This is a genomic window from Pseudomonas sp. GW821-FHT03A09, assembly GCF_059421065.1.
Window position 1 is genome coordinate 57,672 of sequence record NZ_JBWKUX010000008.1, and the last position, 114,948, is coordinate 172,619.

A 114,948-nucleotide genomic window follows, 5' to 3' on the forward strand; every position below is an offset into this window, starting at 1 on the left:
GTGGGCAACAATACGCTAACCTTGCCAGCCGGCGGCACCGGCACCATCAACGGTAATATCCTCACCGGGCCTGGCGCCGACTTCGTCGACATGAACTCCGGGCGCATCGTCGGCAGTGTCACTCAGGGCGACGGCGCCGACCGTTTCCGTATCAGTGCAGGTACGGTCATGGGGGCGGTATCCCAGGGCAATGGCATTGATGACTTTGTCATGAGCGGCGGGCAAATTCAGTCCCTTGCCCAAGGCGATGGCCGCGATACCTTTCTGATGACTGGCGGCACCATCGTCGGCGCCTTTGAAGACGGCGACGTGGCGCAGCAAACGGGTGGCACCATCGGCCGGGTCGACATGAAGCTCGACAAAAACATCTACCTCATGTCTGGCGGCACGATCCTTGGCAATCTCGTCACCGGCTTTGACACTGACAGGATTGAAATCTCCGGGGGCACCATTGGCGGCAATATCAGCACCAGTGGCGGCGATGACAGCATCACCGTCAGCGGTGGCGTGATCAACGGCGAGATCCGCGCCAGCGTCGGCAACGACACGTTCAATTGGCTCAATGGCGGCCAGATCAAATCGGCAGTACTGATGGGCGACGGCAATGACACGGCATTGCTCAGTGGCCTGAGCGAAAGCCTGTTGAGCGCCACCCCGTCCATCGACGGCGGCCTGGGCAATGACCAACTGACCTTCGACAACACCACGTCCGGCACGGCCTCCCGATACATTGGTTGGGAGACGGTCAACCTCAACAACCATTCACGCTTCGACCTCGCGAGTGATTTTTTCCTCGGCGACAGTGCCAGCAACACCGGAACATTTTCCATCGACAACACCAGCGTACTGGCCGTGACCCAAGGCAGTATCCGGCCCTACACTGCCGGTCAGTCGGTCACGCTCAACAATGCCGGGACCATCGACATGACCTCCGGCAGCAACAGCGCTACTGACTCACTGACGGTGCATGGCAACTACGTCGGCAACAACGGCCAGTTGTGGCTGCAAACCGTGCTGGGTGACGACAGTTCGGCCAGCGATAAGCTGGTGGTTTCGAACGGCACCATCAGCGGCAACACTCAATTGGCGGTGAGCAATCTCGGCGGCCTGGGCGGTCTGACGCTCAACAACGGTATCGAAGTGGTGCAGGCGCTCAACGGTGCGGTGAGCACAAGCGACGCCTTTGCCCTGAAAGGTTCGGTGTCGGCCGGGGCCTATCAGTACTACCTGTTCAAGGGTGGCGTGACGGCCGGTTCGGAAAACAACTGGTACCTGCGCTCCTCCGTGATCGCGGTACAACCACCCGTGGTGCCACCGCCTCCACCGGTACCGCCAGTCGTGGTGCCCGTACCGCCGATTCCACCCGTGCCGCCAGTGGTCGCCCCGGATGAGCCGCCGGTCGAGCCGCCAACACCGCAACCCGTCGCCCCCGTCGAGCCCCCTGCTCCACCGCCGACCCAGGTCCCCGCCGAAGTATCGCCGGAGCCTGCCGTCACCACGCCGCCATTGCCGACAGCGGTTGCAGGTGCCGACCCGATTCCACTGTATCGCCTGGAAGTACCGGTGTATTCGGTGGTAGTGCCCGCTGCGCAGTTGATGACCCTGCAAGCGCTGGGCACCTTCCATGACCGCCAGGGCGAACAAAGCCTGCTGAGCGAAACCGGCGCAGTGCCGGCCGGCTGGGGCCGCGCGTATGGGAGTGATTTCAACAAGAGTTGGACCGGCACGGTGTCGCCAAGCTTCGACGGCACAGTCAAAGGCTATCAGGTGGGCCATGACCTCTACGCCTCTGAAACCAACGGTGGGCAGATCCAGCGCTTCGGCTTGTTTGTCGGTCAGAGCCAACTGCGGGGCGATGTCAAAGGCTTTGCCGAGGGCTTCCAGGATCGCCGCTCCGGCCGGGTCAAACTCGACGGTGACAACTTCGGTGCCTACTGGACCCTCACCGATCCCAAAATAGGCTGGTATGTGGACCTGGTAGCCATGGGCACGCGCCTGGAGGGTGATAACAAATCCGACCGTGGGGTGAAGATGGACAGCAAGGGGCACGCATTGGCGTTGTCTGCCGAAGCCGGCTATCCGATTGCGCTCTCCGAACATTGGGTGGTGGAGCCGCAGGTGCAGGTGATCAACCAGCAGATCGACATGGACAGCCAGAACGACGGAATTTCCAAGGTCTCATTTGACTCCCAGGACTACTGGACCGGTCGCCTGGGTGCGCGCTTGAAGGGGCGTTACCTGGTGCAGAACACGCCGATCGAACCGTACCTGCGGGCCAATGCCTGGCGCACCTTCGGCGGCAGTGACACGGTGACCTACGATGACGTTGACCGGATCAAGAGTAAACATAAGTCCTCCTCTGCTGACCTTGGAGTGGGCGTGGTCGCACGCTTGTCGCCTACAATCAGTGTGTATATGGCGGCGGACTACAACACCAACCTCGACGCCAATGAGCTAGAAGGTGTCAGCGGCAACCTCGGCCTGAGGGTCAGTTGGTAAGTGATGAAACCCGCTTGAACAACGCGCTGGCGCCATTGGCTGGCGCGTTGTCACGATCAAACGTCGTCAAAAACATCCTCCTGCGAAATGAGCCCGGTAAATGGCTATGTGCTACTTTTTCACAGTCTCTCCTCTGCCGTTCTTTACAGGAGCAGGTCTGTTTAAAACTACGCCTTAGTGCAAGGAAGCAAGCATGCGACTCATCAAACTATTGGTATTGGCCATCACGTTATGCGGCTCCACCATGGCATTTTCCGCGAAAAGTCTTGAGTCTCTGAGACAGGAAGGGGCACGTGACGGCAAGCAATTCGCCGAAGATTCACGGAAAAATGGAATCACCGTGGATCGCGTGGTGTGCGTAGTCGGGATGTCGGGGGAAGATGAAAGCCGCCCCGAATTGACCCAGCAGGAGATTGAAACCTATGCACGGGCTTTCGGTAATGCCTGCATGGGGCGCAATGTTTTTTAGGCGAACAATACATCTGCCCGATTTCGCTCGCTGGTGGAGTCCTGCACAGGTGCGTATTGTTTGCTGGACCAGTGCCATGCTCAACACTGCACACAAGGACCCACCACATGGATGTTGCAATGGCTCACGCCATCGAGACCGCAGAAAGCGAGTATTTGTGTTCACGGGTTGAAGGTCTGTTACGGGTAGCGAGAAATCCCTTTGGTGCTCGTGTACATTTCAATGGTGCTTTTCCATGCTTCCAAGTGAAGGCAAACCCTAGCCCGATGTTCAACCGCATCTACGGCGATACCGCTGATGAACACTCGTCCGTATTGAACCTACTCAAGGCATCGGTAGAGTATTCAACGGTGACGCCTCTTGTTGGAAAACCCTCGACCTTGGAGCAATACGCCTTCGCGGGAAAGGGGCGACTGGAGCGTCTGAAAGGCTGGACGCACTTGCAACTGGCGTGCGCAGTCGAGAGTGCCGTGCTCAATCAACACTCATTCGAAATTGAAGAAGTGAGCCCGCAGACTCTGACGGAGTTTGCGGCGGTGCATGCGAGTGGATTTCATACCAAGCCGGAACACCGCCCGTTGAGTCAGGCTTCGTTTGAAGGGCTGATGACGAATGAACGTTTGAAAATCTACGTCCTTAAAGCGGACGGCCAAGTTATGGCAGGCGCGTTGATGTATCTGGCCGAAAACGGTATTGCCTATCTTGGAACAGCCGCCACCCGTAAACACGTGCGAGGTCTTGGCTACCATGGAGCTCTGATCTCTCACCGGATAGAGCAAGCGAAAAAGCATGGTAGCCATGTGGTCGCCGCCACTGCGCTGGCCAACTCGCAGAGTCGCCGTAACTTGCAACGTGTAGGGCTCGCGATTTCCCACGCTCAAGCGCTGTACCGATTGGCACATAGTTGAATTAGCGAACCCCCACCACAAAACCGCTGAATAGCCCCACAAACCTCCCTCTGCGACGCATCATCCATGGCCTCCAGCAACCCTGGAGAAGTTCACGCCGTTTGCTTGCCTATCCAGCGTCGATATTGACGGGTACGGCACGCCGCGCCGAGCTGTTCCATAATCAGTGCACGTAACGGTGACACGCTCGGATCGGGCTGTTTATCCAGGCTGAGTTTACGCAGCTGGAACTTGACCACCGCCATGTTGGCCAAGGACGCGATGGTCTTGTTTTTCCAAGTGATCGGCGGCAATTGCGGCGCGTTGTCTTTGCCCTGGAGCCAGTCACGTGGCAGGTGCGGCTCGATGGCCAACGCCGTGCCCATGCCGACCATGTCTACACCGCTTTGCACCACGCTTTCAGCGACGGGTCGGCGACGTACGCCGCCAGTGACCATCACCGGCATCTTGGCGACGGTCTGGATGTCACGGGCAAACTCGACGAAATAGGCCTCGCGCGCCAGGGTGCGGCCATCACGGGCCTGGCCTTGCATGGCGGGGGCTTCATAACTGCCACCGGACAATTCCACCAAGTCCACGCCCAGGTCGTTGAGCAATACCACCACCCGTTTGGCGTCGTCGGCGGTAAAGCCGCCCCGTTGGAAGTCGGCGGAGTTCAGTTTGACCGCTACGGCAAAATCCTTCGACACCACGGCTCTGACGGCCTTGACGATGTCCAGCAACAGGCGTGCGCGGTTTTCCAGGGAGCCGCCCCACTCGTCCGTACGCTGGTTGGTCAGCGGCGACAGGAACTGGCTCAGCAGATAACCATGGGCAGCGTGGATTTCAACGCCGGTGAAACCCGCCTGCTCGCCCAGTCGGGCAGTGCGTGCAAAACGTTGAATCACGTCCTGGATCACACTGGGCGTCATGGCGTGAGGCGTGGCGAAGCGCTTGGACATGTTGCCCAGGTTCAGCGCAACGGCTGAAGGTGCCCAGGTCTTTTGTCCCAGGTTGGCCTGCATCTGCCGGCCAGGATGGTTGATTTGAAGCCAGAACTGCGCGCCACCGGAACGCCCCACTTGCGCCCAACGCTTGAACTTGGCCAGTTGCTGGTCATCCTGCAACACCACCCCGCCCGGGCCGGTCATGGCGCGACCGTCTACCATCACATTGCCAGTGATCAGCAGGCCGGCGCCGCCGTCAGCCCACGCCTGGTAGAGGCGCATCAGGTCTTCGGAGGGCGCTTGCTCGGCGTCCGCCATGTTTTCTTCCATGGCAGCTTTGGCGATGCGGTTCTTGATGGTTGAACCGTTGGGCAGTATCAGGGAGTCGAACACATTCATGGGGTGGTCCTCAGTTGACTTGGGACCACCTTAAGGTTGAAGTAAACTTTAAGGTCAAGCGTTTTTTAACTACGACTTATCTGCGTGACCTGAAACTGCCGCCAAACCCTCTTCACGCAGACGGTGCAAAAGCAACCGCGTGTTGTCTGTACAGTCTAAGCCTTCGGGTTTGCCCTCGACGCCCGCGATCACCAGCAGCAATTGTGCCTTGCTCTGGGCCAATCGTTGTTGCAGGACTTCGATTTCCTCAACCTTGCGCTTGAGCCCGGTAACCAGCTCGTCGTGCTGCCAACCACTGGCATTCGTCGGCAGCAGTTTCCGGATTTCTTCCAGGGAAAACCCGGCCCCCTGGGCGCAGGTGATGATCTGCAATACCCATTCGGTGTCAGGGGCATAGTCTCGATAGCCGTTGGCTTTGCGCCCGACCGACGTGATCAGGCCGCTCGCTTCGTAAAAACGGATGCGTGAGGGCGCCAAGCCGGTGATTTTCGCCAGTTCGCCTATTCTCATTTTCCACCCCACATGACCATTGACCTTAAAGCTTACTTTAAACCTAAAGTGAACGGGTGACAGACACGAATGCGGCAAGACCATCCGGGGCACGTTTTACGCGCAGCGCTCTGAGATTCAGGGCAAAATGCCACCTTTTGGTTGCAAGGAACGCATAAGTGCCCGTCACCCCATTGAAGTCGCAAGCGAATCGTCGACTCACGTCCACCCTCCTTTTACTGACCGGCCTGACAGGCCTCGCAGGATGCCACCGGCTAACGCCCGAGCAGCAAGTGACTGCCTGGATTGATAGCGGAGGCACATCCCGGCCGATGTTCCTTACTACAGAGGAAATCAGGCAGATGGAGGCGCGAAGATACCTCAGGGTCTTGCGCCGCGGTCTGGCGGACAATGCGGCCCGGGAAAACCGCGAGGGATTGCAAGGCAGCGTGCGGTTGCGCATGAAGCTCGACCGCCAAGGCGATGTCTTGCTCTGCGAAGCCGTCCCCCCTGATGAAAGCGCTCGCTCCGATGTTGCCAAGCTCATCGTGAACGCGTGCTGGAGCAGTGTCTGGGAGCCCGTTCCAGAAGCGCTGCAGCATCCAACCGATGGAGGTCTCGAAGTCATCGCGCCGTTTATTGTTACCGGCGACACATCGCCAAAATCTGGAGCGCTACTGAGAATGCACGAGTCATCTGAAGCGCGACGTTTTTTCTGGGACAACGTTGTAGCCAAATACCCGGTCAATGCGTTTGGCAAGGCCAGCTTCAGTTTCACCGCCAACGCACAGGGCCAAGTCCTACAGTGCGATGTAACACTGCAAAAGCACTATCAGCGCCCTGAGCGTTTCCAGGCAGACCCGGCGTTACAAAAGGCGCTTGAGCAACAGTGCTTGCAACTCGATCTGCGACAAATGCCAGGCTTTCAATCTCGTTTGGGTGAAGACGGCATCATCCACTGGGGCGTTTCAGTGGACTACTTGCCGTGGAAATATCAGGTTGGGGAAAACCGCCATTTGACGCCTGCTGCTCGATGATTTTTCACTTTGCCCTCTCGTGTTTAAACGCCATCGACCTCACTCCCCTTCACATGTCGACGATAGCGAGAAAGCGAAACCCCGGTTTGACGCTTGAAATAACGGCACAGGTAGGAAGCATCGGCGAAGTTGAGCGTGTCGGCAATTCGGCCAATCGCCAGGTCGCTGTATGAAAGCAGCGCCTTGATCTCCAGCGTCACCTGCCGATCAATCAACCCCTTGGGCGTGTCATTGAAGAAGGTTTTCGTCAGCTGTGACAGATAGAACGGCGTGATGCTGAGCGCGTCGGCGTAGAACTTCACCTCCCGGTGCCGAATGCAGTGTTTGCCGATCAACTCCCAGAATCGCCAACTGAGCATTTCCTTTCGGCTGAACGCCTTGTTGCCTTTTTGTACGGTTGGCAATTGCTCGGCAATCCGCAAAAAAAGGTTCTGTAGCTGGTTGCGCAACATGATGTGCCGGTAGGTGGGACTGCACCGCGCAATATCGCCCATCTGCATCACCCATCCCTCTAGCAGCAGCCGTTCCTGCTCGGTTGGAACACAGTGAGGATGGTCATGCAGGAACACGAACAAGGGGTTGGGCAATTGATACGCGACCTCCGCCGCAAAGGCTTTGGGCATCAGGCAGAAAAACACCTTGAAACCCAGCGAGCGGCGCTTGAGCACGGCAATCGTGTCCTCGGCCAGCACCAGCACACCACCGCGCCTGACCGCATGCTCCTTGAAGTTAAGGGTGAATCGCGCACTCCCGCAGAGGCAGATCAACAACGTCAAATAGGCATGGCCGAAGGAGAGCGGCAGGCCCAGCCCTTCGGCCAGTGTGGTTTCCCCCATTCGCATTCCATCGTCGGGCGCGAACAGTTTCGGAATGTGATGCATGGTGCCTCAGCGCTACAACCGACAAGGCCTCTAGCCTATCACCGGTTTTTATCGAGTGTTGCGAAAAGTACCGAAAATGCCGAGGTGCTGACGTGTACCAACCCTGTTTCGCCCACTACTCTGCGCCGACCCAAACAACGTGTACGAGTACAGACCATGAGACTTGAAACAGAACGCCTGCTGCTACGCCCCTGGCAAGGCACCGACGCCAGCGACCTATACGAATATGCCAAAGACGAACGCGTCGGCCCCATCGCGGGCTGGCCTGTGCACACCAGCATGGAGCACAGTGCCGAGATCATTCGCACAGTCTTCAATCACCCGGAGGTCTACGCGGTCGAGTTAAAAGACAACCATCGTGCGGTGGGTTGCGTCGGTATTCTCATCGGTGCCCACAGCCATTTTGAAATCAGCGAACAGGAAGGTGAAATCGCCTACTGGATCGGTGTGCCGTACTGGGGCCAGGGCCTGATTCCGGAGGCCGTGCGTGAGGTGATGCGCCACGCCTTTGAAACCCTGCAACTCAAGGCCTTGTGGTGTGGCTACTTTGCTGACAACGCCCAGTCCCATGCCGCCCAGTCAAAATGCGGCTTTCGTCATCATCACACCGAAGAAACCCAGTACAACCCGTACCTCCAAGACTATCGAAGGGAACACATCAGCCGCATCACTTACCACGAGTGGCGGGCGCTGAAGTCAACCGTGGACCTCATTTGATCCTATCCACGGATTGTCCAGGCGCCCCGCCCTCCCTTATTCTCGGCACTCGCCGTTCGACCGCACACGGAGCCGCCATGGACCTCGCCACCCTCACCCTCTTCCTCCCCGCCTGCTTTGCCCTGAACATGGCCCCAGGCCCCAACAACCTGTTGTCTGTCAGCAACGCCACACGTTACGGCTACCGCACTTCCTGCCTCGCCGGCATCGGCCGCCTGCTGGCCTTCGCCGGCATGATCGGCCTCGCGTCGGCCGGCCTGGCCGTGGTGCTGCAAACCTCGGAAGTGTTGTTCTACGGGATCAAGATTCTGGGGGCGGCGTATCTGTTTTACCTGGCGATCCAGTTGTGGCGAGCCAATCCGCAGGCAGAGGCGCAGGTGAGCACGGCCAAGGTGGGGTTGTGGGCGTTGGCAAGGCAAGAGTTTCTGGTGGCGGCGGGCAACCCGAAAGCCATCCTCATCTTCACCGCCTTCCTCCCACAGTTCGTGGTGCCGGGCCAGCCCATCACGCCGCAATTCGCCTTGCTGGGTGCAATGTTCCTGGTACTGGAGTGGATCGCCATCAGCCTCTATGCCTACATGGGCCTGCACATGCGTCGCTGGTTTGCCGAGCCACGGGGCAAGCGGATATTCAATCGCTGCTGCGCAGGGTTGTTGTCGGCAGCGGCAACGGTCTTGTTGACGGCGCGTCGGGCTTGACGAGGTAGCGAATCACAACCGAGGTGGGGTAAGGGGCAACCTGTACCTCACCTCGACCAATGCAACGCCCCCCCTCTGAAGATTGCGCTCGCTTCCCGCGTCCTCAACGCATCCCGCCCGACGATAAAATCGAATCGCTCTTTCATTACCGGCCAAGACCCACAGGGTCAGGCACTGAAATCCCTGTTCCATCAAGTCCCGCAGCCCTGCCTTCCACAAGGCCAACCCGACGCCCGTCTGCCAGCACCTGGCTAAAACGTAGATGGCCATGACCTCGCCTACATTTTCCGCTGCGACATCTTCGTCACGGCTGGCGCCGAGTGATATCCAGCCGACGACCTGCTTGTCCAACTCCGCAACCCATACATTCGACTCGCCCGACTCAATCGAACGAGCCCAAAATGCTTCACGCTGAGCCAGTGTGTTTTGCAGCGAACTCAAGTAATCGGCAGGCATCAAGTCACGATACGCCTCTTGCCAACTGCTGATATGCACTTGGGCAATGGCTTTTGCATCAGTGGGCAACGCCTTGCGAATCATTGAAGAACTCCTTGTTCGGACACTGTTTGATAGAGCAACTTATCTCAATATGCCCGCCGATGAGGTAAGCGTGATGACAGCCATTGGACCAAAGCACTCAACGATAGACGCCCCATCGCCATAACCCGAAACAGGTAAGATCAACTGCCCCTCTAAGGGATCACAATCGATGACCAGAACCGAACTCACCGACCTGTACCACGGCTATATCGACTGCCTGAACCGCCAGGATTGGGCGCATCTGGGCGATTTTGTCCACCCTGACGTCACCTACAACGCCACACTTGTGGGCCTCGCAGGCTATCGCGCCATGCTGGAGCGAGACTTCCGCGAAATTCCCGACGTGGTGTTTCGCCTCCAACTGCTGCTGGTCGACCCACCCACGATTGCCAGTCGGCTCAACTTCAACGTCAGCCCTCGGGGTGAGTTTTTTGGTCTGCCGATCAATGGCAAGCGAGTTGCCTTTGATGAGAACGTGTTCTACGAAGTCATCGACGGCAAAATTGCCCAGGTGTGGTCGGTCATCGATAAGGCGGCGATCGCACAACAATTGCAAGGGGATGCATCGTCTAAACTCCACACACCCATCAACCCCGTGGAGACCTGAGATGAACAATAAAAATACCCTGTGCCTCTGGTACAACGGCACAGCCCTGGACGCCGCGACCTTCTATGCCGCCACCTTTCCCGACAGCGCCGTCAACGCCGTGCACCTCGCACCGGGCGACTACCCTTCCGGCAAGCAAGGCGATGTATTGACTGTCGAGTTTACGGTCATGGGCATCCCCTGCCTGGGCCTGAACGGCGGCCCGGTGTTCCCGCACACGGAGGCGTTTTCCTTCCAGGTGGCGACGGACGACCAGGCCGAGACCGACCGCTATTGGCACGCCATCATCGATAACGGCGGCCAGGCCAGCGCCTGCGGCTGGTGCAAGGACAAATGGGGCTTGTCGTGGCAGATCACACCGCGCGTGTTGAGCGCGGCGATCAGCCATCCCGACCCCGCCACCGCCAAGCGCGCCTTCGACGCCATGATGACCATGACCAAGATCGACGTAGCTGCCATCGAGGCCGCCGTGGCCGGGCGTTGAATACGAGTGGCAACCATGGGCCGGGGTTGACACATTCCGTCACATCCCCTGAAGATGGCGGTCTTCTTCAGGGTGTGCCCGCTCATGTCTGCTACGGCTTTCGTTAACCTCACCGTCATTGGCTTGATTGCCAAGGCGCCAGGTTGCGTAGCGCACGCCCTCAAATCGAAGAAACAGTCGCTCATGTGACCGGGGCGCGCTGTCCCGTCAGATGAGCTGACAGGACATTGAGCGCGGACTCCCTCCCCCCTTTGCACAATTCCCTATGCCCTTCTGACGGTGACTCAAGCGGTCAATCATCAGGAGAAAGTGCATGTCAGCGTTTCAAGGTATCTGGGTTCCCGTGGTCACGCCGTTCCATGACGGCGCCATCGACTTTGTCGGCCTGCGTCGACTGGTCAGCCATCTGCTGGAAAAACACGTGGCCGGGATCATGGTGTGCACCACCACCGGCGAAGCGGCGTCGCTATCGCGCCATGAACAATTGGCGGTGCTGGATGCCGTGTTGCAACAGGTACCCGCGCACCGGGTGGTGATGGGCCTGGCAGGTAACAACCAGCTCGAGCTGCTGCAGTTCCAGAGCGAAGTGCTGAAGCGTCCGGTGGCCGGCCTGCTGGTTCCGGCGCCGAGTTACATCCGCCCCTCCCAGGCGGGCCTTGAAAGTTTTTTCCGTACGGTGGCCGATGCGTCCAGCGTACCGGTCATTCTCTACGACATTCCTTATCGCACCGGGGCGACCTTCGAACAGGCAACCTTGCTGAATATCGTCGCCCATGAACGCATCGTCGCGGTCAAAGACTGCGGCGGCAACCTGAACAACACCCTGGCGCTGCTGGCCAGTGGCAACGTCGACGTGTTATGCGGTGAGGACATCCAGATATTCAACGCGCTGTGCCTGGGTGCCAGCGGTGCGATTGCGGCGTCGGCTCATGTGCAGACCGAACAGTTTGTCGCGATGTACCAGCAGGTGCGGGATAACCAATTGGCCGAAGCACGGGCAACGTTTTTCCGCTTGCTGCCGTTGATAGAAACGATGTTCATGGAGCCCAACCCGGCGCCAGTGAAGGCGGCGCTGGCGTTGGATGGCCTGATAAGCACCGAGTTGCGAGCACCGATGCAGCCGGCCAGTCAAGCCGTGATGGCGCGCTGGCAGGCACTCTTGCAACGCTGATAGAACACGTCGAGTAGTTGCCCATGCGCCAAAAAAAGACAGGCATCCGACCGCCCGGTTGCGACCCACCCGATACCGGCCTATGTTCCATGCCATGCTCTGCATTTTGCTGTGCTCTTTCCTAGGCTCCTTCAGTACCCAGGTGACCACATGCCCACACAATCCCGCCCCGCCGTCCTCGAACTGATCGGCAACACGCCGCTGGTGCGGGTCAGCCGCTTCGATACCGGCCCCTGCACGCTGTTTCTCAAGCTGGAATCCCAGAACCCCGGCGGTTCCATCAAGGACCGCATCGGCCTGGCCATGATCGACGCCGCCGAGCGCGACGGCCGGCTACGACCCGGCGGTACTATTATCGAAGCCACCGCCGGCAACACTGGCCTGGGTCTGGCGCTGGTCGGTCGGGCCAAGGGCTACCGGGTGGTGCTGGTGGTGCCCGACAAGATGTCCACCGAAAAGGTATTGCACCTCAAGGCCATGGGCGCCGAGGTGCATATCACCCGCTCCGACGTGGGCAAGGGCCACCCCGAGTATTACCAGGACGTGGCCGCGCGCCTGGCCAAGGACATTCCCGATTCGTTTTTCGCCGACCAGTTCAACAACCCAGCCAACCCGCTGGCCCACGAAACCAGCACCGCACCGGAGATCTGGGCACAAACCCAGCATGATCTCGACGCCATTGTGGTGGGCGTCGGCTCGGCCGGCACGCTCACCGGCCTGACCCGCTTCTTCAAGCGCGTACAGCCTGAACTGGAAATGGTGCTGGCCGACCCAGTGGGTTCGGTGATGGCCGAGTACAGCCACAGTGGCAAAATGGAAACCCCCGGTTCCTGGGCCGTCGAAGGCATCGGCGAAGACTTCATTCCCTCGATTGCCGACCTTTCCAGCGTGCGCCATGCCTACTCCATCAGCGATGAAGAAAGCTTCGACCATGCCCGCCAGTTGCTCAAGGCCGAAGGCATTCTCGGTGGGTCCTCCACGGGCACCCTACTCGCCGCCGCCCTGCGCTATTGCCGCGAACAGACTGAGCCCAAACGTGTGGTCACCTTCGTGTGCGACACCGGCACGCGCTACCTGTCGAAGGTCTACAACGACCAGTGGATGAAAGACGCGGGCCTGTTGCAATACAAGCACTACGGCGACCTGCGCGACCTGATCGCCCGCCGTTTCGAAGACGGCCGCGTGATCAGCGTCAGCCCCGATGACACCCTGCTCACCGCCTTCCAGCGCATGCGTCTGGCCGATGTGTCGCAACTGCCGGTGCTCGTGGACGGCCAGCAACTGGTCGGCGTGATCGATGAGTCCGACATCCTGCTGGGGCTGCATCAGGACGCCACGCATTTTGCCCTGAATGTCACCCACGCCATGACCACCGCGGTGCACACCCTCGCCCCCAGCGCCAGCCTGGCTGAACTGCAGGCGGAGCTGGATCGCGGCCTGGTTGCCATCATCGCCGACGCCTCAGGTTTCCATGGCCTGATCACCCGCGTCGACCTGCTCAATCACCTACGGAGATCCCTTGCATGAGTCAGTCCGATAAAAGCGCCTTCGCTACCCGCGTAATCCATGCCGGGCAGTCCCCCGACCCGACCACGGGTGCGTTGATGCCGCCGATCTACGCCAACTCCACTTACCTGCAAAGCAGCCCCGGCGTGCACAAGGGTTTTGATTACGGACGCTCCCACAACCCCACGCGTTTCGCCCTGGAGCGTTGCGTGGCTGACCTTGAAGGCGGTAGCCAGGCGTTCGCCTTTGCCTCGGGGCTGGCGGCGATTTCCACGGTATTGGAGCTGTTGGATGCCGGAGCGCATATCGTCTCCGGCAACGACTTGTACGGCGGCACCTTCCGCCTGTTCGACAAAGTGCGCCAGCGCAGCGCCGGGCACACGTTCAGCTACGTCGACTTGAGTCATGTGCAGGCCTTTGAAGCGGCGTTGCAGGCCAACACGCGTATGGTCTGGGTCGAGACGCCGAGCAACCCGTTGCTGAGCCTCACCGACCTCAGTGCCATCGCGCGTATCTGCCGTGAGCGCGGGATTATCTGCGTGGCCGACAACACCTTCGCCAGCCCCTGGATCCAGCGCCCGCTGGAACTGGGTTTCGACATCGTGGTGCACTCCACCACCAAATACCTCAACGGCCACTCCGACGTCATCGGTGGCATTGCCGTGGTCGGCGATAATCCCGAACTGGCGGAGCGCCTGGGCTTCCTGCAAAACTCGGTGGGCGCCATCGCCGGTCCCTTCGACGCCTTCCTCACCCTGCGCGGTGTGAAAACCCTGGCGCTGCGCATGGAGCGCCATTGCAGCAATGCCTTGGAGCTGGCCACCTGGCTGGAGCAACAGCCGCAAGTGTCCAGGGTGTATTACCCCGGGTTGGCATCTCACCCACAGCACGAGTTGGCCCGTCGGCAAATGCGCGGGTTCGGCGGGATGATTTCAGTGGACTTGAACAGCGACCTGGCCGGTGCCACACGCTTCCTGGAAAACGTGAAGATCTTCGCCCTGGCCGAAAGCCTGGGAGGTGTGGAAAGCCTGATCGAACACCCGGCGATCATGACCCATGCAAGCATTCCGGCGGCGACACGCGCACAACTCGGGATTGGCGATGGGTTGGTCCGGTTGTCGGTGGGGGTTGAGGACGTGGAGGATCTGCGGGCGGATCTGGCCCAGGCTTTGCTGCGAATCTAACGATAGAACTCGGTCAAATGTGGGAGGGGGCTTGCTCCCGATAGCAGTGTGTCAGTCGCTGGGTTAGTTGACTGAACCACCGCCATCGGGAGCAAGCCCCCTCCCACATTTTGCCCCTCGTACATCAGGTCGCTATCAACCTGCTGACGTGATGTTGGCCCGCGCTGCATGCAGCTTCTTGTAGCTGTCGATCAAGCGCAGGTGCCGGTCCAGGCCTTCCAGCTTCATGCTGGTCGGCGTCAAGCCGTGGAAACGCACCGTGCCGTTGACCGAACCGATCACCGCATCCATGCTCTCATTGCCGAACATGCGGCGGAAGTTGGCTTCGTAGTCTGCCAACTCCAGGTCCTCATCCAGATGCATCTCCAGCACCGCATTGACCGCCTGGTAAAACAGGCCGCGGTCGACGGTGTTGTCGTTGTACTGCAAGAACATCTCTACGCACTCTTTCGCCTCTTCATACTGCTGCAAGGCGAGATAGATCAGCAGTTTCAGTTCCAGGATCGTCAGCTGGCCCCACGCCGTGTTGTCGTCGAACTCGATGCCGATCAAGGTGGTGATGTCGGTGTAGTCGTCCAGCTCGCTTTCCACCAGACGCTCGGCCAAGGCCTTCAGTTCGTCGTCGCTGAGGCGGTGCAGGTTGAGGATGTCGGCGCGGAAGAACAGGGCCTTGTTGGTGTTGTCCCAAATCAGGTCGTCCACCGGGTAGATTTCCGAGTAGTCCGGCACCAGGATGCGGCACGCGGTAGCGCCGAGGTGTTCGTACACCGCCATATAGGACTCTTTGCCCATGCCTTCGAGAATACCGAACAAGGTCGCGGCTTCCTGGACGTTGGAGTCTTCGCCCTGGCCCGAGAAGTCCCACTCGACAAATTCATAATCCGACTGGGCGCTGAAGAAGCGCCACGACACCACACCGCTGGAGTCAATGAAGTGCTCGACGAAGTTGTTCGGCTCGGTGACCGCGTGACCTTCGAAGGTCGGCTGTGGCAGATCATTCAAGCCTTCGAAACTGCGGCCCTGCAGCAGTTCGGTCAGGCTGCGTTCCAGCGCCACTTCGAGGCTAGGGTGCGCACCGAACGAGGCGAATACGCCACCAGTACGCGGGTTCATCAACGTCACGCACATCACCGGGAACTCACCGCCCAGGGACGCATCCTTGACCAGCACCGGGAAGCCCTGGGCTTCGAGGCCCTGGATGCCCGCCAGAATGCCCGGGTATTTGGCCAACACCTCGGCAGGCACGTCCGGCAGTGCAAATTCGCCTTCGATGATTTCGCGCTTCACGGCGCGTTCGAAGATCTCCGACAGGCACTGCACCTGGGCTTCAGCCAAGGTATTGCCCGCGCTCATGCCGTTGCTCAGGTAAAGGTTTTCGATCAGGTTGGACGGGAAGTACACCACCTCACCGTCGGACTGGCGCACGAACGGCAGCGAAACAATGCCGCGTTCTTCATTGCCCGAGTTGGTGTCGAACAAGTGCGAGCCGCGCAGTTCGCCATCGCGGTTGTAGATCTTCAGGCAGTAGGCGTCGAGGATTTCCGGCGGCAATTCATCCTTGCGACCCGGCTGGAACCAACGCTCATCCGGGTAATGCACGAACGGCGCGTTGGCCAGCTCCTCACCCCAGAACTGATCGTTGTAGAAGAAGTTGCAGTTGAGCCGCTCGATGAACTCGCCCAATGCCGACGCCAGGGCGCCCTCTTTGGTCGCGCCCTTACCGTTGGTGAAACACATCGGCGAATGCGCATCGCGGATATGCAACGACCACACGTTAGGCACGATATTGCGCCACGACGCGATTTCAATCTTCATGCCCAGGCCGGCCAGGATGCCGGACATGTTGGCGATGGTCTGTTCCAGCGGCAGGTCTTTGCCTGCGATGTAAGTACCGGTCTCGGACGTGGAGCTGGGCATCAGCAACGCCTGCGCATCGGCGTCGAGGTTTTCCACTTCTTCGATGACGAACTCAGGGCCGGCCTGTACCACTTTCTTCACGGTGCAGCGGTCGATGGAGCGCAGGATGCCCTGGCGGTCTTTATCGGAGATATCCGCTGGCAACTCGACCTGGATCTTGAAGATCTGGTTGTAGCGGTTTTCCGGGTCGACGATGTTGTTCTGCGACAGGCGAATATTCTCGGTGGGAATATTGCGCGTCTGGCAGTACAGCTTCACGAAGTACGCCGCGCACAACGCCGACGAAGCCAGGAAGTAATCGAACGGTCCCGGTGCCGAGCCGTCGCCTTTGTAGCGGATCGGCTGGTCGGCAATCACCGTGAAGTCATCGAACTTGGCTTCAAGCCGAAGGTTGTCGAGAAAGTTGACCTTAATTTCCATGCGGGCACACCAGAATAACGGGCTAAACAAAATGGCCGCTATTATGAGGATTTTCGCCGGGAAGTCTCAGGGTTTTCCCAATTGCCTGCCGATCGGTTAACGTCCCTGCACCCACTGTAGAAGGCATCCGCCCATGTCCATCGCCGATAACCTGCTCGCCTTCACCTTCGCCGCCACGGTGTTGACGCTCACGCCCGGGCTCGATACCGCACTGGTGCTGCGCACCGCCACGGTAGAAGGTAAACGCCAGGCGCTGCACGCCACCCTGGGCATCAATGCCGGCTGCCTGTTGTGGGGCGCGGCCGTGGCGTTCGGGCTGGGCGCGTTGATTGCAGTGTCGGAAGTGGCCTTTAACCTGCTCAAGTATTGCGGCGCCGCCTATCTGGCGTGGCTGGGCGTGAACATGCTGTTGCGCCCGCGCCGGTCATTGGCGCCAGCACAATCCGACGGCGCGACCAGCGGTAACTGGTTCCTCAAGGGCATGCTGGGTAATGTGCTGAACCCAAAGGTGGGAATTTTCTACGTGTCGTTCCTGCCGCAGTTCATCCCCCAAGGCCATTCGTTGATCGCCTGGACCTTTGGCCTGGTGAGCATCCATGTGGTACTCGGATTCGTGTGGTCGCTGGTGTTGATTGGCGCGACGCAGCCATTGTCCGGGTTCCTGCGCCGGGAAAAAGTCATCCAGTGGATGGACCGCACCACTGGGATGATCTTTGTGTTGTTTGCCGCGCGACTGGCATTCAGCAAGCGCTGAGCGTTATCACAGGCGGATCGACAACTCGATGTCATCGGCAAACGGCACCGACAAATAACCGTTAGCCGGCGAGCGCACATAGGCCAGGTATTCCGGGCAATAATTGGTATTGTCGGCCACCACCAAGGCTCCGGGCCGCAGGTGTTTCTCCACCAGGCCCAGCACATCGCCATACAGCGACTTGGCACCATCGAGCAGTAGCAAGTCGACCGCTTCCGGCAGGTCGGTGGCCAGAGTCACCAGTGCATCGCCTTCACGGATCTCGATCAAGTCACTCACACCGCCTTCGATGAAATGCTCCCGTGCCAGGGCGATCTTCGACGCTTCGAACTCGCTGCCGATCAGCACGCCACCACCGTTGTCACGCAGCGCAGCCGCCAGAAACAGCGTGGACAGACCAAACGACGTGCCGAACTCGACGATGGCCCGCGCCTGGCTGCTTCGGGCGAGCATGTAGAGCAGGTTGCCGGTGTCGCGGGAAACCGGCAACCACAGGTCCTTGAGCATCGTGTAGAGCGCCAGGTATTCGGTTTTGCTGTGCATCAGGCGCTCACGCTCTTCACGGGAGACGCTGTTGATGATCGGGCTGGTGGCGGCATTGGCTTGTGTGTAGAGGCGTTCGATCAGTGGCGCCAATGGCGCGGTGGTCAGGGTCGTCATGGTTACTTTCCGTCAGGTTGGGGCTAGGATGCGACTAATTCGTCGCATTAAAAGTATGCGAGTGATTCATCACCCTCGCTATTCGCATTGGCCCAGCCGCCGGAGCCCTTTCATGACATCCCGCCAAACCGCCCGGATTTCCTCGCGCAAGCAACCCCAGCAGGCCCGTTCCACCGAACTGGTGGCGGCGATCCTGCAAGCGGCTATTCAGGTTTTGGCCAAGGAAGGTGCCACCCGTTTCACCACCGCGCGCGTGGCCGAAAAGGCCGGTGTGAGTGTGGGTTCGGTGTATCAATACTTTCCCAACAAGGCGGCGATTCTGTTTCGGCTGCAAAGTGATGAGTGGCAACAAACCACGCAAATGCTCTGCGACATCCTCGACAAAACCGACACGCCACCGCTGACGCGCTTGCGCACCTTGGTGCATGCCTTCATCCACTCCGAATGCGAGGAAGCGCAGATGCGTGGAGCGCTGAGCGACGCCGCGCCGCTGTATCGGGATGCGCCTGAAGCCCTGGAAGTGCGCGCGGCAGGCCGTCGGGCTTTTCAGGGGTTCATGCTGGAGCTACTGCCCGAAGTACCCGAGGGCCACCGTGCCCTGGCGTGCGATCTGATCCTTGCCACCCTCAGTTCGGTGGGCAAGGACTTCTCCGGCAGCCCACGCACAGCAGCAGACATTACGGCTTACGCGGATGGCATGGCGGATATGTTTCACGCCTATGTGAACACGCTCAATCAACGCTGATTGTTTAACAAAGCCCTATCTGAAGGTTCACAAACACTGATTGAACGCCCCCGCACACGATGGGAGCATCGACGACCATGATTTCGCCCTTGCGCTCGATCCGTCGCCACCTGCTCCCCTCCTTCGCGAAGGTGCAGGCGCGTTCCTGCGAAAACCCGCTGTTCAATCGCATCCTGGCCTTCTGGGCGCTGTGGCATTGCCGCCATGCACGCCCGCCCGACGCCCTCTTCTGATCAGTCGAAGCAGCCTCCCCGGCATTCATCCATCAGAAGGATCACCACCATGACCGCAGACATGCGTCCTGTCATTGCTGCTGCCCAGCGCAGCGCTTCGTATTACACCGCCAGTATCAACGACACCACCCAGTACCCCACCTTGCAGGGCCAGGTCAGCGTGGACGTGGTGATCATCGGCGGCGGCTTCACCGGCGTCGCCAGCGCCGTGGAGCTGGCCGAACGTGGGCTCAAGGTGGTAATTGTCGAGACCAACCGTATCGGCTGGGGCGCCAGTGGGCGCAACGGCGGGCAAGTCACCGGCAGCCTGTCGGGCGATGAGGCCATGCGCCAACAAATGCGCCAGCGCCTCGGGGATGAGGTGGACGACTTCATCTGGCACCTGCGTTGGCGTGGGCATGAAATCATCGAGCAACGGGTGCATAAGTACGCGATTGCCTGCGATCTCAAGCACGGCCACTTGCATGCGGCGATGAAGCCCTCGCACCTGACTGAGCTGCGCGCCTTTCACGACGAAGCCCAACGGCGCGGCATGGGCGATCAAGTCAGCCTGCTGGATCAGGCCGCCATTGGGCAACATCTGGACAGCGAGCTGTACCTGGGTGCCCTGAAAAACACACGCAACCTGCATCTGCACCCGTTGAACCTGTGCCTGGGCGAAGCACGTGCTGCGCACAGCCTGGGCGCGTTGATTTTCGAGAACTCCGAGGTGCTGGAAATCGTGCATGGCGAGCGCCCCGCCGTGATCACCGCCCAAGGGCGCATCGATGCCCGCCAAGTGTTGCTGGCCGGCGACGTGTACCACAAGCTCGAACCCCGGCAGCTCAAAGGCAAGATCTTCCCGGCCATGGGTGGGATCGTCACCACGGCGCCTTTGGGCGAGCTGGCACGCCAGATCAACCCCCACGACCTGGCGGTATACGACTGCCGATTCGTGCTCGATTACTACCGCCTGACGGGTGACGGGCGATTGCTGTTCGGCGGCGGCGCCAATTATTCCGGGCGCGACTCACGGGACATCGCCGCCGAACTGCGCCCGTGCATCGAGCGCACGTTCCCGGCACTGAAGGGCGTGGACATCGAGTTCCAGTGGAGCTGCGCCATGGGCATCGTGATGAACCGCGTGCCGCAGCTGGGCAAGCTGTCGGATAACGTCTGGTACTGCCAGGGCTATTCCGGGCATGGCATCGCCACCAGCCACATCATGGGTGAGATCATGGCTGAGGCCCTCACCGGCACCCTGGAGAAGTTCGACACCTTCGCCGGCTGCAAACACATCAAAGTGCCGCTGGGTGATGTGTTCGGCAACCCGATGCTGGCGGTGGGCATGTGGTACTACCAGATGCTCGAGAAACTGCGCTAACGGGCGCTCCACGACAGGGCGCAGCGGCTGCCGGGTTCAAATCCGTGGGCGTATTCATCGGCCAGAATTCCGGCCAGGCGCAAGTCCACTTCGGGTTTGAACCCCAGCCGCGTGTAGAAAGGCGCGTTCCACGGCACATGCTTGAATGTCGTCAGCGTTACTGCACGCAGCACATTTGCATAAGCGTAGGCCATGGCGTTTTCCAACAACTGGCGCCCCCAGCCCTGCCCCTGGATGGATTGCGCCACTGACACTTCATGGATATGCAGAGCATCGCCTTGGCGCTCTGCGCTGAGAAAGCCTTGGGGCTGGTCGTCGGCGTCAACAACCACCCAACAGGTCGACAATGCGATCAACTGCTGGTGCCGCTCGACCGTCATGGTGGCGGTGTCCGCCAGCCAACCCAATCCATCAATTGATCGGAATACCTGGGCAGCAGACAGCTCGACACGGGGCAAAAAGGGCGCGTCATCTGAATGCGCGAGGCGAATATGGGCAGGCATAGGTTCTTATCTCTGATGGGCGACAGCAGTGTAAAGCCTTCGAAGAATTTCCTGTCTGAGTTCATGCAATCGCTGCTATGTTTCGCTCCTCTCCAGCGAAAGGACATGCCATGGAACCGTTAGCGACAAACGCTGCATTGGTGATCATCGACATGCAACAGGGTATGAATGACCCCAAGCTGGGTCGACGTAATAATCCTGACGCCGAGTTGCACATTCAACACCTGCTCGGCGAGTGGCGGCAGTCCCAACGCCCTATCGTGCATGTCCGGCATATATCCCGCACTCCAGGCTCGGTATTCTGGCCGGGCCAGCCGGGCTGTGAGTTCCAGGCAAAACTGGCACCGCTCAAGCACGAACATGTGGTGAAAAAAAATGTTCCGGATGCATTCACCGCCACCGGCCTGGAGCGTTGGTTGCACATGCGCTCGATCCAGCAATTGGTGATCGTTGGGGTGATTACCAACAATTCTGTCGAAGCCACGGCGCGATCCGGCGGCAACCTCGGTTTTGATGTGATCGTAGCGGCGGATGCCTGCTACACCTTTGATCAAACCGATTTATCCGGACGACTCTGGCCGGCCGAAGACGTGCATGCATTGTCGCTGAGTAACCTGGCAATGGATTACGCCAGGATCGCCAAGACGGCTCAGTTGCTGGCCAACTGTTAACAAGGACGGTAGGAATGGAACACAACGCAGGCAAGCGGATTGTGGTGGTGGGCGCAGGCATCGTCGGTGCATCGCTTGCCTATCACCTGGCGAGCGAAGGTGCCAATGTCTGCGTGGTTGAAGCGGGTGAAATCGCCTGCGGCGTTACCGCCACCTCCTTCGCCTGGATCAATACCTCCCACAGCGCTCCCGACCCAATCGCCGCCCTGCGGCGTGAAGCCATCCGCGAGTTTCATCGACTCGAAGCAGAGCTGCCTGACCTGAACATCCAATGGACCGGCGCCTTATGTTACGGCGCGGGTACTGATGAAGCATTGCTGGCTGCTGATCACACATCGTCGACGGTCTACCCCGCTCGCGCGCACATTCAAACGCTTGAGCCCGCGCTGAAGAACCCACCTGAACATGCCCTGTTCAAAGCCGAAGAAGGTGCCCTGGACGCAGTGCAGGCCACGCACGCGTTGATTGCAGGTGCCCAGGCGCAGGGGGCGACAGTTCGAACACAGACCCGCGTGCTGGGTTTCAGGACGGTGCTGGGCCAAGTCACCGGCGTCGAAACCTCGCAGGGCACCCTGGATGCCGATGTGGTCCTGCTCGCCGCCGGAACGGCGATCAAGGCACTGACCGGTTTGCTGGGAAGGCCCCTTCCTGTCGAGCCCTCTCCTTCTGTCTTCATCCGCTACGCGGCACGCCCTGGCCTCGTTTGCACCCTCATCTCCAACACCGAGATGGAGGTGCGCCAAAGTGCGGATGGCACGTTGCTGGCGGCGGAAGATTACTTGGGCGATGCGCTGGAGCATCATCCCTCAGCCATCGCACGGCGGACTGCCAACGCGATCCGGAGCGAACTGGCAGGAGCCGATTCACTTGACCTGCAAACGGTCTGCGTCGGGCTCAGGCCCATCACGGAAGACGGGCTGCCCGTCATCGGTTATTTGCCCACTGTCGGCGGCGTCTATGTGTGCAGCATGCACCCAGGCGTGGCGCTGGCGGCAATCGTTGGCCGCCTGGCCAGTGAGGAAATCATGGCCGGCGAGATCTCATCTCTGTTGCTGCCCTGTCGGCCAGATCGGTTCTTCTAAGTGAAGGCCGCTGTGTGGAAAGTTTCACCGGCCTCAACGTCGCCACCTGGCGTCGCCCAATAATTCTGGCCGGCAAGCGCGCCGTCCTTGTGGACGAACCTGAACAAAAGCACTTTCCTGGCAAGGCTGATGACTAGGAGTCGTGCTGCTTTACGTTCACGCATTGACCGTAGTTCCTTCCTCATAAACTTGCTGATTCATGATGCCCCCTCATGACCAAGACCCTATAGCGGTGTTTGATGCTTCCGCGATCTGGCGCTAAAAGCGATGTACCTCAATCAGTAACCCTTCTTCTGCGCCTGGGGCGCTGAAGTGGCGAGTAATCAAATCAAACTCGGCATCGGTCGCCGCAAAATCATGCTCGCCGCCTGCGTTGCGCGCATGCAAGCGTGCGCGGCAGGTGGCGTCGTCCAACTCGAGATAGTGCAGACAATGCGGTACCTGAGCCGCCTGGGCCAGGCCCAATAGCCATTCGCGGTTGGCCAGGGTGTTGGCGGGAAAATCCAGCACCACGTTGACGCCTGACTGCAACAGGTTGATCACCAACGGCCCCAACACACCGCGAACACGCTGGGCGCAGCCCAGATAATCGGCAATGGATTGGATCTCTCCCGGATACAGCTTGGCGAGCCAATGGTCTTCGCTGAGCAGGATGGCCGCGTGCTCGGCGGCAAGGGACTTGGAGAGAGTGGACTTACCGGAGGCGATCTTGCCGCAGAGCAGATGCAGAGTGGGCATGGGGCGGTTCCTTATGCAGAGTCTGGAGCATGCCCGCCTGCCCGGACCGGCGCAATGACCCAGGTGTTCTTCGTACCGTTCGTGACAGTGGGCCCGAAAGCCGCACCGGTCATCGCCGATGACCTCGCCAATACCGTTTGGCCGGTGACACGCAACCGCTAAGCAAAGTGTTTGACATGCTTGCCAGAGGCAACAATATAATTGCCTAAGGCAACCAATAGAGCATCGTCATGTCTACCACCCTCGTCGAACGCGCCGGCATCATCCGTGGCTTCAACCGGTTCTACACGCACCAGATCGGCGTACTGCAGGAACACCTGTTGCAAAGCGACTTCTCTCTCACCGAAATCCGCGTGATGTATGAGCTGTCTTCCCGGGGTGACCTGACCAGCGCCGACCTGTGCCAGATGCTTGGCCTGGACGCCGGTTACCTGAGCCGGTTGATCACTGGGTTCGAAAAGAAAGGCCTGATCCAGAAAGTCCGCTCGGCCACCGATGCACGCGCGGTACAGCTGCACCTCAGTGACCTCGGCCGCTCCGTGCTTGCGCCGCTGGAACAGAGAACCCAACAAGAAGTCATCGCCTTGCTGCAAGCCTTGCCTGAGCTGCAGCAACAACAACTGACCGCGTCCATGCAGCGCATTCAAACGCTGCTACAAGGCCGTGCGCCGAATTATTTGCTACGTGATCCGCAACCTGGCGACATGGGCCTGGTGGTACAGCAGCAAACGGCGCTGTATGCCCGCGAGTACAACTGGAACTGGGAGTTCGAAGCGCTGGTGGCGGAAATTGTCGCCCAGTACTTGCGCGAGTTTGACCCGACGTGTGAGCGCTGCTGGATCGCGGAGAAGGACGGCGAGGTGGTGGGCTCGGTGTTCGTGATACGCCATGACGAGACCACGGCCAAACTGCGCATGCTCTATGTGGACGCCAGTGCGCGGGGGATGGGCATTGGTCAGCGGTTGGTGGACGAGTGCCTGCGCTTTGCGCGCAACGCGGGCTACAAAAGCATGATGCTGTGGACCGTGGACATCTTGACGGATGCACGCAAGCTCTACCAGAAGGCCGGCTTCGAATTGGTTGAGGAAGAACCCACCGTCAGTTTCGGCAAGACGTTGGTCAGTCAAACCTGGAGCCGTGAACTCTGAACACCTCCCGCGTCACAGACGCGGGAGGCACGACCTTACAGATCGGTGATTTCCTTGTGGCGTGGCACCAGCGCCTTCATCACGCTCCACGCCACCAGGTACGCCAGCGCACAGATCGCAAACATGATCATGTAGCCCGTGTGAATATCATTGACGGACTTGTAGTAGTCGAACACCCAACCGCCGATCTTGGTCATCACCACGCCGCCCAAGCCACCCGCCATGCCGCCGATACCGACCACCGACGCCACGGTCTTCTGCGGGAACATGTCAGACACCGTAGTGAAGATATTGCACGACCACGCCTGATGCGCCGAGGCGCCCACGCCGATCAGCAGCACCGGCACCCAGAAGCTCAGGTAACCGAAAGGCTGTGCCAGCAACACCACCAACGGGAACAGTGCAATCACCAGCATGGCTTTCATACGGCCATCGTAGGGAGCATCGCCACGGGCCATGAAATAGCTGGGGAACCAGCCGCCGCCGATACTGCCGACCATGGTCATGCTGTACAGCACCGCCAGCGGCATCACGATGTCCGCGCCTTTCATGCCGTACTGCGCCGACAGGTAAGTGGGTAGCCAAAAAAGGAAGAACCACCAGACGCCATCGGTCATGAATTTGCCGAAGGCGAACGCCCAGGTCTGGCGATAGGTCAGCAACTTGAACCACGAGACTTTTTTCGGTGCCACATCGGCGGGCGCAGGGGTCAAGGGTTGTACGGTCTGGTCACTGCGGATGTAGGCCAGTTCTTCGGCCGAAAGGCGCTTTTGCTCCTCCGGCTTCTGGTAAAGCGCAACCCACACGGCGACCCACACGAACCCCAGCGCACCAATCACGATAAACGCAGCTTCCCAACCCCATAAGCCTGCGATCAACGGCACACAGATCGGCGCCAGGATCGCGCCAACGTTGGCGCCCGAATTGAAAATACCGGTGGCCAAGGAGCGTTCTTTCTTCGGGAAGTACTCGGCGGTGGCCTTGATCGCGATGGGGAAATTACCCGCCTCGCCAATCGCCAACACGGCGCGTGACAGCATGAAGCCAGCAATCGATACCGGGATCACAGCCAGACCGACAGCCCCACTGATTGCCGCGACACCCTCGCCCATCGGCACCGAAAACGCATGCATGATCGCGCCGGTGGACCAGATACCAATCGCCACCACATAGGCGGCCTTGGTGCCGATCTTGTCGACAAACCGCCCGGCAAACAGCATGGAAATCGCATAGACGAACTGGAACACCGCGGCGATGTTGGCGTAGTCAGTGTTACTCCAGCCAAATTGCGTCGACAGTTGTGGTGCCAGCAGGCTAAGCACCTGGCGGTCGAGGTAGTTGACGGTTGTCGCGAAGAACAGCATCGCGCAGATGGTCCAGCGATAGTTGCCTACCGCCTGGCCAACGCGCTGGGCGTTGATGGGCTCGTTCAAGTTCATGGCATCACTTTTTATTGTTTTTAGGTAGGACACACGTAACGTCATATGTCGTCATACAACTGTGACTTTTATATCGAGCTACCTAAGCACTGTCAATCCGAAAGATTGCGGTTTATTGGGCTCTACGAAAATCAGTTGTAGGATGACGATATCAATTGTAGTGAGCGGGCTTGCCCCGCGCTGGGTGGGGCAGCCGCCCTAAAACCTGCTGCCGCGCTCTACCTGACACCACGCGGTGGTCTTATTGGGGCGGCTTCGCCACCCAGCGCGGGGCAAGCCCGCTCGCTACAAGGTCCGTTTCTGACGCAATGACAGGGTGTCTGCAAAAAGCCAAATAACAAATAAGATGAATTTTTTCGTATGCGCTCGTATCTGAGCTGACAGAGCGGCGCCATCGCAACGATGGCACCTCCCCTGTTCAGTTTTAGAGTGGCCCGCATGAAATTACGCAAGAAAAGCGTCAGACCCATCAGATTGAAAGACATCACCATCGTCGACGATACCAAGGTACGCAAGGCGATCACCGCCGCCGCCCTGGGCAATGCCATGGAGTGGTTCGACTTTGGTGTCTACGGCTTCGTCGCCTACGTATTGGGCAAGGTGTTCTTCCCCGGCGCCTCTCCCAGCGTCCAAATGATCGCCGCACTGGCCACCTTCTCCGTACCTTTCCTGATTCGTCCCCTGGGCGGCCTGTTCTTCGGTGCACTGGGCGACAAGTACGGGCGGCAGAAAGTCCTCGCTGCCACCATCGTGATCATGTCCTTGAGCACCTTCGCCATTGGCCTGATCCCCGGCTACGCCTCCATCGGCATCTGGGCGCCGATCCTGTTGTTGCTGTGCAAAATGGCCCAAGGCTTCTCGGTCGGCGGTGAATACACCGGCGCCTCGATCTTCGTTGCCGAATATGCTCCTGACCGCAAACGCGGGTTCCTCGGCAGTTGGCTGGACTTTGGTTCCATCGCCGGCTTCGTGCTTGGCGCGGGTGTGGTGGTGCTGATTTCCAGCGTACTGGGTGAAGAGCAATTCGAATCCTGGGGCTGGCGCCTGCCGTTCTTCCTCGCCCTGCCCCTGGGCATCATCGGCCTGTACCTGCGCCACGCCCTGGAAGAAACCCCGGCGTTCCAGCAGCACATGGACAAAGTGGAACAAGGTGACCGCGAGGGGCTGACCCATGGTCCCCAAGTCTCATTCAGGGAAGTCGCCACCAAACATTGGCGCAGCCTGCTGACTTGCATCGGTATCGTCGCGGCCACCAACGTGACCTACTACATGTTGCTCACCTACATGCCGAGCTACCTGTCGCACAACCTGCACTACAAAGAAAACAGCGGTGTGCTGATCATCATCGCGATCATGGTCGGCATGTTGTTCGTGCAGCCATTCATTGGTTTTGTCAGCGATAAAATCGGCCGCAAGCCCTTCATCATCACCGGTAGCATTAGCCTGCTGTTGCTGGCGATCCCGGCGTTCATGCTGATCACCAGCGGCAAGATCGGGCTGATCTTCGGCGGCCTGCTAATCCTCGCCGTAATCCTGAACTTCTTCATCGGCGTGATGGCCTCGACCTTGCCCGCCATGTTTCCCACGCACATCCGCTACAGCGCCTTGGCAAGTGCCTTCAACGTCTCCGTACTGATCGCCGGCGTCACCCCCACGGCAGTGGCCTGGCTGGTGGAAAGCACCAACGACCTGTACATGCCCGCCTACTACCTGATGGTGTTCGCCGTGGTTGGCCTGATCACCGGCCTGACCATGAAGGAGACCGCCAACAAACCCCTGCATGGCGCGGCACCGGCCGCGTCGGACATAGAAGAAGCCAAGGAGTTGCTGCAGGAACACCACGACAATATCGAGCAGAAGATCGAAGGCATCGACGCCGAAATTGCCGAGCTGGAAGCCAAGCGCAAAAACCTGGTTGAACAGCATCCGCACATCAACTAAGACCTGACCAGCGAGCGCCAGCGCTACCGGAAAAACTGACTCGGCGTCTTACCGAACTGTTTCTTGAACATGTTGGTAAAGGCGCTGGGGCTTTCGTAGCCCAGCTCGATGGCCACGTCGATAATCTTCTCCCCCACCGCGATACGCTCCAGCGCCAGCAGCAACCGCGCCTGCTGGCGCCACTGGCCGAAGGTCAAACCGGTGTCCTTGCGAAACAGGCGCTGGATGGTCTTCTGGTCCAAGTCCAACCGAGCACTCCAATCCGCCACCGTCGAAGCATCTCCCGCATCCTGTTGCAGTGCCTGGCAAATCTGGTTGATACGCGAATCGGCAGGCTGGGGCAGCGACAGCGGCAACGCCGGCAGAATCGCCAGTTCGTCTAGGATCAGGTGCATGATCCGAGCGTCGCGGGAGTCCTCGGCATAAGGCGGCTTCAAACTCACCGACGCCTTGATCAACTCACTGAGCAGTGGCGAGATGCTCACGGCCTTGGCTCCGTTGGGCTGGTTCGGGAAGGCATCCGGGCGCACGAACACACTGCGCATCTTCAACGTGCCGACGCAACGCAGCGAGTGTACTTGCCCGCTGGGCATCCAGAAGCCACGGTTGGACGGCACCGTCCACTGGTTTTGCGCCGAGTACACCACCATCACGCCTTCGATGGCGTAGAGTAGTTGGTGCTTTTCGTGGCTATGGTCAGGGATCACCCAGTTTTCGGGATAATCGGTGGCGGAACTGATGACAGTCCAGTCGCCTTCATCGATCTCCTGCAGAAATTCATCCAGTGGTTTGATCATTTCGCCCTTTTTGCGACAGTTGCCTCCCGAATTTCGCGAGACAGGCATTTACGCCGAATCTAGCATATACACCGAAACAATTAGAAACGGGTGGCGAGCATAAGTACTCGCCGCCCCTGTTCGCTGCCCTGTATGGAATGCCTGCATGTCGACACTCACCGCGTCACCCGCCGCTGCAACCACTACGCCCCAGGTAAGCCCCCTGGTCATGCGCGTCCTCGGTGCCTGTGCCCTGGCGCACCTGATCAACGACCTGATCCAGGCCGTGCTGCCTTCGATCTACCCGATGCTCAAGGCCAACTACGGGCTGAGCTTCACCCAGGTGGGCCTGATCACCCTGACCTTCCAACTGACCGCATCCTTGCTGCAACCCTGGATCGGTTACCACACCGACCGCCATCCCAAGCCGTGGCTGTTGCCAGCGGGCATGGTGTGCACCTTGATCGGCATCCTGATGCTGGCGTTTGTCGGCACCTTCCCGGCGATCCTGCTGGCAGCGGCACTGGTCGGCGTCGGCTCCTCGACCTTCCACCCGGAAACCTCGCGAGTGGCCCGCCTGGCCTCGGGCGGACGCTACGGCCTGGCGCAATCGACCTTCCAGGTCGGCGGCAATACCGGCAGCGCCTTCGGCCCGTTGCTCGCGGCAGCGATCATCATTCCTTACGGCCAAACTCACATCGCCTGGTTCGGGTTGTTCGCAGTCTTCGCGATCCTGGTGCTGTACGGCTTGAGCCGCTGGTACCGCCACCACCTCAATCTGTTCAAGCTCAAGCAAGGCGCCAAGGCCACCCACGGCTTGTCCAAAGGCCGCGTGACTTTTGCCCTGATCGTGCTGGCCGTGCTGGTGTTCTCCAAGTACTGGTACATGACCAGCCTGACCAGCTACTTCACGTTCTACCTGATCGAAAAATTCCAGCTGTCAGTGGCCAGCTCCCAGATGTACCTGTTCCTGTTCCTTGGCGCAGTGGCTGTCGGCACCTTTGCGGGCGGCCCGATCGGCGACAAGATCGGACGCAAGAAAGTCATCTGGTTCTCCATCCTCGGCGCAGCGCCGTTCACCCTGGCCCTGCCCTACTTCGACCTGTTCTGGACGGCGGTATTGAGCGTGGTGATCGGGTTTATCATCGCCTCGGCCTTCTCGGCCATCGTGGTATATGCCCAGGAACTGGTGCCCGGCAATGTGGGCATGATCGCCGGGATCTTCTTCGGCCTGATGTTCGGCTTCAGCGGTATCGGTGCGGCACTGCTCGGCATGCTCGCCGACAACCACGGCATCGAGTACGTCTACAAACTGTGCTCGTTCCTGCCACTGGTGGGCATCCTGACGATATTGTTGCCGTCAACCAAAGGCGTCTGACCCGCCGATCATCGGCTGGCCGTATGCCGGTACGATGAGGACTCTGAGAAACCTGCGTGTGCGCTGACGATCCGGGCTTTCAGCGCACACCCAGGCAGACCCGGCACGAAACAATGCTGTCGCACCGCAGCTTGCCGCTAAAGGTCGTAGTGCACGGCCACCCGGTTGCCGGTCCTCACCGACTCCAACGCACAATCCGCCAGATGCAACGCATACACCCCATCGCGCACACCGGTCGGCAGTGCGCCACCGCTGTTCAGTGCATCAATGAACTGGGTCAGCTCATTGCGATAGGCGTCCGCGTAGCGCTCCAGGAAGAAATGCTGCAACGGCTCCAACGCCTCAGTGTGTGCTGCGCTCCAATGGCGCAAAGTGCTGGGCCGGTGGTTATCGGTGAGTAATACGCCATCGGCACCGGACACTTCCACCCGCTGGTCATAGCCATACACCGCCTGGCGGCAGCAGTTGATGTGGCATTGTTTGCCGGAGGCGGTGCGCAACAGCACCATGACGCTGTCATAATCGTCGATCTCTTCAAGGCTCGGGTCCACCAGACGGCTGGCGACGGCGCTGACCTCCACCGGCTCTTCACCGAGCAGGTGGCGGGCCGTGTCGAAGTCATGAATGGTCATGTCGCGCAGGATGCCGCCTGAGTGTGCCAGGTAATCGCGCGGGGCCAGGCCCGGGTCGCGGCTGGTGATGATGACCTGGCGTACAGCGCCGATCTGGCCGGCGTCGAGGGCTTGGCGCAGACGCAGCATGTCGGGGTCGAAGCGCCGGTTGAAGCCGAGCATCACCTGGCCGCCTTGACGCTCGACGACTTGAGCGGCGTGGCGAGCCTTGGCGATATCGAGGTCGATGGGCTTTTCGCAGAGCACCGCCTTGCCTTGCGCCACCGCCGCCAGCAGCAAATCGATGTGGGTGTCGGTGGGCGTGCCGATGACCACCGCGTCGATATCCTTGCGGCTGAGCACGGCGGCGCAGTCGTAGGCAGCCTCGCAACCCAGTTGTGCGCTCAGTGCATCAACCCCTTCGCGCCAGGGGTCGGCCACCAGCACCAGCGTGGCATTGGGATGGGCGGCGACGTTGGCAGCATGGATCTTGGCGATGCGCCCGGCACCTAGAACGGCAATACGTAGCATGGCGGAACTCCTGGTGTTGTTATTAAGGGGAGTACTCAATCCGGCAGGTTGAACGGTGTCACGATCTGCACCTGGGACGGCGCAATCGGCCCGGCTTTCCATAACCGGTGGTGTTGCAGGATGTGCAGGAATACGTGACGGGCATCGATCTGCAGGTTGTGATCGATGATCGCGGCGACTTTTTCTTCGCGCAGCAACTGGCGGTTTTCCTCGTCCAGGTCGTGACCGATAAACACCTCCAGCGGGCGCCCCTGGGCGGCGAACGCATCGACAATCGCGCGATTGCCACCGCCGACGCTGTACACCGCCTTGAGTTCGGGATGGTTTCGCAAGGCTTGGCTGACACGCTCGAAGGTGCGGTCATACACGCCATAGCCGCCACTGATATCCAGCACGCGCAAGTGCGCGGCACGCCCGCGCAGCCAAGCGCGAAAGCCCATCTCGCGTTCTTCTTCGCCACGGAACAGTTCGCTGCCGATCACTACCGCGACGTCCTGGGGCTCGGTCGGCAGCCAGCGTGACATCAGGTAGGCAGCAGTCTGGCCCGCGGTGCGGTTGTTCATCCCCACGTAACCGATGCGTTCGCTGTGTGGCAGGTCCGTCACCAGGGTCACGACCGGAATCCCCGCCGCACTCAGTTGCTTGACGGCCAGGTTCACCGCCGGCTCATCGGCGGCCTTGAGCACCACGCCCTGGCTGCCGGTGTCGAGGCAGCGCAGCAACTGATCGTGCATGGCTTGGGGTTCGATCTCTTCGAAGAGGTGGAAACGCGGCGCGATGCGAAACGGCGCCAGGCTGCCCAGTTGCGCAATGATCGCCGCCTGCACCGCCGTGCTGAAGCGTTGCGGGGTATGCATGATCACGTCGACATGAAAGGTACGCCCCACTGCCAGGCCATTTTTCTCCTGGGCTTCCAGCTCATCCAACGCCTGCTCGATCCGTCGCCGAGTCTGCGCATGCACGCTGCCGCGCTGGTGCAACACGCGATCGACCGTGGCGTTGCTCACACCGGCCTGGGTGGCTAGTTGCTTGATGGAGAAGTGTTTGGCACGTTCGAGCATGCGGTTCGCCTGAGGTGTTTTTGAGGTGTTATTTGGGTTTTTCTGAGGTTTTGCAATGCTAGTCTCAGTTTTGCCCGGCGTCGAGCCGAGCGCCGCACAACAACAAAAATCCAGGAGAAACCCATGCCCCACACCGATCTCGCCACCTCGTTCAACGGCCAGTACTTCGTCGTCACCGGCAGCACCCAAGGCCTGGGCGCAGCAGTAGCGCATACCCTTGCCCGACGCGGCGCCGCCGGCTTGATCATCTGCGGACGGCGCCGTGCCCAAGGCGAAGAACAGGTGCAGCAGTTGGCCCAGCTGGATTGCCAGGCGTTCTTTGTCGAGGCGGACTTGGAAAAAGTCGAGGATTGCCAAGCGATCATCGCAGCGGCGCGCACTCACTTCGGCACCTTGCATGGGCTGGTGAACTGCGCCGGCATGTCGGACCGCGGCACCATCCTCGACACCTCACCCGAACTGTTTGATCGGCTGATGGCCGTGAATGTAAGGGCACCGTTTTTCCTGATGCAGGAAGCATTGAAACTGATGATCAGCAACGGCGTGGAAGGCGCGGTGGTGAATATCCAGAGCGTCACCGGCCATGGAGGGCAATCGTTTCTCAGCGCCTATGCAGCGTCCAAGGGCGCGTTGGCCATCCTGACCAAGAACGTGGCGTTCAGTGCCCTGCGCAACCGCATCCGCGTGAACGGTTTGAACATCGGCTGGATGGACACCCCCCACGAGGACCAAATCCAGCGCCAGTACCACGGTGCCCAGGACGGTTGGCTGGCGACGGCTGAAGCCGCGCAGCCGTTCGGGCGCCTGCTCAAGCCTGAGGAAGTGGCGCAAAGCGTGGCGTTTTTACTGTCGCGCGAGTCAGGGATGATGACCGGCGCGGTGATCGACCTGGAGCAAGGCGTGGTCGGTTGCACCGACGGCGGCAGCCCGCAACCGCACCGGGCGCTGGGAGGTGTGTGATGTCGGCGTTCGTGACTGAACAGGTGGTATGCCTGGGGGATTTCAGCGACATTTGCGCGCAACAGGCGAGTGCAGCGGACTATCCGCTGTGCACCGAAGTGCTGAGTAATGTGCCGGTCTATCAGGCTCGCACGCTACGCAATAGTGACCGCTCGGCGGTGATGAATGAACTGCATCGCCTATTCCGCGAAGGACCTGGCGTGATGGTGGTACGCCGAGCCTATGAAGACCTGGACGTGGTGGACCGCCATAGCCAGGTGTTCGAGGCGATCTTTGCCAGTGAAGCGGCGCACGGCGTGGCCGCCGATCACTTCGCCAAGGCCGGCAGTAATGGGCGGATCTGGAACGCGTTGCAGAAGGCGGCATTGCAGTCGCCAGAGTCGTTTGTCGAGTACTACGCCAACCCGTTGCTGGGGTTGATCGCCGAGGCGTGGCTGGGCCCGAGCTATCAGGTCACCGCGCAGGTCAACGTCGTGCACCCCGGCGGCCCAGCCCAACAACCGCACCGTGACTATCACTTGGGTTTCCAGACCAATGAGGTGGTGGAACGTTTTCCCCTGCCCCTGCACGTGTTGTCTCAATACCTGACACTGCAAGGCGCGGTGGCCCACTCGGACATGCCGCTGGAAACCGGCCCGACCCAACTGCTGCCGTTTTCCCAGCAATACGCCCTGGGTTACTTGGCATGGCGGCGCCCGGAGTTCATCGACTACTTCCAGCAACACGCAGTGCAACTGCCGCTGAACAAAGGCGACCTGCTGTTCTTCAACCCGGCGCTGTTCCATGCCGCCGGCACCAACAGCACGCAGGATTGCCGGCGCATGGCCAACCTGCTGCAAATCTCCTCAGCGTTCGGCAAACCCATGGAAGCCCTCGACCGCGAGCGCATGATGCTGGCGGTGTACCCGGTTCTATTGGGCACCCCATCGCTGGATGCCGAAGCCGTGCAAGCCGTGGTGGCCTGCACGGCCGATGGGTACTCCTTCCCGACCAACCTCGACACCGACCCACCCTTGCAGGGCCTGGCCCCGCAAACCGGACAGCAGTTGATGCTGCAAGCCCTCAACGAACGCTGGCCATACTCGGACTTCGCCGCCGCCGTGGCGCAGCTGCGGGCCAAGCGCCAGGCGTGATGCTTTGACAACAACAAAAACAACGGAGCACAACCATGAAAAAGCACCTCCTTGTGGCACTCTTTACCCTCGCCTTCAGCCCCTGGGTCCTGGCCGATATCCGTATCGGCGTGAGCATTGCCCAGGTCGATGATGTATTCCTCGCGCAAATGCGTGACTACATGGCTGCCCACGCCAAACAACTGCCCGGCGTGACCCTGCAATTCGAAGACGCCCAGGGCGATGTCGTGCGCCAGCTCAACCAGGTGCAGAACTTCACCGCCCAGGGCATGGACGCAATCATCGTCAACCCGGTGGACACTGCCGCCACGCAAAAGATGACCGACAATGCCCAGCAGGCAAATACACCGCTGGTGTTCGTCAACCGTCGCCCCGACGCCCAGCAACTACCGCCGGGGGTCGGCTACGTGGGCTCGGATGAGGTCAAGGCCGGCGAGATCCAGATGCGTTACCTGGCCGAGAAAATGGGCGGCAAAGGCAACCTGGCGATCATGCTCGGGCTGCTGTCGAACAACGCCACCCACAACCGCACGCTGGGGGTGAAGACGGTGCTCAAGGATTACCCCGCGATCAAGATCGTCGAGGAACAAACGGCGGAATGGCAGCGCAGCAAGGCCATCGACCTGATGAACAACTGGATAGTGTCCGGCAAGAAAATCGACGCCGTGGTCGCCAATGCCGATGAGATGGCCATCGGCGCGGCCATGGCGATCAGTCAGGCCGGCATGCAACCCGGTAAAGACATACTGGTAGCCGGCAGCGACGGCGGCCCGGCCGGACTGGACGCGGTGAAAAAAGGCCAATTGCTGGTCACCGTGTATCAGGACAACAAAGGGCAGGCGGTGGGCTCAATCGACCTGGCGGTGAAGATGGTGAAGAAAGAACCCTACACCGCCGAGCTGACCATTCCTTATCAGCAGATCACCAAGGATAATTACCAGGCATTTCTTAACCCTTGAGGACCGCGACAATACCTGTGGCGAGCAAGCTCGCCCGCCACAGAGTCAACATCGGCACTAGCGTGGCGACCGGCGCGCAAAACCATTCACAACGATGTACAGCAACGGCCCCACCGAAACGAATACCGCCGTCAGCAAGAAGTAAGGCAGCACCGAAACCACCGACCGCCCTCTCCCCCGCGCATCTCGATACATCCACACGCACGCCAGCACCGCCATCAGATACAGGTCGATCACCACCTGCGCCGTATCCGGTCGCGAGATCAGTTCTTGTCCAAATGCCAGCAGCGACTGTTGCGCCGTGAGCATCGTGTAGAGCGTATACAACGAAAACCCGAGCAAACCGATCAGGGCGAGATAAGGCCTGTGCATGCAATCCTCCTTGAAGAGCAACCTTTAATAGCGAGTCGCTCACCTTAGCAGCAAGATTCTCGGAGCGCTGGCACTGTGAAATATCTGTCCGTAGACTGCCGCCATACCTCCCACTTGAAGGCGGCGAAAAAAACGTGATGCAAGTTACCGAAGTCTCCATTGCCCAATTGCGCGCGGCGCTTGAAACCGGCCAGACCACTGCCGTTGAACTGGTCAAGGCTTATCTGGCGCGGATCGATGCCTATGACGGCCCGCAGACCGCTACCGCCTTGAACGCCGTGGTGGTGCGCAACCCCGAGGCGCTCAAAGAAGCCGAAGCGTCGGATGCGCGTCGGGCGAAGGGTGAAACCTTGGGGCCATTGGACGGCATCCCTTACACCGCCAAAGACAGCTACCTGGTCAAGGGCCTGACCGCGGCCTCCGGCAGCCCGGCCTTCGCCCAGCTGACGGCCCATCGCGACGCGTTCACCATTGAGCGCCTGCGCGCCGGTGGCGCCATTTGCCTGGGCAAGACCAATATGCCGCCGATGGCCAATGGCGGGATGCAACGCGGTGTGTATGGCCGCGCAGAAAGCCCGTACAACGCCGCCTATCTCACCGCGCCCTTTGCTTCCGGTTCGTCCAACGGCGCCGGCACCGCGACGGCTGCAAGCTTTGCCGCATTCGGCCTGGCCGAAGAAACCTGGTCGAGCGGACGCGGCCCGGCGTCCAACAATGGATTGTGCGCCTACACCCCGTCCCGTGGGGTGATCTCGGTGCGCGGCAACTGGCCGTTGACGCCAACCATGGACGTGGTCGTGCCGTATGCACGCAGCATGGCCGACCTGCTGGAAGTACTCGATGTCGTGGTCGCCGAAGACCCCGATACCCGTGGCGACCTGTGGCGCCTGCAACCCTGGGTACCCATCCCGAGCGTGGCCTCGGTGCGCCCGGCGTCCTACGCCGAACTGGCGGTGACTTCGGAGTCTCTCGTGGGCAAGCGCTTCGGTGTACCTCGCATGTACATCAACGCCGACCCTGAAGCCGGCACCAGCGAAAAACCCGGGATCGGCGGGCCAACCGGGCAAAAGATCAACACCCGCGCCAGCGTGATCGATCTTTGGCAGGCCGCCCGCCAGGCGCTGGAAGCCGCTGGAGCCGAAGTGATCGAGGTGGATTTCCCGCTGGTCTCCAACTGCGAAGGCGACCGCCCCGGCGCTCCAACGGTGTTTACCCGTGGCCTGGTGTCCAAGACATTCCTGCACGACGAATTGTGGGAACTGTCGGCCTGGGCCTTTGATGACTTCCTGCGCGCCAACGGCGACCCGACCCTGAACCGCCTGGCCGATGTCGACGGGCCGAAGATCTTCCCCCACGACCCCGGTACCCTGCCCAACCGTGAGGACGACCTTGCCGCCGGCATGGACGAGTACGTGCGCATGGCACAGCGTGGCATCACGCCATGGAATGAAATCAGCACCGTACCCGACGGCCTGCGCGGCCTTGAACAAACCCGGCGCCTGGATCTGGAAGACTGGATGGACACCCTGGGCCTTGACGCCGTGCTGTTCCCGACCGTGGCCGATGTGGGCCCGGCTGACGCCGACATCAACGAAACCTCTGCCGACATCGCCTGGAGCAACGGCATCTGGGTGGCCAACGGCAACCTCGCCATTCGCCACCTGGGCGTACCCACCGTCACCGTGCCGATGGGCGTGATGGCCGACATCGGCATGCCGGTCGGGTTGACCTTCGCCGGGCGCGCCTATGACGATTCGGCATTGCTGCGCTTTGCTTCGGCGTATGAAGCCACCGGCAACAAACGCCTCATTCCCCCACGGACACCACCGTTGGCAACAGAATGAATACGGTCTGAATGTGGGAGCTGGCTTGCCTGCGATGACGTAGTGTCAGTCGATGCAGATGTCGACTGTTTCACCGCTATCGCAGGCAAGCCAGCTTCCACATTTGATTGTTTTTCAAATTAAAGGCACGGCAATCAGCAAAATTACCGTGCCATGAGTGAGCGTCGCCGGCAACACGCCATACCGCATACGCACCAGCGCACAGGCCAGCCCTTCGATCAGGGTGAACAGCAACACCGGCCAGCCCAGTTGGGTCACACTCAAAGCCAGAAAGGTGTGGCAGGCGGCAAAGGCCACGCCACTGATCAAGGCCGCGCGCAGAGGCGTGACCTGCTGTTCCAGATAGCCCTGCAGGAACCCGCGAAACAACACCTCTTCCAACGCATTGGCACCATAGGCCAACACCACCATACCTGGCAGCCAAACCCAGTAACCGTGGATCGAGGACGCGTCGATGCCTTGGTAAATCCGTAGCGGCACACCGATCAGGCACCCCACCCCTAGCCCCACGACCAGGCCAACGACTGGATTGCCGATGGACCAACGAATCAGCCGCCACAACTCAGGCGCTACGCGCACCAGCAACATGATCAGCAGCACCGACAAGCCACCCAGCGCCGCCAGTACGAACCCGTTATTGGTGAAAGCAATTTGCACTTCGCTGCCAAGCGCCCACATACGCAACGGCGTCATCACATCGCGCATCAGCACGAACGCCAACAGCAGGATCAAGATACGCAGCGCGGGCAGCGTCCTCGGCGTCAGCGCAAACCACAACCCGAACAGCAGCACGCCGGGTGTCAGGTGGGTTGCGTATTTGATCAACATCACCATTCCTTCGGCGATCATGGGGGTTGGTTCCTTGGGGGGGGATGAATGGCGCGCAAGCATAGCCATCTGCCATTTGCTCGAAAAGATCCAGCAACGTGATAAGACGTCACACCAGAACATAAAACCAGTATTTTATGGACCTATATAAATTTCACTTTATTTTTTCTGCAAAATTACGGCATGGTTGTACGACAACATCGATCATTGATGCCACCCAACAACAATAAGGAAACACCCATGCCCAACGCTAAAGTGCTGCTCGGTTTTCTGTGTCTGTTTTCCGGCGCCGTCGCAGCCGCGCCTGCCCCCGCCGAAAAGGAGGTGGCCCAAGCGGTCGACCAACTGACCCAAGCCATGCTGCACCTGGACCTCAAGCAGTTGCACGCGTTGACGTCCGACAACCTCACCTACGGTCACTCCAGCGGCAAGGTGCAGAACAAGGCGCAATTCATCGCCGACCTGGAAACCCACACCAGCGCATTCAAGACCCTGGAAATGCAGAACCAGAGCATTACCCTCGACGGCGACACTGCCCTGGTGCGCAACCACTTCCATGCCTTGGCGGTGAACAGCGGCGTCGAAGTGCCGACCGATATCGATAACTTCCAGGTCTGGCAGAAACAGCACGGCAAATGGCTGCTGATCGGGCGCCAGGCTTACAAGTACTAGTTCACCATTCCACGACCTTGCGCACCTTGAGCAACGCCTCACGCAACGCCGGTATTTCCACCGAGCCGAGCGCCAGGCGCAACGCGTGGGGCACGTAGGCAGAGACCGCGAACGGTTCGGCGGTGGACACCGAGACCTGCTCGCGCTGCAAGGTCATGGCAATCTGATCAGCGCGGGCATCCTCCCCCAGCGGCAGCCATAGAAAGTACGACGACGGGTGACTGATGTAGTCCACACCCCTCAACACCTGTGCCGCCAAGGCCTGCCGCGCCTGGGCATCCTGGCGTTTCTGCGCTTCCAACTGCGCCACGGTGCCGTCCTCGATCCAGGCGACGGCCATCGCACTCATCACCCCCGGCACGTTCCAGGTGGTGGCCATGATCCTGCGCTCCAGCCCCTTCACCCAGGCAGGCGGTGCGGCGATGAAACCCACCCGCAACCCAGTGGCGATACTCTTGGAAAACCCACCGATGTACACCGTACGCTCCGGCGCCAAGGTCGCCAGGGGCGGAGGTGCGTCCTCGACGAGAAAGGCGTAGGCCGCGTCCTCGATGATCATCAGATGATGCTGACGGGCAATCCCGATCAGTTGCTCGCGCTGTGCCAGGCTCATCACCCAACCCAGTGGGTTGTGCAAGGTCGGTATGCTGTACACAGCGCGCACCGGCCGCTTGTGACACAGGCGTTGTAGAAACGCCAGGTCCGGGCCATGAGTGTCGACCGGGATCGCGACAATCTCCAGGTGCAGGGTTTCAGCCAGCACCTTGAACCCCGAATACGTCAGCGCGTCCACGGCGATGACATCGCCAGGTTTGAGCAACGCCATCATGCTCACCGCCAAGCCGTGCTGGGCACCGCTGACCAGCAGCACCTGTTCAGCATCCACCGCCAACCCGCGACTCACCAAGTGCCGCGCTACCGCTGCCCGCTCGTGCAGGCGACCGGCATGGGGCTGATAGCGCAACAGGGCTTCGAGGTCACCCGACAGTGCCAGTTGGCGCAACGCCGTGCGCAACAAGTCGGCCTGGCCGGGTAACGAGGGGTAGTTGAAATTGAGGTCGAGCATGCCCGTGGCGACGATCATCTGGCCACTGCCCTGCCCTGGCGGCAATGCGATCTCCCGCACAAAGGTGCCACGCCCGGTTTCACCACTGACCAGTCCCATGGCTTCCAACTCAGCGTACACACGACTGGCCGTGACCAAGGCCAGGCCGTGCTCGGCAGCCAATTGCCGATGGGTCGGCAGCCGTGTACCGGGCGGCATTTTCCCGCTGCGGATATCGGCGGCGAACGTGTCAACCAGCGACTTATAACGGGCGCGCGGCATAGGTGATGTATCCATGACAATTTTTTGATTGTCTCAATCTTCAACTTTAGGATGCCGGACACGCAACTTTTCTTTTCGGGCATCTCCCATGGAACGTACTTCGCGGCTCAGCACCCTCGACACCAGCACCCAGGGTTGGATCAATGGTTTTATCGGCGTGGTGATTTTCAGCGGTTCATTGCCCGCCACGCGCCTGGCGGTCATGGAGTTCGATCCGGTGTTTCTCACCATGATCCGCGCGGCCATTGCAGGCTTGCTTGGGCTGCTTCTGCTGCGGTTGTTCAAGGAGAGTCGCCCCGCGCGCGCTCAATGGATGCCACTGGCGATCGTCGCGCTCGGTGTGGTCATCGGCTTTCCGTTGCTGACCGCCCTCGCCCTGCAATACGTCACCTCGGCGCACTCCATTGTGTTTATCGGTCTACTGCCGCTGGCTACCGCCGTGTTCGGCGTATTGCGCGGCGGTGAGCGCCCGCGTCCAGTGTTCTGGCTGTTTTCGATCCTGGGCAGCGTGCTGGTGATGGGCTACGCCTTCGCCCAGGGCTTGAGCGCCGCGCCTGTGGGTGACGTGCTGATGCTGCTGGCGGTGCTGGTGTGCGGCCTGGGATATGCCGAAGGCGCCAAGTTGTCGCGCAGCCTGGGCGGCTGGCAGGTGATCTGTTGGGCACTGGTGGTATCGCTGCCGGTCGTGCTGCCGTTGAGCATGATCCTGGCACCGCTCAGTTTCACCGGCATCAGCTTGCCCGCCTGGTTGAGCCTGGGTTACGTGTCGCTGTTCAGCATGTTGATTGGCTTTGTGTTCTGGTATCGCGGCCTGGCTCAGGGCGGTATCGCCGCCGTCGGCCAGTTGCAGTTGCTGCAACCGTTCTTCGGCCTGGCGCTGGCGGCGGGCCTGCTGCATGAGCAGGTCAGCCTGGGCATGGTGCTGGTGACGATCGCCGTGATCGGCTGTGTGGCAGGGGCGAAGCGGTTCGCACGCTAATGGACTTATTCCCTTTCGGTGCGTGCCCTGCTAAACAGAGTGGTCGCCAAAAGAAACAATAAGGACTTTGCATGCTCATCCCTTCTCTTCAGGACACCACCGCCCCCGAAGGCATTTGCTATGGCTGCGGTGGCAGCAACCCCCATGGCCTGCACATCAAGAGCCGTTGGGATGCCGACGGTGTCCACATCATCGCCGAACACCTGCCCGAAGCCCAATACACCGGCTGGCCGGACCTGGTCTACGGCGGCCTGATCGCCATGTTGGTGGACTGCCATTCGAACTGGACCGCCATGGCCTATCACTACCGTCTTGAGGCGCGTGAACCCGGCACCTTGCCGCGCATCGATTGCGTGACCGGCAACCTTGGCATCAAGTTCATCAAGCCGACGCCGATGGGCGTCACACTGACCCTTCGCGCACGCGTCGAGGGTGAGGTCGGGCGTAAAAGCCGCGTGGTCTGCGAGGTATACGCCGGTGATGTGCTCACGGCTATCGGCGACTCGGTATTCGTGCGTGTCGACACCGGCCAATTGGCCGCCGCCGCCCATGGTCGCGAAGGCTGATCCTGGTCTACATTGATTGCCATCCCCCTTCGAGGACTGCACCGATGACGCGTCTCACCGCGAAAGACTTCGCCCCCGAACTGCTGGAGCTCTACGACGGCTATGCCCACGGCAAGCTCAACCGCCGTGAGTTTCTCGACCGCGCTGCGCTGTTCACGTTTGGCGGCCTCACCGCCTCCGCACTGTTGGCGGCCCTGAGCCCCAACTATGCGTTGGCCGAGCAGGTGAAATTCACCGACCCGGACATCATCGCCGATTACATCACCTACCCTTCGCCCAAGGGCAACGGCACCGTGCGCGGCTACCTGGTGCGCCCGGCCAAGACCAGCGGCAAATTGCCGGCCGTGGTGGTGGTGCATGAAAACCGTGGCCTCAATCCCTATATCGAAGACGTTGCCCGGCGCCTGGCCAAAGCCGGCTTTATTGCGCTGGCACCGGATGGGCTGACGTCGGTGGGCGGCTACCCGGGCAACGATGAAAAAGGGGTGGAACTGCAACAGAAAGTCGACCCCGAAAAGCTGATGAACGACTTCTTCGCCGCCATCGAGTGGTTGATGCACCACGACACCAGCACCGGCAAGGTGGGGATCACCGGCTTCTGTTACGGCGGTGGCGTGACCAATGCAGCCGCGGTGGCCTATCCGGAGTTGGGAGCGGCGGTGTCGTTCTATGGCCGCCAACCGGACGCCAAGGATGTACCGCGCATCAAGGCACCGATCATGCTGCATTACGCCGAACTGGATACGCGGATCAATGAGGGTTGGCCGGCGTATGAGAAGGCGCTGAAGGCGGCGGGCACCACTTATGAGGCGTATATCTACAAGGGCGCCAACCATGGTTTCCATAATGATTCGACACCGCGGTATGACGAAGCGGCGGCAAATCTGGCGTGGAAAAGGACTCTTGACTGGTTCCGCAAATACCTAGCCTAGCCGCGATCTAAAATGTGGGAGGGGGCTTGCTCCCGAAAGCGGTGGATCAGTGACTGCATCTGTGTCTGAAACACCCCTTTCGGGAGCAAGCCCCCCCCACACCGGGTTCTCATTGCTGTCGGGTTCAGTGTTCCAAGGCATAGTGTCGGCAATGGTTTAGATACCTCTGCTCATATCAGGCCTGCCCGGCGGCCTCTTTCAGCCAGCCCTTGAACGCCAGCATCGCCGACGTTTCAGCCCGTGATTGCAGGCGCGTCAGCCAATAGCTACCGGTGGTAATGCCGATATCGAACGGCTGGCGAATCACATCGCTTTCCAGCTGCCGCGAAAACATCATCGCGGGAGCAAGCGCCACACCGGTGCCTTGCAGCGCAGCCTCCATCATGGCCAAGGATGAGTCGAACATGATACTGCGCGGCACCACGGTGTCGGCGGGTAACCCGGCGGCCTGGAACCATTGGGTCCATTCATCGGCCCGGTAGGAACGCAGCAAAGTGTGTTTGAGCAGGTCGCCAGGCACCTGCAATTGCTCGGCAATCTGCGGCACACACAGCACGTTCAGCGGTGCAGCCAGCAATTCGCAGGCGTCGGTGCCATGCCAGGCGCCCGCACCGAAGCGGATCGCGTAGTCCAACCCTTCTGCGGCGACATCGACGCGGTTGTTGTTGGTGGACAGGCGCAGGTCGATAAACGGATAACGACGCTGAAAATCCGGCAGGCGCGGTAGCAGCCAGCCTACGGCAAAGGTGCCCACGACACCGACGGTGAGCACCTCGCGGTAATGCCCGCCTTCGAACTGGCCTAAGGTGTGGGCGATGCGATCAAACGACTCGCGCAGCACCGGCAGCAGCGTTTCACCTTCGCGTGTGAGCATCAGGCCCCGGGGCAGGCGCTTGAATAAGGTGACATTGAGTTGCGCTTCCAGGCTTTTCACTTGATGACTGACCGCCGCCTGGGTCACGCACAGCTCGATGGCCGCACGGGTAAAGCTCAGGTGGCGGGCGGAAGCCTCGAAGGCGCGCAGGGCATTGAGGGGCAAATGGGAACGCAGCATGCTTAGCCCTAATTTTTCTAATGGCAGGTGCGAAATATCATCGTTTGCCCGGCCGGTAAAATCCACCTAGATTTGCGACGCCTGCGCAGGCCTCGATCATCTACAGGGAAGCCAATCACCATGAATCGTCATGTACAAAAAATCCTGATGTCAGCTTTATTGATGGGGGCCGGTACCTGCATGGCAGCGCCAGACCTGCGCAAGGTAGTGGATAGCAGCGTGGAACCGCTGATGCAGCAGCAAGGCATCGCAGGGCTATCCATCGCCGTCGTCAGCAAGGGCCAGGTGCAATACTTCAACTACGGCGTCGCCTCCAGGGAAACCCAAAAGCCTGTGACCGAAGGCACCTTGTTTGAAATCGGTTCGGTGAGCAAGACCTTCACCGCCACCCTGGGCGGGTATGCCCAGGCCACCGGCAAGCTGAAGCTGTCGGACAAGGCCAGTGAACACCTGTCCGCCTTGGCCGGCAGCGCCTTCGACCGCATCAGCCTGCTGCAACTGGCGACCTATACGCCTGGCGGCCTGCCCTTGCAATTTCCCGACGCCGCCGACAACGCCGGGGCCATGCTCAGTTATTACCAACAATGGAAACCGACTTACGCCCCCGGCACACAGCGACTCTATTCCAATCCGAGCATTGGCCTGTTCGGCTACCTTACGGCGCAAAGCCTGGGGCAGCCTTTCAACGTAGCCATGGAGAAAACCCTGCTGCCCAAGCTGGGCTTGAAGAACACCTACGTCAGCGTGCCCGCCGACCAGTCGGGCCAATACGCCCAAGGCTACGACAAGGATCAGAAACCCGTCCGGGTCGGCCCCGGCGCACTGGACAGTGAAGCCTACGGCATCAAGACCAGCACCCACGACCTGGCGCGCTATGTGATCGCCAACATGCACCCAGAAGATCTGGATAAGCCACTGCAACAGGCCATTGCCACCACTCACACTGGCTACTACAGGGCGAACGGCATGACCCAAGGCTTGGGCTGGGAGTACTACCCCTACCCCATCACGCTGCAGGCACTGATTGACGGCAACTCCACGCCGATGGCGATGGAACCTCACAAGGCTGAATGGTTGGACACACCGCAGGTACAACCGGCCAACGTGCTGTACAACAAAACTGGCGCCACCAGTGGTTTCGGCGCGTATGTGGCGTACGTACCGAGCAAGGACATGGGCGTGGTGATCCTGGCGAACAAGAACTACCCGAACGCCGAACGGGTGAAAGTGGCGCATGCGATCTTGAGTGCGCTTGACCAGTAAAGCCTGACAATAAACAAATGTGGGAGGGGGCTTACCCCCTCCCACATTTTTTACCGCGCTACATGCCTAGCCAATGCGGCAACGCCAGGGAGATAAACGGCAGGTAGGTAACCATGATCAGGAACACCAACAGAATCATCAGCCACGGCAACGCCGCTCGGATCGTCTGCCCCAGGCTCAACCCGGTCACCGCCGAGGTCACGAACAGGTTCAGCCCCACCGGTGGGTGCACCAGGCCGATTTCCATGTTGACCACCATCACGATCCCCAGGTGAATCGGGTCGATGCCCAGCTTCATCGCAATCGGAAAGAAGATCGGCGCCAGGATCAACACGATGGCCGAAGGCTCCATGAAGCTGCCGGCCACTAGCAGCACGATGTTGACCATGATCAGGAAACCAATCGGTGTCAGCCCTTCGGAAATCACCCAGGCCGTGATTTCCTGCGGGATCTGCTCGGTGGTCAACACGTGGGCGAAGAGCATGGCGTTGGCGATGATAAACATCAGCATGATCGCCAGGCGCCCGGACTCCAGCAGCACCTTGGGGCAGTCGCGCAGTTTCATGTCCTTGTAGACGAACAACGCCACGAACGCCGAGTACACCGCCGCCACGGCCGCCGCTTCGGTCGGGGTGAACATGCCGCTGTAGATGCCGCCGAGGATGATCACCAGCAACAGCAAGCCCCAGAAGGCTCGGCGTGCGCAGGTCAGCCACTCACGAAAGGTCGCACGGGGTTGCGCCGGCAGCTTCTTGATGCGCGCGACGATGTAGATCGTGACCATCAGCATCAACCCCAGCAGCAACCCTGGAATGACCCCGGCCATGAACAGTTTGCCCACTGAAGTCTCGGTGGCCGCCGAGTACACGACCATCACGATCGACGGCGGAATCAGGATGCCCAACGTGCCGGCGTTGCAGATAATCCCCGCGCCGAACTCCTTGGGGTATCCGGACCGCACCATACCCGCCACGGCAATCGAACCCACCGCAGCCACGGTTGCCGGTGACGAACCGGACAACGCCGCAAACAGCATGCACGCCAACACCGCCGCAATGGCCAGGCCACCGCGAATATGCCCGACACAGGCGTTGGCAAAATCGATCAAGCGTTGCGCCACACCGCCGGTGGTCATGAACGCGCCGGACAACAGGAAAAACGGGATCGCCAGGAAGGTGTAGGCGTCGGAGGTTTCAAACAGCTTGATCGCCAGGGAGCTCACCGAGTCCTGGCTGAACATCAAGATCGACATCGCGCCGGACAATCCCAATGAAATCGCAATGGGCACGCCGAGGAACATGAACACGAACAACAGCAAAAACAGACAGAGCACGGCCATCAGTGACGCTCCTCGTGGCTGCCGGCCAACTTGCTGGCCTCACCGGCCTCGTCAGCCAGCCCCAACCCGACCTGACGGTGGGTAAAGATGCGGTAGAAAATTTCCAGGTAGCGGATAAACACCAAGGCAAAGCCGATGGGTACGATCACCACGATGTCGCCGACGTCGACGCCGTACTGGTCGAGGTCTTCGGCACCGATATGGGCGGTCATTACCGCGCTGACCCACTTGTAGCTGGCGACCATGAACAGCCCGGCGTAGGCCAGGCAGCACAGGCACGCGAGCATGCCGAGAAGGCGTTGCACCGGGCGCTTGGTCAGCTTGACCAGGGCGTCCACGCCCAAGTGCCCGGCAGTCCGCACGCCATAGGAAATGCCAAAGAAAATCAGCCAGCCGAACATGGCCTTGGTCAGCGCCACGCTCCAGGTCATGTCCTGGGCCCACGTCATGGTGTGGTCGCCCAGGAAGTTGAAGAACGTGCTGCTCAAGGCCCATTTGTCAGCCAGGGCAAAGAACAGCGTGTAGATGTTGTTGAGCATGACGTAGACAAATGTCACCAGGGTCATGGCCGCCAGCAGGAAGGCGATAAAGCCTTCCTCCAGGTGCTCCCAGACGCGCCTTAGCGTTTGCATGGCAAAACCTCGCGGGGTAGAGATAGATAGGTGCAAGGCTGGGGTGGTAACCGGATCAAAATGTGGGAGGGGGCTTGCCCCCGATTGCGGTGTGCCAGCTTGCACACCTGCTTCTGACCCACTGTTATCGGGGGCAAGCCCCCTCCCACACTCGATCCCGGTTCGCCCCGTTATTACTGGTTGGACGCGTCGGCCGCCTTGATCAGGTCCGCCCCGATCTCGCCTTCGAACTTCTGCCACACCGGGCGCATGGCTTCGCGCCAGAGCGCACGTTGCTCGGGGGTCAGCTCGATGACTTCGCTGGTCTTGGCGTCGATGATCTTCTGCTTGGCCGACTGGTTCAGCGCTTCGGCCTGCTTGTTCACCTCGACGGTGACTTCGGCCATGGTCTGTTCCAGGGTGCTGCGGATGTCCGGCGGCAGGCCGTTCCAGAACTTGGCGTTGGTGATCACCATGTAGTCGATCAGGCCATGGTTGGACTCGGTGAAGTACTTCTGCACCTCGTTGACCTTCTGGCTTTCATAGTTCGACCACGTGTTCTCGGTGCCGTTGACGGTGCCGGTCTGCAAGCCCTGGTAGACCTCGGCAAAGCTCATCTTGCGCGGGTTGGCGCGGATCGCCTTGAACTGCTCTTCGAGCACGCTGGAGGCCTGCACGCGGAACTTCAGGCCACGGGCATCCTTGGGCTCATGCAGCGCTTTGTTGGCAGACAGCTGCTTGAGGCCGTTGTGCCAATAGGCCAGGCCAAGGATGTTCTTGCCCTGCATCGAGGTCAGCAGTTCCTTGCCTTGAGCTGCCTGGAAACGGTCGACAGCGGCCAGGTCATTGAACAGGAACGGCAAGTCGTAGATCTGCACCTGCTTGGTGTATTGCTCGAACTTGGCCAGGGACGGCGCGAGCATCTGCACGTCGCCCAGCAGCAGCGCTTCCATTTCCTTGCCATCGCCGAACAGCGACGAGTTCGGGTACACCTCGACCTTGACCTTGCCCGGCAGGCGCTCTTCGGCGAGCTTCTTGAACAGCAGCGCGCCTTGGCCTTTGGGGGTGTTCTCGGCGACAACATGGGCGAACTTGATCACAATCGGGTCTGCCGCCTGGGCCAGGCCCACAGCAAACAAGGTGGCGGCGCACAGCAGCGCCCGGGAAAGCTTGAGCATGGGAAATCACCTTCTTATTGTTGTGTTGTCAGGCAAGGTGCCTGATGTGATGCGTGTAGTGAATTTCGAATTTTAGATACCTGCGTTCGGCCAAGCTGAACGCCAACATCATGAACAATGGAGATTCCTGTAGGAGGGGGCTTGCTCCCGATGGTGGTGGTTCAGTCGGTATATCGTGTGACTGACACACCGTCATCGGGAGCAAGCCCCCTCCCACATTTTTGCTACCGGATTCTTCCGTTATATCTGCGCCAACAGTCTCTGTGCCCGCAGCAACACCGGCGCATCCACCATCTGCCCATCGATCTGATAGGCCCCTGCCCCATGGGCGCCGCCATCCACCACGCGCTGCGCCCAGGCCAGCTCTTCATCACTGGGCGCCAATGCAGCGTGGATCACCGCGACCTGCTTGGGATGGATGCACAGCGCCCCGGCAAAACCCATTTCATAAGCGTGGCGGATCGACCGGCCCAGGCCTTCGGGGTCATCAATCGCCGGATGCACGCCGTCCAGCGGTGCCACCAGGCCGGCCGCGCGGGAATGCACGATCAGTGCAAGGCGCGCCTGGTCCAGGGCAAATTGGGCCGCCGCCGAGTGGCTGCTCAAGTTCAGGTCCAAGGCCAGGTCCAGGCCACCAAATGACAAACGCTCCACCTGCGGCGCATGGGCAATCTCGTTGATAGCCAGCAAGCCCCGAGCGCTTTCGATAATCGGCCAGATAACTTTACCGGTGGCAGCCACCACAGCCACCTGTGTCGCACTCTCCACCTTCGGCAGCAGCACACCGTCCACATTTGCATGGGCTTTGCAGAACGCCACATCTTCAAAATGCTCGGCATGCTCCGGCGCATTGATGCGCACCCACACACGGGCTTCGGGATGGGCGCTTAAAAACGCCCCGAGGTTATCCCGCGCCTGGCGCTTGAGGGGTTCTTCCACCGCATCTTCGAAATCCACAATCACCACGTCGGCGCCACTGGCCAGGGCTTTGGAGAAGCGCTCCGGGCGGCTGCCGGGAACAAACAGGGCCGAACGCACTAAAGGCTTTGGCATCACTTACATTCCTTATCAGATAACGCCACGGGCGCGCAGGCTGTCGATGACGTCACCCGAGTAACCGAGCTGATCGAGGATGGCCTGGCTGTGTTGCCCCAGCGCCGGAACCCCATCCATTCGCGGTGAAAACGCGGCATTGCGCGCCGGTGGCAGCAGCGCCGGCAAGGGCCCGGCAGGGCTCGCGACTTCACGCCAGCTGTCCCGTGCCTTGAGTTGCGGGTGGTCCCATACGCCTTGCATATCGTTGACCCGCGCACTGGCGATCTGTGCTTGCTCCAGGCGTTGGATCACCGCCTCGGCGTCCAACTGCGCGAAGCGGTCGACGATGATCTGGCGCAGCACTTCGCGGTTGGCCGAACGCTTGAAATTGGCGGAGAAACGCTCATCCGTCGCCAGCTCCGGCGTGAGCAGAACCTTGTCACAGAACGCCGCCCATTCGCGCTCGTTCTGCAAACCGAGCATCACCGTGCCGCCGTCGCCGGTGGGGAACGGGCCATACGGATAGATCGTCGAATGCGCCGCCCCGGCGCGCGGCGGCTGCGGAGCACCGTCGAAGGCGTAATACATGGGGTAGCCCATCCATTCCACCAGGCTTTCGAGCATGCTCACGTCGATGCGGCTGCCCTGCCCCGTCTTGCCGCGCAGCAGCAACGCCGAAAGGATGCCGCTGTAGGCATACATACCCGCGGAGATGTCGGCAATCGAGCAACCGGCCTTGGCCATCTGGTCTTCACCCGCCCCCCCTGTCACCGACAGGAAGCCGCCCTCGCTCTGGATCAACAGGTCATAGGCCTTCTTCTTCTCGTAAGGCCCACCTTCACCGTAGCCGGAAATATCGCAGACGATCAGCCGCGGAAAACGCTCATGCAGCGCCTCGAACGACAAGCCCATGCGCGCCGCCGCGCCGGGCGCCAGGTTCTGCACGAGCACATCGGCGTCGGCCAGCAAGGTTTCGAGAATATCCCCCGCCTCGTCCTGCTTGAGGTCGAGGGTCAGGCTTTCCTTGGAGCGGTTGGTCCACACGAAGTGCGAGGCCAGACCGCGCACTCGCTCGTCATAGCCACGCGCAAAGTCACCGGCACCTGGGCGTTCGATCTTGATCACCCGGGCGCCGAGGTCGGCCAACTGGCGAGTGCAAAAGGGTGCGGCAATCGCGTGCTCCAGGCTGACGACGGTGATGCCGTCCAGCGGTCGTTGATTAGTCATGGAGGTTCCTCAAAGCCAGTGAGCCATGGACGCTGCATTACGCAGGTTCCAGACCTTGTCGATCAATAAGTCGGCCTGGGCCGGCGTGCGGGCGCCGCTGAACTGGCAGAGCCGCTGGAATTTGTCGGCCAGTTCGGCGCGGCTCAAGGTGTTGCCCGGGTCACCCTTGGGCTCGTCGATGGCACCGTGCAAGAGGCGACCATCAGGAGTGGTGACGGTGACGCGACCCAGCCAGCGTTGCGGGTAAGCGCCGTCGACTTCGGGGTCGAGGGTCATGCTGACCTTGTCGCGGAATGTGGCAACAGCCGGATCACTCAACGCCTTCTCATGAAATTCGGTCAGCCCCGCCTTGCCATGCACCGCAATCAGGCCCAATACCGTGCCCATGGAAAACTTGGCCTGGTGCACCGTGGCGGGCACTTTCACACGACCGAGCACGTCAATCGCGCCTTGGTGCACACGGGTTTCCACACGAGCGATATCGTCAGCACTCAGACCTTCGCGCTGCATCAGGCCCAACAGTGCATCAGCGGCAGGATGGGTGTGACGGCAGGATGCGTGGAACTTGAACGAGGTTTCCAGCAAGGCCCAGCGACTGCCAAGGCCGGCGGACAACCGACTCGGCTCGGCATCCCTGGACATGCCGGCCGCCAAGCCCTGGTCGCCTTCGAGGATATTACGGGCGCCCGTCAGGCCATCCGCCGTCAGGTAAGCGGCGAGCAAACCGTCCGCCGCGGCTTTGGCCGTGTGCAGTTGCTTGGAGTCCGCGGCATCGCGCAAGAACTCCCACAGCCCGGCGGCCTGGGTGCCGGCGCTGCCGAGCAAGTTGATGAACTGTTCTTCGTTGAAGTTCATCAACTTGCCCACGGCCACCGCTGCGGCAAGCGTGCCGACGGTGGCCGTGGTGTGGAAGATGCGGTAGTGGGAACGGCCCATGAATTCACCGATGCGAATCCCGGCTTCGTAACCGGCGACCGACGCCAGTAGCAGTTCGCGACCGGACTTGCCGAGGTCCTGGGCCGCAGCCAAGACGGCTGGAAATACCACGGTGGCCGGGTGCAGCACCGAGCTGTTGTGCAGGTCATCCTGCTCCACCAAGTGTGACGAAGCGGCGTTGACCAGGGCGGCGAAATACGCGCTGCTGCTGCCGCCATTGACGATCACCTGGGCCGGGCCGCTGCTCGGGCCCATCTTGTGCGCATAACGTTCGAACAGCAGAATCGGGTGTGCACCCTTACTCGCCAGCGCCGAGGCTAGCCAATCCAGATACAGGTCTTCGGTGCGCGCGAGTACGTTTTCCGGTAATTGCTCGTAATGCAGATCCGCCAGAAACCGACACAAGGCTTGGGTATGGCTCATGGTCAGGCCCTCAGAAGCTGCGTGGCAGTTCGAGCAGGTGCTCGGCCACGTAAGACAGGATCAGGTTGGTCGAGATCGGCGCCACTTGATACAGACGGGTCTCGCGGAATTTGCGCTCCACATCGTATTCACAGGCAAAACCAAAACCACCGTGGGTTTGCAGGCACGCGTTGGCGGCCTCCCAGGACGCCTTGGCCGCCAGGTACTTGGCCATGTTCGCGCTAGCCCCTGCATTGGCGCCGCGGTCGTATTCCTCGCAGGCACGCCAGCGCATCAAGTCAGCGGCTTCAATTTCGATATGGGCCTCGGCAATCGGGAACTGCACGCCTTGGTTCTGGCCGATGGGCCGACCAAACACCACACGGTCGCGGGCATAGGCGCTGGCTTTTTCGATGAACCAGCGACCATCGCCGATGCACTCGGCAGCAATCAAGGTACGCTCGGCGTTCAGCCCGTCGAGGATGTACTTGAACCCCTTGCCCTCCTCGCCGATCAGGCTGTCGAGTGGCAGCTCCAGGTTGTCGAAGAACAGCTCGTTGGTTTCGTGGTTGACCATGTTGGCGATGGGCTGCACGGTCAGGCCATTGCCGATGGCTTCGCGCAGGTCCACCAGGAAAATCGACATGCCTTCGGACTTTTTCTTCACCTCGGCAAGCGGCGTGGTGCGCGCCAGCAGGATCATCAGGTCGGAGTGCTGGATACGCGAGATCCACACCTTCTGGCCATTGATCACGTACTTGTCGCCCCGCTTGATCGCGGTGGTCTTGATCTTGGTGGTGTCGGTACCGGTGGTGGGCTCGGTCACGCCCATGGACTGCAAGCGCAATTCGCCGCTGGCGAGCTTGGGCAGGTAGAAACGTTTCTGTGCCTCACTGCCGTGTCGCAGCAAGGTGAACATGTTGTACATCTGGCCATGCACCGTGCCGGAGTTGCCACCGCAGCGATTCACTTCCTCCAGGATCACCGAGGCTTCAGCCAGGCCCAGGCCAGAGCCACCGTACTCTTCGGGGATCATCGCCGACAACCAGCCGGCGTCAGTCAGGGCCTTGACGAACGCCTCGGGAAAACCTTTTTCTTCGTCGATCTTGCGCCAGTAAGCCGCATCGAATTCAGCGCACAGGGCGCGCACGCCTTCACGGATGGCGTTGAGTTCTTCGTTGTCATTGGGGTTCATTTAACGGCTCTCCGCCTGTTGTTCTTGGATTATTCGAAATGCACTTGGGCCTGCTGTGCCAAGCCACTCACATCTCCGGCCCACAACTCAGCTACACCGGTGTCTGTCACCCGCCCGCCGACTTCAAACGGTTGCGGCGCAATCAACGGACGGACGCCGCGATAGGCAAAACGGCGCAATGTGGCTTCAGGATGGGCACGACAAAAGGCACGCAGGCTCAAGGTGGCGATCAACGGCCCGTGCACCACCAACCCCGCGTAGCCTTCGGTGCCAGTGACATAGGGATAGTCGTAGTGAATGCGATGGCCGTTGAAGGTCACGGCGCTGTAGCGGAACAACAAGGTGGGTGTGGGCTCGACGGCCTCGCGCCATTCGCCCAGAGGCAGTGCATCCCCAGTGCCCGGCTTGGGCGGCGTGGGCTCGCGGTAGACGATGTCCTGTTCTTCGCGTATCGCCAGGCGGCCGTTCTGGGAATAGTCGTGGCGCACGGTGACAAACAACAGCGAACCGGTGCGGCCGGTCTTTTCTTCGACCTGAGTAATGGTCGATACGCGGGTAGCCGACTCGCCAGCACGCAATGGATGAATAAATTCAATTCGCCCTCCGGCCCACATGCGATTGCGGTTATCCGCCGGCGGCAGGAACCCGCCACGAGCCGGGTGGCCGTCGGTGCCCAGGGCCGCTTCCGGCAACGGATCTTGAAAGAAACACCACTGCCACAACGGTGGAACCGCTTCGCCGTCAGCAGGAACCGCTTCACCGAACGTGGCGGCAATTCGCTTGAGCAGGTTGTGGCTCAGGTGGTCGTGGGCGGTTTCACTTCGACCGATCCAATCAGTGGCGCTCATCGGGTGCAGATCCTCGGGCAGTGGGTGTCTGCCCGGATCATGCAAGCGCCCGCCCGTTCTGAGAATTTGCATTTCAATAAACCAGCGTTCGGTTATGCTGAACGCCAAACTCAATGACAACACTATCCCCTGTGGGAGCTGGCTGGCCTGCGATAGCGGTGGATCAGTCGCCGAATGTTTTGACTGAGACTCCGCCATCGCAGGCAAGCCAGCTCCCACATTTGATCTTCACTGTTGCTGAAGAAGGTGTCTTGCATGCACTTCGATCTGGCCGACCTGCGCCTGTTTATCCATATCGCCGAATCCCCCAGCCTGACCCAGGGCGCCAAGCGTGCGTTCCTCTCGCCAGCGGCCGCCAGTGCGCGCATCAAGGCCCTGGAAGGCCAGCTCGACACACGCTTGCTATACCGCGACAGCCGTGGCGTGGAGATCACCCCGGCGGGCGAACGCCTGCTGCACCATGCGCGCCTGATCATGCGCCAGGTGGACTACCTGAAAAGCGAGTTCACCCAATACGGCGTGGATTCGGCCGGGCATATCCGTATCTTCGCCAACACCACGGCAGTCACCGAGTTCCTGCCGGAGGTGCTGGCGGGGTTCCTGTCCCAGCGCCCCGGCGTCACCGTTGACCTGCAGGAGCGCTTGTCCCGGGACATCGTGCGGGGCGTGCTGGACGGCGCCAGTGACATGGGCATCATCGCCGGCCCCGTGGAAGCGGCGGGCTTGCAGGTGCTGCATTTCAGCACAGATGAATTGGTGTTGATGGTGCCGGTCGGACACCCATTGGCGGATCAACCGTCAGTGACGTTGGAACAGACGCTGGCGTATCAGCATATCGGCTTGCATGAGGGCAGCACGCTGCTGAGCTTTTTGCGCGAACACGTCGAGCGGTTGGGCAAGCAACTGTCGCTGCGCATCCAGGTGTCGAGCTTCGAAGCGATCTGCCGAATGGTCGAGGCCGGCGTGGGCATCGGCATCATCCCCGAATCCGCCGCCGTCCGGCACAGCCGCACCATGCAACTGGTGGCGGTCAAGCTGGATGAACCGTGGGCGATTCGCGAGCGCAGCATCCTGGTGCGGGAGCTGGAAGCCTTGCCCGGCACCATTCGGGCGTTGATCGCTACCTTGATGCCGAAAACCGCCTAAGCTCAACAGTCACCTTGCCAAAGGAGACTTCCATGGAGTTAAAAGGGTCCTGCCACTGCGGCGCTGTCACCTTCAGCTTGAACAGCGCCCACCCCTACCCGTACCAGCGTTGCTACTGCTCGATCTGCCGCAAGACTCAAGGCGGCGGCGGTTATGCGATCAACCTGGGCGGCGACGCCAAAAGCCTGAAGGTGCGCGGGCGCAAACAGATTTCGATCTACCACGCCAAGCTCAAGCCGGAAGGCGCCAGCCGTGCCCACGCCAGCACCGCCGAGCGACATTTCTGCTCGCAATGCGGCAGCGCCTTATGGCTGTTCAGCCCGCAATGGCCGGAGTTGATCCACCCGTTCGCTTCAGCCATCGACACACCATTGCCAGTGCCGCCGGAACACACGCACTTGATGCTGGGGTCCAAGGCACCGTGGGTGGAAGTGACGGTGCGCAAGGGGGATTTGCAGTTTGATGAGTATCCTGAGGAGTCTATTGCGCAGTGGCATGAGCGGTTGGGTTTGTAGCATCTACAGAAGGATCGATACGTGTTGATTTATGAATTGCCTGATCGTTATCCAAAGGGAACTTCAGACCATCAATGTCAGCGTGCACACCACATACACCAAGGCCGCTCGCAGTAGGGTCAATGCCTTGCGAAGAAATTTCCAAAAACGATCCATTCCTTTGCAATAAAATATCTCCATACGGAGTTCTATATGCAAGCAACCCTGCTACTTCTTTCATAACAATCGAAAAATCACATACATGCTGCCCTGCCTGTGCACTATTCAATTCCACTGAGTAAGTCCCACCCACTGGACTTATGTTCAAATAATCATTGAACTCATCTGCACAGGAGTCATCACTATTCGGATAAGTACATAGTTCGCTTTTTCTAAAATAAAACCCAGACCATATAAACCTATCCGCACCGACATCGCTCTCAACAAAGCGAATAGGATCACCCGACTCAGCATGCACCGAGCAAGAACCCCATAGGGCCAATACAACAAAGCATGTAAACCACTTCATCAATTCGCCCTTAAATAACTGGCTCTCTTCCGACCAGCGTTATACAGCACCAACTCGAACGACTCTTCAAAATATCGTACCAACTCAAGCCCATCGCCCTTAAAATTAAAGAGTCATTTCTTCCGTCGCCGCACCTCAACGAGGCGGAAATACAAGACCTTCTTTTGTCCTGACGACTTCATCTGCAACATCGATTATCGCCTCACTTCTAAGCGCTGTCTCTCCAAAGGAGTTATCGGTGCATTCACGCGACATAATTCTTTTATCATCTCTATAAACACCTAGAAACGCCTTAGCTCTGTACGTCTGCTGTGGCACACCAAAAACATAGGCATGGGGAGGCAACCTAAATCCGAAATATGTAGTGTAAGTAAATTTATCCACCCTTCGAAACAATACTCGCCGTTTCGAAAAGCCACTTACCAACTCCATATTTTGTTCCTTGCCAATTCTATAAAAAACCATAGTTCCATCCGCACTTGCACACAGAGACACCACCCTTTTCTTCCCTTCATGCAAATGACATGACGCGATCATTATTTCACTAGCTTTACAAAGGCTGCTTTCGGAGCCAAAAGCATTTTGGTTAAAAAATGCGAGTAACGGCCCTATAAAAAACAGAGTCTTCCTCATCTCAGTGCACCTTCAGCTATTCTATGTGCTGCTTTCCTTTCTTTAAGCCCCATCATCCCTCCATTTACAGCATTAGTAACTACTTCGACATCTGAATAACCACCAGACTGCACCTCTTCAAAAACATTACGATCAACCCAGAACCATATTGCACTCCTTATGGCTGTAGGCATTTCATTAATCAGGTCTGGCTGTCCGACTGTATCTGGCACCGCCCCCTTCCAGTATCTTGAGTAACCAGCCTTGAAACCCTTGTATTTCTCATAGCCCGTAAGTTGTAACAACCCCCTCCCCCTGAAATTATAGCCATCCGCAGGATGAGACCTTCGATTTCCATTTAAGCGCAAAAAATGCTTCACCCCGATTTCGTGTTGATTCGCCCTACGAATAATCCGCCCAGTCGAGTCCTTCAAATACCCATCTTGTTCCGCCTCCAAAGGATGCGTTCGATAGTAAACACTAAACGACTTAAGTACCGCCGGGGAGTATTCCCAACTTTCGGTCACCCCTTTCATAGACGCCCCCACTTCACCCTTGATCTGGGCGAAAAAGTGTCGTTGTCTTAACCGGGTATCCAATTTAAATTCGGTTAATCGGCCGTTTATTTCATTGAGCACCACATCAATATCGGCCTCACTCGCCAAAGGAAATATTTGTTTTAGTTGCATTGGAGTAATTGCCAACGGGTTAACCGCGCGAAACTGCCCCACCAACCCCACCGGATGAAAGTGATACACCGCCCCACTCCCAGGCAGCCCAATCATCGGCGCCACCTCTTCCCACCAACACAACGCGTTGATCCGTTGTTTCTCCGCCAGCCAGTTCAAGTTCGGCGTCAATCGGGTGTGGCCAAGCACCTCATCCAGCCCATCCCACTTGCCGGGCTGGGACCATTCGCTTTCGGTATGAATGATCAATCGCGAAATCGACTGGGCGTGAGCCGGCTGGCGGATCGCCGCTTGCAGCTCGGCTGCCGTGATCTTTCCATCGCGGTTGCGGTCGATGATGTCGTAGAGACGGCTTTTGATCCGGCCCTTGTTCCCCTCGTCGGCCACGCGACCAAAACGTGCAAGCTGGACCTCGCTTAACCGCCCAAGGTCACGTAGCAGCGCAGCCAGCGCACTCAATGAAGTGTCGACGCTGTAGACAATCGCATAGCCCTCCCACGACCACGGACTGACCCAGGGTGTAACCCCCACGGTCTCGCATACCCAACCGTCGAGTGGATGGTTATCGGCATCCAGAAGCAACCCATCCAGGCGATACCACCTGCTGGCCTTGCCCTGAACGTGGGTCATTTTGCTTTCGGGCGGCAAGCTGTCGAGCAACGCTTTGGGCAGCAGTAAATCTGCGCCACTGACCGGGCTGGCACCATTAGGAACGGGACATTGCGTAACACCAAAGCCCTCTTGATGGGGCACGACCGCAGTGCCTGCGGCCAGTTTGAGCCAGGTCTTGTCGCTGGCTGGCAACTGCTGCGCCCATGCCCGGCAGGCGTCGATAAAACCTTCGACGTCATCAGCACTGAAGACTTCCAGGTGCAGTTTCCTTTCCGGCTTTTTTGCATCGCCACACTGATAAAGCCCGATATGCCCGATCAAATCGGCAGCCTTGATGGCGACAGGCGCTTGCAGCACGGCAACGCCATCCGTTGCCTTTTCAGGCCAAAAGGCGGGTCGAGCGACCGTTGGATCTTCACGATAGAACGCCCAGTCCTGCAGGTGCATATACACGCTGTAGAGGGTAAGACTGGGAGGTGTCTGTGCGCAGACTTCGATGCAGGGCGGCTGAAGGCGATGGCGAACCAACACAAAGTTGCGCGAAAACGGTTTCGCCACGCATTGGTCGTTGTCCACATAAGGGGTGGTGGGTAAATGCTCATCGATGCGGTAAGCCACCACTTCACCGTCAGCCACACAGTAGACAGCTGACTGATCAAGAAGGCCGGCCGTGCCGCTGTCAAAATGCACCCCGCCATGCCACAGGGCATTGCGCCCCAAGGGGTAATACCCCGCAGTGGCATTGGCCAGTTGAGTCAACTGCGACAACGGGTGGCTTTGATCCTTGAACGGATGGCTCCAGTTTGTAACATCCATGGACAGTGTCGCTCCTGATTTCACAAGAGCGCAGAGGGTAAAGTCTGGATGTCCGCTAAAAATGCCGGAATATTTCCCTTTTCCAGAAGGGTACGTCCTGATTCTGTTTTGAAGCGTCCTAGACTGGGCCGTTAACAGTCTTTGACAGTTTCCCGACAAAGCTCTCAAAGATTACTGGCCGTCACCGCCCTAGCATTCGAACATCCAAACGATCATCCGGGTGTTCTTCATGTTTCGCACATTGCGCGGTATTCCTCTGCTGGGTTGCCTGCTGAGCAGTATTGGTTGCCACGGGCAACCGCCTGCACCGCCGCCGATTCAAAAGGGTGATTACGGTGCAATCATCCGCTACCTGCAAACCCGCATTCCCCAAGACATGGCTCGGGAGAACGTGGCGGGATTGTCAATTGCCCTGCTCAACGGCCAGGAGCTGATCTGGGCCCGTGGTTTCGGCATGGCGGACAAGGCGCAGGGTGTGCCGGTGACGCCCAACACCGCGTTTCGCGCCGGGGGCATTTCCAAGCTGCTGACAGCTACAGCGGCGTTGCAATTGGTCGAGCAACAGCGCCTTGAACTGGATGCGCCGATCCAGCAAACCTTGCGCGAATTTTATGTTCGTTCGCGTTTTCACAGCGACCAAGCCGCGGCCGACCGCGATATCACCTTGCGCCGTCTACTGAGCCACCAATCCGGCCTGCCCAGCGAGCACCTGCGCGACCTGCGTAGTACCTACGCCATGAGTCAGATGCCGATGCGTGTATCGGGTGTCTGGCTGAGCAGTCCGCCCGGCTCCCAGGTGGCCTATTCCAATCTAGGCTATGCCCTGGTCGGCGCGGCCATTGAGCGCAGCAGCGGTAAAAGTTTCGAGGCCCAATTACAGAACAGCCTGCTCAAACCTTTGGCCATGGACCAGTCAAGCTTCATCGGCACCGGCGCACAACTGGGCTATCGCGCCATGGGCTATGAAGACGGTCGGGTCAGCACTGATGCACAGGTGCGTGACCTGGCTGCCGGCGGGCTCTGGGCCAGCCCGAGAGACCTCAGCCACTACGTGCAGATGCTGTTCGCCCACGGCACTTACAAAGACAAACAGGTGCTGGGCAGCGCTGCCATCGATGCGATGTTCACCCAGCAAAACACTGGCAACGCCCTGGACTTCGATTGCCAGATGGGCCTGGGCTGGTTCCTGGCGCCCTGCGGTGATGAACCGGTCGGCCCTGGCATTCGGACCTATCAGCACAGCGGAGGCGGCGACGATTTTGCGGCCCAGTTGACCGTACTGCCCGACCAGCAACTGGCGGTGATCATCATGGCCAACGACAGCAATGCCGAAGAGATGGTGGTGTCGTTGTCCACCGACGCCCTGCGTTTGATGCTCCAGGCGCAAACCGGCTCCCAGGTGTGCGCCGACAACTGCCAATCACCCAACCATGGGTTGAAGCTGCGTCAAGTGCCGGCCGCCGTGGACCGCAAGCGCTTGGCCGGGTTTTATGCAACGGCCTGGGGCGTGTTCCGCATCAAGGACGAGAATAATCGCTTGGCCGGCGAACTGGCCGGCTTTGACTTTGAATTGGTCCGCGACGACCACGGCTGGCTCCGCGCGCAGAAAAAAGTCCTCGGTTTCTGGCTCAAAGACCTTGGCGAACTGGGCCGCGTGCAGCTTGACGTGGTGACGGTGCAAGGCCGCCAGATGCTCACTGCCCGCAGCCACGGCCAGCGCATTGCCATCGGCGAGCGCATTGACCCGCCACCACTGCCCCTGGCCTGGGCCGACACCATTGGCACCTATCAAGTACTCAACACCCATGAACCCGACGCGCCGCTGAGCGGTATCAGCGTGCGCCTGGAAGAAGGTTTCCTGGTGATCCGCGGCCAACTACACGACGAGCCGCTGACCGACTACATCTTGCTGCCCGTCGACAACGCCCATGCGGTGCTGGCCGGCAATGGCTATGGCCTGGGCGACACCGTCAGCCGCCAGGTCAACGGCCTCAGCGCGTCGGGTTACTCCTTCAAACGTACCCAATCACCCCACAACCCTCTTAGTTTCTAACCACGGAAGAACGCCCCAATGCGCTCAAGAAACCTTTGCCTGTCCTTCACCTCGGTGTGCCTGCTCGCCGCCGCCGACAGCGCGATTGCCGAAGACTGGAAATACAGCCTCAAGGCCGGCGTGGGCAACACGCCCCGTTATAGCGGTAGTGACGAACGCACTACCGGACCGGTGCTGGGTGGCAAGATCGTCAGCCCCTGGGGGATCTTCCTCGATACAGACACCGGGCTGGGCTGGGGTTACAAAGATAACGCCCTGACTTTCAGCACTTATGTGGGCGTCAGTGGCTCACGCAAGGATAAAAATGAAAGCATGCACGCAGGCTCAAAACGCCTCAAGGGCATGGGCGAGATCAAAGCTCGCGGGCAGGTAGGTATCAAGGCCAGCTATAACCTCGGCGGTGTCATTGTCGGCGCAACCTTGGAGCATGCACTCAAGGACGATGATCACAAAGACAACGGCAAGGCGTTCACCCACTTGGAACTGAGCCTGGGCACCAATCTCTATAAGGGCAACTATGGCTCCATCGACGCAAGCGTCAGCAGTCACTTTGGTGACCGTAACTACCTGCAGACCTGGTACGGCGTAACCACCGGCCAGGCCGCGCAAAGCCGCTTCAAGGAATACAAGGCCGGTGCGGGCAATATCAGCAACGGTATGAACCTGTCGTGGAGCTTGCCAATCAGTGAGCACACCAAGTTCTCGACCTTGCTGGATGTGCAGTACCTGGCGGATGAAGCGGGCAAGAGCCCGATCGTGGAGAGACGTTTGCAGGCCTCGGTGATGGGGATGGTGGAATACACCTTCTGATCATCTGACCCAATCAAAATGTGGGAGGAGCCCTGCCCCTCCCACAATTGCTATTCGGCATACGCCCACGTCATCCGAAACGAGGCCCCGCCCCACTCCGAATCCAGCACTTCTACTTGCCCGCCATGCCATTGGCTGACCCGCTGCACCAACGCCAGGCCCAGGCCGAAGCCGCCGGTGCGGCGGTCGCGGCTGGCGTCCAGGCGCATGAAGGGTTCGAAGATCTTCGCCCGACCCTCCAACGGCACGCCGGGACCATCGTCGTTGACCCGCACTTCGTAACCCGTGCCGAACTTGACCAGCGAGACCTCCACGCGGCGGTCCGCATAACGAATGGCATTGCGCAGCAGGTTGATCACCGCCCGTGCCATGAAGCGCGGCTCGATCTGGATAAAGTCCACTTCACAGGTACGCAACGACAGTTGCACACCCGCCGCTTCAGCCTCCAGGGCCACGCTGCCAATCACGCTGTCGAGCCAGCTGTGGGCCTCGATGCTTTCCCGGGTGACCTGCGTGGCGCCACGCTCCAGGCTGGCGTAGGTGAGCAATTCGGAGACCATTTCCTCCAGCTCGCCCAGGTCGGCATACATGTCGTTGATCAACTCACGGCTCTGGCGTGGGTCGGCCTGTTGCTTGAGCTGGTCGAGCTCGAACGATAAGCGCGCAATGGGCGTGCGCAGTTCGTGGGACACCGCGTTGGTCAGTTCGCGCTGATTGGCGATCAGGCTTTCGATGCGTTCGGCCATCTGGTTAAAGTGCCCGGCCAGTTCACGCACGGTGGAGCGGCGCGGCAGCAAGATACGCGAGGCGAGGTCATTATCGCCGAAGCGTTGGGCGGCCAAGCGGATATGCTCCAGGTCACGCCAGTGCGGACGCACCCAGAAATACAGGACCAGGGCCAGACTGACGCCGAGAAAACCATAGGCCCACAGGTACAACCACTTGGGCTCTTCCGGCAGCTTGATTTGCAGCAGTTGCGGGCCGCCGTCGATGCTGGTGATGAACTCCATGAAGTCACCACGCACCACCAGTTGGCCAGCGGCGAGCAGTTGCTGTTCACGCTCGTTCAGCTCCAACGCATCGTGCTGGACCAGCTTCAGGCGCAACCCGTAATGCGGCTGCAATTCTTCCAGGCGTGCTTCGCGTGCCGGCCCTTGCAACGGCCGCAGTTGTTCCACCAGCCCATAAGCCGGGCCACGCAAGGCTTCGCGGTTATAGACCTCGTTAGCCTCAGGCAATAACTCGTCGAAGGTGTAGTTGACCAGCCAGATCGCCCCCGCCAAACCAAGCGCAAGGATCACATACAGGCGCAGAAACAGCCGCAGCATCTAAACCTCCCACGCGAACGGATTGAACAGGTAGCCCTTGCCCCAGATGGTCTTGATGCACACCGGCTCCCTGGGGTTGTCGTTGAGCTTGCTGCGCAGTTTGCTGATGTAGACGTCGACGCTGCGGTTAAGACCATCGAAGGCTATGCCACGCATGCGGTTGAGGATGTCGTCGCGGGAAAGTATCTTTCCCGAACTGCTGGCCAGCAGCCACAGCAATTCAAACTCCATGGTGGTGAGGTCGATTTTTTCACCGCCCAGGCTGACCACCCGGCAACTGCGGTCAATCGACAAGCGACCGAATTCCAACGAGCCGCGTACAGTGGGCTCAGGCACTTGCCGGCGTTGCAACGCACGCAGGCGTGCGAGCAGCACCGGCGGTTTGATCGGCTTGATCACATAGTCATCAGCGCCGGACTCGAGCCCGAGGATATGGTCCAGGTCATCTTCCTTGGCGGTGAGGATCACGATGGGCGTGTCAGACACGTTGCGAATCTCACGACACACATGCAGCCCGCTCTGGCCCGGCAGCATCAGGTCGAGCACGACAATCTTCGGTTTGAAGTCCAGGAACGCCGCCAGGGCTTTATCGCCCCTGTGCACCACCCGCACCTCGAAACCATGCTGCGACAGAAAGTGCGCAATCAGCCCTGCCAGCTTTTCATCGTCCTCAACGAGCAGGACTTTGCCCAGACCCAGGTTTTCCATAAATTCTCAGTGTGGCTATGCCGATTGAAGTGCAGTCATTATAGGTGGCAAGCTGGCCGACAGAAGCAGCTGGCCATCACTGCCCGACGAAGCTTCATGCTTTTAAGAGTTTTTAACAAATAGCCTGCAATCTTTAACGCCATCCACAGGGAGTTGTATGCGCAAGGATTACCTGGCGTTCTTCGTTTCGCTGTTCTTGTCGCGACTGGCAGACCAGATTCTGTTGTTTATCGTGCCCTTGATCGTGTTTCAGACCACCCAGAGCGTGGCCTGGGCGGGTTTGGCATTTTTTGTCGAGTCGTTGCCACGCTACCTGGCCTTTCCAGTATGCGGCGCAGTCTGCGATAAATTCTCTCCGGTGCGCATCCTGCATATCAGCCAGGTCTACCGGGCACTGGCCTGCGCCGCAACGGTAGCACTGTATGCCGTGTTTGACGGCCTTTACTGGATTGTCCTGCTGTCGGCACTCTGCGGAGTGTTGACCACCCAAGGCATCATGGCGCGGGAAGTGCTGATGCCGCATATTTTCCAGCATTACACCTATACCAAGACCCTCTCCTACTCACAGATCGCCGATCAGAGCGGCCTGGTACTCGGTCCGCTCGTCGCGGCACTGCTGTTGGAAATCTGGGCCTGGCATTGGGTCGTGCTGGGGGTTGCCGGGCTGTTTTTGCTGGCAGACCTAGCCATGCGGTTCTGGCAACGCACCAGCGCAGTGAGCCTGCAAACCTTCGAGCAACATCCCGATATCTGGCTGCGGCCGTTGCGCATCGCCTTGGGACATATCCGGGATCGAGTGGAGTTAAAACGGATCATCACCCTGGCCGTGGGCGTGAACCTCATCATCGGAGTGACGCTGGCCACCTCTGCGGCGTTGGTCACCGGCCAGTTTGCCGCCGGCAAGGATGCTTATGCGTTGCTGCAAGCGCTGGGAGCGTTAGTGACCATCGGGATTCTGTTTTACCTGGCCCGAACCCGCCTGCCGTTGAAGGTTCTGGGCGGGCTATCATATTCGATGATCGGCGTCGGTGCGTTGATCATGGCCGTCAGCCCCAGTGTAGGGCTGTACGCCGCGGGGTTCCTGCTGGTTACCGGCTTCGACAAGATGTTCAATGTGTACCTGCGCAGCACCCGTCAGCGGGTGATTCCAGTGCAGGATTTCGGCAAGACGGTGGGCGTGATCACACTGTTCAACAACCTGGCCCAACCCTTGGCGGGCCTGGCGGTTGCGCTGCTGGCGGCGCCTTTGGGCACGCAAACGGTGATCCTGCTGCTGGCAGGCATCACCGCGCTGATCGGCGTGGCGGTTGCCTCAGGCTGGCACGCCACTGTGAAAGCGGAACTCGACGTCGGGTGACTCGATCAATTCCTGTTCGGTCGCCCGTACCCGTTCGATCACATGGGCGATGTCCTTGGCGTCGCCGTATTGATACGCCAGTTTCAAGTAACCCTGAAAGTGCCGCGCTTCGCTTTTCAGCAAACCGAAGTAGAACTTGCCGAGTTCTTCGTCCAAATGCGGCACCAGTGCTTCGAAACGCTCGCAACTGCGCGCCTCGATAAAGGCGCCGACCACGAGGGTATCCACCAGTTTGACCGGTTCATGGCTGCGCACCACTTTGCGCAACGCCGAGGCGTAACGGCCAGCGTGCAGTTGGCGCAGTTCGACTTTGCGCTTTTTCATCAGGCGCATGACTTGCTCATGGTGCACCAGCTCTTCACGGGCCAGGCGCGACATCATATTGATCAGGTCCACATGGCCGTGGTACTTGGCGATCAGGCTCAGGGCCGTGCTGGCGGCTTTGAATTCGCAGTTCTTGTGGTCGATCAGCAAGGTTTCCTGATCGGCCAATGCGGCCTGGACCCAGGCGTCAGGGGTGCGGCAGCCGAGGAATTCGTGGATTTCGGGCAGGTTCATCGGGCTCACGGGCAAAAGAATCAGAAAAGGGCGCCGATTATACCGACCACGTCACAGACCACCAGCCACCGGCCTTGATGTGCATCAACATGACGTCTGTCTGACAGCAACTATAGTTACTCCACGCCGCCTTCTACTGGAGAACCCGACCATGCAAGCCATCCGCAGCATCCTGGTGGTCATTGAGCCCGAACACTCGGAAAGCCTGGCCCTCAAGCGCGCCAAGCTGATCGCCGGGGTGACCGGCGCGCACCTGCACTTGCTGGTCTGTGACAAGAAACACGAGCACTCGGCACTGCTGAGCCTGCTCAAGGCGGGTTTGCAGGAGGATGGCTACAGCGTGACCACTGAGCAGGCCTGGAACGATAGCCTGCATGAAACCATCATCGACGTGCAGCAAGCCGAAGGCTGTGGGCTGGTGATCAAGCAGCATTTCCCCGACAGTCCGCTGAAAAAGGCCCTGCTGACGCCGGCTGACTGGAAGCTGCTGCGCTACTGCCCTACTCCCGTACTGCTGGTGAAAACCGCCACACCTTGGGCCGGCAAGGTGGTACTGGCGGCGATTGATGTAGGCAATAACGACAGTGAGCACCAGGCATTGCATAACACCATTGTCGACCACGGTTTCGACATTGCCCGGGTGGCCAAGGCTCAATTGCACGTCATCAGCGCCCATCCGTCACCCATGCTGTCGGCGGGCGACCCTGTGTTTCAACTCAAGGAAACCATCGAGGCGCGCTATCGCGAGCAATGCAAGGCGTTCCAGGCCGAATTCGATATCGACGATACCCACCTGCATATCGAAGAAGGCCCAGCGGATGTCTTGATTCCCCATGCTGCGCACACTTTGCAGGCGGCGGTAACCATCATCGGCACCGTGGCGCGCACCGGGATCTCCGGGGCGCTGATCGGCAATACGGCAGAGGTGATACTGGATGCCGTGGAGAGCGATGTGCTCGTGCTCAAGCCTCAGGAGTTGATGGATCACCTTGAAGAGCTGGCCACAAAGCCCTAATCCTCCAGATACAAATAAATAACTGTGGGAGCTGGCTTGCCTGCGAAAGCGGTGTGTCAGGTTAGGTATTCATTACTGACACGACGCCATCGCAGGCAAGCCAGCTCCCACCGTTTTGCTCCGCGTCGGTCAGTGACCCAGCGCATCCTTGAGAAACCCCGGCGCGATATAGCGTTGATAATGGGCCTCGCTCAGGATAAAGAACTCCCGATCAATGGCATCGCGCAGTTCCGGCAACGCCCAGTCGCGAAACTCCGGCAGCAGCACCATGCCATAGGCCTCCAGGTTCGAGATCACCCGTGCCCCACGGGCGATCAGTTGATAGGCCCAGCAGTACTCGGACTGGTGCGGCACAAAGCGAATCTTGCGTTGCTCCAACTGCCAGCGCAGGGTCTTGGGGTCGAAGACCTCGACTTTACCGGCCATCACCTGCACCAGCAGTTGTTCCAGCCGGAGCCACACCGCACGTTTTTCTTCCTCGTTATAACCGTTCCACTGGATCACTTCGTGGTGGAAGCGTTTGCAGCCACGGCACACAAGATCGCCGTAGACCGTGGAGCACAGGCCCACGCAAGGGGTTTTGATGGTTTGGTTGGGCATGGGCAACGACACGCAGGTCAGTGAAACAGTACGCCATGTTAGCCCTTTGTCTAAGGTTGATCACCCAGCAAACTTGGTTGGGCAACTTACCTTTAGAAATTTTTTGCCGTAGAATCATCCGGCCTTGTAAGGCGCCAATAATCCGCTGGAAGCTGTTTTCAAAGCGTCACGAGCACAGTCGTTCCTTCAGAACGGTGTTGGCGATGGTCAATGACTCGGTAGGTCAACGCCCTCGCCAACCCTCATCAGCTCCGTTCTGCAGGCGTAAAACTTTGAAAGCAGCTTCTGTGAGGAATGCCGGCAGCGCTGGCTTTGCGGCCCAAAAAGCCCCCGAGCGCATGCGTGCCGTTCATTTCTGGATGAGCGTCCCGTGGGACCACTGATGAGGGTAATAACTGTGCTTGAAGCCTACCGCAAACATATCGAAGAGCGCGCAGCACTGGGTATCGTTCCCCAGCCGCTTAACGCCGAACAAACCGCAGGCCTGGTCGAGCTGCTGAAAAATCCCCCGGCTGGCGAAGAAGAATTCCTCGTTGACCTGATCACCAACCGCATTCCACCAGGCGTTGACGAAGCCGCCTACGTCAAGGCCGGTTTTCTGTCTGCCCTGGCAAAGGGCGAAGCCACTTCCCCCCTGATCAGCAAGCAACGCGCCGTTGAACTGCTTGGCACCATGCAAGGCGGCTACAACATCGTGACCCTGGTCGAGTTGCTGGACGATGCCACCCTGGCACCTGTCGCAGCCGCCCAACTCAAGCACACCCTGCTGATGTTCGATGCGTTCCACGACGTGGCTGAAAAAGCCAAGAATGGTAACGTGCACGCCAAGGCCGTGATCCAGTCCTGGGCTGACGGCGAATGGTTCAGCAACCGTCCGACCCTGGCCGACAAGATCAGCCTGCGTGTGTTCAAGGTCACCGGCGAAACCAACACCGACGACCTGTCCCCTGCCCCGGACGCCTGGTCCCGCCCTGATATCCCGCTGCACGCCCTGGCCATGCTGAAAATGGCCCGTGAAGGCATCGTACCGGACGAGCAAGGCAAGACCGGCCCGATGAAACAGATCGAAGAAATGCGCGGCCAAGGCTTCCCAATCGCCTACGTGGGCGACGTGGTCGGCACCGGTTCGTCGCGTAAGTCGGCGACCAACTCCGTACTGTGGTTCTTCGGCGACGACGTCCCTTACGTACCGAACAAGCGCGCTGGCGGCTTCTGCTTCGGCAGCAAGATCGCTCCAATCTTCTACAACACCATGGAAGATGCCGGCGCACTGCCAATCGAGTTCGACGTTTCCAACATGAACATGGGCGACGTGATCGACCTGTACCCACATGCTGGCAAAGTCTGCAAACACGGCACCGACGAAGTCATCACCACCTTCGAAATGAAGACCCCGGTGCTGTTGGACGAAGTGCGCGCTGGCGGCCGTATCCCGCTGATCATCGGTCGCGGCCTGACCGACAAGGCCCGTGCTGAGCTGGGCCTGGGCCCAACCGACCTGTTCAAGCTGCCAGAAGCTCCAGTCGACACTGGCAAGGGTTACACCCTGGCGCAGAAGATGGTCGGCAAGGCATGTGGCCTGCCAGAAGGCAAAGGCGTTCGTCCTGGCACCTACTGCGAACCGAAGATGACCACCGTGGGCTCCCAGGACACCACCGGTCCAATGACCCGTGATGAACTGAAAGACCTGGCGTGCCTGGGCTTCTCGACCGATCTGGTGATGCAGTCGTTCTGCCACACCGCGGCTTATCCAAAGCCGATCGACGTGACCACCCACCACACCCTGCCTGACTTCATCATGACCCGTGGCGGTGTATCGCTGCGTCCAGGCGACGGCATCATCCACAGCTGGCTGAACCGCATGCTGCTGCCGGACACCGTCGGCACCGGTGGTGACTCCCACACCCGCTTCCCGATGGGCATCTCGTTCCCGGCCGGCTCCGGTCTGGTTGCGTTCGCCGCAGCCACCGGCGTCATGCCGCTGGACATGCCGGAATCGATCCTGGTGCGCTTCAAAGGCAAGATGAAGCCTGGCATCACCCTGCGTGACCTGGTTCATGCTATTCCTTACTACGCGATCCAGTCGGGTCTGCTGACCGTAGAGAAAAAAGGCAAGAAGAACGCCTTCTCCGGCCGCATCCTGGAGATCGAAGGCCTGAACGACCTGACGCTGGAACAGGCTTTCGAGCTGTCCGACGCCTCGGCTGAACGTTCGGCTGCCGGTTGCACCATCAAGCTGTCGAAAGAGTCCATCACCGAGTACCTGAACTCCAACATCACCCTGCTGCGCTGGATGATCGGTGAAGGCTACGGCGATGCACGTACCCTGGAACGTCGCGCCCAAGCGATGGAAGCCTGGGTCAAGAACCCTGAGCTGATGGAAGCCGATGCCGACGCGGAATACGCCGAAATCATCGAGATCGACCTGGCCGACATCAACGAGCCTATCCTCTGCGCGCCAAACGACCCGGACGATGCCCGTCTGCTGTCGAGCGTTGCCGGCGAGAAGATCGACGAAGTGTTCATCGGTTCGTGCATGACCAACATCGGTCACTTCCGCGCGGCCGGTAAGCTGCTGGAGCAGGTCAAGGGCCAGCTGCCAACCCGTCTGTGGCTGTCGCCGCCGACCAAGATGGACGCTCACCAACTGACCGAAGAAGGCTACTACGGCATCTACGGCAAGGCTGGCGCGCGTATGGAAATGCCGGGCTGCTCGCTGTGCATGGGTAACCAGGCACGTGTAGAGCCGAATTCGACTGTTGTGTCGACTTCGACCCGTAACTTCCCGAACCGTCTGGGTGACGGCGCGAACGTCTACCTGGCGTCGGCCGAGTTGGCGGCAGTGGCATCGACCCTGGGTCGCCTGCCAACCGTCGAAGAATACATGGGCTACGCAGCGAAACTGGACACCATGGCCAGTGACGTCTACCGCTACCTGAACTTCGACCAGATCGCCGAGTTCCGCAAAATCGCAGCAAGCGCCAACATCCCGGTGATCCAAGCCTAAGGTGTGTTGACGTAAAGGACGCCGCGTATTCCACGATACGCGGCGTTTTTTTATGCCTGGGATTTGGCCTGAGTACGCACCCGTTTTCGACAGCAAGAATCGGAGCGCGGGCATGAGGCAGGTATCTTTACTGTGTGGCTCCACACGAAGAAGGCGCCGCCACCCATGAAATTATCCGATTACGTTCGATTGCTTGTTCTGGCAGCGATCTGGGGTGCCAGCTTTCTTTTCATGCGTATCGCGGCGCCTGTTTTAGGCGCATTGCCGACTGCGTTTTTTCGTGTGTTGCTCGGCACCATCGGTTTGGCAGTCATTCTTGCCCTTTTAAAAACCAGGCTCGACTTCAAAGGTAAATTGAAGGAGGCCATGGTGTTGGGCATCATCAATTCCGGCATCCCCTTTTTGATGTATAGCGTGGCGGCCTTGTTATTACCTGCCGGTTATTCAGCCATTTTTAATGCAACCACGCCGCTGATGGGCGTGATGATCGGTTGGATGTGTTTCAGCGATTCACTGACGCCGAAAAAGGCTGCCGGCGTATTGATCGGCTTGATGGGCATTACCTGCCTGACCACCACCGGCCCCGTCACACTTTCATTCGCCGTGGTCATGGGTGCGCTGGCATGCCTAGTCGCCACCGGTTGCTACGGTGTCGCAGGATTTCTGACCAAGCGGTGGATCGCGGACAGGGGTGGGCTGGACGCGAAACTTGTGGCTTTTGGCAGCCAGATTGGGGCAACGTTGTTTCTCACGCCGTTCTTTGGCATCTCAGCCGTAGCGAACCCACCGGCGACATGGGGTAATACGACGGTTTGGGTTGCACTGGTCGCGTTAGGCTTCATCTGTACCGCGTGTGCGTACATCCTGTATTTTCGCCTGATCGCCGATATCGGGCCGGTGCGCTCGCTGACCGTGACCTTCCTGATCCCTCCCTTCGGCGTGTTGTGGGGCGTGACGTTTCTGAATGAACATCTTTCGATCGCACATCTGTACGGCGGAGGGCTTATTGGTCTAGCGGTTTGGTTTGTGCTCAGCAAGAGCAAACCACAGCAGGAACCCTCCAGGCAGCCTCCTGCCGCGCAATGATCCAGTCCTTCCCACGCTTCGCGTGGGAATGCAGCCAGTGTCACGCTGATTCAGGCTGTAACGCCAACTGCACCGCGCCATCCACGCTCAAGCCACTGAGCAACACCTGCGGCGCCAGCGCCTCCGGCAAGGCTTGTAGCACCTCCAACGCCTCATGCCGCACGCGCGCCAGTACCAGGCGTTTGCCCTCCCCCCGCACCTGCGCAAAAAACGCCGCCAGTGCTTCGATGCTGGTGCCGTCGAGGTCCGGCGACTCTTCCAGGCTGAGTACCACCGCCTCCACTGGCGATTGCCGCATCAGGCGCAACGCCGCGCCCAGGATACGTTCGGCATTCGCAAAAAACAGCGCCTCGCTGGGTCGCACGATCAAGATCCCTGGCACCTCGACAGCATCAGCATGGTGCTGACGATCAACAAAATCATGACTGTCGCCCAAACGCCCAAGCACTTGAATGTCTGCCGCCGACATCTGGCGCAGCATCAACACCACACTGACCGCTACTGCCAGCAGCAAACCATCCAGCACTCCCAGCACCAGCACCGCCGCCACGGCACAGATCACCAAGAGCCGATCCCGTCGCCAGGCAAAGTAGCGCCCCAACGGTTGCAGGCTCAAGCCGCGCCCCAGTGCGTAGATGACGATGGCGGCGAGCACCGGTTCCGGCGTCAGCGCGATGTATGGCAACACCGTCAACACGATCACCAACACCACCAGCGCCGCGACGATGCCCGCCAAGCGCGAACCGGCACCCGCCGCCTCGTTGGCAGAGGTCGCCGAATACCCGGCACCGGCCGGCATGCCGTGAAACAACCCGGACAGCAGATTCGCCGCACCCAACGCCAGCAGGTCGCGGTTGGACGACACACGGTCACCATGCTTGAGGGCGAATGAGCTGATGGAACCGTAGGATTCCGCGTAAAGGATCATCACCAACGCGAACGCCAACTCGCCCAGGCGCAACCAGTCAGCGAACGGCAAAACCGGAAAGGCCCCGAACTCCAGGCGCAGATCGATCACGCCGATCAACGCCACACCATGGGCCTGCAGGTCCAGAGACTGCCCAGCCACAATACCCAGGAGCACCACCAACAGCCCGCCAGGCAGGCGTGGAATACGTGCGCAAAGCCACAACACAAGCAAAGCAGCCGCCGCTACCATCGCTGCGGGCCAGTTCCAGCGCGGCAACTGTTCCAGTAATTGCGGCAGGAAGCGGATCAGGTTGTTGTCGCTCAGGTGTACACCCACCACACCGGCCAGCTGCTTGAGGATGATGGTCAACGCCAGGCCGAAGGCAAAACCGCGCAAGACCGGCTTGGCGATAAATGAAGTGACGCCACCGAGCTTGAACAGCCCGGCCAACAGGAACAGCACGCCGGTGATCAACACCAGCCCGAACGCCAGGGATAGCCTCAGCGCCGGGTCGCCACCTGCCAGGCTCGCGGTGGCGGCCGCCAGAACCGCCGCCGAAGACGATGTCGCCGAGACAATCGCAAAGCGGCTGGTGCCGAACAGGCCGTAGCACACCAGACCGGCAAACAGCGCGATAACACCGGCCTGGGGCGGCAACGCGGCGATGCTGGAATAGGCCACCGCCTCGGGCAGCAGCAAACCGGCGATGGATAACCCGGCGAGGACGTCCTGGGTACGATTGGGTGGAACAACAGGGGTTTCAGCGGTTTCAGTTTTCAATCGGCCCAACCCATCCCGGTAGATAACGCGCTTCCTGGCTGCGTGCCAGGAGCATGGCCTTGCTCAACAGCTTGGCGTTTGGCTGGGCAACCACATCGCTGCCGATACGGCTGCGAAAAAAATCCGCCCAGAGAAACTCGCTGAACGGTGTAGCGTCCTTGGCGTACCCCCCGGCAGTACGCAACATCCCGGCCAGACTGCGGTAAGGGTCATCCTGCAAGTCGGTAATCTTGCGGGGAATGGCTTCGTAGGTACGTCGCAAGCCGCGTGCATCGTACGGGTGCACCCATTGATTGAAGGCCATGACATTCCAGAAGGTGCTGCGCTCCACGAATGACAAGTCCTTGAGCATCAACAGCGACACGCTCTTGACCTCTTCCAGCAACAGGGCTAGGCCAAAATGATGGTGATCGGTAATGTAATAGCGCTCATCCGGCCCCAATACGCAGGGAAACCAGTGTTTGTCGAGGGCGGCGGCGCGCTCCTTGCGTTTGAGCTTGGTCCAGGCCTGGCGCTTGAGGGCGACTTCAGCCATGCCGACCGTCAGTTGAGTGGGGTGCAGCTTGTCCAGTTTCGCGGTGACGAGTTGCGGTCGAGGACGGGCCATGGGTATCTCCGATAAGAAAACCGTTAAGCCGACAGCTTAGCCCGCATTGTGCCTGAGGGCTTCAGTGGTTTTTCGCCCATAAAAAAGGCCGATTCGCAGTGTGCGCGAATCGGCCTTTTTCGGTGCAGCGTGCTGTCAGGACAGCAACGAATAAATCAACGCGGTGATTGCCACCAGGCCCACGGCCGTAACAAACACGTTGGACGCCTGCCCGCGGTACTTGGCCATGGCCGGCACCTTGCGAATGGCATACATCGGCATCAGGAACAGGATCGACGCAATGACCGGGCCGCCCAGGGTTTCGATCATGCCGAGGATGCTTGGGTTAAGCGTAGCGACAAGCCAGCACACAATCAGCATGAAGGCCGCGGTCGTGCGGTCCAGGGTCTTGGCTGCCGGACGACGCCCCGTCTTGAGCACCAGCCCCTTGAGGCCTTCGCTGGCACCGATGTAGTGGCCCAGGAACGACTTGGCAATCGCCACGAACGCAATCAACGGCGCAGCAAAGGCGATGGTCGGGTTGTCGAAGTGGTTGGCCAGGTACGACAGGATCGACAGGTTCTGCGCTTTCGCTTCCGCCAGTTGCGCTGGTGACAGGGTCAGCACGCAGCTGAAGACGAAGAACAGCACCATCGCCACCATCAACAGATGCGCACGGGACAGGATCTGCGAGCTGCGCTCATCGGCGTGGGCGCCGTACTGACGCTTCTGGTCCACCGCAAACGCCGAAATGATCGGAGAATGGTTGAACGAGAACACCATCACCGGAATCGCCAACCACAGCGTGTTAAGCAGCGCAGACGGGGCCGGGACTTCGCTGGCGGTGCTCAGGATGCCGCCAGTCCAGTGCGGGACCAGATACACCGCCAGGAACAGCAAGGCAACGATGAACGGGTACACCATCAGGCTCATGGCCTTGACGATCACTTGCTCACCGCAACGCACCACGGCGAGCAGGCCCAGGATCAGTACGAAGGCCAGGATCGCCCGAGGCGGCGGCATGATGTGCAGTTGGTGTTCCATGAAGCTACTGACGGTGTTGGTCAGCGCCACGCTGTAGATCAGCAGGATCGGGAAGATCGCGAAGAAGTACAACAAGGTGATCAATGCACCGGCCTTGAGGCCGAAATGCTCTTCGACGACGTCGGTAATGTCGGAGCCATCACGGCCGGACAGCACGAAACGGGTCAGGCCACGGTGGGCAAAGAATGTCATCGGGAATGCCAGTACCGCGAGGATCAGCAGCGGCCAGAAGCCCCCTAGACCCGCGTTGATCGGCAAGAACAAAGTACCGGCGCCAATGGCGGTGCCGAACAGGCCGAGCATCCAGGTGGTGTCCTGGCGGCTCCAGCTTGTGAGGGTTGCAGGTGTCGTTGCATAGCGTTCATCGACGCTATTGGCCTGATCATTCATCCGGTCGGATCTCCGCATTCACACGGCCGGGACGAGTCAGAAATACCTGACAGGCAGCGCCCCAGCCATAACAAGCGCGCGATTCTCCGGGATTCTTTCGAATAAGCAAAGACTTAGCTGAGGAACGGTGTTGCGGTGCAGAGGTTCAAGTACGGCCATAAGCACCGGTTTCAGCGGTCTGCAGCGCGATACGCGCAGGCCAGAACAGCGATCAGTTGCTTGCATTGACAGCTAACCGCCCTTCCCAGCATGATCGAACCATGAACTTTATTCAGTTGCACCTCACCCGCACCACTACCACGACCGCTTATGGCGGGTCGTTCGGTTGCTGTGGGTGCGCCAACTAGAGACACCCAGAAACAACCCAAGGCCCCGCCAGCAATGGACGGGGCCTTTTTATTGCCCCGTCCCCTGGCCACTGCAAGGAGCAAGACCATGACAAACGCCCTGCTGATCATCGATATGCAAAACGGTTTATACGATGGGCCAGAAAAGCCCTTCGAGCGCGAACGCGTCCTGAGCACCATCAACCAGCTTATTCAGCGTGCTCGCAGCGCCGGCGCACCGATCTTCGTTGCCCGCCACACGGGTCCAGCGGGCTCACCGATCGCCGCAGGCAACCCGCTTTGGCAGCTCTGGTCGGGCCTGGACGTCGACGAAACCCGCGACCACCTGTTCAACAAAACCCATCCCAGTTGCTTTCTTGGCACCGACCTGGCGCAACAACTGGCAACGGCGCAGATCAGCGAATTGGTGATCGTGGGCATGAAAACCCAGTTCTGTGTCGACACCACCTGCCGAGTGGCGGCGGAGTTGGGATTCTCGGTGGTGTTGCCGGAGGATGGCCATACTTGCATGGACACTCCGACGCTGAAGGCCGAGGCGATAATCGAACATCACAATGCAACGCTGGCCGGCGCTTTTGTGAGGCGAGTCAGAGCCTCGGACATCTGGAGCTGAGGGTGATCGGGTTTTCAACTAATAAGCCGAGGTACCCAAGTTGGCATTGCGTAGTTCGCCATTGATGGCGTTCTGCGCAATATCCAGTTTTTCGACCAGTTCAGCAGTTTCGTGGGCGGTCAGTGCAATAACAGGACGGTCCCAGTCGAAATTCTTGATGACATTGATTCGAAAGCCGCCAGTCGCATCAAATTCCGGGTACCAACCCACATCCAGCAGCAATCCACCCGCGAACTCGACCTGGAGCATATCTTCCTTCAGCAGGTCGATCTGCTTCGCTACCGCTACATCCTGCAGGATCGACAGATCGTCATGAGTGACGGTGCCGCCGGCAAAGTGGAATGGGATCAATTTGTTAACCTCCTGAATTCCTGTTCAGAAATCGGATGACCATGAATAGCGCCGGCACTCAGTTCTATGCGGACCCAGCGACTGAGCTTGCCATGGCTCGCGCCAATGCAGTGTGGGTACTCCATCACTTTCCAGGGTTTTCCATTGGTTGTGGGTGAACAATTTTTATAGGCCTCTTTTTCCAAGCATTTCAATAGCGATGCCGGGTCTGTATTTGGCAGGACCGACAAGCGTGCTGGCGATAACGGCTCTCCAGGGTATCAACGTCGACGGGCTGTGTTTGTAACCATACGGCGTCCATTCAATCTCTTCGGGTGTGGCAGGAACAAGCATCCATGTCGTCTCTGCAAGGTGGGAAAGTCGACGAAGTCTGGCGCAGTATTTCTGCGTGGGATGGGCGGTTTGTAAATTCAGAATGGCCTTACGCGAGAAGAAATTTTTCTACCTGAGCAAACCGTTCCGTCTTACAAATCCCGCATACTGCCCCCATCAAACCCTTCAGGGAGAGCCTTCCGATGTCCATTACTGTTCTGGTTCTGGTTGAAACCATTAACGAATACTTGTCCATCATCGAGGGCAACGATTTTCATGTGATCCTGGCCCCGACGCCCGCCGAGCGCGCCCAGGCGATCAAGACCCACGGTGGGCAGATCAAGGCCGTGCTAACCCGTGGCCCCCTGGGGTTGTACGCCGAGGAAATTGCCGCGCTACCGCTGCTGGAGATCATTTGCGTGATCGGCGCCGGCTACGAACATGTGGACCTGCAGGCGGCGAGCAATCGTGAGATCGTGGTCACCAATGGCGCCGGAGTGAACGCACCGTCGGTGGCCGACCATGCCATGGCGTTGCTGTTGTCGCTGGTGCGCGGCATTCCCCAGACCGATGCGGCGGTACGGCGCAGCGAATGGCCAAAGGTGATGCGCCCTTCCCTGGGCGGCAAGCAATTGGGCATTCTCGGGTTGGGCGCCGTGGGCATGGAGATCGCCAAGCGCGCCTCACTCGGATTCGGCATGGAGGTGAGTTATCACAACCGCCAGCCTCGCGATGACGTGGATTACACCTATTGCGCCACGGCGGTGGAGCTGGCGCGCACCTCGGACTTCCTGATCCTGGCCACGCCGGGCGGGGTGAGCACCCGTCACCTGATCGATCGCCACGCACTGGACGCACTGGGGCCGAACGGCTACCTGGTAAACATTGGGCGCGGCAGCGTGGTGGTGACTGCCGACCTCGTCGCCGCCCTTGAGCAGAGGCGTATCGGCGGCGCCGCACTGGATGTGTTCGACGATGAGCCCAAGGTGCCCGATGCCCTCAAGCGCCTGAGCAATACCGTGCTCACCTCCCATGTCGCCGGCCTGTCGCCCGAAGCAGCCCACGATACCGTGCAACGCGTGGCCGACAACCTGGTGGAGTACTTCGCCGGCCGCCCCGTTCTGACGCCGGTGGCACTGCCGTCACGCAACTAGTAGCGATTTGCCAGCGCCGACCTGAAACCTGTCTACACTGCATGCGGGGATGCTCAGGACGTCGGTGCATGACCGGCGAAGGAACGCACAATGTTTGGCCATGGACCCGGTCCGGCCCGTCAACGCGGGGTCATCGGTTTGATGGGCGCAGTGACGCTCGGGATCGCGTTGTTGTTTTTGTTACTGGTGGTCGACAGCGGCCGCCTGTACCTGGAAAAGCGCAAATTGCAGCGCGTTGTCGACACCGCAGCGCTGGAAGCGGTCAGCCGCGGCGGCAAGTGCGCGGCGCCGAATAACAACGCCGCGCAATTTGCGACCCAAAGTGCCCTGCGCAATAACTTCACGGTGGATGCAAACCGTACGCTGGCCACCGCTTGCGGCACCCTGGCCACTGGCGCGAACTTTATGCGCACCTTCAGCGTTGACCCTGCCAAAGCCGATGCCATCCAGGTGATCGCCACCCATCGCGTCGCCACCAGCATCGCCCATGCCGTGCACACGCTGTTTTCAGCGCAGCCTGTCAGCCTGACGACGCTGCTGAGCGCCACCGCCGTTGCCGCTGCGCCCGCCCCACCGGTCGCAACACTCACAGTGCGCAGCACCTTGTTGACAATAGACAGCACCAAGTCCGCCGCCCTCAACGGCCTGATCGGCGGCCTGCTGGGCGGTAAGTTGCAGCTCGACGCGGTGGGTTGGAATGGTTTGATCAATACCGACATCAGCCTGCTCAGCTACCTGGATGCCCTGGCCATCCGTCTGAATGTCAGTGCTGGCAACTACGACCAACTGCTCAAGACCGACGCCACCGTTGGCCAGTTGATCCAGGCCGCCATCGATGTGCTCAAGTTGGGCGGCGACGCGGTCAAGGTGGTGATCAATAACCTGGAAACCATCAAGCTGATTGCGCCGGGCACCGAGATCCTGCACCTGGGCGACTTGATCAAGATCCAGAACGGCACCGACAAAAGCGCACTGAATGTGGACCTGCAACTGTTCAACCTGATCCAAGGCTTCGTACAGCTGTCGAACAAGGCCAGCGCGGTGGCGGTCGAGCTGCCGGTGGATGTACTGGGCCTGTTGAATGTCACGGTCAAGACCCGGGTCATCGAGCCCGCACAGATTTCTGCGATAGGTAACCCGCAATTGATCGATACCCAGCCAATTGTGGTGCGCACGGCGCAAGTCAGGACCTGGATATCACTGAAACTGCCGGTGATCGACGGGCTCACCAAAGTGATCGGTCTGGTCACCGACCTGGTGGGTTTGCTGCTGGGCAGCACATTGGATGTGGTTCCAGGCACACAAATCGATATTGGCCTGGAGGCTGCCAGTGGCAGTAGCTACGTCACTGGCTACCGCTGTAATGGGGCCGCAGACAAATCCCTCTCCGTGTCAGCCACCACTTCAGCGGTGCGCTTGATGGTGGGCCAGATCGATCCGAAGAACCTGTTTTCGTCCACCGAAACCCTGAAAGTCGACGACTTCCCGTTGCTCGACCTGGGCGTCAAGACCTGCAGCAAAGGCGTATGCGACCCACGGCAACCCTACGCGGTCGGCGGTCTGAGCCTGAGGGTCGACAGCAGCGTCGCCAAGACGACCCGCACCCATGTGTATGTGTCGCCGCCCGAGGTCAAGCAACCGCCGAGTTATTTCAGCTTCAGCGCCAACAACGTCGTCGGCAGTTTGAGCGACACCCTCAAGGGTATCCAGTTGACCAGCCATACACCGACACTCGGCGGGCTTCTGGGTTTGGTACTGGGCCTGGTGGTCGATGTGCTGACTGGCGTGTTGAACCTGCTCAGCGGCGTGATATCCGGCCTGCTCAGCCCATTGCTCGACCCACTGGTCAATAACCTGCTCGCCGGCCTGGGCATCGACCTGGCCAAAGTCGACATCGGCGCCAACCTGTCCTGTACGCCCGGCGGCCGTGCAGTGCTGGTGATTTGAGCACATCAGGCCCGCTGATCATCATCCAACACGCTAACCTATTAAGCCGCCCCGACCTTGTCGCTGGGCGGCGGTGCGCATTAGATTAGCCAATAGTCCACGGCCTTTAAAATAAGCAGAAGGGATAAGCATGGCGCTTAACGACCAATCGACCCAGATCCGCCCAGGCGAAGAACTGGATGCCAGCCTGATCGACCCTTACCTCAAGGCCCACATTCCGGGGCTCAGCGGTACGGTCAAGATCAGCCAGTTCCCCGGTGGTGCGTCCAACCTGACTTACCTGCTGGAGTACCCGGGTCAGGAGTTCGTGCTGCGCCGCCCGCCGTTTGGCCACAAGGCCAAGTCCGCCCATGACATGGGCCGCGAATACCGCATTCTCAATCAGCTCAAGGACGGCTTCCCGTATTGCCCCAAAGCCTATGTGCACTGCACCGATGAGTCCGTGATCGGCGCCGAGTTCTATGTGATGGAACGGGTCAACGGCATCATCCTGCGCTCTGACCTGCCGGCCGAGCTGGGCCTGGACGCGACCAAGACCGAAGCCCTGTGCAAAAGCTTCATCGACAAATTCGTCGAACTGCACCAGGTGGATTACGCCGCCTGCGGCCTGGCCGACCTGGGCAAACCCGAGGGTTATGTCGAGCGCCAGATTCGCGGCTGGAGCGACCGCTACGAAAAGGCCCTGACCCCGGATGCCCCCAGTTGGGAGAAGGTGCGCGCGTGGCTCAACGACAAGATGCCGGCCGACCATCCGACATCCAGCATCGTGCACAACGACTATCGCTTCGATAACGTGATCCTCGACCCGCACAACCCAATGCAGATCATCGGCGTGCTGGACTGGGAACTGACCACCCTGGGCGACCCATTGATGGATTTGGGTAACACCCTCGCCTACTGGATCGAAGCCGCCGACCCGGCACCGGTGCAACTGATGCGCCGTCAGCCGAGCAACGCCCCCGGCATGCTCACTCGCCGTCAGTTCGTCGACTACTACGCCGAACGCGCAGGTCTGCAAATCGACAACTTCGACTTCTACTACACCTACGGCCTGTTCCGCCTCGCCGGCATCGTGCAACAGATCTACTACCGCTTTTTCCATGGCCAGACCCAGGACAAACGCTTTGCGCAGTTCATCCACATGAACAAGCTGCTGGAGCAAATGAGCCTGAATGTCATCAGCAAATCGTCTCTTTAAGGAACCGTTATGTCCAAGACCCACCTGTTCGACCTCGACGGCAAGATCGCATTTGTTTCCGGCGCCAGCCGTGGCATCGGTGAAGCCATTGCCAAGCTGCTGGCTCAGCAAGGCGCCCATGTGATCGTCTCCAGCCGCAAGCTTGAAGGCTGCCAGCACGTGGCTGATGCGATCATCGCCGACGGCGGCAAGGCCACGGCCGTGGCTTGCCATATTGGTGAAATGGAGCAGATCACCCAGGTGTTCGCCGGCATCCGTGAACAGTTCGGCCGCCTGGATATCCTCGTCAACAACGCCGCGACCAACCCGCAGTTCTGCAACGTACTGGACACCGACCTCGGCGCCTTCCAGAAGACCGTCGACGTGAACATTCGTGGCTACTTCTTCATGTCGGTGGAAGCCGGCAAGTTGATGCGCGAGAACGGCGGCGGCAGCATCATCAACGTAGCGTCGATCAACGGCATTTCCCCGGGCGTGTTCCAGGGCATCTACTCGGTGACCAAGGCGGCCGTGATCAACATGACCAAAGTCTTCGCCAAGGAATGCGCGGCGTTTGGCATCCGCTGCAATGCGCTGCTGCCAGGCCTCACCGATACCAAGTTCGCTTCGGCGCTGGTGAAGAACGATTCGATTCTGAAGATGGCCCTGGCGCAGATTCCACTCAAGCGCGTGGCTGACCCGAGCGAGATGGCCGGTGCGGTGTTGTTCCTGGCCAGTGATGCGTCGAGCTACACCACCGGTGTGTCGTTGAATGTGGACGGTGGTTTCCTGTCCTGAGCATAAGTCCCCACACAAGCCCGCTCACTACAAGGTGCTAGTTTCTACCGGATGATTTGCGAGTAACCTTGGCGCAGATCGATCTTTCCCAGGATGAAACATGGAATTGCACCTCGTCATCAACGGCCGCAAGGACTTGGCCGCCCAGCTTTACCAGCAATTGCGCGAAGCCATCGCCGTCGGGCGGCTTTCGGCTGGCGCGCAACTGCCCCCCAGCCGCCTGCTCGCCGAGCAGTTAGGCATATCGCGCAAGACCGTCTCCGACACCTACGCCACGTTGACGTACGAAGGTCTGTTGGTGGGCAAGATCGGCCGAGGCACCTTCGTCAACGCCTGGGCGCCTCAGCCCGACCGCCTGCAAACCGCCACCGACCTGGCCTGTGCCGCCCAACTGGGCAAATGGGCCGCGCTGCCCTCGCCCATGCGTCATCCCACTCGAGACAGCACCCTGCGCTACGAATTTATTGGCGGTGCGACTACGCGCAATCAATTCCCTCAGGATGAATGGCGGCGTTGTACCCAGGATGCATTGCGCCGTATCGCACAAAACAGCGGCTTCTACAGCCAACCGGAAGGTTTACCGGCGCTGCGCGAAGCGATCGCCGGGCATATCGCGTTTTCTCGCGGGGTGAAATGCCACGCCGACGACATCGTGGTCACCAATGGCGCACAACAGGCATTGGACCTGATCACTCGCGTGGTGGTGGAACCGGGTACCCTCGTCGCCATGGAAGACCCCGGTTACAGCCCCGCGCGCCAGTTGTTCATAGCCATGGGCGCCCGTGTTGTCGATGTGCCAGTGGATGAACATGGCATCCAGGTCGACCAGATCCCCGACGGTACGCGGCTGATCTACGTGACCCCGTCCCACCAATTCCCCCTGGGCATGCCCATGAGCCTGGCACGCCGCGAAGCCTTGCTGGCTCGCGCCTTCGCGCTGGGGGCGATCATCATCGAAGACGATTACGACAGCGACTTCCGCTACGAAGGCCGTCCCGTCAACTGCCTGCAAAGCATGGACACGCGGGGGTTGGTGGCCTACGTCGGGACCTTTTCAAAATCCCTGCTGCCGGAGTTACGCCTGGGCTATGCCGTTCTACCGCCAGCAATTCATGGCGCGGTACTCAAGGCCAAGCAACTGACCGACCAGCACAGTTCCACATTGCCACAATGGGCACTGGCCAAGTTCATCAGCGAAGGCTATTTGCTCAAGCATATTCGCCGCTGCCACACGGTGTATGCAGGCCGCCGGGAGCGCGTGCTGCAACGCCTGGCGGGGGATCTGTCGCCTTGGTTTGAAGTGGTGCCCAGCGTGATTGGGTTTCATATGGCGGCACTGTGCAAGGTGCCGGTGGATATAGCGCTGCTAATGCGCTTGGCACGGGAGGCGGAAGTCGGCTTATACCCACTGGACGTGTTCTTTCATGCGGCACCGGTGCGCCAGGGCCTGACGCTCGGGTTCGGCGCGATCGAGTTGCTGGACATCGACCCCGCGCTGGACCGGGTGCGCGATATTCTGCGCCAGATTGGCTAGCCGGTTTTCCGGTGGATTGGTCATTGGTCGCACACGCCCTGGGGCGTAGCCTGAAACGGTCTCGAACTGTACGGAAACCCCGCCATGAAATCATTGCTCGCTGCCACGCTGATGCTGGTCTCCCTCAGCGCTTTTGCCCACGAACCGGTGTACAACAAGGAGTCGATCAAGGTGCTGCAAGAGCACGCCTTGACCAACGTGCCCGGCAAGAAAACCATCATGCTCACTGTGGACTATGCGCCGGGCCAGGCCACCGTGCCCCACAGCCACACCGGTACGGCCGTGGCGTATGTGCTGGAAGGCGCGATCACCTCACGGGTCAACGACGAGAAGGCAGTGACCTACAAGGTGGGCGAGTCGTTCTACGAACCCGCCGGGTCGCGGCACTTTGAATCGAGCAATGCCAGCCAGACCCAACCGGCGAAATTGCTGGTGGTGATGGTGCTGGATGACAAGGCTGAGGTGCTGACACCCTTGCCGCAGTAACCCATGTGGGAGCTGGCTTGCCTGCGATGACTGGCTACCAACCAATCCAGTTGGCGACTGACACACCGCCATCGCAGGCAAGCCAGCTCCCACAGCAGGGATTCAGGGGCGTTTGAGATCGCGCCGCAACTGCTCGATCTGTGGTCGGCAAGCGCAGCCCTCCAAGTGGTCATTGACCATGCCCATCGCCTGCATCAGCGCATACATCGTGGTTGGGCCAACGTAGGTCCAGCCACGCTTTTTCAGGGCTTTGGACAACCGTATCGACGCCGCCGAAGTCGGGTTGCCCGTCCAATAAGCCATATCCACCGTGGCCGGACGCTCCTCGTCCGTGGGTTCGAACGCCCACAGCCAACGCGCCAGCGACCCGGTTTCATCCACCAGTTCACAGGCTCTGCGCGCATTGTTGATGGCGGAAACGATCTTGGCCCGATTGCGCACGATGCCAGGATCATTCATCAAGCGTTCTATATCGGCCTCGCCATAGTGCGCCACCTGGCGAAAATCAAAGCCCTCGAATGCCGCCCGAAACTGCTCGCGCTTGCGCAAGATGGTGATCCACGCCATGCCCGCCTGAAACCCCTCCAGGCAAATCTTCTCGTACAGCTGGATATCATCCGCCACCGGCACGCCCCACTCGTGGTCGTGATAACGGGGATACTCCGGCGCCGATGTGCGCCAAGTGCAGTAAGTCAGTCCCGTTGCATCGGTGGTCAGCCCTGGTTTGTCCATCCATCACCTCTCCAGTCAAGGGACGGATGATAAGCGAAAAAATTTCCAGCCCGCCAACCGCTCAAGCCCCGCCCTTACCGACCAACTGGTCAGACCGGAACCCGTCAACCATCAAATAATTACTTGTGATTTCAAAAAATCCGGGCGTAGACTGGCCCCGCACTGGACTTACCGGTAAGACCACAACAATTAAGCCCTGGAACCACCAGGGCACCGAATAGAGATCCCTCCCATGCTCAGATGGTGCTCGCGTTCGATTTTCCTGCAAGTCGTGATTGGTCTGATCCTAGGCATAGTCTGCGGCCTGGCCCTTCCCGAATTCTCCTCGCAACTCAAACCCCTGGGTGACGGCTTTATCAAGCTGATCAAGATGCTGATTGGCCTGATTGTGTTCTGCGTGGTGGTCAGCGGGATTTCCGGTGCCGGTGACTTGAAAAAAGTCGGACGCATCGGCCTCAAGTCAGTGATCTACTTTGAAGTACTCACCACCGTAGCCTTGGTGATCGGCTTGATCATGGCCTTCAGCACCGGGATCGGCCAAGGCGCCAACATCCACCTAGAGCAGCTGTCGTCCGCGGGCTTGAATGAACTGGCCGACAAAGGCCAGCATCTGCGTAGCACCAGCCAGTTCCTGATGGACCTGATCCCAAATTCGGTGATCGGTGCCTTCGCCGACAACAACGTGCTGCAAGTGCTGCTGTTCTCGGTGCTGTTCGGTAGTGCGCTGAACCTGGTGGGCGAAGCCGCTTCCGGCATCTCGCGACTGATCAACGAACTGAGCCACATCATCTTTCGCATCATGGGCATGATCGTGCGCCTGGCACCGATTGGTGTGTTCGGCGCCATTGCCTTCACCACCAGCACCTACGGCCTGGACTCCCTGCAACACCTGGGCAGCCTAGTGGGCTTGTTCTACCTGACCTGCTTCGTCTTTGTCGCACTGGTGCTTGGGCTGGTGATGCGCCTGTCCGGCCTACGTATGCTGCCGCTGCTCAAGTACCTGCGCGAAGAACTGCTGATCGTGATGGGCACCGCCTCCTCCGACGCCGTGCTGCCGCAGATCATGCGTAAACTCGAACACTTGGGTATCGGCAGCTCCACCGTGGGCCTGGTGATTCCCACCGGGTATTCGTTCAACCTCGACGGTTTCTCGATCTACCTGACCCTGGCCATTGTGTTCATCGCCAATGCCACCGGTACGCCGCTGTCAATGACCGACTTGCTGACCATCCTGCTGGTGTCGTTGATCACGTCCAAGGGCGCCCATGGCATCCCCGGGTCGGCACTGGTGATCTTGGCGGCGACGCTCACCGCCATCCCGGCTATTCCAGTGGTCGGCCTGGTGCTGGTGTTGGCAGTGGACTGGTTCATGGGCATCGGCCGTGCCTTGACCAACCTGATCGGCAACTGCGTCGCGACCGTAGCCATCGCCCGCTGGGAGAAAGACATCGATATCCAGCGCGCCAACAAGGTGCTCGACGGCCAGCAAGGTTATGCCTTCCAGGCCAAGAAACCGGTGTTGCCGGCGCGCCAGGAGTTCTGATCCATTTTCATGGGAGACATAGGTCAAATGTGGGAGGGGGCTTGCTCCCGATTGCAGTGCGTCAGCCACCAGCTGTATCAGCTGAAATACCGCAATCGGGAGCAAGCCCCCTCCCACATTGGCTCTTCATTAGATTCACTACCGTATTTGCAACATCAAGGAGCCATCGACGTGATCAGCACCTCAACCGTCGTCAATTCAGTGGTAGAAAAGCTGCGCGCCGCCTTGGCCAGGGGCCAGTGGCGCCGGGGCGAAATGCTGCCCGGCCAGCGTGAACTGGCCGAACAGATGGGCATCAGCCGCCCCAGCCTGCGTGAAGCCGTGATCGTGCTGGAAACCCTCGGTCTGGTGCGCTCCATGCCCGGCAAGGGCGTGGTGGTACTCGAAACCAGCGTGAGCGAGCCTCAGGCCAGCGACGCGGTGGCCGATGCCAGCCTCGAAGACATCCTGCAACTGCGCTACACCCTCGAGCCCTTCATCGTCGGCCTGGTGGCCCAGTCCATCAGCAGCAAGGAGGTCGGCCAGTTGCGCCTGACCCTGATGGACATGCGCGAGGCCCTCGACGCTGGGGATGCCGAAGCCGGCATGAACGCCTACATCGGCTTCCATGAAGAACTGTTCGCTCTCACCTCCAACCCGATCTTCCAGAACGTGGTGCAACAAACCAGCAACGCCCTCAAACAGAGCGCCCAGGTGCTACGCAATTCCCCCGAACACTTGGCAGAACGCCTGCAGGAAAATGAAGCCGTGGTGCGCGCCATCCGTAACAAGAACAGCGCCCTGGCCAGTGCCGAAATGCGCCGCCATATCCTTCAGGAAGGCCTGCGTATGGGTATTCGCTTGAACATCCCGGACGACCATCTGGGCAGCTGATTTTTTGGAGACCGGCCATGACCGCCCACGCCCAGCAACGTAATTCTGTCACCGTAACCCCGCCCGCCATGCGCTTGGTGGCAGGTAAAAAGCCTTCGGTGGACGATATCTACCCACGCTTGTTCGACGCCATTCTCGAGCAACGCATCGCGCCGTCCAGCCGCTTTACCGAAGAAAGCCTGGGCGACACGTTTGGCGTGAGCCGTAGCGTGATTCGTCGTGTATTGGCCAAGCTGTCCCATCAGCAAGTGATCATTCTGCGGCCCAACCAGCGTGCCCAGGTGGCGACGCCGGATGCGCAGCAGACGCGGCAGATCCTCGAGGCGCGGCGGATGACCGAGATTACTGTTGTGCAACTGGCCTGTACCCAGGCCACACCGGTGCAAATCCGCCAATTGCGCGAGCTGATCGGCCGCGAGCGGGACTGCATCGAACGCGACCAGCGCGGCCCGGCGATTCGGTTGTCGGGGGAGTTTCATCTGCAATTGGCCGCGATTGCCGGGAATGCGCCGCTGGCGCAGTTTCTCAACAGCCTGGTACCGTTGACCTCGCTGGTCATTGCCCAGTTTGAAGCGAAAGCCTGCATCTACTGTGCGTGGCAGAAGCATAGGGCGATTGTCGAAGCCGTCGAACAAAGGGACTCAGCCACTGCAGTAGCGCTGATGACCCAACACCTGGACCACCTGGAAAGCAAATTGCTGAAACACCACTGATTCCCAGGTGAATACAGCTCCCACACCAGCGCTAAAGCGGACTACTGTATATACGGCGTAATCGCGATCAAGGTGCGTATTTGCTGACAGAGCAGGCCAGCTAAAATTTGCACAATACGGGCTTTTCAGAAAGCATCAAACACGGACGAACACCTCAATGCAAGCCCTGGCCTTTACGCTGATAGCAACTCTTTTGACCCCCCTTGCACAGGCGGGTAATGAGTCGACAGCCCCTCAAATCATCACTCCAGCGCACCCCGTCTGGTTGCTTGAACGGCCCTACCCGGACGGCCCGATGTTGACAGCTCGTACTTTTGGTGACAGCGCTCACGGCGACTTCCATACCAATGCCAACCTGGAAATCAGCTGTCACCCACAGAACCCTGCTGCCAGCCTTAGCCTGCAAATCTCACCGCAATCGCTGGGCTTCGACAGCGACCCGTTTGAAGGCCCGGATGCCAGTGCAAACGGTCCGTTGCGTATTACCGCGGGAACACGCGCTGCCATCGAGGTTTCGGCCAATGGTGTTTGGACCCATGGCGGGGTGCTTCAAGTCGGTACGATCTTTGCGCTCAATGCCGACATACCGCAAACCGAGCTGGCTTACTGGACCAGTGACGCCTCGCGGGGGCAAACACTGACACTGTCGTTGGCACCCGCTAGCACCAGCGGTAAACCGTTGACTGCAACGTTCACGCTGCCGGAAAACAACAGCATGTTGAAAAAAGCCATCCGGCCTTGCCTGAGCACCGCTGCGCCTTAGTAGAGGGGATCCAACTGTGGGAGCTGGCTTGCCTGCGATGGCGGCGGGTCAGCCAATCATTTATCTACTGATAAACTGCTATCGCAGGCAAGCCAGCTCCCACACTGACTGCGCTCCAGATTCAACAAAAAGCCCCCGCATCTCACGATACGAGGGCTTTCGTTTTACCGAGGGATCAAGCCGGTTGCAGCACCGACTGACCGCTCAACGCCAAGTCCAGCAACTCACGGTTGGCCACTGCGTACATGGCGTAGTCCGTGCCGACCGCAGCACGGATTTCCACCATCATCGCGACCCAACGATCAGCCATGTCCTTGTGCTGCTCAAGCCACAGGGCCACACGGGCTTCCATGTCTTGTGGCGCGTCGGCCATTTGCAGGACGGAGATGGTGATCGCGCGTTGTTGCCAGTCCACGTCATCGCGGAAGGCTTCGCGGGCCTGGGCCTGCCAGTTGTTGGCCACTGGCAGATCGCTGATCTGCTGCAGGTACCAAGACAAGCCCAGGGCGCTACCCACGGCAAAGTAGGCCTTGGCCACTTCGGCGGCGTCATGCCCGGTCACGTCGGCGGCTTCGATGATTGGCAACAAGGTGTACAGGTGAGTCGTCCCTGCGACCATGCGTGCCAACAACTCCGGTACACCTGCCGAGACATAACCCTGATAACGGTTTTGCCATTCTTCGCGGGTCGGCCCTTCCAACAGTTCGTCGAGTTTAAGGCCCAGTGCAGCCAGGTGCGGACCGAAGTGCGCGACATCACGCCCAGCGTTCTGCTCGTTACGACGGCTGCGCAGGAACCAGCGTGTAGCACGACGACCCAGGCGCATCAGTTCATCCATCAGCTCCAGTTGCACATCGGCCGACACCTTGTAGTCCAAGGCTTCAATCTGACGGAACCAGTGCGGGAGATGGAAAATGTCGCGCACGATCACATAAGCGCCGGCCACGTTCGCCGGGCTCATGCCGGTCGACTCTTTGAGTCGTTGAACGAAGGTGATGCCCATGTGGTTGACCAGGTCGTTGGCGATCTGGGTGCTGACAATCTCACGCTTGAGGCGGTGACGACGCATCGCCTCGCCGAACTTGGCGACCAGGCTCGGTGGGAACGCGGTCTCCATGTCACGGGTCAGGTAGTCGTCATCCGGTACCAGGGACTTGAGCAGCGCTTCCTTGAGGTCGATCTTGCTGTACGAGATCAGCACCGACAGTTCCGGACGGGTCAGGCCCTTGCCGTTGGCGGCGCGCTCGGTGAGCTGCTCCTCGGTCGGCAGGTACTCGATGGCGCGGTCAAGCTTGCCACGGCCTTCCAGGTCGCTCATCAGGCGCTTGTACTCGGCGGCACGCTCGTAGGCACGGCGTGCAGCCAGGGACAGGGCCTGGGTTTGCTTGTAGTTGTTGCCCAACACCAGGCCGCCGACTTCGTCAGTCATGCTCGCCAGCAACTGGTTGCGTTGCTTGTCGGTCATGTCACCGGCCTGCACCACTTCGTTGAGCAGGATCTTGATGTTCACTTCGTGGTCGGAGCAGTCCACACCACCAGCGTTGTCGATGAAGTCAGTGTTGGAACCGCCACCATTGAGGCCGAATTCCACACGACCCAGTTGGGTCATGCCGAGGTTACCGCCCTCGCCCACTACCTTGCAGCGCAGTTCGTTACCGTTCACGCGCAGGGCGTCGTTGGCCTTGTCGCCCACGTCGGCATGGCTCTCGGTGCTGGCCTTGACGTAGGTGCCGATACCGCCGTTCCACAACAGGTCCACCGGCGCCTTGAGCAAGGCGTTCAGCAGCTCGGTCGGAGTCAGTTTGTCGGCCGAAATGTCGAAGCGCTCTTTCATCTGTGGCGAGATGGCGATGCTCTTCGCGCTTCGCGAGAAGATACCGCCGCCTTCGGACATGATGCTGGTGTCGTAGTCGCTCCAGGCCGAGCGCGGCAGCTCGAACATGCGCTGACGCTCGACGAAGCTGGTGGCCGGGTTCGGGTTCGGGTCGATGAAGATATGCAAGTGGTTGAAGGCCGCGACCAGTTGCAGCTTGTCGGACATCAACAGGCCATTACCGAACACGTCACCGGCCATGTCGCCGACGCCCACCACGGTGATGCTGTCTTCCTGCACGTTGATGCCGCGCTCGCGGAAATGGCGCTGCACGCCGACCCACGCGCCCTTGGCGGTGATGCCCATTTTCTTGTGGTCGTAACCAGCAGAACCACCAGAGGCGAACGCATCACCCAGCCAGAAGCCGTAGTCGATGGCGATGCCGTTGGCGATGTCGGAGAAGGTCGCAGTGCCCTTGTCCGCCGCCACTACCAGGTACGGGTCATCGTCGTCATGGCGCACGACGTTGGCCGGTGGCACCAGGGCGCCGTCCTTCAGGTTGTCGGTGATATCCAACAGGCCGGAGATGAAGATGCGGTAGCAGGCGATGCCCTCGGCCGCGATTTCGTCCCGGGTGCCGCCCAATGGCAGGCGACGCGGCAGGAAGCCGCCCTTGGCGCCCACCGGCACGATCACCGAGTTCTTCACTTGCTGGGCCTTTACCAGGCCGAGCACTTCGGTACGGAAGTCTTCTTCACGGTCGGACCAACGCAGACCACCACGGGCAACGTTGCCGAAGCGCAGGTGCACGCCTTCAACGCGCGGCGAGTACACGAAGATTTCAAACTTCGGCACCGGCTTTGGCAGCTCGGGAATGGCACGCGGGTCGAACTTGAAGCTGAAGTACGATTTGTTCTGGCCGTTGGCATCGGTCTGGTAGAAGTTGGTGCGCAGGGTCGCCTTGATCAGGTCCAGGTAGCGACGCAGGATACGGTCTTCGTTGAGCACCTGAACATCGTCCAGAGCAGTGAGAATCGCTTGTTCCAGGCGTTGCTGCTTGTCTTCCAGGTCGTCGGCGGTGAGCTTGCGTGCCAGATAGAAGCGGGTCTTGAACAACCGGGTCAACTCGCGAGCGATGTCGGTGTGGTTGTTCAAGGTGGTAGCGATGTAACCCAGGTCGAAGCCCAGGCGGATCTGCTTCAGGTAACGGGCGTAGGCACGCAGCAGCGCGACGTCACGCCATGGCAGGCCAGCGGTCAGCACCAAGCGATTGAACGCATCGTTCTCCGCGTCGCCATGCACGATGTGCACGAACGCGTCCTGCAGCGTGTCGTTGAGTTGCTGGATGTCCAGGTTCACGCCTTCGGCAGCAGTGAACGCGAAATCATGGATCCAGAACTCACGGCCATTGGCGTGGCGCAGGCGGTACGGGAACTCGCCCAGCACACGCAGGCCGAGGTTTTCCAGGATCGGCAGCACGTCGGACAGCGCCAACGGGGTATCGGCGTGATACAGCTTGCAATGCAGTTCACGCTGGCCGACCTGCCCCAACGGCTGGTAGAAGCTCATGACCAGCGGGTTGGCCTCGCTGAGGCTGTTCAGGTGCTGCATGTCGACCACAGCCGAATGCGCGGCGAAACGTTCGCGGTAGCCAGCCGGGAAACCTTTCGGGAAATCCGCCAGCACGTTGGTGCCCTGGGCTTCGCCGAAGCTTTCCACCACCAGCGCGGCGTAGTCGTCCTGCCAGCTGCGGCAGGCTTGCACCACTTCTTTTTCCAGCTGGACAGGGTCGATGTCCAGGCGGTTCTTCGGGTCGACCCGCAGGATCAGTTGCACACGGGCCAGCACGGATTCGGAGAAGAACGTCCAGAACTCGCAGTCCGAAGCCTTCAGGCGATCCATCAGCACTTGCTGGATCTTCTGGCGCACTTCGGTGGAATAAATGTCACGCGGCACGTAGGCCAGGCAGTAGCAGAAACGACCGTACGGGTCTTTGCGCAGGAACACGCGGATCTTGTTGCGTTCCTGGATCTGCACGATGGACATCACGGTGCTGAACAGCTCGTCGACCGGAGTCTGGAACAGGTCATCACGGGGCAGCACTTCGACGACTTGCGCCAGCTCCTTGCCCAAGTGCGCCTTGGCCTGGAAGCCCGAACGGCGTTCGATCTCGGCCACTTTGCGACGGATATACGGAATCACACGCACGCTTTCGCCGTACACCGAAGAGGTGTAGAGGCCCATGAAGCGGTGTTCCTTGATGACTTTGCCGCTGGCATCGATTTCGCGGATCGACACGTAGTCCGGGTAAGCCGGGCGGTGCACACGGCTCGGGTGCGCGGCCTTGGCGAACGACAGCACGGTCGGTTCACGCAGGTAGGCCACGGCGTAGTCTTCGATGCGGGTGTCTTCAGCGGTAAGGCCGGCACGCAGCAGCTTGGTCAGACCGAGGAAGGAGCTGGTGTCATATTCGATATGACCGCCATCCGCCTCGTCACGTACCACAAACTCTTCATAGCCCAGGAAAGTGAAGTGGTTGCCCACCAGCCATTCGAGGAAGTTCTTGATCTCGGCTTTTTCTTCGCCGTCGATGCTGAACTTGCTCGCATCGATACCGGCCAGCAGGTCCTGGACCTTGGCTTTCATCGGTTCGAAATCGGCCACGGCTACGCGCACTTCGCCCAACACCTGCTCAAGCTCTTTGCTCAGCACGTTCAGTTCGGCGGCGTTGGCACAGCGGTCGATTTCCAGGTACATCAGCGATTCTTGCTGGATGCCTTCGCCCTGGGTGCCTTTTGGCAGGATTTCCAGCAACTCGCCCTTGGCGCCACGACGCACGCTGAGCACGGTGGTTTGCAGGGTGTGAATGCTGTAGCCACGGCGGTTCAGTTCGGTACGGACCGAGTCCACCAGGAATGGCAGGTCATGGTGCAACACTTCGACCGCGGTATGGGTCGACTGCCAGCCATGACGTTCGTAATCGGGGTTGTAGACCCGCACTTGCGGTTGGGAGTGGTCAAAGCGCTCAAGCAGGCGCCAGGCAGACAGGGTGCAACCGGCCAGGTCGGAAAGGCGACGTTGGGTCAGTTCGTCCAGGGAAATAATGCCGAAGAATTGTTCAGCGAACAGCGCCACTTGTGGCAGTGCCTGTTCACTGATGTGCTGCGCCAGTGCCGCTTGCAGTTGATGCTGGAAGTCGGCCTTGCTGGCTGCGGTGAAGAACGCCATCTGTGGTACTCCGCTTGGGCTTGTTATTGATGGAAGCGTCGCGTGTTATCCCCTTGCGGGGAGACCGTCGGCTCTGTTCGCACTTAGTGACAGTAAGCACCATAAACGAATCAGGGTGACAGGTGGGTGAAGCTGGACAAGACAATGAGGTCACATGCAACTTCCATAAGATGTATCCCGTATCGGAGGACGGTACGACGGGCAGGTCAGACTCCCGGCACAGGGCACATCCGTTGCGCAGCTTAACGAGTGTAGGAAGACAGCTGCTTGCGGCGCTGCGACATATTCGGTCATCGGTAAGCAGGCTCGCGGTTGCGACTTGGGCAACCCGGATTTCCCGGAAGAAAAACACGGGACTTCCGAGCCTGCGAGTACCGGAAATGACTGATTCAACCCGTCAGGTCATGCGGTGAATCTGACACATGAAGCAGCACAAAATTCGCCGCAATGGCACAATTGCCCACATTCCGCCCTACCCCTTACAGGATTCTCCATGCTGCAGCTGAAAACCGACGCACTCATGGTCACGCCGTGTGACGAAGAAGAAGACAACATGGCCATGCTCTGCTGCCACGGCAAAAGCGGCGAAATGTTCATGCTCACCCGTTACCCGGACGAGGACGAAGTGGAGCTGACCTGGGATTACGAGCCGTCGACCCTGGACGGGTTGAAGGTCACCTTGAGCGACACCACCCTGCTGATTGAACTGGCTGCCGGTGATGCCGACGCCTTGGGTGGCAAGGACCAGTTGCAGATCAGCCACGCCACCGCGGCGTCGGACCTGGCCGAAGTCGAGGAAACCCTGCAAAACATCCTCAAAGGCACCGGCACCTTCACCCGAATTTAAGCCACACAAGAGATCAAATGTGGGGCTGGCTTGCCTGCGATGGCATCAACGGGATACTCCAGATACACCGAGGTGCCTGCATCGCAGGCAAGCCAGCTCCCACACGGACCGAGCCCCATCCGTAAAATTTGTGCTCTACACACAAAAATCCTACAAGTTTTCCTAAAATACCCCGCGCGCCGTTAGTCGCCACACCCTGCGATGCATTAAAGTAAGCCACCCTAGCCCGGCGTTTTGACTCGACCCCAGGGCTCATCTCTCCAGGAACCGTCATCGATGGAACATCGTGAAGCGCTGCTCGCGCTGCGAACCTTTCTTTCTACGCAGATTCTCGGCCAGGAAAAACTCATCGATCGCCTGCTGATCGCCTTGCTCGCCGATGGCCATATGCTGGTAGAAGGCGCGCCGGGCCTGGCCAAGACCAAGGCGATCAAAGAGCTGGCCGAAGGCATCGAAGCGCAGTTCCATCGTATCCAGTTCACCCCCGACCTGTTGCCCGCCGACATCACCGGCACCGAAATCTATCGCCCGGAAACCGGCAGCTTCGTGTTCCAGCAAGGGCCGATCTTCCACAACCTGGTACTGGCGGACGAAATCAACCGTGCCCCGGCCAAGGTGCAATCAGCCTTGCTGGAAGCCATGGCCGAGCGTCAAGTCAGCGTCGGCCGCAGCACTTACGAGCTGTCGCCGCTGTTCCTGGTGATGGCCACGCAAAACCCCATCGAGCAGGAAGGCACCTACCCGCTGCCCGAAGCCCAGCTCGACCGCTTCCTGATGCACGTCAAGATCGGCTTTCCGGATGCCGCCGTGGAGCGCCGTATCCTGCAACAGGCCCGTGGCGAAGCGCTCAACGGCGAAACCAAGCCAGAACGCCGCGTCAGCCAACAGGCCATCTTCGCCGCCCGCAAGGAAATCCTCGGCCTGTACATGGCCGACGCGGTGGAGGAATACCTGGTGCAACTGGTCATGGCCACGCGCACACCGGCCAAGTTCGACCCGGAAATGGCCGAGTGGATCGCCTACGGCGCCAGCCCACGTGGCTCCATCGCCCTTGACCGCTGCGCCCGCGCCCACGCCTGGCTGGCCGGCCGAGACTTCGTGAGCCCGGAAGATATCCAGGCGGTGCTGTTCGACGTGCTGCGCCATCGCATCATCCTGTCGTTCGAGGCCGAAGCCGCCGGCGTTGACCAGGACCGTGTGGTACAGCGCATTCTCGACGTCGTTGCCGTCGCTTGAGCCCCATGAACGCAGGCGATGGTATCCGCGTCACCCTCAGCGAATTGATCGAGATGCGCCATCGCGTGCGGGAAGTGCAGTTGTTTTCCACGCCGAGCCAACGCAGCCCGTTGATCGGCCTGCACCACTCCAAGCTGCGTGGGCGTGGGGTCGATTTCGATCAGGTGCGCGTGTACCAGGCTGGCGATGACGTACGTACCATCGACTGGCGCGTGACAGCACGTACCCAGGAGCCGCACACCAAACTGTTCCATGAAGAACGCGAACGCCCGATCTTTATCATGGTGGAGCAAAGCTGCCGGTTGTTTTTCGGCTCGGGCAAAATGTTCAAGTCGGTACTCGCCGCGCAAGCCGCCAGCCTGATTGGTTGGGCCGCGCTGGGGCACAACGATCGCGTCGGCGGGCTGGTATTCGGTGACAGCGAGCACTACGAAATCAAGCCACGACGCAGCAAGCAAAGCCTGCTGCAATTGCTCAACCGTTTGGTACGGGTCAACCAGAGCCTGAACACCGAGAGCCGCCCGGAAGCCGACGCCCTTGGCATGGCCCTGCGCCGTGGGCGCGAAGTACTGCGCCCCGGCAGCCTGGTGATTGTGATCTGCGATGAGCGCGCCCTCACCGAAGGCGCCGAACAGCAGTTGAGTTTGCTGTCACGCCATTGCGACCTGCTGCTGCTGCCGATCTCCGACCCGCTGGACCACGCCCTGCCCGCCGCGGGGCTGCTGCGTTTCGCCGAGCGTGGCGCACAACTGGAACTGGACACGCTGAACTTTGACCTGCGCCAAGCCTACAAAGCCCAGGCCGAAGCCCGTATCGCGCACTGGGAACTGCTCGCACAGAAGCTGCGGGTGCTGCTGATGCCCTTGAGCACCCAGAGTGAAATGGTCGAGCAACTGCGCGAATACCTCAACCCGCAACGCCCGGTTAAAAAGCAATGAGCAGCCTCGACCAACTGCAACCGCTGATCGCCCCGCCGGCCATTGGGTTCTGGCCTCCCGCGCCGGGCTGGTGGCTGTTACTGCTGGTGATTCCGCTGCTCGGTTGGGGGCTGTGGTCGCTGCGCCGCTTCTTGCCCAAGCGCCGCCCCGTGGCCCGCGCCGAACAGCCCTTGGACCCGTTGCGCATCGCCGCCCTCGCGGAGCTGGCCCTGATGCCCAAACCCTATGATGGCGCCCCGGCCGGGGCCTGGCTGCAGCAGCTCAATGGCCTGCTCAAGCGCCTGTGCCGCAACGACTACCCCTACAGCCAGAGCCACACACTCAACGGCCGCAAATGGCTGGCCTTTCTCGACAACCGCTGCCCTGCGGCGGGCCTGACCCGCTGGATGGTATTGGTGGAAGGCGCCTACAAACCTGAATGCAAACTCGACGACAAAGCCATCGCCGGCCTGACCCAAGCCGTCGACACCTGGATTCGCAAACATGTTTGAGTTCGCCTGGCCGTGGATCTTCGCCCTGTTGCCATTGCCTTGGTTGATGCGCTTTATCCTGCCCGTCGCCGACAGCGGCGAACCCGCGCTGAAGGTCAGCTACCTCGCCGACCTCGAAGGCCTGGCCCGCCGTCGTGCGCGAGTGAACCTGCCGGGCTGGCGCCAGCAAGCGCCGTTCGTGGTGCTGTGGCTGCTGCTGTTGACTGCTGCCGCCCGCCCCGAATGGCTCGGCGAACCGCTGCCGATTGCCGCCAGTGGCCGCGACCTGCTGGTGGCGGTCGACGTGTCCGGCTCCATGGATTTCCCCGACATGCATTGGCAGGACGACGACGTCAGCCGCCTCAGCCTGGTGCAGCACTTGCTCGGGGACTTCCTCGAAAGCCGCGAAGGCGACCGCGTGGGTCTGATCCTGTTCGGCAGCCAAGCCTACCTGCAAGCACCGCTGACCTTCGACCGCCGCACCGTGCGCACCTGGCTGGATGAGGCGCGCATTGGCATCGCCGGCAAGAACACCGCCATCGGTGACGCCATCGGCCTGGCCTTGAAACGTCTGCGCCAACGCCCGGCGCAAAGCCGCGTGCTGATCCTGGTCACCGACGGTGCCAACAACGCCGGGCAAATCGACCCGTTGACCGCCGCGCGCCTGGCGGCCGAGGAAGGCGTGAAAATCTACCCGATCGGTATCGGCGCCGACCCTGAGCAAACCGGCTCCGTAGGCATCCTTGGCGTCAATCCGAGCCTGGATCTGGATGAACCTGCGCTAAAGGCCATCGCCGAAGCCACCGGTGGCCGCTACTTCCGCGCCCGCGACGGCGACGAACTGCAAAAGATCAAGGAAACCCTCGACCAGCTTGAGCCCGTGGCGCAACAACCGACCCAGGCCCGCCCGGCCCAGGCGTTGTACAGCGCGCCACTGGCCCTGGCCTTGATCTTGAGCATGTTATTGGTGATCCAGGAACGCTGGCCCAACAACGCCTTGCAACGGGCCTTCGACAAACTCTCGACCAAGGGCATCTTCCTGCAACAGCATCCAGAATGGCGCCAACGCCTTAAACGCCTGCGTTTGCGGAGGCGTCGATGATCGACCTGTGGCCACACTGGTTCCGCCCCTGGTGGCTGTTGCTGCTGCCGCTGCTCGGTTGGCTGCTATGGCAGCTGTGGCATCGGCAAAAACGTGCCGGACGCTGGCAGATGATCCTGCCACCCGCGTTTCACGCGGTGTTGCTCAGTGGTGGCAGCGGGCGCGAGAGCAAAACACCGTGGGTGGTACTGGGCATCGCCTGGCTGCTGGCAGTACTGGCGCTGCTTGGCCCCAGTTGGCAGAGAGTCGAACAGTCCAGCCAGAAACCGGCCGACCCGCTGGTGGTATTGCTGGAACTGACCCCGGAAATGCTCGCCACCGACAGCCCGCCCAATCGCCTGGAGCAGGCGCGCCGCAAGCTCTATGACTTGTTGCAGGCACGGGACAACGCGCCGACGGCCATCGTGGTGTATGCCGGCAGCGCCCACACCCTGGTCCCGTTGTCGGACGACCTGGGCACCAGCCGCAACCTGCTGGAAGCCTTGCGCCCCTCGATCATGCCCGAAGCCGGCCATCGCGCCGATCTGGCGGTGGACAAAGCCCTGGACCTGCTCAAGCAAGGCGGCCTCGGCCAGGGGCGCCTGCTGCTGGTGGGCTCTTCACTGTCGAAGCAGGAACGCCAGGGTATCCGCCTCCTGCTACAAGGTGCACAGGCCCCGGCCTTGTCAATCCTCGGCATCGGCAGCCGCGAAGGCACTCCCGTTACCCAGGAGAGTGGCGAATTCCTCAAGGATGATCAGGGCGCGATCCTGGTACCGCGCCTCGACAGCCCGACCCTCAAGGCCTTCGCCAGTGAAATGGGTGGCCGCTACCGCGCTGCGCGACTGGATGACAAAGACCTGCGCCAACTCGGCCTGCTCGATGGCCCGCAGTCCATGCGTAACGACGGCCAACTGCTGCACCTCGACACTTGGGCCGACCAGGGTTACTGGCTGCTCCTGCCGCTACTGCTGCTGGCCGCCTGCGCCGGGCGTCGCGGTTGGCTGTTCTGTCTGCCCCTGCTGTTGCTGGGTGCGCCGCAACCGAGCTATGCCTTTGAACTCCAGGACTTGTGGCTGCGCCCCGACCAACAAGGCCAGTACCTGCTCAAACACAAGCGCCCCGCCGAAGCCGCCGAACGCTTTGAAGACCCGCAATGGCAAGGCGTGGCGCTGTACGAAGCCGGCAACTATGCCGAAGCGATCAAACGCTTTGCCGAAGGTAATGACGCCTACTCCCACTATAATCGCGGTAATGCGCTGGCCAGATCCGGCGAACTGGAGGCGGCGATTGACGCCTACGAACAAGCCTTGGAAGCCCAGCCCGACCTGCAGCCAGCGTTGAAAAACAAGGCACTGGTGGAAAGCCTGATCCGGGAACAGTCCCAAACCAAGCCTGCCGAGCCGGCCAAAAACGAGGATGACGAAACCACCCAACCCGGCCAAACTGCGCAACCGGGTGCCAGTGGGCAAAGCAATACCGGTGGCGAACAGTCCGCCCAAGGCCAGGGCGAAGCCGGTAACACCGACAGCCAGGCAGGCACTTCGCCAAAAGCCGGCGGCAACGAGGTGCCGGGCAGCGAATTGGGCGATGAACAAACCACCACACCGCCGCTGCGCCCCTCCGATGCCAGCCTTGACGGTGAACATCGTCAGGCCCTGGAGCAATGGCTGCGGGAGATTCCGGACAACCCCGGTGAACTGCTGCGCCGCAAATTCTGGTATGAACAGCAACAACATCAGGACAAGACTCGATGAGCCGCCGCACCACCCTTCTGCTCCTGCTCGCGTTATCGGCAGGCCACGTCCAGGCGGCGAACCTGGTCGCCAGCGTCGACCGCAGCCGCGTCAATTCCGGGGAGACGGTGGAGCTGACGGTGGAGTCCAGCGACGTCACGCAGTTCGGCAAACCGGACCTGTCGCCCCTGGATGCGCAATTCGAAGTCAGCGGCACGCGCCAGATCAACCAGCTCACCACCCTGGGCGGCGATAACCACGCCACCACGCGCTGGATCATCACCTTGCTGCCCAAGGAAAACGGCACCGTGGTGATTCCACCACTGCAAGTGGGCGAGCTGAAGACCCAACCGATCAGCCTGCAGGTGGTAGAAACCGCCAGCCAGAACACCAGCGCCGAACTGGCCCCGGTGTTCATCGAAGCCAACCTCGACCAGAACAGCGTGTACGTCCAGGCCCAGGCCTTGTTGACGGTGCGCGTGTACCACTCCGTGTCGCTGTATGACGACAGCAGCATGACGCCGCTGCAGATTCCCGATGCCCGCATCGAGCAGTTGGGCGAGTCACGTACCTACGAAAAAGTCATCAACAGCATCCGACATGGCGTGATCGAAACCCGCTACGCGATCTATCCGCAACACAGCGGGGCCCTGGTCATTCCGACGCAGACGTTCAGCGCCACGCTGGTGGAAGCGCGCCCGCCGCAAGAAAACACGCTGCAGGGCACCAAGCCGGGCAAACTCATCCACGTCAGCTCGGCCGAGCTGCCGTTGACGGTCAGGCCCAAGCCGGAGCTGTACCCGGCCGATGCGCCCTGGTTGCCCGCACGCAGCCTGACCCTGACGGAAAGTTGGAACCCCGAGCCTGATCACGTTCAGGTCGGCGATTCCCTGACCCGCAGCCTCACGATCAAGGCCGAAGGCCTGTCGAGCGCGCAGCTGCCGGGGCTGCCCAGCACCGATGCCAATGGCTTGCGCCGCTATCCCGACCAACCGGTGCTGGGCAACCAGAACAACGACCGTGGCCTGATCGGCAGCCGTGAAGATCGCGAAGCACTGGTCCCCACCCGCGCTGGCGCCCTGGAGCTACCGGAGGTTGAGGTGGTGTGGTGGAACACCCACGAAGACCACCTCGAGCGCACCCGTCTGCCTGCTCGCACCCTGCAAGTAGCCACCAACCCGAGCCTGGTGCTGGACACTCCCGCCACGCCGACCGTCATCACCGCGCCTGACGATGACCGCCTGTGGCTGTGGCAACTCAGCACACTGATCCTGGCGTGCACAACCCTGCTGGGCTTCGGCCTGTGGTGGCGTGCGCGCCGGCAACCCGCCGTACAACGCGCCGCGCAAACCGGCCCGAGCCCACGCAGCCTGCTCGACGACCTCAAGCGCGCCACCCAGGCCAACGACCCTCAGGCTACGCGCCAGGCACTGGACGCATGGGCGCGGCAACAGCCGGAAACCCTGGCCGACATGGCTGCGCGGTTTATCCCATTGTCGGATGCGCTGGATGGGTTGAACGGTGCGCTGTACAGCGAGAGCGGCCAATATTGGCTGGGCGAAGACCTGTGGCGCGCCGTCAAAGCCATCCCGATGACCGAGCGCACCCAGGACCCGGCCACCGACACCACCAGCTTGCCGCCGCTCTACCCCAAGTAACTCTTCTATGTGAGAGGGGGCTTGCTCCCGATAGCGGTGGGTCAGCTACAGATAAGCTGACTGACACGCCGCCATCGGGAGCAAGCCCCCTCCCACAGGTTTACAGGTAAACTCCCCTCCTTTTCATCTATTCTACGGAGTTCGCCTTGCGTCTGTTTCACACCTCCGACTGGCACCTGGGCCAAAACCTCCACGGCCAGGAACGCGACTTCGAACACGCCTGTTTCCTTGAGTGGCTGCTGGGCCAATTAAAAGTCGATCTGCCGGATGTACTGCTGATCGCCGGCGATATCTTCGACACCGTCAACCCGCCGCTCAAGGCGCAGGAGCGGCTGTACGATTTCATCATCAGTGCCCACGAACAGAACCCCAAGCTGACGATTGTGATGATCGCCGGCAACCACGACTCCGGCTCCCGCATTGAATTGCCAGCGCCGCTGATGCGCCGCTTGCGCACGCACGCCTTGGGTCGCGTGCTGTGGCTGGATGACGGCCAGCTCGACGCCGAGCGCCTGCTGATCCCGTTGCCCGACGCCAAAGGCAAGATCGCCGCCTGGTGCCTGGCCCTGCCCTTCCTGCGCCCTGCCGAAGTGACCGGCGCCCAGTTGGGGGACGACTACCTGCGCGGTATCGGCCAGGTGCATGAACGGTTGATCGCCGCCGCCAACAGCAAACGCAAGAAAGGCCAGGCGCTGATTGCCATCAGCCACGCGCACATGGCCGGTGGTTCGGTGTCGGAAGACTCCGAACGCAGCCTGATCATCGGCAATGCCGAGGCGCTGCCGGCGAACCTGTTCGATAGAAGTGTCGCCTATGTCGCCCTCGGCCATTTGCACAAGCCGCAGCAAGTGAACGGCGAGGAACGCATTCGCTACAGTGGGTCACCGATTCCGCTGTCGTTTTCCGAAATTGGCTATAAGCACCAGATTCTCGACGTGATGTTCCAGGGTGAACGACTGGTGAGCGTCGAACCCCGTTTGATCCCTCGCTCGGTCGATCTTCACCGCCTGGACGCCGCGCCCCTGGCCGATATTCTCAAGCAACTGGCGGACCTGCCTGACATCGACCTGCTGGCCGAAACCCAGCGCCATCCCTGGTTGGAAGTGCGTGTGCGCCTTGACGAACCACAACCGGACCTGCGCCAGCAAATCGAAACCGCCCTGCAAGGCAAGGCCGTGCGCCTGGTGCGCATCGCTGCCGAATATGCGGGCAAAGGCAACCGCGAAGACAGCGATGAAGATCGCCTGATTGAACTCGACCAGCTCACGCCCCAGGAGTTGTTCAGCCGAGCCTGGCAGGACAGTTACGGCAGCGAAGTGGACGAACAGACCTTGAAGGATTTCGCCGTGCTGCTCCAGGAAGTGCAACAGGAGGACGAACAGCCATGAAGATCCTCGCCATCCGCCTGAAAAACCTCGCCTCCCTGGCCGGCCCGTTTGAAATCGACTTTACCGCCGAGCCCCTGGCCAGTGCCGGGTTGTTTGCAATCACCGGGCCGACGGGCGCGGGTAAAAGTACCTTGCTCGATGCGCTGTGCCTGGCGTTGTTTGGCGCAGTGCCACGCCTGGGTGATACCGGCCAGGCCAAAATGCCGGATGCCGACAGCGACATCTCCATCGGTGACCCGCGCACCCTGCTGCGACGCGGCACCGGCGGTGGTTATGCCGAGGTGGATTTCGTCGGTGTCAGCGGCCGCCGATACCGTGCGCGCTGGGAAGCCAATCGTGCCCGCGACAAAGCCAGCGGCAAGTTGCAGAACAGTCGGCAAAGCCTGATTGACCTGGACAGCGACCAACTGCTGGCCAGCCAGAAAACCGAATACAAAACCCAGCTGGAACTGGCCCTGGGCCTGAACTTTGAACAGTTCACCCGTGCGGTATTGCTGGCACAAAGCGAGTTCAGTGCGTTCCTCAAGGCCAACGACAACGAGCGCAGCGAACTGCTGGAAAAGCTCACCGATACCGCGCTCTACACCCAACTGGGCCGCCGTGCGTTCGACAAGGCCAAGGACACCAAGGAGGCCCACAAGCTGTTGCAGGACCAAGCCACCGGCGTGGTGCCATTAGCCCCTGAAGTACGGGCCGAACTCGACCAACAATTGACCGAGGCCCAGCAGCAACTCAAGACCCAGCAAGCCCAGCTCAAGCTGCTTGAGCAGCAGCACACCTGGCTCAAGGAGCTGCGCGAATGGCAGGAGCGCCAGCAGGCAGCGGCTGAACAGTTGCAGCAGGCCCAGCAGCAATGGAATGAACAGGCCCAGCAACGTGAGAATTTAAGCCGCCTGGATCAGTTGGCACCGCAACGCCATCATTTTGCCCGACAGGCCGAACTCGGCACCTTGCTGGCGCCCCTCGCCGTGCAGATTCAGCAGCACATCGAGCAACAAAGCACATTGCATAGCCGCCAGGAGCAGGCACAGCAGCAACAAGCAGCCGCGCAACTGGCGTTGACTGACGCCCTGAAACATCAGGCCGACGCCGTACCGTTGTTGCGCCAGGCCTTCGAAGAACAAAACACCCTCGCCCGCCTGAGCAAGGACGTCGCCAATCGCACCGAAGACCAGTACGTGCAGGAAACCGCCTGCACTGAGGGTCAGACCGCGCTGAATGGATTGCTGGAAAAACAGACCCAGGTAGGCGAACGCCTGCAACACTTGGCCGCCGAGCTTGAACGCAGCAGCGCCCTCGCACCGCTGAGTGATGCCTGGACCGCTTACCGCGACCGCCTGCAACAGCTGATGCTGATCGGCAACCGCCTGAACAAAGGCCAGGCCGAGCTGCCGCAGTTGGAACAGGGTGCCACCACCGCCGCCGCGCAGTTTGCCCAGCAGCGTGAGGCGTTGGACCTGTTGTATCAGGAAGCCGGTGCCGAGCCCCATGCCGTGGCCGAGCAGATCCAGTTGCTTGCCAGCCTGCTGCAGGATAATCGCAAGCAACAACGCGCCTTCGAAGACCTCACACGGCTGTGGGACAACCAGCAACAGCTGGATCAACAGAGCGATGCACTGACGCAAAAACTCGCCGATGCCCAACAACAGCGCGAGAAGCTGAACCACACCGGCCTACAAGCCAAGGCCGAACTCGCCGTGGCTGAGCATACCCTGACGGTGACCAAGCAATTGCTCGAACGCCAGCGTCTGGCCCGCAGTGCCAGCGTCGAGGAGTTGCGCGAGCAGTTACAGGATGACCAGCCGTGCCCGGTGTGTGGCAGCCATGAGCATCCCTACCACCAGCCTGAGGCGTTGCTGCAAAGTCTTGGCCGCCATGACGAAAACGAAGAGGCCACGGCGCAGAAAGCTGTCGACACCCTCAAGGAGACACTGACCGAGCTGCGTGGCGAAGTGGGTGGCTTGATCGCCCAGCAAAAGGAATTCCTGCAACAGCAGGAGCAGTTGGCCACGCAACAACTGGCACTGAAGCCCAGCCTTGCGGCGCATCCATTGTCCGCCTCGCTGTTCAATCAGGACACTGCACAACGTAGCGCCTGGCTGGCCCAACAACTCAACCAGCTCACGCAAAGCATCACCCAGGACGAACAACGCCAGGGCGCCCTGCTCAACCTGCAACACAATGCCGGGCGCCTGCAGCAGCAACTGCAAGCCGCCCAGGAGGCGAGCCAGCAAGCCCGCCAGTTGCTGGTGGACCAGCAACGCGAGCTGTCCAGCGACCGTGACCGGCTTGAAGAAGAACTCAGTGCCTTCGCCAGCGTGCTGCCTACCGCGACCCTGGAAGGTCTGCGCCGCGAGCCGGCCGCGACCTTTATGCAGTTGGACCAACAGGTCAGCCAGCGCCTTGAACAATTGGGTCATCAGCGCGATGAACAGGCCGAGCAGCAAGAACGTCGGCAAGCCATCGAAAAAGAACAAACCCATCAGCAACATCGCCAGCAACAACTGGACGTGCTGCATCAGCAGGTCACCGAGCTGGCCGCCCAGCAGCAAGCGTCCCAGGCAACACTCAGCGCGTTGTTGGGCGAGTCCCCTAGCGCCGAACAGTGGCAGCAACAGGTGGATCAGGCCGTCGCGCAATCCCGTCAGCACGAGGCCGACGCCAACCAACAACTGCAAGACATCCGCAACGCTTTGACTCAGTTGGCTGCCGACCTCAAGGCCCAGCAGGAACGCCAGCAAGCGCTGACCACCGAGCAACACACCCTCAGCGAGCGCTTGGGCGAATGGCGTGCGCTGCATCCTGAACTGGATGATGACGGCCTCACACGCTTGTTGGCATTCGATAGCAATGCGGTCAGCGTACTGCGCCAGCAGGTGCAACACAGCGAAAAAGCTGTCGAGCAGGCCAAGGTGCTGTTGCAGGAGCGCGAACAGCGTCTTGCCGAACACCAGGCCCAGCACAACGGCAATCTGGAAGCCGAGCAGTTGGACAGCACCCTCGCCGCCCTCAATCAGCAACTGGCCGAGGGCGAGAGGCACTGCGCGGAGCTGCGCGCACGGCAGGTCGAGGATCAGCGACGTCAGGACGCCAATCATGCGCTGGCCGAGCAAATCGCCCAGGCCTATGACGAATGGCAGCGCTGGGCGCGGTTGAATGCACTGATCGGCTCAGCCACCGGCGACACCTTCCGCAAGATCGCCCAGGCCTACAACCTCGACTTGCTGGTGCACCACGCCAACGTGCAATTGCGTCAACTGGTGCGCCGTTACCGTCTCAAGCGCGGCGGCAGCATGCTGGGGCTGTTGGTGATGGACACGGAAATGGGTGATGAGCTGCGCTCGGTGCACTCGTTGTCCGGGGGTGAGACGTTCCTGGTGTCATTGGCGCTAGCCTTGGGCCTGGCCTCGATGGCGTCCAGCACGTTGAAGATTGAGTCGCTATTTATCGACGAAGGCTTCGGCAGCCTTGATCCCGAGTCACTGCAACTGGCGATGGACGCGTTGGACGGTTTGCAGGCCCAGGGGCGCAAGGTGGCCGTGATTTCCCACGTACAGGAAATGCATGAGCGCATCCCGGTGCAGATCCAGGTCAAACGCCAGGGCAACGGCTTGAGCACCCTGGAGGTCAAGTGAGCGAGGCGTTGCTGTATTCGTTTCGGCGCTGCCCGTATGCGATGCGAGCGCGCCTGGCCTTGCGCTATTCAGGCGTGCCGGTGCAGATCGTCGAGGTCAGCCTCAAGGCCAAGCCGGCCGAGATGCTGGCCCTGTCGCCCAAGGGCACGGTGCCGGTCTTGAGCGCGGAGGGTCGTGTGATCGAGGAAAGCCTGGAGATCATGCAATGGGCGCTGACGCAGCACGACCCTGATGATTGGCTGCTGCAAGGTGATCCAGCGGTGCTGGCGCTGGTTGCCGAGAATGACCAGGTGTTCAAACATCACTTGAATCGATACAAGTACGCCGAACGCTATCCGGAGCACCCGATGGAACATTATCGGGCCGAGGGCGAGGTGTTCTTGCAGAAGCTGGAGGGTTTGTTGGCAGAACGGGATTACCTGATGGCCGACCACCTGACCCTGGCGGATGCTGCACTGGCGCCGTTTGTGCGTCAGTTTGCCCATGTGGATCGAGTGTGGTTTGCCGGTACGTCGTATAAGCGGTTGCAGGTTTGGCTTCAGCACTTTCTAGATTCAGCGCTGTTCATCGCGGTGATGGCCAAAGCTTGAGCCCAACACAATCAAATGTGGGAGCTGGCTTGCCTGCGATGCTGACGACTCGATCCAACTGATACACCGAGTTGATTTCATCGCAGGCAAGCCAGCTCCCACATTTGACCGTCACTCAGCTCAAGCTCACTGCTGAGTCTTGTGATCCAGTGCGGCATAGAAGTTGGCGCTCTGTTGCAGGTATTTCTGGGTGTAGGCAGTGGTGCTGGATTTTTTGCCGGTGACTTCCACGCTGGCGGCAGCAGGCAGGGCCACGGTGGCGGAAACAGCAGAAGCGGCGATGATCGAGAAGAGATTGAAGTTCATGGCGGTAACCCTTGTGTTCGTTTGGTTAGGTGGCCTGGGAAGACCTTGGAACCAAACTTACGCCCGAGGGTTGAACCTTAAAAATGCTTTGAAACAGTAGCCGCTATTAATCGAATTAATAGAAAGGGTCAGGCCCCGCCGTACGGGGCCTGTGGCTTATTGACGCACTAGGAACTTGAGGTCGCTGGGGGCATCGATCGGCAATTTTTGCACGGTTTTGCCCAGCAAGCCGGTCTTGGGATCACGTTCGACCACCACGATTTCGTTGCTTTTCTGGTTGGCGATCAGCAGGAACTTGCCGCTCGGGTCCAGGCTGAACTCCCGCGGGTGGTCGCCTTCCACGGAACGGCGCTGGATTTCCTTGAGGTGCGCAGTGGCCGGGTCAATGCTGAACACCAGCATCTGGTTGGCGGTACCACGATTGCTCACGTACAGGAACTTACCATCGCTGGACGCATGCAACGCCGCGCCGGCCTTGTCGGACACCGGTTGCCCGGCAGCGAAATCCACCAGTTGGGTCTGGCTGAGCTTGCCATCGTTGTAGTCGAACACAGCGACCTGGGCGCTCATCTCGGTGGTCAACCAAGCGTGTTTGCCATCGGCGCTGAACAGCAAATGACGCGGACCGCTGCCCGGTGGCAATGGCACCGAGGCCGGATTGGCCGCAGTCAACGGCAGCTCATGGTTAGCCTTGGGGTCGTAATGGTAGGCAAACACCTTGTCCGCCCCCAGGTCTTGAACGAACACGTACTTGCCGTCCGGCGACGACACCACCGAATGCACGTGGTTGGATGCCTGGCGCTCAGGGTTCACGCGGCTGGCTGGGTGCGCGCTCAATTGCACCGGGGCCGACAATTTGCCGGTGGCGTCCACCGGCAGGACCGCCAGGCTGCCGCCCGGGTCTTCCAGTACCGAATAGTTGGCGACGAACAGGTAACGCCCATCGGCGGCCACGCTGGAATGGGTCGGCTCGTTGCCCAGGCTCTGTACCTGGTTGATCAGGGTGAGCTGATGACTTTGCGGGTCGATGCTATAGCTGCTGACACGACCGACCGGGTCTTTCTGGCCTGGTCCGTTCTCATTGACCACGAACAGGTGTTTCTGGTCCTTGGAGATCGTCAGCCAGGACGGGTTGGCCGTCTTGGCCGCCAATACCGGCTTGCCGCTGAACTGGCCGGTACGGCTGTCAAACTGCAGGCGGTAGATCCCCTCGCTGGTACCGGCTGTATAGCTGCCGACCAACAGTTCATAGGTATCGGCGGGCGCGGCTTGCACCGACATTGCACCGACACTGCCCGCCATCAGCAGGGGCCAGAATTTACGCATCATCATCCGCTTCATCCTCGTCGTTATTGTTGCCGGTGAAGGCGCTCAAGCAGATCAAGCGGTGCTCGCCCGAATCACCGGTAAGGGTCCAGCTTTGCAAGGTGTCGTCGAAGGTGGCTGCTTGAACCTGTTCCAGGCTGAAGCTCCAACGTTTTTCAGCACGGCCGTCCATGGCGATGATCAGCAGCTTCTGCTCATCGAGGCTGAACTCGAAAGCGTGCAGCCCATCGATTTCCAGCATATCGCTGGTGGCAAGGACGGAGGTCAGGGTGTCGGCAGTCATGGCAGTCAATCATCTTCGGGAAAGCGCCAATGATAGCCCACGCTGGAACAGATAGGTTGAACGCAGGACCCAATGTGTGCGGGCTTGTGTGGGAGCCGGGCTTGCCCGCGATGCAGGCACCTCGGTGGGTTAGTCGCACCGCGGTGATGCCATCGCAGCGGTGCGACGATTCGACAAGCCAGCTCCCACACAAGCTAGCTCCCACAAGTTGAATCAGTGAGCGAACAGTGAGTTACCCTTCTGCCCCGCCAGTTTCTCAGGCTTGATCAGGAACCGTGCCAGCGCCGGCAGCAGCCACAGCGCGCCGAACATGTTCCACAACAGCATGAAGGTGAGCATCAGGCCCATGTCGGCCTGGAACTTGATGGCCGAGAAGATCCAGGTGCACACGCCAATCGCCAGGCACAGGCCGGTGAACAGCACCGCTTTACCGGTGGACTTGAGCGTCTGGTAGTACGCCTCTTGCAATGGCAGGCCAGCGCGCAGGAAGCTTTCCAAACGGCTGTAGATGTAGATGCCGTAGTCCACGCCGATCCCCACGCCCAATGCCACCACCGGCAGGGTCGCGACCTTGACGCCTATCCCCATGAACGCCATCAGCGCGTTACCCAGCACCGAGGTCAGCACCAGCGGCAGCACGATGCACAAGGTCGCTGCCCACGAGCGGAAGGTGATCATGCACATGGTGGCCACGCACAGGTACACCAGGATCAGGATGGTCAGTTCCGACTCCTTGATCACCTCGTTGGTGGCCGCCTCGATCCCGGCGTTACCGGCGGCGAGGATGAACTCCAGGCCGTCCTTGTTGTTTTCCTTGGCGAAGTCCTGCACCGCGTGCACCGCACGGTCGAGGGTCTCGGCCTTGTGGTCGTTGAGGAACACCAGCACCGGGGCAAGCGAACAGTTGTTGTTGTACAGGCCATCGGCACGGGCGATGGAGTTGTTCAGCACGTCGGGGTTGCGCGACAGGGTTTCCCATTTCAGGTTGCCCTCGTTCATACCCTTGATCATCTGCTTGGAGACAGTGACCAGCGAGATCGCCGACTGCACGCCTTCGGTGTTCTGCATCTTCCACATCAACTGATCGATGGGAGCCATGGCTTCATAGCGCGAGCAGCCTTCAGCCTTGGTCTTGACCATCACCACCAGCACATCGGAGCTGGTGGAGTAGTTGCTGATGATGAAGTTGTTGTCCTTGTTGTAGCGCGAGTCCGGACGCAGTTCCGGCGCCCCCTGGTCCAAGTCGCCGATCTTCAGGTTCTGGCTGTACCAGAGACCGCCACCAAAGGCGACCAGCGCGAGCAGGATCGACACCGGCGCGACTTTGGCGCTGGCAAAGTTCGACAACAGGCGCCAGAACGAGTGTTCGCGATTCGCGTCTTTCTTGCTCTTGGCGATGGCGCGCTTGCTGATGCCGACATAGGAAATCGCCACCGGCAGCAGGATCAGGTTAGTGAACACGATCACCGCCACGCCGATGGACGCGCCGATGGCCAGCTCACGGATCACGCCGATATCGATGATCAGCAACGTAATGAAGCCCACGGCGTCGGCAAGAATCGCGATCATCCCCGGCAAGAACAGTTGCCGGAATGTGCGGCGCGCCGCCGTCAGAGCGTTGTCAGCCTCACTGGATTGCAGGGCGATGCCGTTGATCTTCTGCACGCCGTGGGAAATACCGATGGCGAAAATCAGGAACGGCACCAGCATCGAATACGGATCGAGGCCGAAACCGAAAAAATGCATCAACCCCAGTTGCCAGATCACCGCCACCAACGTCGTGCTCAACACTGCGATGGTGCTACGCAGGCAGTTGGTGAACCACAGCAGCAGAATCAGGGTGATGACGAACGCGACGCCGAAGAACATCACCACCATCACTAAACCATCGATCAAGTCGCCGACCTTCTTGGCGAAACCGACGATATGAATCTTGACGTTAGGGTTCTGCGCTTCGAATTTATCGCGGATCTTGTCTTCAAGTTCATGGGAGAACTTGCGGTAGTCCAGGGCCAGCAGCTTGCCCTGGTCCTGCGGGTCCGGGTAAGACTCCAGCAATGGGATATCGACGATGCTCGACTTGAAGTCATTAGACACCAGGCGCCCGACCTGGCCGGACTTGAGCACGTTATTGCGCAACTGATCGAGGCTTTCCGGTGAGCCGTTGTAGCTCTGTGGGATCACTTCACCGCCGGCAAAACCTTCTTCGGTCACTTCGGTCCAGCGCACGCTGGGGCTCCACAGTGACTTCAGGCCCGAGCGGTCGACGCCGGAGATGTAGAACACCTCGTCGTTGATCTGACGCAGGGTCTCCATGTATTCCTTAGTGAAGATGTCACCGTCCTTGGCTTCCACCGATATCCGCACCGTGTTGCCCAGGTTGGCCAGGTCATTGCGGTGCTCCATCATCTTTTCGATGAAGGGGTGCTTGAGGGGGATCATCTTTTCAAAGCTGGTGGACGGGCGAATCAAGGTCGCCTGCCAGAACAGGAAGATACTCACCAGCAGGCAGATCACGATCACTGCCGGGCGGTTGTTGAAGATCAGGCGCTCAAGAAGGGTCGCTTTATCGTTGTGATGACTGCTCATTCTTTCCCCGCCCTTATTATTGTTTTACGAGTTCTGCGCCAGTCGGCGTAGCAACACGAACGCCACCCTGCCCAGCCAGAATCAAGTTGCCATTGCCTGCTGCCGTGACAGACGACAGCGAAATGCGATCCGGACGGTTGAACACACTGAAGGTCACCCCGTCGTCATGGCTGACCACCACGCTGCCACCGTTGCCGACCACGACGATGGCGCCGCCATCCAGCAACGTAGCGCCCGACAGTCCGAACTCCAACGCCCCACGCGCTGCGTTCAACTCCACCTGCTCCCAGGTGCTGCCGAAATCCACAGAGCGGTACAGGTTGCCACGCAGGCCATAGACCAACAGGGTTTGCGGCTGGGCAGTACCGATCACGCCAAACAGCGATCCCTCATAAGGGCCTTCAAGTTTTTCCCAGGTCTGACCGTCGTCGCGGGAGCGGAACATGCTGCCCTGTTCACCGACGATGAACAGGCCGGCGTCCTTGATGTGGGCGATGGCGTTGAGGTGGTATTGGTCTTCGTTGTCGAGGCGGTCGCTGACGTCTTCCCAGGTCTTGCCGCCGTCGTTGGTTTCGATCAACGCACCGTAGGCACCGACGGCCAGGCCGTGGCTGGTGTCTTTGAACCAGACATCAAGCAGCGGCGCTTCGCGTTTGAGGTCTTGATATTGCTGGGCCCAGGTGGCGCCGCCGTCGGTGCTGGCAAGAATCTGCGCATCATGGCCTACCGCCCAACCTTGCTTGTCATCGACGAAAAATACTGCAGTAAGCAGCTGCCGGGTGGGGACCTTGGCTTGGGTCCAGGTGCTGCCCTGATCATCGGAATAGAGGATGTGCCCACGGTCACCGACCGCCACCAGGCGTTTGCCGGCATGTACCACATCGATCATGAGGCCCTTGGAGGCCCTGGGGGATTCAATCGCAAACACCGCGGCGGCGGGGGTATCGCTGGCGGCGTGGACGGCAGTCGGCAACGCGACGGCTCCAAACAGCGAGAGCGCTGTGGCCAGCATCGCAACCCTGCGTGCGGCGCGTGGGCGGCAAACAACCCAACCCATGACAGGCTCACTCATAGACCTTTCTCCCATTTATTATTGTTAGGGGCTTTCCTCGGCGCTGAAACCTGCAATCTAGAGCGTCTGGCGGAAGCAGGGGCCATCCTATCGGGCTTTCGAATCGTCTGACAATCGGCGCTACGTTATCTTTTGTTAACTGATGGCATTTGGCATTGCCCTGAATATCGCTGCATTACCCTGACTGATTAATGAATTTTTATTCCACCTATTGAATTTTGGGAATATTTATTCCATTAATGCCATTCCTGAAAACAATAATCCAAAGGACCACGGCTATGCGTGAACTCGGAATCGGCTTGATCGGCACAGGCTTCATGGGCCGCGCCCATGCATTGGCGTTCAACAATGCCCGTGCGGTATTCGAATTACCGGTCACCCTCAAGCTGGCCGCCCTGGCCGATGCCGACACCGAACGCGCACAGCGCTGCGCCACCGCCTGGGGGTTTGCCCAGGCCCATGGCGACTGGCAGGCGTTGATCAATGACCCCAAGGTCGATGTGGTGGCCATCACCACCCCCAATCATCTGCACTACCCCATGGCCATGGCCGCCATTGCGGCGGGCAAGGCGGTGTACTGCGAGAAACCCCTGGCCGTGAGCCTAGAGCAGGCCGATGCCATGCGCCGCGCGGCCAGCACCGCCGGGGTCGTGACACGAGTCGGCTACAACTACCAGCACAACCCGATGATCAGCTTGGCGCGGCAGATGATTGCCAATGGCGAATTGGGCGAGATCATCAGCTTCCAGGGCGAGTTCAGCGAAGACTTCATGGCCGACCCCGCCTCACCCTGGTCATGGCGCTGCGAAGTCGCCCATGCCGGCGGTACGCTGGCTGACTTGGGCAGCCACCTGCTGTCGATGGCGCATTACCTGGTGGGCGATGTGGTCAGCGTGTGCGCCGATACCCACACCGTGCACGCCCGACGCCCTGCCGCACCCGGCAGCAGCGAGCTGAAAACCATCGAGGTAGACGACCAGGTGCACGCCCTGCTGCGTTTCGCCAACGGCGCACGTGGCACGGTGAGCAGCAGTTGGCTCAAGCATGGCTATAAGAACCACCTGAGCTTTGAGATCAGCGGGACTAAAGGCACGTTGGCCTTCGACCAGGAACGCTTGAATGAACTTCGCCTGTGCCGTGTCGGCCAGGACGGTTTCCAACGCCTGCTGGCCGGCCCCGCCCTGCCCGGCTACGCGGCGTTCAGCCCGGCGGCGGGGCATCAGTTGGGCTACAACGAATTGAAGACGTTGGAGGTGCAGGAGTTGATCATGGCCATGGCGGGTCAAGGCGCGGATGGCACTGACTTCGAAGCGGCATGGGCGGTGGAGCGGTTGGCGACGGCGATTCGTGTGGCTGCCCGTGAAGAACGCTGGGTAACAGTAAACGCTCTCTAAACCACACCACCGAACCCTGTGGGAGCTGGCTTGCCTGCGATGGCGGTGTGACTGATACACCGCTATCGCAGGCAAGCCAGCTCCCACAGTTGGATCACCTAATCGTTCAAACTAGCGCAAGGCCCGACGAAGGACTTTACCCACGGTGGTCTTGGGCAATTCGGTACTGCGAAACTCCACATACCTCGGCACCTTGTACCCCGTCAGATACTCCCGGCAATGCGCTAGGATTTGTTCCTGCGTCAGGTTCGGGTCTTTGCGCACCACGATGATCTTCACCTTTTCCCCGCTCACGGGATCTTCCACACCGATGGCCGCCACCTCGCCCACACCCGGATGCAACGCCACGACGTCTTCGATTTCATTGGGGTACACGTTGAAACCCGAGACCAGGATCATGTCTTTCTTGCGGTCGACCAGTCGAATATAGCCACGGTCGTCCATCACACCGATATCGCCGGTCGACAACCAGCCGTCGCTATCCAGCACTTCGGCGGTTTCCTTGGGTCGCTTCCAGTAACCCTGCATCACCTGCGGACCGCGTACTTGCAGCTCACCTTGTTCACCGATATCGGCCAGCTCGCCATCCTCGCGGATAAACCGCACCCAGGTCGACGGCAACGGCACGCCGATACTGCCGGTGAACTCCATCTCGCGCATGCGCGCAATGTCGATGGGGCTGATGCTTACCACCGGCGAGCACTCGGTGAGGCCGTAGCCTTCGATGATCGGCAACCCG

General features: G+C 60.2%; 102 protein-coding genes and 1 pseudogene (2 of these 103 running past the window's edge). 59 read left to right on the forward strand and 44 right to left on the reverse strand.

Going from position 1 to position 114,948, the window contains the following annotated elements:
• From AC07V4_RS16145 to AC07V4_RS16155, 3 genes are all read left to right on the forward strand, one after another.
• On the forward strand, positions 1-2,499 hold the 3' portion of the coding sequence (locus tag AC07V4_RS16145) for an autotransporter family protein (protein WP_492637424.1). The gene continues 171 nt to the left of window position 1, outside the view; 2,499 of the gene's 2,670 nt are visible here — the last part of the coding sequence; its start codon lies off the left edge, out of view; its stop codon occupies positions 2,497-2,499.
• Positions 2,500-2,692: 193 nt separating this feature from the next.
• The gene (locus tag AC07V4_RS16150) at positions 2,693-2,968 is read left to right on the forward strand and encodes a hypothetical protein (RefSeq protein WP_492637425.1); all 276 of its coding nucleotides are present in this window, start codon (positions 2,693-2,695) and stop codon (positions 2,966-2,968) included.
• A 107-nt stretch (positions 2,969-3,075) separates the two neighbouring features.
• The gene (locus tag AC07V4_RS16155) at positions 3,076-3,876 is read left to right on the forward strand and encodes a GNAT family N-acetyltransferase (protein WP_492637426.1); all 801 of its coding nucleotides are present in this window, start codon (positions 3,076-3,078) and stop codon (positions 3,874-3,876) included.
• A gap of 92 nt (positions 3,877-3,968) precedes the next feature.
• Here AC07V4_RS16155 and AC07V4_RS16160 read toward each other — a convergent pair whose 3' ends face one another.
• Both AC07V4_RS16160 and AC07V4_RS16165 read right to left on the reverse strand, forming a co-directional pair.
• Positions 3,969-5,201 carry an NADH:flavin oxidoreductase/NADH oxidase family protein gene (locus tag AC07V4_RS16160; RefSeq protein ID WP_492637427.1) on the reverse strand — a complete coding sequence of 411 codons (1,233 nt, stop codon included), beginning with the start codon at positions 5,199-5,201 and terminating at the stop codon, positions 3,969-3,971.
• Positions 5,202-5,270: 69 nt separating this feature from the next.
• Positions 5,271-5,711, reverse strand: coding sequence for a MerR family transcriptional regulator (locus AC07V4_RS16165; protein ID WP_492637428.1), 441 nt, complete (start codon positions 5,709-5,711; stop codon positions 5,271-5,273).
• Positions 5,712-5,983: 272 nt separating this feature from the next.
• Between AC07V4_RS16165 and AC07V4_RS16170 the strand changes: the two genes are divergently transcribed.
• Positions 5,984-6,727 carry a hypothetical protein gene (locus tag AC07V4_RS16170; RefSeq protein ID WP_493075148.1) on the forward strand — a complete coding sequence of 248 codons (744 nt, stop codon included), beginning with the start codon at positions 5,984-5,986 and terminating at the stop codon, positions 6,725-6,727.
• Positions 6,728-6,750: 23 nt separating this feature from the next.
• Here AC07V4_RS16170 and AC07V4_RS16175 read toward each other — a convergent pair whose 3' ends face one another.
• Positions 6,751-7,608: a helix-turn-helix transcriptional regulator gene (locus AC07V4_RS16175; protein WP_492637430.1), complete on the reverse strand. Its 858-nt coding sequence runs from the start codon at positions 7,606-7,608 to the stop codon at positions 6,751-6,753.
• Positions 7,609-7,764: 156 nt separating this feature from the next.
• On the opposite strand from AC07V4_RS16175, the gene AC07V4_RS16180 reads away from it, so the two are divergent.
• Positions 7,765-8,325: a GNAT family N-acetyltransferase gene (locus tag AC07V4_RS16180; protein WP_492637431.1), complete on the forward strand. Its 561-nt coding sequence runs from the start codon at positions 7,765-7,767 to the stop codon at positions 8,323-8,325.
• Positions 8,326-8,402: 77 nt separating this feature from the next.
• Positions 8,403-9,023 (forward strand): LysE family translocator, encoded by a 621-nt coding sequence (locus AC07V4_RS16185; RefSeq protein WP_492637432.1) that lies wholly within the window; start codon positions 8,403-8,405, stop codon positions 9,021-9,023.
• 12 nt (positions 9,024-9,035) lie between these two features.
• Here AC07V4_RS16185 and AC07V4_RS16190 read toward each other — a convergent pair whose 3' ends face one another.
• Positions 9,036-9,563, reverse strand: a complete 528-nt coding sequence (locus tag AC07V4_RS16190; protein ID WP_492637433.1) for a GNAT family N-acetyltransferase — start codon at positions 9,561-9,563, stop codon at positions 9,036-9,038.
• A 169-nt stretch (positions 9,564-9,732) separates the two neighbouring features.
• On the opposite strand from AC07V4_RS16190, the gene AC07V4_RS16195 reads away from it, so the two are divergent.
• The 5 genes from AC07V4_RS16195 (at position 9,733) to AC07V4_RS16215 (ending at position 14,515) form a co-directional block, all read left to right on the forward strand.
• Positions 9,733-10,170 carry an ester cyclase gene (locus AC07V4_RS16195; RefSeq protein ID WP_492637434.1) on the forward strand — a complete coding sequence of 146 codons (438 nt, stop codon included), beginning with the start codon at positions 9,733-9,735 and terminating at the stop codon, positions 10,168-10,170.
• A 1-nt stretch (position 10,171) separates the two neighbouring features.
• Positions 10,172-10,654: a VOC family protein gene (locus tag AC07V4_RS16200; RefSeq protein WP_492637435.1), complete on the forward strand. Its 483-nt coding sequence runs from the start codon at positions 10,172-10,174 to the stop codon at positions 10,652-10,654.
• A 313-nt stretch (positions 10,655-10,967) separates the two neighbouring features.
• On the forward strand, positions 10,968-11,825 hold the full coding sequence (gene dapA, locus AC07V4_RS16205) for a 4-hydroxy-tetrahydrodipicolinate synthase (RefSeq protein WP_492637436.1): 858 nt from the start codon (positions 10,968-10,970) through the stop codon (positions 11,823-11,825).
• 150 nt (positions 11,826-11,975) lie between these two features.
• Positions 11,976-13,352: a pyridoxal-phosphate dependent enzyme gene (locus tag AC07V4_RS16210; RefSeq protein WP_492637437.1), complete on the forward strand. Its 1,377-nt coding sequence runs from the start codon at positions 11,976-11,978 to the stop codon at positions 13,350-13,352.
• Positions 13,349-14,515 (forward strand): cystathionine gamma-synthase, encoded by a 1,167-nt coding sequence (locus tag AC07V4_RS16215; protein WP_492637438.1) that lies wholly within the window; start codon positions 13,349-13,351, stop codon positions 14,513-14,515. Before AC07V4_RS16210 ends, AC07V4_RS16215 begins: the two co-directional genes overlap by 4 nt.
• Before the next feature lie 135 nt (positions 14,516-14,650).
• Here AC07V4_RS16215 and AC07V4_RS16220 read toward each other — a convergent pair whose 3' ends face one another.
• Positions 14,651-16,852, reverse strand: coding sequence for an OsmC domain/YcaO domain-containing protein (locus AC07V4_RS16220; protein ID WP_492637439.1), 2,202 nt, complete (start codon positions 16,850-16,852; stop codon positions 14,651-14,653).
• Positions 16,853-16,985: 133 nt separating this feature from the next.
• On the opposite strand from AC07V4_RS16220, the gene AC07V4_RS16225 reads away from it, so the two are divergent.
• Positions 16,986-17,606 carry a LysE family translocator gene (locus AC07V4_RS16225; protein ID WP_492637440.1) on the forward strand — a complete coding sequence of 207 codons (621 nt, stop codon included), beginning with the start codon at positions 16,986-16,988 and terminating at the stop codon, positions 17,604-17,606.
• Between the two features lie 6 nt (positions 17,607-17,612).
• Here AC07V4_RS16225 and AC07V4_RS16230 read toward each other — a convergent pair whose 3' ends face one another.
• Complete coding sequence (locus AC07V4_RS16230; protein ID WP_492637441.1) at positions 17,613-18,266, reverse strand: O-methyltransferase; 654 nt, start codon at positions 18,264-18,266, stop codon at positions 17,613-17,615.
• A gap of 112 nt (positions 18,267-18,378) precedes the next feature.
• On the opposite strand from AC07V4_RS16230, the gene AC07V4_RS16235 reads away from it, so the two are divergent.
• The 3 genes from AC07V4_RS16235 (at position 18,379) to AC07V4_RS16245 (ending at position 20,607) form a co-directional block, all read left to right on the forward strand.
• Entirely contained in the window at positions 18,379-19,011 is a 633-nt protein-coding gene (locus tag AC07V4_RS16235) for a TetR/AcrR family transcriptional regulator (protein WP_492637442.1), read from the forward strand.
• 77 nt (positions 19,012-19,088) lie between these two features.
• Positions 19,089-19,244, forward strand: a complete 156-nt coding sequence (locus AC07V4_RS16240) for a hypothetical protein (protein WP_431751029.1) — start codon at positions 19,089-19,091, stop codon at positions 19,242-19,244.
• A gap of 61 nt (positions 19,245-19,305) precedes the next feature.
• The gene (locus tag AC07V4_RS16245; protein WP_492637596.1) at positions 19,306-20,607 is read left to right on the forward strand and encodes an NAD(P)/FAD-dependent oxidoreductase; all 1,302 of its coding nucleotides are present in this window, start codon (positions 19,306-19,308) and stop codon (positions 20,605-20,607) included.
• Here the strand turns inward: AC07V4_RS16245 and AC07V4_RS16250 are convergent.
• On the reverse strand, positions 20,604-21,110 hold the full coding sequence (locus tag AC07V4_RS16250; protein ID WP_492637443.1) for a GNAT family N-acetyltransferase: 507 nt from the start codon (positions 21,108-21,110) through the stop codon (positions 20,604-20,606). The two genes, AC07V4_RS16245 and AC07V4_RS16250, sit on opposite strands and share 4 nt — an antisense overlap.
• A 110-nt stretch (positions 21,111-21,220) precedes the next feature.
• Here AC07V4_RS16250 and AC07V4_RS16255 point away from each other — a divergent pair, with 110 nt between their 5' ends.
• Positions 21,221-21,781, forward strand: coding sequence for a cysteine hydrolase family protein (locus AC07V4_RS16255; RefSeq protein ID WP_492637444.1), 561 nt, complete (start codon positions 21,221-21,223; stop codon positions 21,779-21,781).
• A gap of 14 nt (positions 21,782-21,795) precedes the next feature.
• On the forward strand, positions 21,796-22,863 hold the full coding sequence (locus AC07V4_RS16260; protein ID WP_492637445.1) for an NAD(P)/FAD-dependent oxidoreductase: 1,068 nt from the start codon (positions 21,796-21,798) through the stop codon (positions 22,861-22,863).
• Positions 22,864-22,868: 5 nt separating this feature from the next.
• Here AC07V4_RS16260 and AC07V4_RS16265 read toward each other — a convergent pair.
• Both AC07V4_RS16265 and AC07V4_RS16270 read right to left on the reverse strand, forming a co-directional pair.
• Positions 22,869-23,027: pseudogene (locus AC07V4_RS16265) on the reverse strand (DNA mismatch repair protein MutT); the annotation flags it as partial.
• Between the two features lie 94 nt (positions 23,028-23,121).
• Positions 23,122-23,601, reverse strand: a complete 480-nt coding sequence (locus AC07V4_RS16270) for a P-loop nucleotide/nucleoside kinase family protein (RefSeq protein ID WP_492637446.1) — start codon at positions 23,599-23,601, stop codon at positions 23,122-23,124.
• A gap of 230 nt (positions 23,602-23,831) precedes the next feature.
• On the opposite strand from AC07V4_RS16270, the gene AC07V4_RS16275 reads away from it, so the two are divergent.
• The gene (locus tag AC07V4_RS16275; RefSeq protein ID WP_492637447.1) at positions 23,832-24,749 is read left to right on the forward strand and encodes a bifunctional helix-turn-helix transcriptional regulator/GNAT family N-acetyltransferase; all 918 of its coding nucleotides are present in this window, start codon (positions 23,832-23,834) and stop codon (positions 24,747-24,749) included.
• Between the two features lie 35 nt (positions 24,750-24,784).
• Here AC07V4_RS16275 and AC07V4_RS16280 read toward each other — a convergent pair whose 3' ends face one another.
• Positions 24,785-26,188: an MFS transporter gene (locus AC07V4_RS16280; protein ID WP_492637448.1), complete on the reverse strand. Its 1,404-nt coding sequence runs from the start codon at positions 26,186-26,188 to the stop codon at positions 24,785-24,787.
• Positions 26,189-26,626: 438 nt separating this feature from the next.
• On the opposite strand from AC07V4_RS16280, the gene proP reads away from it, so the two are divergent.
• Entirely contained in the window at positions 26,627-28,129 is a 1,503-nt protein-coding gene (gene proP, locus AC07V4_RS16285) for a glycine betaine/L-proline transporter ProP (protein ID WP_492637449.1), read from the forward strand.
• Between the two features lie 23 nt (positions 28,130-28,152).
• On the opposite strand, the gene AC07V4_RS16290 is transcribed toward proP, so the two are convergent.
• Positions 28,153-28,974 carry an AraC family transcriptional regulator gene (locus AC07V4_RS16290; protein WP_492637450.1) on the reverse strand — a complete coding sequence of 274 codons (822 nt, stop codon included), beginning with the start codon at positions 28,972-28,974 and terminating at the stop codon, positions 28,153-28,155.
• Between the two features lie 97 nt (positions 28,975-29,071).
• On the opposite strand from AC07V4_RS16290, the gene AC07V4_RS16295 reads away from it, so the two are divergent.
• Positions 29,072-30,283 (forward strand): MFS transporter, encoded by a 1,212-nt coding sequence (locus tag AC07V4_RS16295; protein WP_492637451.1) that lies wholly within the window; start codon positions 29,072-29,074, stop codon positions 30,281-30,283.
• A 137-nt stretch (positions 30,284-30,420) separates the two neighbouring features.
• Here the strand turns inward: AC07V4_RS16295 and iolG are convergent, their stop codons facing one another.
• Both iolG and AC07V4_RS16305 read right to left on the reverse strand, forming a co-directional pair.
• Entirely contained in the window at positions 30,421-31,425 is a 1,005-nt protein-coding gene (gene iolG, locus AC07V4_RS16300) for an inositol 2-dehydrogenase (RefSeq protein ID WP_492637452.1), read from the reverse strand.
• Between the two features lie 35 nt (positions 31,426-31,460).
• A complete protein-coding gene (locus AC07V4_RS16305) occupies positions 31,461-32,486 on the reverse strand; it encodes a LacI family DNA-binding transcriptional regulator (RefSeq protein WP_492637453.1) in 1,026 nt (341 codons plus the stop codon).
• Positions 32,487-32,609: 123 nt separating this feature from the next.
• Here AC07V4_RS16305 and AC07V4_RS16310 point away from each other — a divergent pair, with 123 nt between their 5' ends.
• Genes AC07V4_RS16310 through AC07V4_RS16320 form a run of 3 tightly spaced genes read left to right on the forward strand, consistent with a single transcriptional unit; the run spans position 32,610 to position 35,538 of the window.
• Positions 32,610-33,446 (forward strand): SDR family oxidoreductase, encoded by an 837-nt coding sequence (locus AC07V4_RS16310; protein ID WP_492637454.1) that lies wholly within the window; start codon positions 32,610-32,612, stop codon positions 33,444-33,446.
• The gene (locus AC07V4_RS16315; RefSeq protein WP_492637455.1) at positions 33,446-34,579 is read left to right on the forward strand and encodes a phytanoyl-CoA dioxygenase family protein; all 1,134 of its coding nucleotides are present in this window, start codon (positions 33,446-33,448) and stop codon (positions 34,577-34,579) included. The genes AC07V4_RS16310 and AC07V4_RS16315 overlap by 1 nt, the downstream gene beginning before the upstream one ends.
• Before the next feature lie 35 nt (positions 34,580-34,614).
• The gene (locus AC07V4_RS16320) at positions 34,615-35,538 is read left to right on the forward strand and encodes a sugar ABC transporter substrate-binding protein (RefSeq protein ID WP_492637456.1); all 924 of its coding nucleotides are present in this window, start codon (positions 34,615-34,617) and stop codon (positions 35,536-35,538) included.
• A gap of 57 nt (positions 35,539-35,595) precedes the next feature.
• Here the strand turns inward: AC07V4_RS16320 and AC07V4_RS16325 are convergent, their stop codons facing one another.
• Entirely contained in the window at positions 35,596-35,910 is a 315-nt protein-coding gene (locus tag AC07V4_RS16325; protein WP_492637457.1) for a DUF2834 domain-containing protein, read from the reverse strand.
• 134 nt (positions 35,911-36,044) lie between these two features.
• Here AC07V4_RS16325 and AC07V4_RS16330 point away from each other — a divergent pair, with 134 nt between their 5' ends.
• A complete protein-coding gene (locus AC07V4_RS16330; protein WP_492637458.1) occupies positions 36,045-37,754 on the forward strand; it encodes an amidase in 1,710 nt (569 codons plus the stop codon).
• Positions 37,755-37,868: 114 nt separating this feature from the next.
• Here AC07V4_RS16330 and AC07V4_RS16335 read toward each other — a convergent pair whose 3' ends face one another.
• On the reverse strand, positions 37,869-38,603 hold the full coding sequence (locus AC07V4_RS16335) for a CPBP family intramembrane glutamic endopeptidase (protein ID WP_492637459.1): 735 nt from the start codon (positions 38,601-38,603) through the stop codon (positions 37,869-37,871).
• Between the two features lie 219 nt (positions 38,604-38,822).
• Between AC07V4_RS16335 and AC07V4_RS16340 the strand changes: the two genes are divergently transcribed.
• A complete protein-coding gene (locus AC07V4_RS16340) occupies positions 38,823-39,254 on the forward strand; it encodes a nuclear transport factor 2 family protein (RefSeq protein ID WP_492637460.1) in 432 nt (143 codons plus the stop codon).
• Position 39,255: 1 nt separating this feature from the next.
• On the opposite strand, the gene AC07V4_RS16345 is transcribed toward AC07V4_RS16340, so the two are convergent.
• Entirely contained in the window at positions 39,256-40,581 is a 1,326-nt protein-coding gene (locus tag AC07V4_RS16345; protein ID WP_492637461.1) for an aminotransferase-like domain-containing protein, read from the reverse strand.
• Between the two features lie 88 nt (positions 40,582-40,669).
• Between AC07V4_RS16345 and AC07V4_RS16350 the strand changes: the two genes are divergently transcribed.
• From AC07V4_RS16350 to yghX, 3 genes are all read left to right on the forward strand, one after another.
• A complete protein-coding gene (locus AC07V4_RS16350; RefSeq protein ID WP_492637462.1) occupies positions 40,670-41,560 on the forward strand; it encodes a DMT family transporter in 891 nt (296 codons plus the stop codon).
• Between the two features lie 71 nt (positions 41,561-41,631).
• Positions 41,632-42,126, forward strand: a complete 495-nt coding sequence (locus AC07V4_RS16355; RefSeq protein ID WP_492637463.1) for a PaaI family thioesterase — start codon at positions 41,632-41,634, stop codon at positions 42,124-42,126.
• A gap of 44 nt (positions 42,127-42,170) precedes the next feature.
• Entirely contained in the window at positions 42,171-43,058 is an 888-nt protein-coding gene (gene yghX, locus AC07V4_RS16360) for a YghX family hydrolase (protein ID WP_492637464.1), read from the forward strand.
• Positions 43,059-43,233: 175 nt separating this feature from the next.
• Here yghX and AC07V4_RS16365 read toward each other — a convergent pair whose 3' ends face one another.
• Entirely contained in the window at positions 43,234-44,112 is an 879-nt protein-coding gene (locus tag AC07V4_RS16365; protein ID WP_492637465.1) for a LysR family transcriptional regulator, read from the reverse strand.
• A 120-nt stretch (positions 44,113-44,232) separates the two neighbouring features.
• Here AC07V4_RS16365 and ampC point away from each other — a divergent pair, with 120 nt between their 5' ends.
• Entirely contained in the window at positions 44,233-45,375 is a 1,143-nt protein-coding gene (gene ampC / locus AC07V4_RS16370; protein ID WP_492637466.1) for a class C beta-lactamase, read from the forward strand.
• Between the two features lie 58 nt (positions 45,376-45,433).
• Here ampC and dctM read toward each other — a convergent pair whose 3' ends face one another.
• From dctM to AC07V4_RS16410, 8 genes are all read right to left on the reverse strand, one after another.
• Entirely contained in the window at positions 45,434-46,714 is a 1,281-nt protein-coding gene (gene dctM / locus AC07V4_RS16375) for a C4-dicarboxylate TRAP transporter large permease protein DctM (RefSeq protein ID WP_492637467.1), read from the reverse strand.
• Complete coding sequence (locus tag AC07V4_RS16380) at positions 46,714-47,346, reverse strand: TRAP transporter small permease (protein ID WP_492637468.1); 633 nt, start codon at positions 47,344-47,346, stop codon at positions 46,714-46,716. The genes dctM and AC07V4_RS16380 overlap by 1 nt, the downstream gene beginning before the upstream one ends.
• A gap of 173 nt (positions 47,347-47,519) precedes the next feature.
• The gene (locus tag AC07V4_RS16385) at positions 47,520-48,503 is read right to left on the reverse strand and encodes a TRAP transporter substrate-binding protein (RefSeq protein ID WP_492637469.1); all 984 of its coding nucleotides are present in this window, start codon (positions 48,501-48,503) and stop codon (positions 47,520-47,522) included.
• 240 nt (positions 48,504-48,743) lie between these two features.
• Positions 48,744-49,556, reverse strand: coding sequence for an HpcH/HpaI aldolase/citrate lyase family protein (locus tag AC07V4_RS16390; RefSeq protein WP_492637470.1), 813 nt, complete (start codon positions 49,554-49,556; stop codon positions 48,744-48,746).
• Between the two features lie 15 nt (positions 49,557-49,571).
• Positions 49,572-50,765, reverse strand: coding sequence for a CaiB/BaiF CoA transferase family protein (locus AC07V4_RS16395; protein ID WP_492637471.1), 1,194 nt, complete (start codon positions 50,763-50,765; stop codon positions 49,572-49,574).
• Positions 50,766-50,774: 9 nt separating this feature from the next.
• Positions 50,775-52,124 carry an MmgE/PrpD family protein gene (locus AC07V4_RS16400; RefSeq protein WP_492637472.1) on the reverse strand — a complete coding sequence of 450 codons (1,350 nt, stop codon included), beginning with the start codon at positions 52,122-52,124 and terminating at the stop codon, positions 50,775-50,777.
• A gap of 10 nt (positions 52,125-52,134) precedes the next feature.
• Complete coding sequence (locus tag AC07V4_RS16405; protein ID WP_492637473.1) at positions 52,135-53,298, reverse strand: acyl-CoA dehydrogenase family protein; 1,164 nt, start codon at positions 53,296-53,298, stop codon at positions 52,135-52,137.
• Positions 53,299-53,327: 29 nt separating this feature from the next.
• Positions 53,328-54,146: an HTD2 family dehydratase gene (locus AC07V4_RS16410; RefSeq protein WP_492637474.1), complete on the reverse strand. Its 819-nt coding sequence runs from the start codon at positions 54,144-54,146 to the stop codon at positions 53,328-53,330.
• 255 nt (positions 54,147-54,401) lie between these two features.
• On the opposite strand from AC07V4_RS16410, the gene AC07V4_RS16415 reads away from it, so the two are divergent.
• Together AC07V4_RS16415 and AC07V4_RS16420 are read left to right on the forward strand one after the other, a co-directional pair.
• Positions 54,402-55,292: a LysR family transcriptional regulator gene (locus tag AC07V4_RS16415; protein ID WP_492637475.1), complete on the forward strand. Its 891-nt coding sequence runs from the start codon at positions 54,402-54,404 to the stop codon at positions 55,290-55,292.
• Between the two features lie 32 nt (positions 55,293-55,324).
• Positions 55,325-55,807, forward strand: coding sequence for a GFA family protein (locus AC07V4_RS16420; RefSeq protein WP_431752603.1), 483 nt, complete (start codon positions 55,325-55,327; stop codon positions 55,805-55,807).
• Here the strand turns inward: AC07V4_RS16420 and AC07V4_RS16425 are convergent.
• The 3 genes from AC07V4_RS16425 to AC07V4_RS16435 form a co-directional block, all read right to left on the reverse strand.
• Entirely contained in the window at positions 55,773-56,315 is a 543-nt protein-coding gene (locus AC07V4_RS16425) for a hypothetical protein (protein WP_492637476.1), read from the reverse strand. The two genes, AC07V4_RS16420 and AC07V4_RS16425, sit on opposite strands and share 35 nt — an antisense overlap.
• Positions 56,316-56,450: 135 nt before the next feature.
• On the reverse strand, positions 56,451-56,948 hold the full coding sequence (locus tag AC07V4_RS16430; RefSeq protein WP_492637477.1) for a hypothetical protein: 498 nt from the start codon (positions 56,946-56,948) through the stop codon (positions 56,451-56,453).
• The gene (locus tag AC07V4_RS16435; RefSeq protein WP_492637478.1) at positions 56,945-59,044 is read right to left on the reverse strand and encodes a glycoside hydrolase family 19 protein; all 2,100 of its coding nucleotides are present in this window, start codon (positions 59,042-59,044) and stop codon (positions 56,945-56,947) included. The genes AC07V4_RS16430 and AC07V4_RS16435 overlap by 4 nt, the downstream gene beginning before the upstream one ends.
• A 229-nt stretch (positions 59,045-59,273) precedes the next feature.
• Between AC07V4_RS16435 and AC07V4_RS16440 the strand changes: the two genes are divergently transcribed.
• A complete protein-coding gene (locus tag AC07V4_RS16440) occupies positions 59,274-61,097 on the forward strand; it encodes a serine hydrolase domain-containing protein (protein WP_492637479.1) in 1,824 nt (607 codons plus the stop codon).
• Positions 61,098-61,115: 18 nt separating this feature from the next.
• A complete protein-coding gene (locus tag AC07V4_RS16445) occupies positions 61,116-61,907 on the forward strand; it encodes a MipA/OmpV family protein (RefSeq protein ID WP_492637480.1) in 792 nt (263 codons plus the stop codon).
• 50 nt (positions 61,908-61,957) lie between these two features.
• On the opposite strand, the gene AC07V4_RS16450 is transcribed toward AC07V4_RS16445, so the two are convergent.
• On the reverse strand, positions 61,958-63,235 hold the full coding sequence (locus tag AC07V4_RS16450) for an ATP-binding protein (RefSeq protein WP_492637481.1): 1,278 nt from the start codon (positions 63,233-63,235) through the stop codon (positions 61,958-61,960).
• Entirely contained in the window at positions 63,236-63,943 is a 708-nt protein-coding gene (locus tag AC07V4_RS16455) for a winged helix-turn-helix domain-containing protein (protein ID WP_431751815.1), read from the reverse strand. It lies immediately after the preceding gene.
• 157 nt (positions 63,944-64,100) lie between these two features.
• Between AC07V4_RS16455 and AC07V4_RS16460 the strand changes: the two genes are divergently transcribed.
• Positions 64,101-65,300 carry an MFS transporter gene (locus tag AC07V4_RS16460; RefSeq protein WP_492637482.1) on the forward strand — a complete coding sequence of 400 codons (1,200 nt, stop codon included), beginning with the start codon at positions 64,101-64,103 and terminating at the stop codon, positions 65,298-65,300.
• Here AC07V4_RS16460 and AC07V4_RS16465 read toward each other — a convergent pair.
• A complete protein-coding gene (locus AC07V4_RS16465; protein WP_492637483.1) occupies positions 65,256-65,858 on the reverse strand; it encodes a MiaE family protein in 603 nt (200 codons plus the stop codon). The two genes, AC07V4_RS16460 and AC07V4_RS16465, sit on opposite strands and share 45 nt — an antisense overlap.
• Positions 65,859-66,009: 151 nt before the next feature.
• Here AC07V4_RS16465 and AC07V4_RS16470 point away from each other — a divergent pair, with 151 nt between their 5' ends.
• Complete coding sequence (locus AC07V4_RS16470) at positions 66,010-66,873, forward strand: universal stress protein (RefSeq protein WP_492637484.1); 864 nt, start codon at positions 66,010-66,012, stop codon at positions 66,871-66,873.
• A 129-nt stretch (positions 66,874-67,002) separates the two neighbouring features.
• Here the strand turns inward: AC07V4_RS16470 and AC07V4_RS16475 are convergent, their stop codons facing one another.
• Positions 67,003-67,473, reverse strand: coding sequence for a DUF1289 domain-containing protein (locus tag AC07V4_RS16475; RefSeq protein ID WP_492637485.1), 471 nt, complete (start codon positions 67,471-67,473; stop codon positions 67,003-67,005).
• A 397-nt stretch (positions 67,474-67,870) separates the two neighbouring features.
• Here AC07V4_RS16475 and acnB point away from each other — a divergent pair, with 397 nt between their 5' ends.
• Entirely contained in the window at positions 67,871-70,480 is a 2,610-nt protein-coding gene (gene acnB, locus AC07V4_RS16480; RefSeq protein WP_492637597.1) for a bifunctional aconitate hydratase 2/2-methylisocitrate dehydratase, read from the forward strand.
• Between the two features lie 165 nt (positions 70,481-70,645).
• Complete coding sequence (locus AC07V4_RS16485; protein WP_492637486.1) at positions 70,646-71,566, forward strand: DMT family transporter; 921 nt, start codon at positions 70,646-70,648, stop codon at positions 71,564-71,566.
• 40 nt (positions 71,567-71,606) lie between these two features.
• Here the strand turns inward: AC07V4_RS16485 and AC07V4_RS16490 are convergent, their stop codons facing one another.
• From AC07V4_RS16490 to AC07V4_RS16500, 3 genes are all read right to left on the reverse strand, one after another.
• Entirely contained in the window at positions 71,607-73,256 is a 1,650-nt protein-coding gene (locus AC07V4_RS16490; protein ID WP_492637487.1) for a SulP family inorganic anion transporter, read from the reverse strand.
• Positions 73,246-73,863, reverse strand: a complete 618-nt coding sequence (locus AC07V4_RS16495; RefSeq protein ID WP_431753445.1) for a ParB-like protein — start codon at positions 73,861-73,863, stop codon at positions 73,246-73,248. The genes AC07V4_RS16490 and AC07V4_RS16495 overlap by 11 nt, the downstream gene beginning before the upstream one ends.
• 135 nt (positions 73,864-73,998) lie before the next feature.
• A complete protein-coding gene (locus AC07V4_RS16500; RefSeq protein WP_492637488.1) occupies positions 73,999-75,276 on the reverse strand; it encodes a serine/threonine transporter in 1,278 nt (425 codons plus the stop codon).
• Between the two features lie 435 nt (positions 75,277-75,711).
• On the opposite strand from AC07V4_RS16500, the gene AC07V4_RS16505 reads away from it, so the two are divergent.
• Positions 75,712-76,236, forward strand: coding sequence for a cysteine hydrolase family protein (locus AC07V4_RS16505; RefSeq protein WP_492637489.1), 525 nt, complete (start codon positions 75,712-75,714; stop codon positions 76,234-76,236).
• 18 nt (positions 76,237-76,254) lie between these two features.
• Here the strand turns inward: AC07V4_RS16505 and AC07V4_RS16510 are convergent, their stop codons facing one another.
• Positions 76,255-76,587, reverse strand: a complete 333-nt coding sequence (locus AC07V4_RS16510; protein ID WP_492637490.1) for a hypothetical protein — start codon at positions 76,585-76,587, stop codon at positions 76,255-76,257.
• Between the two features lie 515 nt (positions 76,588-77,102).
• Here AC07V4_RS16510 and AC07V4_RS16515 point away from each other — a divergent pair.
• From AC07V4_RS16515 to AC07V4_RS16540, 6 genes are all read left to right on the forward strand, one after another.
• Positions 77,103-78,053, forward strand: a complete 951-nt coding sequence (locus AC07V4_RS16515; RefSeq protein ID WP_492637491.1) for a 2-hydroxyacid dehydrogenase — start codon at positions 77,103-77,105, stop codon at positions 78,051-78,053.
• A 90-nt stretch (positions 78,054-78,143) separates the two neighbouring features.
• Positions 78,144-80,000, forward strand: a complete 1,857-nt coding sequence (locus AC07V4_RS16520) for a pilus assembly protein TadG-related protein (RefSeq protein ID WP_492637492.1) — start codon at positions 78,144-78,146, stop codon at positions 79,998-80,000.
• A gap of 130 nt (positions 80,001-80,130) precedes the next feature.
• Complete coding sequence (locus AC07V4_RS16525; protein WP_492637493.1) at positions 80,131-81,198, forward strand: phosphotransferase family protein; 1,068 nt, start codon at positions 80,131-80,133, stop codon at positions 81,196-81,198.
• A gap of 9 nt (positions 81,199-81,207) precedes the next feature.
• Positions 81,208-81,975, forward strand: coding sequence for an SDR family oxidoreductase (locus AC07V4_RS16530; RefSeq protein ID WP_094952746.1), 768 nt, complete (start codon positions 81,208-81,210; stop codon positions 81,973-81,975).
• A gap of 100 nt (positions 81,976-82,075) precedes the next feature.
• The gene (pdxR, locus tag AC07V4_RS16535) at positions 82,076-83,509 is read left to right on the forward strand and encodes a MocR-like pyridoxine biosynthesis transcription factor PdxR (protein ID WP_492637494.1); all 1,434 of its coding nucleotides are present in this window, start codon (positions 82,076-82,078) and stop codon (positions 83,507-83,509) included.
• Between the two features lie 84 nt (positions 83,510-83,593).
• Positions 83,594-83,995, forward strand: a complete 402-nt coding sequence (locus tag AC07V4_RS16540; protein ID WP_492637495.1) for a cupin domain-containing protein — start codon at positions 83,594-83,596, stop codon at positions 83,993-83,995.
• 102 nt (positions 83,996-84,097) lie between these two features.
• Here the strand turns inward: AC07V4_RS16540 and AC07V4_RS16545 are convergent, their stop codons facing one another.
• A complete protein-coding gene (locus AC07V4_RS16545; RefSeq protein WP_492637496.1) occupies positions 84,098-84,727 on the reverse strand; it encodes a DNA-3-methyladenine glycosylase I in 630 nt (209 codons plus the stop codon).
• 217 nt (positions 84,728-84,944) lie between these two features.
• On the opposite strand from AC07V4_RS16545, the gene AC07V4_RS16550 reads away from it, so the two are divergent.
• The 4 genes from AC07V4_RS16550 to AC07V4_RS16565 all read left to right on the forward strand — a co-directional run bounded on the left by AC07V4_RS16550 (position 84,945) and on the right by AC07V4_RS16565 (position 88,619).
• Positions 84,945-86,270, forward strand: a complete 1,326-nt coding sequence (locus AC07V4_RS16550; RefSeq protein ID WP_492637598.1) for a C4-dicarboxylate transporter DctA — start codon at positions 84,945-84,947, stop codon at positions 86,268-86,270.
• 171 nt (positions 86,271-86,441) lie between these two features.
• On the forward strand, positions 86,442-87,143 hold the full coding sequence (locus AC07V4_RS16555) for a FadR/GntR family transcriptional regulator (RefSeq protein WP_159956013.1): 702 nt from the start codon (positions 86,442-86,444) through the stop codon (positions 87,141-87,143).
• A gap of 17 nt (positions 87,144-87,160) precedes the next feature.
• The gene (locus AC07V4_RS16560; protein WP_492637497.1) at positions 87,161-87,856 is read left to right on the forward strand and encodes a GntR family transcriptional regulator; all 696 of its coding nucleotides are present in this window, start codon (positions 87,161-87,163) and stop codon (positions 87,854-87,856) included.
• A gap of 295 nt (positions 87,857-88,151) precedes the next feature.
• Positions 88,152-88,619, forward strand: coding sequence for a hypothetical protein (locus AC07V4_RS16565; RefSeq protein ID WP_492637498.1), 468 nt, complete (start codon positions 88,152-88,154; stop codon positions 88,617-88,619).
• A 175-nt stretch (positions 88,620-88,794) separates the two neighbouring features.
• On the opposite strand, the gene AC07V4_RS16570 is transcribed toward AC07V4_RS16565, so the two are convergent.
• On the reverse strand, positions 88,795-93,660 hold the full coding sequence (locus tag AC07V4_RS16570; RefSeq protein WP_492637499.1) for an NAD-glutamate dehydrogenase: 4,866 nt from the start codon (positions 93,658-93,660) through the stop codon (positions 88,795-88,797).
• A 493-nt stretch (positions 93,661-94,153) separates the two neighbouring features.
• Between AC07V4_RS16570 and AC07V4_RS16575 the strand changes: the two genes are divergently transcribed.
• The 10 genes from AC07V4_RS16575 (at position 94,154) to AC07V4_RS16620 (ending at position 107,239) form a co-directional block, all read left to right on the forward strand.
• Complete coding sequence (locus tag AC07V4_RS16575; RefSeq protein ID WP_492637500.1) at positions 94,154-94,507, forward strand: hypothetical protein; 354 nt, start codon at positions 94,154-94,156, stop codon at positions 94,505-94,507.
• A 276-nt stretch (positions 94,508-94,783) separates the two neighbouring features.
• The gene (locus AC07V4_RS16580; protein ID WP_020301524.1) at positions 94,784-95,743 is read left to right on the forward strand and encodes an AAA family ATPase; all 960 of its coding nucleotides are present in this window, start codon (positions 94,784-94,786) and stop codon (positions 95,741-95,743) included.
• A gap of 5 nt (positions 95,744-95,748) precedes the next feature.
• Entirely contained in the window at positions 95,749-96,681 is a 933-nt protein-coding gene (locus tag AC07V4_RS16585) for a DUF58 domain-containing protein (RefSeq protein ID WP_431751260.1), read from the forward strand.
• A complete protein-coding gene (locus AC07V4_RS16590) occupies positions 96,678-97,172 on the forward strand; it encodes a DUF4381 domain-containing protein (protein ID WP_119739933.1) in 495 nt (164 codons plus the stop codon). The genes AC07V4_RS16585 and AC07V4_RS16590 overlap by 4 nt, the downstream gene beginning before the upstream one ends.
• Positions 97,165-98,253, forward strand: coding sequence for a vWA domain-containing protein (locus AC07V4_RS16595; RefSeq protein WP_492637501.1), 1,089 nt, complete (start codon positions 97,165-97,167; stop codon positions 98,251-98,253). Before AC07V4_RS16590 ends, AC07V4_RS16595 begins: the two co-directional genes overlap by 8 nt.
• Positions 98,250-99,989, forward strand: a complete 1,740-nt coding sequence (locus AC07V4_RS16600) for a tetratricopeptide repeat protein (RefSeq protein WP_492637502.1) — start codon at positions 98,250-98,252, stop codon at positions 99,987-99,989. Before AC07V4_RS16595 ends, AC07V4_RS16600 begins: the two co-directional genes overlap by 4 nt.
• Positions 99,986-101,626, forward strand: a complete 1,641-nt coding sequence (locus AC07V4_RS16605; RefSeq protein WP_492637503.1) for a BatD family protein — start codon at positions 99,986-99,988, stop codon at positions 101,624-101,626. Before AC07V4_RS16600 ends, AC07V4_RS16605 begins: the two co-directional genes overlap by 4 nt.
• Before the next feature lie 146 nt (positions 101,627-101,772).
• A complete protein-coding gene (locus AC07V4_RS16610; protein ID WP_492637504.1) occupies positions 101,773-103,014 on the forward strand; it encodes an exonuclease SbcCD subunit D C-terminal domain-containing protein in 1,242 nt (413 codons plus the stop codon).
• Positions 103,011-106,649, forward strand: a complete 3,639-nt coding sequence (locus AC07V4_RS16615; protein WP_492637505.1) for an AAA family ATPase — start codon at positions 103,011-103,013, stop codon at positions 106,647-106,649. Before AC07V4_RS16610 ends, AC07V4_RS16615 begins: the two co-directional genes overlap by 4 nt.
• Positions 106,646-107,239, forward strand: coding sequence for a glutathione S-transferase (locus AC07V4_RS16620; RefSeq protein WP_492637506.1), 594 nt, complete (start codon positions 106,646-106,648; stop codon positions 107,237-107,239). The genes AC07V4_RS16615 and AC07V4_RS16620 overlap by 4 nt, the downstream gene beginning before the upstream one ends.
• Before the next feature lie 126 nt (positions 107,240-107,365).
• On the opposite strand, the gene AC07V4_RS16625 is transcribed toward AC07V4_RS16620, so the two are convergent.
• The 5 genes from AC07V4_RS16625 to AC07V4_RS16645 form a co-directional block, all read right to left on the reverse strand.
• Positions 107,366-107,545: a hypothetical protein gene (locus AC07V4_RS16625; RefSeq protein WP_431751267.1), complete on the reverse strand. Its 180-nt coding sequence runs from the start codon at positions 107,543-107,545 to the stop codon at positions 107,366-107,368.
• Between the two features lie 156 nt (positions 107,546-107,701).
• Positions 107,702-108,877: a lactonase family protein gene (locus AC07V4_RS16630; RefSeq protein ID WP_492637507.1), complete on the reverse strand. Its 1,176-nt coding sequence runs from the start codon at positions 108,875-108,877 to the stop codon at positions 107,702-107,704.
• A complete protein-coding gene (locus AC07V4_RS16635) occupies positions 108,864-109,154 on the reverse strand; it encodes a DUF5629 family protein (RefSeq protein ID WP_431751893.1) in 291 nt (96 codons plus the stop codon). Before AC07V4_RS16635 ends, AC07V4_RS16630 begins: the two co-directional genes overlap by 14 nt.
• Positions 109,155-109,367: 213 nt before the next feature.
• Positions 109,368-111,743, reverse strand: a complete 2,376-nt coding sequence (locus AC07V4_RS16640) for an efflux RND transporter permease subunit (protein ID WP_492637508.1) — start codon at positions 111,741-111,743, stop codon at positions 109,368-109,370.
• 16 nt (positions 111,744-111,759) lie between these two features.
• A complete protein-coding gene (locus tag AC07V4_RS16645) occupies positions 111,760-112,800 on the reverse strand; it encodes a WD40/YVTN/BNR-like repeat-containing protein (protein ID WP_492637599.1) in 1,041 nt (346 codons plus the stop codon).
• A 293-nt stretch (positions 112,801-113,093) separates the two neighbouring features.
• Here AC07V4_RS16645 and AC07V4_RS16650 point away from each other — a divergent pair, with 293 nt between their 5' ends.
• Positions 113,094-114,209 carry a Gfo/Idh/MocA family protein gene (locus AC07V4_RS16650; RefSeq protein ID WP_492637509.1) on the forward strand — a complete coding sequence of 372 codons (1,116 nt, stop codon included), beginning with the start codon at positions 113,094-113,096 and terminating at the stop codon, positions 114,207-114,209.
• Between the two features lie 111 nt (positions 114,210-114,320).
• On the opposite strand, the gene AC07V4_RS16655 is transcribed toward AC07V4_RS16650, so the two are convergent.
• Positions 114,321-114,948, reverse strand: partial view of an acetyl-CoA C-acetyltransferase gene (locus AC07V4_RS16655; protein ID WP_492637510.1) — the 3' portion only. 2,405 nt of this gene lie beyond the right edge of the window; 628 of the gene's 3,033 nt are visible here — the last part of the coding sequence; the start codon falls outside the window, past its right edge — the gene reads right to left on this strand; it ends in the stop codon at positions 114,321-114,323.

Excerpts from the sequence above, each read along its gene's own strand:
- AC07V4_RS16150 (WP_492637425.1), top strand. The coding sequence starts at position 2,693 with ATGCGACTCATCAAACTATTGGTATTGGCCATCACGTTATGCGGCTCC.
- AC07V4_RS16155 (WP_492637426.1), top strand. The coding sequence starts at position 3,076 with ATGGATGTTGCAATGGCTCACGCCATCGAGACCGCAGAAAGCGAGTAT.
- AC07V4_RS16160 (WP_492637427.1), bottom strand. The coding sequence starts at position 5,201 with ATGAATGTGTTCGACTCCCTGATACTGCCCAACGGTTCAACCATCAAG.
- AC07V4_RS16165 (WP_492637428.1), bottom strand. The coding sequence starts at position 5,711 with ATGAGAATAGGCGAACTGGCGAAAATCACCGGCTTGGCGCCCTCACGC.
- AC07V4_RS16175 (WP_492637430.1), bottom strand. The coding sequence starts at position 7,608 with ATGCATCACATTCCGAAACTGTTCGCGCCCGACGATGGAATGCGAATG.
- AC07V4_RS16180 (WP_492637431.1), top strand. The coding sequence starts at position 7,765 with ATGAGACTTGAAACAGAACGCCTGCTGCTACGCCCCTGGCAAGGCACC.
- AC07V4_RS16185 (WP_492637432.1), top strand. The coding sequence starts at position 8,403 with ATGGACCTCGCCACCCTCACCCTCTTCCTCCCCGCCTGCTTTGCCCTG.
- AC07V4_RS16190 (WP_492637433.1), bottom strand. The coding sequence starts at position 9,563 with ATGATTCGCAAGGCGTTGCCCACTGATGCAAAAGCCATTGCCCAAGTG.
- AC07V4_RS16195 (WP_492637434.1), top strand. The coding sequence starts at position 9,733 with ATGACCAGAACCGAACTCACCGACCTGTACCACGGCTATATCGACTGC.
- AC07V4_RS16200 (WP_492637435.1), top strand. The coding sequence starts at position 10,172 with ATGAACAATAAAAATACCCTGTGCCTCTGGTACAACGGCACAGCCCTG.
- dapA (WP_492637436.1), top strand. The coding sequence starts at position 10,968 with ATGTCAGCGTTTCAAGGTATCTGGGTTCCCGTGGTCACGCCGTTCCAT.
- AC07V4_RS16210 (WP_492637437.1), top strand. The coding sequence starts at position 11,976 with ATGCCCACACAATCCCGCCCCGCCGTCCTCGAACTGATCGGCAACACG.
- AC07V4_RS16215 (WP_492637438.1), top strand. The coding sequence starts at position 13,349 with ATGAGTCAGTCCGATAAAAGCGCCTTCGCTACCCGCGTAATCCATGCC.
- AC07V4_RS16220 (WP_492637439.1), bottom strand. The coding sequence starts at position 16,852 with ATGGAAATTAAGGTCAACTTTCTCGACAACCTTCGGCTTGAAGCCAAG.
- AC07V4_RS16225 (WP_492637440.1), top strand. The coding sequence starts at position 16,986 with ATGTCCATCGCCGATAACCTGCTCGCCTTCACCTTCGCCGCCACGGTG.
- AC07V4_RS16230 (WP_492637441.1), bottom strand. The coding sequence starts at position 18,266 with ATGACGACCCTGACCACCGCGCCATTGGCGCCACTGATCGAACGCCTC.
- AC07V4_RS16235 (WP_492637442.1), top strand. The coding sequence starts at position 18,379 with ATGACATCCCGCCAAACCGCCCGGATTTCCTCGCGCAAGCAACCCCAG.
- AC07V4_RS16240 (WP_431751029.1), top strand. The coding sequence starts at position 19,089 with ATGATTTCGCCCTTGCGCTCGATCCGTCGCCACCTGCTCCCCTCCTTC.
- AC07V4_RS16245 (WP_492637596.1), top strand. The coding sequence starts at position 19,306 with ATGCGTCCTGTCATTGCTGCTGCCCAGCGCAGCGCTTCGTATTACACC.
- AC07V4_RS16250 (WP_492637443.1), bottom strand. The coding sequence starts at position 21,110 with ATGCCTGCCCATATTCGCCTCGCGCATTCAGATGACGCGCCCTTTTTG.
- AC07V4_RS16255 (WP_492637444.1), top strand. The coding sequence starts at position 21,221 with ATGGAACCGTTAGCGACAAACGCTGCATTGGTGATCATCGACATGCAA.
- AC07V4_RS16260 (WP_492637445.1), top strand. The coding sequence starts at position 21,796 with ATGGAACACAACGCAGGCAAGCGGATTGTGGTGGTGGGCGCAGGCATC.
- AC07V4_RS16270 (WP_492637446.1), bottom strand. The coding sequence starts at position 23,601 with ATGCCCACTCTGCATCTGCTCTGCGGCAAGATCGCCTCCGGTAAGTCC.
- AC07V4_RS16275 (WP_492637447.1), top strand. The coding sequence starts at position 23,832 with ATGTCTACCACCCTCGTCGAACGCGCCGGCATCATCCGTGGCTTCAAC.
- AC07V4_RS16280 (WP_492637448.1), bottom strand. The coding sequence starts at position 26,188 with ATGAACTTGAACGAGCCCATCAACGCCCAGCGCGTTGGCCAGGCGGTA.
- proP (WP_492637449.1), top strand. The coding sequence starts at position 26,627 with ATGAAATTACGCAAGAAAAGCGTCAGACCCATCAGATTGAAAGACATC.
- AC07V4_RS16290 (WP_492637450.1), bottom strand. The coding sequence starts at position 28,974 with ATGCCTGTCTCGCGAAATTCGGGAGGCAACTGTCGCAAAAAGGGCGAA.
- AC07V4_RS16295 (WP_492637451.1), top strand. The coding sequence starts at position 29,072 with ATGTCGACACTCACCGCGTCACCCGCCGCTGCAACCACTACGCCCCAG.
- iolG (WP_492637452.1), bottom strand. The coding sequence starts at position 31,425 with ATGCTACGTATTGCCGTTCTAGGTGCCGGGCGCATCGCCAAGATCCAT.
- AC07V4_RS16305 (WP_492637453.1), bottom strand. The coding sequence starts at position 32,486 with ATGCTCGAACGTGCCAAACACTTCTCCATCAAGCAACTAGCCACCCAG.
- AC07V4_RS16310 (WP_492637454.1), top strand. The coding sequence starts at position 32,610 with ATGCCCCACACCGATCTCGCCACCTCGTTCAACGGCCAGTACTTCGTC.
- AC07V4_RS16315 (WP_492637455.1), top strand. The coding sequence starts at position 33,446 with ATGTCGGCGTTCGTGACTGAACAGGTGGTATGCCTGGGGGATTTCAGC.
- AC07V4_RS16320 (WP_492637456.1), top strand. The coding sequence starts at position 34,615 with ATGAAAAAGCACCTCCTTGTGGCACTCTTTACCCTCGCCTTCAGCCCC.
- AC07V4_RS16325 (WP_492637457.1), bottom strand. The coding sequence starts at position 35,910 with ATGCACAGGCCTTATCTCGCCCTGATCGGTTTGCTCGGGTTTTCGTTG.
- AC07V4_RS16335 (WP_492637459.1), bottom strand. The coding sequence starts at position 38,603 with ATGATCGCCGAAGGAATGGTGATGTTGATCAAATACGCAACCCACCTG.
- AC07V4_RS16340 (WP_492637460.1), top strand. The coding sequence starts at position 38,823 with ATGCCCAACGCTAAAGTGCTGCTCGGTTTTCTGTGTCTGTTTTCCGGC.
- AC07V4_RS16345 (WP_492637461.1), bottom strand. The coding sequence starts at position 40,581 with ATGCCGCGCGCCCGTTATAAGTCGCTGGTTGACACGTTCGCCGCCGAT.
- AC07V4_RS16350 (WP_492637462.1), top strand. The coding sequence starts at position 40,670 with ATGGAACGTACTTCGCGGCTCAGCACCCTCGACACCAGCACCCAGGGT.
- AC07V4_RS16355 (WP_492637463.1), top strand. The coding sequence starts at position 41,632 with ATGCTCATCCCTTCTCTTCAGGACACCACCGCCCCCGAAGGCATTTGC.
- yghX (WP_492637464.1), top strand. The coding sequence starts at position 42,171 with ATGACGCGTCTCACCGCGAAAGACTTCGCCCCCGAACTGCTGGAGCTC.
- AC07V4_RS16365 (WP_492637465.1), bottom strand. The coding sequence starts at position 44,112 with ATGCTGCGTTCCCATTTGCCCCTCAATGCCCTGCGCGCCTTCGAGGCT.
- ampC (WP_492637466.1), top strand. The coding sequence starts at position 44,233 with ATGAATCGTCATGTACAAAAAATCCTGATGTCAGCTTTATTGATGGGG.
- dctM (WP_492637467.1), bottom strand. The coding sequence starts at position 46,714 with ATGGCCGTGCTCTGTCTGTTTTTGCTGTTGTTCGTGTTCATGTTCCTC.
- AC07V4_RS16380 (WP_492637468.1), bottom strand. The coding sequence starts at position 47,346 with ATGCAAACGCTAAGGCGCGTCTGGGAGCACCTGGAGGAAGGCTTTATC.
- AC07V4_RS16385 (WP_492637469.1), bottom strand. The coding sequence starts at position 48,503 with ATGCTCAAGCTTTCCCGGGCGCTGCTGTGCGCCGCCACCTTGTTTGCT.
- AC07V4_RS16390 (WP_492637470.1), bottom strand. The coding sequence starts at position 49,556 with ATGCCAAAGCCTTTAGTGCGTTCGGCCCTGTTTGTTCCCGGCAGCCGC.
- AC07V4_RS16395 (WP_492637471.1), bottom strand. The coding sequence starts at position 50,765 with ATGACTAATCAACGACCGCTGGACGGCATCACCGTCGTCAGCCTGGAG.
- AC07V4_RS16400 (WP_492637472.1), bottom strand. The coding sequence starts at position 52,124 with ATGAGCCATACCCAAGCCTTGTGTCGGTTTCTGGCGGATCTGCATTAC.
- AC07V4_RS16405 (WP_492637473.1), bottom strand. The coding sequence starts at position 53,298 with ATGAACCCCAATGACAACGAAGAACTCAACGCCATCCGTGAAGGCGTG.
- AC07V4_RS16410 (WP_492637474.1), bottom strand. The coding sequence starts at position 54,146 with ATGAGCGCCACTGATTGGATCGGTCGAAGTGAAACCGCCCACGACCAC.
- AC07V4_RS16415 (WP_492637475.1), top strand. The coding sequence starts at position 54,402 with ATGCACTTCGATCTGGCCGACCTGCGCCTGTTTATCCATATCGCCGAA.
- AC07V4_RS16420 (WP_431752603.1), top strand. The coding sequence starts at position 55,325 with ATGGAGTTAAAAGGGTCCTGCCACTGCGGCGCTGTCACCTTCAGCTTG.
- AC07V4_RS16425 (WP_492637476.1), bottom strand. The coding sequence starts at position 56,315 with ATGAAGTGGTTTACATGCTTTGTTGTATTGGCCCTATGGGGTTCTTGC.
- AC07V4_RS16430 (WP_492637477.1), bottom strand. The coding sequence starts at position 56,948 with ATGAGGAAGACTCTGTTTTTTATAGGGCCGTTACTCGCATTTTTTAAC.
- AC07V4_RS16435 (WP_492637478.1), bottom strand. The coding sequence starts at position 59,044 with ATGGATGTTACAAACTGGAGCCATCCGTTCAAGGATCAAAGCCACCCG.
- AC07V4_RS16440 (WP_492637479.1), top strand. The coding sequence starts at position 59,274 with ATGTTTCGCACATTGCGCGGTATTCCTCTGCTGGGTTGCCTGCTGAGC.
- AC07V4_RS16445 (WP_492637480.1), top strand. The coding sequence starts at position 61,116 with ATGCGCTCAAGAAACCTTTGCCTGTCCTTCACCTCGGTGTGCCTGCTC.
- AC07V4_RS16450 (WP_492637481.1), bottom strand. The coding sequence starts at position 63,235 with ATGCTGCGGCTGTTTCTGCGCCTGTATGTGATCCTTGCGCTTGGTTTG.
- AC07V4_RS16455 (WP_431751815.1), bottom strand. The coding sequence starts at position 63,943 with ATGGAAAACCTGGGTCTGGGCAAAGTCCTGCTCGTTGAGGACGATGAA.
- AC07V4_RS16460 (WP_492637482.1), top strand. The coding sequence starts at position 64,101 with ATGCGCAAGGATTACCTGGCGTTCTTCGTTTCGCTGTTCTTGTCGCGA.
- AC07V4_RS16465 (WP_492637483.1), bottom strand. The coding sequence starts at position 65,858 with ATGAACCTGCCCGAAATCCACGAATTCCTCGGCTGCCGCACCCCTGAC.
- AC07V4_RS16470 (WP_492637484.1), top strand. The coding sequence starts at position 66,010 with ATGCAAGCCATCCGCAGCATCCTGGTGGTCATTGAGCCCGAACACTCG.
- AC07V4_RS16475 (WP_492637485.1), bottom strand. The coding sequence starts at position 67,473 with ATGCCCAACCAAACCATCAAAACCCCTTGCGTGGGCCTGTGCTCCACG.
- AC07V4_RS16485 (WP_492637486.1), top strand. The coding sequence starts at position 70,646 with ATGAAATTATCCGATTACGTTCGATTGCTTGTTCTGGCAGCGATCTGG.
- AC07V4_RS16495 (WP_431753445.1), bottom strand. The coding sequence starts at position 73,863 with ATGGCCCGTCCTCGACCGCAACTCGTCACCGCGAAACTGGACAAGCTG.
- AC07V4_RS16500 (WP_492637488.1), bottom strand. The coding sequence starts at position 75,276 with ATGAATGATCAGGCCAATAGCGTCGATGAACGCTATGCAACGACACCT.
- AC07V4_RS16505 (WP_492637489.1), top strand. The coding sequence starts at position 75,712 with ATGACAAACGCCCTGCTGATCATCGATATGCAAAACGGTTTATACGAT.
- AC07V4_RS16515 (WP_492637491.1), top strand. The coding sequence starts at position 77,103 with ATGTCCATTACTGTTCTGGTTCTGGTTGAAACCATTAACGAATACTTG.
- AC07V4_RS16520 (WP_492637492.1), top strand. The coding sequence starts at position 78,144 with ATGTTTGGCCATGGACCCGGTCCGGCCCGTCAACGCGGGGTCATCGGT.
- AC07V4_RS16525 (WP_492637493.1), top strand. The coding sequence starts at position 80,131 with ATGGCGCTTAACGACCAATCGACCCAGATCCGCCCAGGCGAAGAACTG.
- AC07V4_RS16530 (WP_094952746.1), top strand. The coding sequence starts at position 81,208 with ATGTCCAAGACCCACCTGTTCGACCTCGACGGCAAGATCGCATTTGTT.
- pdxR (WP_492637494.1), top strand. The coding sequence starts at position 82,076 with ATGGAATTGCACCTCGTCATCAACGGCCGCAAGGACTTGGCCGCCCAG.
- AC07V4_RS16540 (WP_492637495.1), top strand. The coding sequence starts at position 83,594 with ATGAAATCATTGCTCGCTGCCACGCTGATGCTGGTCTCCCTCAGCGCT.
- AC07V4_RS16545 (WP_492637496.1), bottom strand. The coding sequence starts at position 84,727 with ATGGACAAACCAGGGCTGACCACCGATGCAACGGGACTGACTTACTGC.
- AC07V4_RS16560 (WP_492637497.1), top strand. The coding sequence starts at position 87,161 with ATGACCGCCCACGCCCAGCAACGTAATTCTGTCACCGTAACCCCGCCC.
- AC07V4_RS16565 (WP_492637498.1), top strand. The coding sequence starts at position 88,152 with ATGTTGACAGCTCGTACTTTTGGTGACAGCGCTCACGGCGACTTCCAT.
- AC07V4_RS16570 (WP_492637499.1), bottom strand. The coding sequence starts at position 93,660 with ATGGCGTTCTTCACCGCAGCCAGCAAGGCCGACTTCCAGCATCAACTG.
- AC07V4_RS16575 (WP_492637500.1), top strand. The coding sequence starts at position 94,154 with ATGCTGCAGCTGAAAACCGACGCACTCATGGTCACGCCGTGTGACGAA.
- AC07V4_RS16580 (WP_020301524.1), top strand. The coding sequence starts at position 94,784 with ATGGAACATCGTGAAGCGCTGCTCGCGCTGCGAACCTTTCTTTCTACG.
- AC07V4_RS16585 (WP_431751260.1), top strand. The coding sequence starts at position 95,749 with ATGAACGCAGGCGATGGTATCCGCGTCACCCTCAGCGAATTGATCGAG.
- AC07V4_RS16590 (WP_119739933.1), top strand. The coding sequence starts at position 96,678 with ATGAGCAGCCTCGACCAACTGCAACCGCTGATCGCCCCGCCGGCCATT.
- AC07V4_RS16595 (WP_492637501.1), top strand. The coding sequence starts at position 97,165 with ATGTTTGAGTTCGCCTGGCCGTGGATCTTCGCCCTGTTGCCATTGCCT.
- AC07V4_RS16600 (WP_492637502.1), top strand. The coding sequence starts at position 98,250 with ATGATCGACCTGTGGCCACACTGGTTCCGCCCCTGGTGGCTGTTGCTG.
- AC07V4_RS16605 (WP_492637503.1), top strand. The coding sequence starts at position 99,986 with ATGAGCCGCCGCACCACCCTTCTGCTCCTGCTCGCGTTATCGGCAGGC.
- AC07V4_RS16615 (WP_492637505.1), top strand. The coding sequence starts at position 103,011 with ATGAAGATCCTCGCCATCCGCCTGAAAAACCTCGCCTCCCTGGCCGGC.
- AC07V4_RS16625 (WP_431751267.1), bottom strand. The coding sequence starts at position 107,545 with ATGAACTTCAATCTCTTCTCGATCATCGCCGCTTCTGCTGTTTCCGCC.
- AC07V4_RS16630 (WP_492637507.1), bottom strand. The coding sequence starts at position 108,877 with ATGATGATGCGTAAATTCTGGCCCCTGCTGATGGCGGGCAGTGTCGGT.
- AC07V4_RS16635 (WP_431751893.1), bottom strand. The coding sequence starts at position 109,154 with ATGACTGCCGACACCCTGACCTCCGTCCTTGCCACCAGCGATATGCTG.
- AC07V4_RS16640 (WP_492637508.1), bottom strand. The coding sequence starts at position 111,743 with ATGAGCAGTCATCACAACGATAAAGCGACCCTTCTTGAGCGCCTGATC.
- AC07V4_RS16645 (WP_492637599.1), bottom strand. The coding sequence starts at position 112,800 with ATGGGTTGGGTTGTTTGCCGCCCACGCGCCGCACGCAGGGTTGCGATG.
- AC07V4_RS16650 (WP_492637509.1), top strand. The coding sequence starts at position 113,094 with ATGCGTGAACTCGGAATCGGCTTGATCGGCACAGGCTTCATGGGCCGC.